At 69.5% G+C, this 96,449-nt stretch carries 92 protein-coding genes, 2 tRNA genes and 1 riboswitch (1 of these 95 cut by a window edge); of the genes, 23 read left to right on the top strand and 71 right to left on the bottom strand.

Annotation, left to right across the window (positions count from 1 at the left end; genetic code table 11):
* The first annotated feature begins 772 nt into the window (after nucleotides 1-772).
* The 3 genes from ACFVVM_RS21365 (at nucleotide 773) to ACFVVM_RS21355 (ending at nucleotide 2,157) form a co-directional block, all read left to right on the top strand.
* Nucleotides 773-1,027: a hypothetical protein gene (locus tag ACFVVM_RS21365; RefSeq protein WP_387620842.1), complete on the top strand. Its 255-nt coding sequence runs from the start codon at nucleotides 773-775 to the stop codon at nucleotides 1,025-1,027.
* Between the two features lie 84 nt (nucleotides 1,028-1,111).
* Nucleotides 1,112-1,582 carry a M23 family metallopeptidase gene (locus tag ACFVVM_RS21360; protein ID WP_387620927.1) on the top strand — a complete coding sequence of 157 codons (471 nt, stop codon included), beginning with the start codon at nucleotides 1,112-1,114 and terminating at the stop codon, nucleotides 1,580-1,582.
* Nucleotides 1,583-1,644: 62 nt separating this feature from the next.
* Nucleotides 1,645-2,157, top strand: coding sequence for a DUF1990 family protein (locus ACFVVM_RS21355; RefSeq protein WP_387620840.1), 513 nt, complete (start codon nucleotides 1,645-1,647; stop codon nucleotides 2,155-2,157).
* Between the two features lie 275 nt (nucleotides 2,158-2,432).
* Here the strand turns inward: ACFVVM_RS21355 and ACFVVM_RS21350 are convergent, their stop codons facing one another.
* From ACFVVM_RS21350 to ACFVVM_RS21275, 16 genes are all read right to left on the bottom strand, one after another.
* Nucleotides 2,433-2,801 carry a hypothetical protein gene (locus tag ACFVVM_RS21350; protein WP_387620837.1) on the bottom strand — a complete coding sequence of 123 codons (369 nt, stop codon included), beginning with the start codon at nucleotides 2,799-2,801 and terminating at the stop codon, nucleotides 2,433-2,435.
* 432 nt (nucleotides 2,802-3,233) lie between these two features.
* The gene (locus tag ACFVVM_RS21345) at nucleotides 3,234-3,530 is read right to left on the bottom strand and encodes a DUF202 domain-containing protein (protein ID WP_387620834.1); all 297 of its coding nucleotides are present in this window, start codon (nucleotides 3,528-3,530) and stop codon (nucleotides 3,234-3,236) included.
* Nucleotides 3,527-3,892 (bottom strand): YidH family protein, encoded by a 366-nt coding sequence (locus tag ACFVVM_RS21340; protein ID WP_387620832.1) that lies wholly within the window; start codon nucleotides 3,890-3,892, stop codon nucleotides 3,527-3,529. Before ACFVVM_RS21340 ends, ACFVVM_RS21345 begins: the two co-directional genes overlap by 4 nt.
* 240 nt (nucleotides 3,893-4,132) lie before the next feature.
* Entirely contained in the window at nucleotides 4,133-5,056 is a 924-nt protein-coding gene (locus ACFVVM_RS21335) for a tyrosine recombinase XerC (RefSeq protein ID WP_387620830.1), read from the bottom strand.
* A 250-nt stretch (nucleotides 5,057-5,306) separates the two neighbouring features.
* Nucleotides 5,307-6,452, bottom strand: coding sequence for a DNA-processing protein DprA (gene dprA / locus ACFVVM_RS21330; protein WP_387620925.1), 1,146 nt, complete (start codon nucleotides 6,450-6,452; stop codon nucleotides 5,307-5,309).
* A gap of 238 nt (nucleotides 6,453-6,690) precedes the next feature.
* Nucleotides 6,691-8,199 carry a YifB family Mg chelatase-like AAA ATPase gene (locus ACFVVM_RS21325; RefSeq protein ID WP_387620827.1) on the bottom strand — a complete coding sequence of 503 codons (1,509 nt, stop codon included), beginning with the start codon at nucleotides 8,197-8,199 and terminating at the stop codon, nucleotides 6,691-6,693.
* Nucleotides 8,199-8,555 (bottom strand): YraN family protein, encoded by a 357-nt coding sequence (locus ACFVVM_RS21320; RefSeq protein ID WP_387620824.1) that lies wholly within the window; start codon nucleotides 8,553-8,555, stop codon nucleotides 8,199-8,201. Before ACFVVM_RS21320 ends, ACFVVM_RS21325 begins: the two co-directional genes overlap by 1 nt.
* Before the next feature lie 90 nt (nucleotides 8,556-8,645).
* Nucleotides 8,646-8,951 (bottom strand): DUF2469 domain-containing protein, encoded by a 306-nt coding sequence (locus ACFVVM_RS21315; RefSeq protein ID WP_011210678.1) that lies wholly within the window; start codon nucleotides 8,949-8,951, stop codon nucleotides 8,646-8,648.
* 46 nt (nucleotides 8,952-8,997) lie between these two features.
* Nucleotides 8,998-9,702 carry a ribonuclease HII gene (locus ACFVVM_RS21310; protein ID WP_387620822.1) on the bottom strand — a complete coding sequence of 235 codons (705 nt, stop codon included), beginning with the start codon at nucleotides 9,700-9,702 and terminating at the stop codon, nucleotides 8,998-9,000.
* Nucleotides 9,703-9,730: 28 nt separating this feature from the next.
* On the bottom strand, nucleotides 9,731-10,495 hold the full coding sequence (gene lepB, locus ACFVVM_RS21305) for a signal peptidase I (protein WP_387620821.1): 765 nt from the start codon (nucleotides 10,493-10,495) through the stop codon (nucleotides 9,731-9,733).
* 84 nt (nucleotides 10,496-10,579) lie between these two features.
* Nucleotides 10,580-10,921: a 50S ribosomal protein L19 gene (rplS, locus tag ACFVVM_RS21300; protein WP_387620818.1), complete on the bottom strand. Its 342-nt coding sequence runs from the start codon at nucleotides 10,919-10,921 to the stop codon at nucleotides 10,580-10,582.
* Nucleotides 10,922-11,085: 164 nt separating this feature from the next.
* Entirely contained in the window at nucleotides 11,086-11,976 is an 891-nt protein-coding gene (locus ACFVVM_RS21295) for a hypothetical protein (protein ID WP_387620815.1), read from the bottom strand.
* Nucleotides 11,977-11,997: 21 nt separating this feature from the next.
* On the bottom strand, nucleotides 11,998-14,406 hold the full coding sequence (locus ACFVVM_RS21290; RefSeq protein WP_387620813.1) for a Tex family protein: 2,409 nt from the start codon (nucleotides 14,404-14,406) through the stop codon (nucleotides 11,998-12,000).
* A gap of 47 nt (nucleotides 14,407-14,453) precedes the next feature.
* Entirely contained in the window at nucleotides 14,454-15,635 is a 1,182-nt protein-coding gene (locus ACFVVM_RS21285) for an alpha/beta hydrolase family protein (RefSeq protein ID WP_387620810.1), read from the bottom strand.
* Nucleotides 15,636-15,723: 88 nt separating this feature from the next.
* Nucleotides 15,724-17,337 carry an AMP-binding protein gene (locus ACFVVM_RS21280; RefSeq protein ID WP_387620807.1) on the bottom strand — a complete coding sequence of 538 codons (1,614 nt, stop codon included), beginning with the start codon at nucleotides 17,335-17,337 and terminating at the stop codon, nucleotides 15,724-15,726.
* On the bottom strand, nucleotides 17,337-18,950 hold the full coding sequence (locus ACFVVM_RS21275) for an AMP-binding protein (RefSeq protein WP_387620804.1): 1,614 nt from the start codon (nucleotides 18,948-18,950) through the stop codon (nucleotides 17,337-17,339). The genes ACFVVM_RS21280 and ACFVVM_RS21275 overlap by 1 nt, the downstream gene beginning before the upstream one ends.
* A 95-nt stretch (nucleotides 18,951-19,045) precedes the next feature.
* Between ACFVVM_RS21275 and ACFVVM_RS21270 the strand changes: the two genes are divergently transcribed.
* Together ACFVVM_RS21270 and ACFVVM_RS21265 are read left to right on the top strand one after the other, a co-directional pair.
* Complete coding sequence (locus ACFVVM_RS21270) at nucleotides 19,046-19,894, top strand: LuxR C-terminal-related transcriptional regulator (protein ID WP_387620801.1); 849 nt, start codon at nucleotides 19,046-19,048, stop codon at nucleotides 19,892-19,894.
* Nucleotides 19,895-20,275: 381 nt separating this feature from the next.
* The gene (locus ACFVVM_RS21265) at nucleotides 20,276-20,644 is read left to right on the top strand and encodes a VOC family protein (RefSeq protein ID WP_071929283.1); all 369 of its coding nucleotides are present in this window, start codon (nucleotides 20,276-20,278) and stop codon (nucleotides 20,642-20,644) included.
* Nucleotide 20,645: 1 nt separating this feature from the next.
* Here ACFVVM_RS21265 and trmD read toward each other — a convergent pair whose 3' ends face one another.
* From trmD to ACFVVM_RS21235, 6 genes are all read right to left on the bottom strand, one after another.
* Nucleotides 20,646-21,326, bottom strand: coding sequence for a tRNA (guanosine(37)-N1)-methyltransferase TrmD (gene trmD / locus ACFVVM_RS21260; protein ID WP_387620798.1), 681 nt, complete (start codon nucleotides 21,324-21,326; stop codon nucleotides 20,646-20,648).
* Between the two features lie 3 nt (nucleotides 21,327-21,329).
* On the bottom strand, nucleotides 21,330-21,854 hold the full coding sequence (gene rimM, locus ACFVVM_RS21255; RefSeq protein WP_387620795.1) for a ribosome maturation factor RimM: 525 nt from the start codon (nucleotides 21,852-21,854) through the stop codon (nucleotides 21,330-21,332).
* Complete coding sequence (locus tag ACFVVM_RS21250) at nucleotides 21,855-22,097, bottom strand: RNA-binding protein (protein ID WP_019048210.1); 243 nt, start codon at nucleotides 22,095-22,097, stop codon at nucleotides 21,855-21,857.
* A complete protein-coding gene (rpsP, locus tag ACFVVM_RS21245) occupies nucleotides 22,097-22,534 on the bottom strand; it encodes a 30S ribosomal protein S16 (RefSeq protein ID WP_387620793.1) in 438 nt (145 codons plus the stop codon). The genes ACFVVM_RS21250 and rpsP overlap by 1 nt, the downstream gene beginning before the upstream one ends.
* Nucleotides 22,535-22,756: 222 nt before the next feature.
* The gene (locus ACFVVM_RS21240) at nucleotides 22,757-23,896 is read right to left on the bottom strand and encodes an amidohydrolase family protein (RefSeq protein WP_387620791.1); all 1,140 of its coding nucleotides are present in this window, start codon (nucleotides 23,894-23,896) and stop codon (nucleotides 22,757-22,759) included.
* A 183-nt stretch (nucleotides 23,897-24,079) separates the two neighbouring features.
* Nucleotides 24,080-24,910 carry a nuclear transport factor 2 family protein gene (locus ACFVVM_RS21235; RefSeq protein ID WP_387620788.1) on the bottom strand — a complete coding sequence of 277 codons (831 nt, stop codon included), beginning with the start codon at nucleotides 24,908-24,910 and terminating at the stop codon, nucleotides 24,080-24,082.
* A gap of 106 nt (nucleotides 24,911-25,016) precedes the next feature.
* Between ACFVVM_RS21235 and ACFVVM_RS21230 the strand changes: the two genes are divergently transcribed.
* The gene (locus tag ACFVVM_RS21230) at nucleotides 25,017-25,808 is read left to right on the top strand and encodes a 3-oxo-5-alpha-steroid 4-dehydrogenase (protein WP_387620786.1); all 792 of its coding nucleotides are present in this window, start codon (nucleotides 25,017-25,019) and stop codon (nucleotides 25,806-25,808) included.
* Nucleotides 25,809-25,852: 44 nt separating this feature from the next.
* Here ACFVVM_RS21230 and ffh read toward each other — a convergent pair whose 3' ends face one another.
* The 6 genes from ffh to ftsY form a co-directional block, all read right to left on the bottom strand.
* On the bottom strand, nucleotides 25,853-27,421 hold the full coding sequence (gene ffh / locus ACFVVM_RS21225; protein ID WP_387620784.1) for a signal recognition particle protein: 1,569 nt from the start codon (nucleotides 27,419-27,421) through the stop codon (nucleotides 25,853-25,855).
* A gap of 55 nt (nucleotides 27,422-27,476) precedes the next feature.
* A complete protein-coding gene (locus tag ACFVVM_RS21220; protein ID WP_387620781.1) occupies nucleotides 27,477-27,791 on the bottom strand; it encodes a hypothetical protein in 315 nt (104 codons plus the stop codon).
* Between the two features lie 132 nt (nucleotides 27,792-27,923).
* Nucleotides 27,924-30,371, bottom strand: a complete 2,448-nt coding sequence (locus ACFVVM_RS21215) for a [protein-PII] uridylyltransferase (RefSeq protein WP_387620778.1) — start codon at nucleotides 30,369-30,371, stop codon at nucleotides 27,924-27,926.
* A gap of 85 nt (nucleotides 30,372-30,456) precedes the next feature.
* Nucleotides 30,457-30,795 carry a P-II family nitrogen regulator gene (locus ACFVVM_RS21210; RefSeq protein ID WP_387620775.1) on the bottom strand — a complete coding sequence of 113 codons (339 nt, stop codon included), beginning with the start codon at nucleotides 30,793-30,795 and terminating at the stop codon, nucleotides 30,457-30,459.
* A gap of 4 nt (nucleotides 30,796-30,799) precedes the next feature.
* On the bottom strand, nucleotides 30,800-32,104 hold the full coding sequence (locus ACFVVM_RS21205) for an ammonium transporter (protein WP_387620922.1): 1,305 nt from the start codon (nucleotides 32,102-32,104) through the stop codon (nucleotides 30,800-30,802).
* A gap of 308 nt (nucleotides 32,105-32,412) precedes the next feature.
* A complete protein-coding gene (ftsY, locus tag ACFVVM_RS21200) occupies nucleotides 32,413-33,942 on the bottom strand; it encodes a signal recognition particle-docking protein FtsY (protein ID WP_387620773.1) in 1,530 nt (509 codons plus the stop codon).
* A 154-nt stretch (nucleotides 33,943-34,096) separates the two neighbouring features.
* On the opposite strand from ftsY, the gene ACFVVM_RS21195 reads away from it, so the two are divergent.
* Nucleotides 34,097-34,486, top strand: a complete 390-nt coding sequence (locus ACFVVM_RS21195; RefSeq protein WP_067514140.1) for a DUF2237 family protein — start codon at nucleotides 34,097-34,099, stop codon at nucleotides 34,484-34,486.
* 27 nt (nucleotides 34,487-34,513) lie between these two features.
* Here the strand turns inward: ACFVVM_RS21195 and ACFVVM_RS21190 are convergent, their stop codons facing one another.
* Nucleotides 34,514-35,278, bottom strand: a complete 765-nt coding sequence (locus tag ACFVVM_RS21190) for a TetR/AcrR family transcriptional regulator (protein ID WP_387620770.1) — start codon at nucleotides 35,276-35,278, stop codon at nucleotides 34,514-34,516.
* Nucleotides 35,279-35,397: 119 nt separating this feature from the next.
* On the opposite strand from ACFVVM_RS21190, the gene ACFVVM_RS21185 reads away from it, so the two are divergent.
* Nucleotides 35,398-36,312 carry an NmrA family NAD(P)-binding protein gene (locus ACFVVM_RS21185; protein ID WP_387620768.1) on the top strand — a complete coding sequence of 305 codons (915 nt, stop codon included), beginning with the start codon at nucleotides 35,398-35,400 and terminating at the stop codon, nucleotides 36,310-36,312.
* Nucleotides 36,313-36,321: 9 nt separating this feature from the next.
* Here the strand turns inward: ACFVVM_RS21185 and smc are convergent, their stop codons facing one another.
* From smc to ACFVVM_RS21100, 17 genes are all read right to left on the bottom strand, one after another.
* Nucleotides 36,322-39,948 (bottom strand): chromosome segregation protein SMC, encoded by a 3,627-nt coding sequence (gene smc, locus ACFVVM_RS21180; protein WP_387620766.1) that lies wholly within the window; start codon nucleotides 39,946-39,948, stop codon nucleotides 36,322-36,324.
* A 76-nt stretch (nucleotides 39,949-40,024) separates the two neighbouring features.
* Nucleotides 40,025-40,489, bottom strand: coding sequence for a DUF1707 domain-containing protein (locus ACFVVM_RS21175; RefSeq protein WP_387620763.1), 465 nt, complete (start codon nucleotides 40,487-40,489; stop codon nucleotides 40,025-40,027).
* Nucleotides 40,490-40,577: 88 nt separating this feature from the next.
* Entirely contained in the window at nucleotides 40,578-41,030 is a 453-nt protein-coding gene (locus ACFVVM_RS21170; protein ID WP_387620761.1) for a DUF350 domain-containing protein, read from the bottom strand.
* A gap of 35 nt (nucleotides 41,031-41,065) precedes the next feature.
* The gene (locus ACFVVM_RS21165) at nucleotides 41,066-42,229 is read right to left on the bottom strand and encodes a glutathionylspermidine synthase family protein (RefSeq protein WP_387620758.1); all 1,164 of its coding nucleotides are present in this window, start codon (nucleotides 42,227-42,229) and stop codon (nucleotides 41,066-41,068) included.
* A complete protein-coding gene (locus ACFVVM_RS21160) occupies nucleotides 42,229-42,945 on the bottom strand; it encodes a hypothetical protein (protein ID WP_387620756.1) in 717 nt (238 codons plus the stop codon). The genes ACFVVM_RS21165 and ACFVVM_RS21160 overlap by 1 nt, the downstream gene beginning before the upstream one ends.
* A 25-nt stretch (nucleotides 42,946-42,970) precedes the next feature.
* On the bottom strand, nucleotides 42,971-43,252 hold the full coding sequence (locus ACFVVM_RS21155; protein ID WP_387620754.1) for an acylphosphatase: 282 nt from the start codon (nucleotides 43,250-43,252) through the stop codon (nucleotides 42,971-42,973).
* Nucleotides 43,253-43,321: 69 nt separating this feature from the next.
* A complete protein-coding gene (locus ACFVVM_RS21150) occupies nucleotides 43,322-43,768 on the bottom strand; it encodes an OsmC family protein (protein WP_387620751.1) in 447 nt (148 codons plus the stop codon).
* Between the two features lie 140 nt (nucleotides 43,769-43,908).
* Entirely contained in the window at nucleotides 43,909-46,059 is a 2,151-nt protein-coding gene (locus tag ACFVVM_RS21145) for a glycogen debranching N-terminal domain-containing protein (RefSeq protein WP_387620749.1), read from the bottom strand.
* Complete coding sequence (locus tag ACFVVM_RS21140; protein ID WP_387620919.1) at nucleotides 46,056-47,225, bottom strand: glycosyltransferase family 4 protein; 1,170 nt, start codon at nucleotides 47,223-47,225, stop codon at nucleotides 46,056-46,058. The genes ACFVVM_RS21145 and ACFVVM_RS21140 overlap by 4 nt, the downstream gene beginning before the upstream one ends.
* 283 nt (nucleotides 47,226-47,508) lie before the next feature.
* The gene (locus tag ACFVVM_RS21135) at nucleotides 47,509-49,089 is read right to left on the bottom strand and encodes a PstS family phosphate ABC transporter substrate-binding protein (RefSeq protein ID WP_387620747.1); all 1,581 of its coding nucleotides are present in this window, start codon (nucleotides 49,087-49,089) and stop codon (nucleotides 47,509-47,511) included.
* Nucleotides 49,090-49,165: 76 nt separating this feature from the next.
* Entirely contained in the window at nucleotides 49,166-50,203 is a 1,038-nt protein-coding gene (locus tag ACFVVM_RS21130; RefSeq protein WP_387620744.1) for a PHP domain-containing protein, read from the bottom strand.
* A gap of 5 nt (nucleotides 50,204-50,208) precedes the next feature.
* On the bottom strand, nucleotides 50,209-50,790 hold the full coding sequence (locus ACFVVM_RS21125) for a dihydrofolate reductase family protein (protein WP_387620741.1): 582 nt from the start codon (nucleotides 50,788-50,790) through the stop codon (nucleotides 50,209-50,211).
* 22 nt (nucleotides 50,791-50,812) lie between these two features.
* Nucleotides 50,813-51,673 carry a bifunctional DNA-formamidopyrimidine glycosylase/DNA-(apurinic or apyrimidinic site) lyase gene (mutM, locus tag ACFVVM_RS21120; protein WP_387620739.1) on the bottom strand — a complete coding sequence of 287 codons (861 nt, stop codon included), beginning with the start codon at nucleotides 51,671-51,673 and terminating at the stop codon, nucleotides 50,813-50,815.
* Between the two features lie 3 nt (nucleotides 51,674-51,676).
* A complete protein-coding gene (gene rnc, locus ACFVVM_RS21115) occupies nucleotides 51,677-52,426 on the bottom strand; it encodes a ribonuclease III (protein WP_387620736.1) in 750 nt (249 codons plus the stop codon).
* Nucleotides 52,427-52,449: 23 nt separating this feature from the next.
* Nucleotides 52,450-52,632 carry a 50S ribosomal protein L32 gene (gene rpmF, locus ACFVVM_RS21110; RefSeq protein ID WP_022565580.1) on the bottom strand — a complete coding sequence of 61 codons (183 nt, stop codon included), beginning with the start codon at nucleotides 52,630-52,632 and terminating at the stop codon, nucleotides 52,450-52,452.
* Between the two features lie 2 nt (nucleotides 52,633-52,634).
* Nucleotides 52,635-53,318, bottom strand: coding sequence for a YceD family protein (locus ACFVVM_RS21105; protein ID WP_387620733.1), 684 nt, complete (start codon nucleotides 53,316-53,318; stop codon nucleotides 52,635-52,637).
* Between the two features lie 87 nt (nucleotides 53,319-53,405).
* Nucleotides 53,406-54,179, bottom strand: a complete 774-nt coding sequence (locus ACFVVM_RS21100) for a DivIVA domain-containing protein (protein ID WP_387620731.1) — start codon at nucleotides 54,177-54,179, stop codon at nucleotides 53,406-53,408.
* A 250-nt stretch (nucleotides 54,180-54,429) separates the two neighbouring features.
* Between ACFVVM_RS21100 and ACFVVM_RS21095 the strand changes: the two genes are divergently transcribed.
* Nucleotides 54,430-54,960: a GtrA family protein gene (locus ACFVVM_RS21095; protein WP_387620728.1), complete on the top strand. Its 531-nt coding sequence runs from the start codon at nucleotides 54,430-54,432 to the stop codon at nucleotides 54,958-54,960.
* Between the two features lie 6 nt (nucleotides 54,961-54,966).
* Here the strand turns inward: ACFVVM_RS21095 and coaD are convergent, their stop codons facing one another.
* Genes coaD through ACFVVM_RS21080 form a run of 3 tightly spaced genes read right to left on the bottom strand, consistent with a single transcriptional unit; the run spans nucleotide 54,967 to nucleotide 59,414 of the window.
* The gene (gene coaD, locus ACFVVM_RS21090) at nucleotides 54,967-55,452 is read right to left on the bottom strand and encodes a pantetheine-phosphate adenylyltransferase (protein WP_387620726.1); all 486 of its coding nucleotides are present in this window, start codon (nucleotides 55,450-55,452) and stop codon (nucleotides 54,967-54,969) included.
* A gap of 3 nt (nucleotides 55,453-55,455) precedes the next feature.
* Nucleotides 55,456-56,019: a 16S rRNA (guanine(966)-N(2))-methyltransferase RsmD gene (gene rsmD / locus ACFVVM_RS21085; RefSeq protein WP_387620724.1), complete on the bottom strand. Its 564-nt coding sequence runs from the start codon at nucleotides 56,017-56,019 to the stop codon at nucleotides 55,456-55,458.
* Entirely contained in the window at nucleotides 56,016-59,414 is a 3,399-nt protein-coding gene (locus ACFVVM_RS21080) for a pyruvate carboxylase (RefSeq protein WP_387620722.1), read from the bottom strand. The genes rsmD and ACFVVM_RS21080 overlap by 4 nt, the downstream gene beginning before the upstream one ends.
* A gap of 282 nt (nucleotides 59,415-59,696) precedes the next feature.
* Nucleotides 59,697-59,900: riboswitch (cobalamin riboswitch) on the top strand.
* A 139-nt stretch (nucleotides 59,901-60,039) separates the two neighbouring features.
* Here ACFVVM_RS21080 and metE point away from each other — a divergent pair.
* Both metE and ACFVVM_RS21070 read left to right on the top strand, forming a co-directional pair.
* Entirely contained in the window at nucleotides 60,040-62,304 is a 2,265-nt protein-coding gene (metE, locus tag ACFVVM_RS21075; RefSeq protein ID WP_387620719.1) for a 5-methyltetrahydropteroyltriglutamate--homocysteine S-methyltransferase, read from the top strand.
* 181 nt (nucleotides 62,305-62,485) lie between these two features.
* On the top strand, nucleotides 62,486-63,910 hold the full coding sequence (locus ACFVVM_RS21070) for a short-chain fatty acyl-CoA regulator family protein (RefSeq protein ID WP_387620717.1): 1,425 nt from the start codon (nucleotides 62,486-62,488) through the stop codon (nucleotides 63,908-63,910).
* Nucleotides 63,911-63,927: 17 nt separating this feature from the next.
* Here the strand turns inward: ACFVVM_RS21070 and recG are convergent, their stop codons facing one another.
* Both recG and ACFVVM_RS21060 read right to left on the bottom strand, forming a co-directional pair.
* Entirely contained in the window at nucleotides 63,928-66,192 is a 2,265-nt protein-coding gene (gene recG, locus ACFVVM_RS21065; protein WP_387620714.1) for an ATP-dependent DNA helicase RecG, read from the bottom strand.
* Nucleotides 66,193-66,195: 3 nt separating this feature from the next.
* Nucleotides 66,196-68,202, bottom strand: coding sequence for a DAK2 domain-containing protein (locus tag ACFVVM_RS21060; RefSeq protein WP_387620712.1), 2,007 nt, complete (start codon nucleotides 68,200-68,202; stop codon nucleotides 66,196-66,198).
* Between the two features lie 301 nt (nucleotides 68,203-68,503).
* Here ACFVVM_RS21060 and rpmB point away from each other — a divergent pair, with 301 nt between their 5' ends.
* The 3 genes from rpmB (at nucleotide 68,504) to ACFVVM_RS21045 (ending at nucleotide 70,034) form a co-directional block, all read left to right on the top strand.
* Nucleotides 68,504-68,695 carry a 50S ribosomal protein L28 gene (gene rpmB, locus ACFVVM_RS21055; protein ID WP_011210730.1) on the top strand — a complete coding sequence of 64 codons (192 nt, stop codon included), beginning with the start codon at nucleotides 68,504-68,506 and terminating at the stop codon, nucleotides 68,693-68,695.
* 79 nt (nucleotides 68,696-68,774) lie between these two features.
* Complete coding sequence (locus tag ACFVVM_RS21050; protein ID WP_387620710.1) at nucleotides 68,775-69,236, top strand: GNAT family N-acetyltransferase; 462 nt, start codon at nucleotides 68,775-68,777, stop codon at nucleotides 69,234-69,236.
* A 9-nt stretch (nucleotides 69,237-69,245) separates the two neighbouring features.
* The gene (locus ACFVVM_RS21045) at nucleotides 69,246-70,034 is read left to right on the top strand and encodes an enoyl-CoA hydratase/isomerase family protein (protein WP_387620707.1); all 789 of its coding nucleotides are present in this window, start codon (nucleotides 69,246-69,248) and stop codon (nucleotides 70,032-70,034) included.
* A gap of 133 nt (nucleotides 70,035-70,167) precedes the next feature.
* Here the strand turns inward: ACFVVM_RS21045 and ACFVVM_RS21040 are convergent, their stop codons facing one another.
* The 3 genes from ACFVVM_RS21040 to ACFVVM_RS21030 are packed head-to-tail and all read right to left on the bottom strand — an operon-like array spanning nucleotide 70,168 to nucleotide 72,147.
* On the bottom strand, nucleotides 70,168-70,419 hold the full coding sequence (locus tag ACFVVM_RS21040) for a hypothetical protein (protein WP_071931776.1): 252 nt from the start codon (nucleotides 70,417-70,419) through the stop codon (nucleotides 70,168-70,170).
* Nucleotides 70,420-70,468: 49 nt separating this feature from the next.
* On the bottom strand, nucleotides 70,469-71,152 hold the full coding sequence (locus tag ACFVVM_RS21035) for a uracil-DNA glycosylase (RefSeq protein ID WP_387620704.1): 684 nt from the start codon (nucleotides 71,150-71,152) through the stop codon (nucleotides 70,469-70,471).
* Nucleotides 71,153-71,163: 11 nt separating this feature from the next.
* On the bottom strand, nucleotides 71,164-72,147 hold the full coding sequence (locus tag ACFVVM_RS21030; protein WP_387620916.1) for a thiamine-phosphate kinase: 984 nt from the start codon (nucleotides 72,145-72,147) through the stop codon (nucleotides 71,164-71,166).
* Between the two features lie 115 nt (nucleotides 72,148-72,262).
* On the opposite strand from ACFVVM_RS21030, the gene ACFVVM_RS21025 reads away from it, so the two are divergent.
* Complete coding sequence (locus ACFVVM_RS21025) at nucleotides 72,263-72,982, top strand: DUF3515 family protein (RefSeq protein ID WP_387620702.1); 720 nt, start codon at nucleotides 72,263-72,265, stop codon at nucleotides 72,980-72,982.
* Between the two features lie 194 nt (nucleotides 72,983-73,176).
* On the opposite strand, the gene ACFVVM_RS21020 is transcribed toward ACFVVM_RS21025, so the two are convergent.
* Together ACFVVM_RS21020 and ACFVVM_RS21015 are read right to left on the bottom strand one after the other, a co-directional pair.
* Nucleotides 73,177-74,271, bottom strand: coding sequence for a D-alanine--D-alanine ligase family protein (locus ACFVVM_RS21020; protein WP_387620699.1), 1,095 nt, complete (start codon nucleotides 74,269-74,271; stop codon nucleotides 73,177-73,179).
* Between the two features lie 44 nt (nucleotides 74,272-74,315).
* Complete coding sequence (locus ACFVVM_RS21015; protein ID WP_387620696.1) at nucleotides 74,316-75,311, bottom strand: NAD(P)H-dependent glycerol-3-phosphate dehydrogenase; 996 nt, start codon at nucleotides 75,309-75,311, stop codon at nucleotides 74,316-74,318.
* Between the two features lie 31 nt (nucleotides 75,312-75,342).
* Between ACFVVM_RS21015 and cofC the strand changes: the two genes are divergently transcribed.
* The 3 genes from cofC to ACFVVM_RS21000 all read left to right on the top strand — a co-directional run bounded on the left by cofC (nucleotide 75,343) and on the right by ACFVVM_RS21000 (nucleotide 79,202).
* Complete coding sequence (gene cofC, locus ACFVVM_RS21010) at nucleotides 75,343-76,023, top strand: 2-phospho-L-lactate guanylyltransferase (protein ID WP_387620693.1); 681 nt, start codon at nucleotides 75,343-75,345, stop codon at nucleotides 76,021-76,023.
* A gap of 72 nt (nucleotides 76,024-76,095) precedes the next feature.
* Nucleotides 76,096-78,261: an RNA degradosome polyphosphate kinase gene (locus ACFVVM_RS21005; RefSeq protein ID WP_387620690.1), complete on the top strand. Its 2,166-nt coding sequence runs from the start codon at nucleotides 76,096-76,098 to the stop codon at nucleotides 78,259-78,261.
* Nucleotides 78,258-79,202 (top strand): NUDIX domain-containing protein, encoded by a 945-nt coding sequence (locus ACFVVM_RS21000; protein ID WP_387620687.1) that lies wholly within the window; start codon nucleotides 78,258-78,260, stop codon nucleotides 79,200-79,202. The genes ACFVVM_RS21005 and ACFVVM_RS21000 overlap by 4 nt, the downstream gene beginning before the upstream one ends.
* A gap of 121 nt (nucleotides 79,203-79,323) precedes the next feature.
* Here the strand turns inward: ACFVVM_RS21000 and ACFVVM_RS20995 are convergent, their stop codons facing one another.
* The 3 genes from ACFVVM_RS20995 to leuC all read right to left on the bottom strand — a co-directional run bounded on the left by ACFVVM_RS20995 (nucleotide 79,324) and on the right by leuC (nucleotide 82,212).
* Nucleotides 79,324-79,986, bottom strand: coding sequence for an HU family DNA-binding protein (locus ACFVVM_RS20995; RefSeq protein WP_302869721.1), 663 nt, complete (start codon nucleotides 79,984-79,986; stop codon nucleotides 79,324-79,326).
* A 157-nt stretch (nucleotides 79,987-80,143) separates the two neighbouring features.
* The gene (gene leuD / locus ACFVVM_RS20990; RefSeq protein ID WP_387620683.1) at nucleotides 80,144-80,752 is read right to left on the bottom strand and encodes a 3-isopropylmalate dehydratase small subunit; all 609 of its coding nucleotides are present in this window, start codon (nucleotides 80,750-80,752) and stop codon (nucleotides 80,144-80,146) included.
* A 35-nt stretch (nucleotides 80,753-80,787) separates the two neighbouring features.
* Nucleotides 80,788-82,212 (bottom strand): 3-isopropylmalate dehydratase large subunit, encoded by a 1,425-nt coding sequence (leuC, locus tag ACFVVM_RS20985; RefSeq protein ID WP_387620681.1) that lies wholly within the window; start codon nucleotides 82,210-82,212, stop codon nucleotides 80,788-80,790.
* A 63-nt stretch (nucleotides 82,213-82,275) separates the two neighbouring features.
* On the opposite strand from leuC, the gene ACFVVM_RS20980 reads away from it, so the two are divergent.
* Nucleotides 82,276-82,977: an IclR family transcriptional regulator gene (locus ACFVVM_RS20980; RefSeq protein ID WP_387620678.1), complete on the top strand. Its 702-nt coding sequence runs from the start codon at nucleotides 82,276-82,278 to the stop codon at nucleotides 82,975-82,977.
* A gap of 45 nt (nucleotides 82,978-83,022) precedes the next feature.
* Here the strand turns inward: ACFVVM_RS20980 and ACFVVM_RS20975 are convergent.
* From ACFVVM_RS20975 to ACFVVM_RS20960, 4 genes are all read right to left on the bottom strand, one after another.
* Nucleotides 83,023-83,095, bottom strand: a tRNA-Glu gene (locus tag ACFVVM_RS20975).
* A gap of 29 nt (nucleotides 83,096-83,124) precedes the next feature.
* Nucleotides 83,125-83,196 (bottom strand) — tRNA-Gln (locus ACFVVM_RS20970).
* 191 nt (nucleotides 83,197-83,387) lie between these two features.
* A complete protein-coding gene (gltX, locus tag ACFVVM_RS20965; RefSeq protein ID WP_387620676.1) occupies nucleotides 83,388-84,863 on the bottom strand; it encodes a glutamate--tRNA ligase in 1,476 nt (491 codons plus the stop codon).
* A gap of 19 nt (nucleotides 84,864-84,882) precedes the next feature.
* Nucleotides 84,883-85,656 (bottom strand): fumarylacetoacetate hydrolase family protein, encoded by a 774-nt coding sequence (locus ACFVVM_RS20960; RefSeq protein ID WP_387620673.1) that lies wholly within the window; start codon nucleotides 85,654-85,656, stop codon nucleotides 84,883-84,885.
* 294 nt (nucleotides 85,657-85,950) lie between these two features.
* Here ACFVVM_RS20960 and ACFVVM_RS20955 point away from each other — a divergent pair, with 294 nt between their 5' ends.
* Nucleotides 85,951-87,144, top strand: coding sequence for an MFS transporter (locus ACFVVM_RS20955; protein ID WP_387620670.1), 1,194 nt, complete (start codon nucleotides 85,951-85,953; stop codon nucleotides 87,142-87,144).
* Between the two features lie 108 nt (nucleotides 87,145-87,252).
* Here the strand turns inward: ACFVVM_RS20955 and ACFVVM_RS20950 are convergent, their stop codons facing one another.
* Both ACFVVM_RS20950 and serA read right to left on the bottom strand, forming a co-directional pair.
* Nucleotides 87,253-88,260 (bottom strand): 3-isopropylmalate dehydrogenase, encoded by a 1,008-nt coding sequence (locus tag ACFVVM_RS20950; protein WP_387620667.1) that lies wholly within the window; start codon nucleotides 88,258-88,260, stop codon nucleotides 87,253-87,255.
* A 127-nt stretch (nucleotides 88,261-88,387) separates the two neighbouring features.
* The gene (gene serA, locus ACFVVM_RS20945; RefSeq protein ID WP_387620665.1) at nucleotides 88,388-89,986 is read right to left on the bottom strand and encodes a phosphoglycerate dehydrogenase; all 1,599 of its coding nucleotides are present in this window, start codon (nucleotides 89,984-89,986) and stop codon (nucleotides 88,388-88,390) included.
* 133 nt (nucleotides 89,987-90,119) lie between these two features.
* On the opposite strand from serA, the gene ACFVVM_RS20940 reads away from it, so the two are divergent.
* Entirely contained in the window at nucleotides 90,120-90,929 is an 810-nt protein-coding gene (locus tag ACFVVM_RS20940) for a DNA polymerase beta superfamily protein (protein WP_387620663.1), read from the top strand.
* Nucleotides 90,930-91,004: 75 nt separating this feature from the next.
* On the opposite strand, the gene ACFVVM_RS20935 is transcribed toward ACFVVM_RS20940, so the two are convergent.
* Both ACFVVM_RS20935 and ACFVVM_RS20930 read right to left on the bottom strand, forming a co-directional pair.
* Nucleotides 91,005-91,208, bottom strand: coding sequence for a cold-shock protein (locus ACFVVM_RS20935; RefSeq protein ID WP_019048280.1), 204 nt, complete (start codon nucleotides 91,206-91,208; stop codon nucleotides 91,005-91,007).
* 302 nt (nucleotides 91,209-91,510) lie between these two features.
* A complete protein-coding gene (locus ACFVVM_RS20930) occupies nucleotides 91,511-91,714 on the bottom strand; it encodes a cold-shock protein (RefSeq protein WP_387620660.1) in 204 nt (67 codons plus the stop codon).
* Nucleotides 91,715-91,842: 128 nt separating this feature from the next.
* On the opposite strand from ACFVVM_RS20930, the gene ACFVVM_RS20925 reads away from it, so the two are divergent.
* On the top strand, nucleotides 91,843-93,138 hold the full coding sequence (locus ACFVVM_RS20925) for a hypothetical protein (protein WP_387620657.1): 1,296 nt from the start codon (nucleotides 91,843-91,845) through the stop codon (nucleotides 93,136-93,138).
* A gap of 44 nt (nucleotides 93,139-93,182) precedes the next feature.
* Nucleotides 93,183-93,821 (top strand): hypothetical protein, encoded by a 639-nt coding sequence (locus ACFVVM_RS20920; RefSeq protein WP_387620654.1) that lies wholly within the window; start codon nucleotides 93,183-93,185, stop codon nucleotides 93,819-93,821.
* 10 nt (nucleotides 93,822-93,831) lie between these two features.
* Here the strand turns inward: ACFVVM_RS20920 and ACFVVM_RS20915 are convergent, their stop codons facing one another.
* The 4 genes in view from ACFVVM_RS20915 to ACFVVM_RS20900 are tightly spaced (at most 11 nt apart) and all read right to left on the bottom strand, a layout consistent with a single transcriptional unit that may run on beyond the window.
* A complete protein-coding gene (locus ACFVVM_RS20915) occupies nucleotides 93,832-94,416 on the bottom strand; it encodes a TetR/AcrR family transcriptional regulator (RefSeq protein ID WP_387620651.1) in 585 nt (194 codons plus the stop codon).
* Nucleotides 94,417-94,427: 11 nt separating this feature from the next.
* The gene (locus ACFVVM_RS20910; RefSeq protein WP_387620648.1) at nucleotides 94,428-94,844 is read right to left on the bottom strand and encodes a carboxymuconolactone decarboxylase family protein; all 417 of its coding nucleotides are present in this window, start codon (nucleotides 94,842-94,844) and stop codon (nucleotides 94,428-94,430) included.
* Nucleotides 94,841-95,728: an NAD(P)-dependent oxidoreductase gene (locus ACFVVM_RS20905; RefSeq protein WP_387620645.1), complete on the bottom strand. Its 888-nt coding sequence runs from the start codon at nucleotides 95,726-95,728 to the stop codon at nucleotides 94,841-94,843. The genes ACFVVM_RS20910 and ACFVVM_RS20905 overlap by 4 nt, the downstream gene beginning before the upstream one ends.
* Nucleotides 95,725-96,449, bottom strand: the 3' portion of a protein-coding gene (locus tag ACFVVM_RS20900; RefSeq protein WP_387620643.1) for an SDR family oxidoreductase. It continues 25 nt past the right edge of the window; only the last 725 of its 750 coding nucleotides appear in the window; its start codon lies beyond the right edge, outside the window; it ends in the stop codon at nucleotides 95,725-95,727. The genes ACFVVM_RS20905 and ACFVVM_RS20900 overlap by 4 nt, the downstream gene beginning before the upstream one ends.

Below are 96,449 nucleotides of genomic sequence, written 5' to 3'. Positions count from 1 at the left end.
CGCGCCGCTGTCGAGCAGCTGCTTCATGGTTACGACAGGCATAGCTACCGTAGCTCTCTTTCGTTGCCGGTTGTCGCGGTCGATCGGCGATCGACTGCCCTGGCGCCACCGAAACCGCCGGACCCAGGTCTGCGAGACCGGGACCAGCCGACGATTCCACTGTTCATCCGTTGAAGAACTCGCGCGGACATGCCCTCACGGACTGCCTGCGTTGCGAGCGGCGACCGGATGGACGAGCAAAGGTGGCGCGCGAAGTCGGTCCGTGCCGTGCACAACTGCTGCTGAGCACAAACCGCTCGATCAGTCTACGCGGACCTGCGCCACGCCCGAAATCACCCCCTGGCAGGGGCCGCCCACGACGGTGGTGAAGCGCGCGATATCCACATGCGGCGAAGTTGTCCACATTCGTGGTTCGGCGGCCCCGAGCGCGGTTCTCGCCGCCCAGAGTGGGGTCATGAACATGTTGACACGGGTCATCACCTCCCTTTCCGGGCTGCTCTGCGCGGTCGGCCTCGCGGCTGCGCCTGCGGTGGCCCAGCCTCCTGATTCACCCTCTGTCACGCCGGTGTGCGCCGGGGATGATCGGGTTCCGGGCACGCTGCCGATCGACCGAGCACCCGCGCACTCAGCCCGGTGCGCGCCTGCCGCACCTCAGCCTCGGCGCGCCTGCGGCGATGTCACCAGCGGGCTCGGCCCCGCACAGGCACCGAGTCCGCCCTTGCCGAATCGGCCGCCCGATCACACCCACGCCGCGCCTCCCGATCCGGCGCTCGTGCCCACACCGATCCCGGTGCGGATCACCGTGCACGATCTCGCCACCGCGCCCGATGCGCCACGGGGAGTGGCCGTCGAGCGAGTGGTGACACGGTCCGAGGTCGAGATCATCATCCGAGCGGGGGCGACGAGGGCGAGGCCCGTGACGGCGGGAGCCGGGAGCGGGTCGACGGAGCTTTCCGATGTCCTGCGGGAGGTGCTGCAGGACCTGACCGCCGCCCAGCGCGTGCCTGCTCCGCGGCCGCTGCGCTGAGCCGGTCCAGCGATGCGCGCGGAGGTGGTTCGTGGGCGGGCGGTGTGCTGTCGAAGTCTGGCCGGGATCGGGCTGGTGGTCGCGATGCTGTGCGGTGCGGCGCCGGTCGATGCGGCCGAACCGGGAGAGTTCGGTTGGCCGTTGCGACCGCGGCCGACGGTGGAGCGCCGGTTCGACAAGCCGGAACACGACTGGTTGCCGGGGCATCGTGGGGTCGATCTGGCGGGCAGCGTCGGACAGGTCGTGTTGGCGGCGGGCGAGGGCATCGTGGTGTTCGCGGGCGTGGTGGCGGACAAACCGGTGGTCTCGATCGACCATCCCGGCGGTTTGCGCACGACCTACGAGCCGGTGCAAGCGGAAGTCACCGTGGGGAGCCGGGTGAGCAGAGGTACACCGATCGGCACCCTGGCGGCCGGGCACGAGGGGTGCCCGGCGGCCGCCTGCCTGCACTGGGGTGCCCGGCGCGAGTCGAGCGCGCACAGCAGGCGCGAGTACGTCGATCCGCTCGGCCTGCTCCATCACGTCCCGATCCGGCTGAAGCCGCTGGAACGGTGATGTGATGAACCACTCCGGTGATCCAGCGGCGGTGCCGACCAACGCGGGACGACAATCGAGGCGTGCCAGAGCAATCAGCGCCGTTCACCTACCCCGATGTGGGTGCCACCCGCACGACCATGCCCGCCGGGTACCACCGGTTCCGGCATCGCCGCCGGATCGGCCACGGCCGCGACCTGTTCGACCGCGCCGCCACGCACATCCTCGACTTCGGCATGCAGAAGGGTGTCGGCATCTTCGGTCGCGCCGACACCGAAACCGCCGAGCCCAGCACAGAACTCACAGTCCGGCTCGGCCTCGGCCCACTCGCCATCACCGCCCCCTGCCGAGTGGTCTACGTCCTCACCGAACCCCACCGTCGCGGCTTCGCCTACGGCACGCTGCCCGGCCACCCCGAGATCGGCGAAGAACTGTTCGCCGTCGAATACGACCCCACCGACGATGCGGTCTACGGCCTCGTCACCGCCTTCTCCCGCCCCGGCACCTGGTACGTCCGTCTGGGCGGCCCCGTGGTCCGAATGATCCAGCGCTGGTTCGCGATCCGCTACTTGCGCACCCTACCAACCAAGCCCTGACGTTCGCCGACACCCTGCGCTCATCGAAAAGTTCCGGCAGGCCACACCCCTGTCGCCTCTCGAGGCACCCGAGCCGGTCTGCAGGTTCAGCTCGGTGGGTGCCGCACCGGATCCCCCGCACGCGCCCCAGGCATACTGCGGCTGGCGCTCGTCCGCAACAACCCGGAGGTTCGCTCGGAGCTCGCCTTCGCATCGTCGCAGCCGTTGCGGCGGCGCTCGCGTCGATTTCCAGCACTGCGCGATGGCCGATGTCGAGCGTGCCGGCTGCCGACAGATCAGAGCAGCGCGGTCAGCGCGTCAACTTCCGACTCGAGTTGATCGCGACGGTCCGCTGCGCCGAGCCGGTCGTATTCCGCTGCGGCGGTGCGCCTTTCCTCGATCTCGCGGCGCACTATCTGCTCGATCTCGGTTTCACTGAGGTCGCGTCGAGGGGCTTCGGCGGCACCGAGGCCGATTGCGCTGTCTTCCAGCGCACCAGCTTTCACGTCACCGGTGTCGATGGCCTCGGCGTTGTCGATGGCGCTCAGGGCCGATCGCAGTGCCGAGACCGCGCCGCGGTCACGCGCTTTCATCGCGGGCTTCAGGGCGGCACGCAAGCGTTCGCGCAGCGGCGTCCCGAGCTGGTCCGATGTTCCGGTGGTCATGGTCGGCGAGCCTAACCACAGGCCAGCGCAGCGTCGAGCATATTTCCACCGCTCAGCGGCGTACCGCCTCCGACCGACGGAGACCATACAGCTGCCGCTGCGGTCCCGGCGACGTCTGCGGTCGGGCTGCAGCGGTCCGGCGGCAGCTACATAGTCGTGGCTGCGGCTGTGGTCCCGATGGCAGCTACGACTACCGCTACGGTCCCGGCTGCGACTGCGACTGCAGCCGCGGTTCTGGCGGCAGCTGCGGCTTCGGCCGGGTTCCGGCGGCAGCTACCGGCCGCGCGGTTCCAGTTCCGGCCACAGCTGCGGCTTGGGCTTGCGGCTCCGGCTACAGCTTCCGGTTCCGTTCCGGCCACGGCCACGGCAGCTATGGCCGTGCTGGCCACCGGCAGTTTCGCCTACGACACCGGTTCGCCGGATAACGGTCGTCTATCCGTCGAGTAGCACGCTGCCGAGGGCGATGAGGGCGACCAGCGTGATGGCGACGGCGGTGGTAGCTACCGGGCGGTGGGCGGGCGGCATTCGACCGTGGTCGAGGGCGCGGCCGCGGGTCCAGCCGAGCCAGGTCAGCAGCAGGGAAGCGGCCGCCGCGGCGAGTGGGAGGACGACGGTCGATCCGTGTGTTGTGGCGTCGTGGACGAAGAGCATGGTGCAGGCGGCTGCGCCGAGGGCGGTGCGCCGCCACGCCAGGGCGGTCCGTTCCATGGCCAGGGTCGGTGCGGTCATGACAGCAATACCGCCACGCAGGCGAGGACGGCGACCAGCGCGACGCCGGCCGACAGCACCGGCACCAGAATCGTGCCCGGTAGCGTGCCCCCAGTCCGCATCACGATGTTCACCCGCCGCCAGTGTCGATAGGCGCCGAGCGCGACGGTCAACGACATGACCAGGCAGCTCCCGGCGATGACACCGGCGAAACCGGCCAGGCGCAACGGCTGCACCAGCGTATGAACGGCGACACCACCGGCGAGCAGACCCAGCGCGGTCCGGATCCACGCCAGGAAGGTTCGCTCGTTGGCAAGGGTGAACCGATAATCGACGTCCCCTTCCCCGTCCTCGGACTCGGCCCCGACCTCGGGCAATGTCATCGCCACCACCTCCGAGCCCCATCTTGCCGTGTACCGGGGTAGGCAGACGCCAGGCAGGCCACTGCACGCGCCCCGGCGAGTCAGAATCTCCCGACCGCTACCGAGCGATGCCGTCCCACGACCGGCCTCCACCTGAGTCGCCGACGGCCTGGCAGCCCCGGATGGCTCTGGTGTACCCGGAGAGGACGGGGGGCTCAGCAGGCAGCTGTCATGCGAGTTCGGTGGAAGGGGCATCGGGGTCTAGGCGCGGGGGTGGGCTTGGTCGTGGACGCGTTTGAGGCGTTCCACGGAGACGTGAGTGTAGAGCTGGGTGGTCGCCATGCTGGCGTGGCCGAGGAGTTCTTGGACCACGCGGAGGTCGGCGCCGCCTTCGAGGAGGTGGGTGGCCGCGGTGTGGCGTAGTCCGTGTGGGCCCATGTCGGGGGCGCCGGGGATCGCGGACACCACCTCGTGGACGACGGTGCGGGCCTGGCGCTGGTCGAGGCGGCGGCCGCGGAGCCCGAGCAGCAGGGCACGCCCGGAGTGATCGACGGCCAGGGCGGGGCGTCCGGCGCGGAGCCAGGCGTCCAATGCGGTGTCGGCGGGGCCGCCGAACGGCACCGAGCGTTCCTTGTTCCCCTTGCCGAGCACCCGCACGAGCTTGCGCTCCCGATCGATGTCATCGATGTCGAGACCGCACAGCTCGCTGACCCGGATCCCGGTGGCGTAGAGCAACTCGACGATCAGCCGGTCGCGCAGCGCCATCGGATCCTGCTGGGCCGCACCGGATTCCGCCGCGTCCATGGCCTGCTCGGCCTGTCCACGGGCGAGGACCTGCGGCAGCGTTCGGTGTGCCTTCGGCGCCTGCAGCCGCAGTCCGGGGTCGATCTCGAGGCGCCCGGTCTCGGTGAGCCACGCGGTGAACGTCCGTGCGGCAGAAGCACGCCGGGACAACGTGGTCCGCGCGGCGCCTGCCGCCGCCAACTCCGCGAGCCACGCCCGCAACAACGGCAGATCCAGCTCCCGTACGGCCGAGTCCGGCGAGCGCGCGTACAGATGCTCGAGCAGCGACCGCACGTCCCCCAGATACGCCCGCACCGTGTGCGCCGACCGATTCCGCCCCAACCGCAGGTGCCGCCCGAACTCGGTGAGCAACGCGGTCAGATCCTCGGGCAACACATCCATCCCCCCACCGTCACCCCTGTCCCCCACCCGCGCAACCCACCACGCCGACCACACTCCCCGCCGACAGCCACCACACCTCTGGCGAACCGACCGCTCCGACAGTCGGACGCCACCCAGCGGCACCGGGTTCCCTCCAGCACGGCCCCTCGCCCACCAGCAACACGAATGACGGACCGGCTCTATGTGGTCGCCTTCCACCGGTTCGCCCCAGCAACCCGCACCCGCCCAGGCCGACCATCGCGCGGAGCCCTCATCCGGAGCGGCGGCCTCGGGTGCGGAACCAGCCGTCGGAGTCGCAGCCGACCAGTTCGGCGAGCTCGAGGGCGGGGAGCACCGCGCGAACCGTGGCGAGGTCGAGGCCGGATTGTTGGGCCAGCTCACGGGGAAGACGGGAGCCGATGGCGGGAAGGGCCGCGTACACCTCGGCCTCGGCGCCGCGGAGGTGGGCGGCGGGGTCGGTATCCGCGGACTCCGCGACAGGGAGGCGGAGTGGGCCCGCCTCGTCGATGACGTCCTCGGCCCGGGTCACCAGATGGGCTTCCCCCTCCCTGATCATGCGGTGGCAACCCGCCGACGAGGCCGATCCGACCGGTCCCGGCACCGCCATCGCGGGTCTGCCCAGTCGGCGTGCCCATTTCACCGTATTGCGCGCGCCGCTGCGCATCCCCGCCTCGACAACGAGCACGCCGTCGCCCAAGGTGGCGATCAACCGGTTGCGGGCGAGGAACCGGTGCTTCTGCGCGGTGGTTCCCGGTGGGTATTCGCTCACCACCAGACCGGTATCGGCGATGGCGGTGAGCAGGCGGTCGTGTTGGGCCGGATAGGGACGGTCGACCCCACAGGCGAGTACGGCAACGGTCGAGCCACCCACGGCCAGCGCGGCCCGGTGGGCGGCCGCGTCGATGCCGAATGCGGCGCCGGACACGATCGTCCAGCCGCGGCCGGCCAGATCGCAGGCGATCTCACTGGCCACCTGGACGCCGTATCCACTGCTACAGCGCGAACCGACCACGGCAACAGCACGTTCGGATGCCGTCTGTAGCGCGAGGGGGCCGCGCGCCCACAGCACGAGCGGAACCGCGGCGTCACGGTCGCGGTCGGTGTCGAGCTGGTCGAGGCCGAGCATCCGCCACCCCGGCCATTCGTCGTCATCCGGGGTGATGACCCGACCGCCCAGCCGAGCCATCGTCTCCAGATCCTGAGCCGCCGAGTCGATCTCACGGCGGGCCGCCGTCGGGCCACGCAAAGCCTCCGGCAATTCGTGCTCCCGCACCGCGCGCGCCGCCTCACACACCCCGACCGAGGCGATCAACGCCGACAACGGAGCACACGGGCCCTGCACCACCCGCGACAGATACACCCACGCGAGCCGCCGCTCGTCGGCCTCCGCATCCAGATCCACCACATCACCCCGGGTCGCAGGCACCACGCTCACCGCTCCCCCTGCCACTTCTCGGCGCACAGCAGTTCCACGCCATCGACGCGCCACTCGCGACGGATGACCGATGTACGCTCCGCTCCCACCGCCACACACCCGACACCGCCAAGGACCCATGCCGTCCTGGCTCCGCCCGCAACCCGCGCAGACCAGCGCGACCCGACGACGCCGACCGGCCGAACAGCACGCACACGACTCACTGCGCACCCCGCTGACGGAAGTTCAACGCCGACAACACGTCCTGCACCGACGGCAGCTCCCCACCGCGCAGATCACAGACCGTCCACGCCACGCGGATGGCCCGATCGGCGCCGCGGGCCGACATGCGGCCCAGCCGCAGCGCCGTCTCGATCGGCGCGATCGACTCCCTGGGCAGCCGGAATCGCTGTCGGAGAATATGTCCCGGCACCTCGGCATTGGTCGTCCAGCCGTCTTCGCGCCACCGCTCGACGGCCGTCGCTCTGGCCTCGGCGACCCGCGCCGCCACGGTGGCGCTGGTCTCGACCTGCTCGTCGCCGAAGGTCGCGCCCGCCTGACCGTGCATCTGGACCCAGATGTCGATGCGGTCGAGCAGCGGGCCGGACAGTTTGCCCAGGTAACGGCGGCGAGCCAGCGGCGCGCAGATGCAGTCGACATCACGGGCCGGGGCACAGGGGCAGGGATTGGCCGCCAGAACCAACTGGAATCGCGCCGGATACCGGGCGACACCGTCCCGCCGGGCGATCCGCACCTCCCCCTCTTCGAGCGGAGTACGCAGTGCCTCCAGTACTTTCGTGCCGATCTCGGCACATTCGTCGAGGAACAGGACTCCACGATGTGCCCGGCTCACCGCACCCGGGCGGGCCATGCCCGAACCGCCGCCGATCATGGCGGTCACCGAGGTCGAATGGTGCGGGGCGACAAAGGGAGCCAGCGTCATCAGCGGCTGCTCCGCCGACAGCGAACCCGCCATGGAGTGGATCGCGGTCACCTCCAGCGACTCGTTCTCCGACAAGGGCGGCAACAAGCCTGGAAGTCGTTGCGCCAGCATCGTTTTACCGATTCCTGGCGGACCCGTCAGCAACAGATGATGACCGCCCGCCGCAGCCACCTCCAGTGCCCAGCGCGCCTCGTCCTGACCGACCACGTCACTGAGATCACCGCACGGAGCCTGCACACCCGCGACCACACCGTCGGGTTCCAGCAGCGAACCCTCACCTCGCAACCAGGAGACCACCGCGCGCAGACTCGTCGCCCCCAGCACGTCGATCCCCTCGACCAGTCCCGCTTCGGCCACCGCCTCGGCGGGAACGACGACGGTGGGCAATCCCGCGTTGCGAGCCGCGATCACCGCGGGCAGGACACCGCGCACCCGCCGCACCCGCCCGTCGAGGGCCAGTTCCCCCAGCAGCACCGTCTTGACCAGCCGCTCACCCGGCACCGCGCCGGAGGCGTCGAGCACCGAAACCGCCAGTGCGAGATCGTAAACGGAGCCGATCTTCGGCAGGGTGGCCGGCGAAAGAGCCAGAATCACCCGCCCGTCCGGCCATTTCTCCCCCGTATTCGCCACCGCGGAGCGCACCCGGTTCCGCGACTCCTGCAGCGCCGTGTCCGGCAGGCCGACGAGATTCACCGATGGCAACCCCTGGCCGATATCGGCCTCGATCTCCACCAGTTGCCCGTCGACCCCGGTCACCGCCACCGACAAGGCTCGTCCGAGCGCCATCAGAACGCCGCGGTCAGATGGTTGATGACCGGCCGGTACCCGCGCGCGACCAGCACCGACACCACGTCGAACCGGATCCGCCGCCACGGCCCTTCCTGTTCGGCCAGCCACAGCAGCGCCAGCCGCCGGATCCGCTGCTGCTTGCTGAAGGTCACCGATTCGGCCGGAGTACCGAACCCCAGCCCCGACCGCGTCTTCACCTCGACGAACGCCGTGATGGACGGATCCTGGACGATCAGATCCAGCTCCCCGTACCGGCACCGCCAATTGCGAGCGACGATCTCCATCCCGGTCTCACGCAGATACTGCGCCGCCAGTTTCTCCCCGTATGCGCCGAGCGCCTGTTTGTCAGCCACGCCCCGAAGCATGCGGTCGGCCGCCGACGGACCCGTTCACGCGACCTGGGCGAACAACAAACCTGTGGACAACCGCCGACCTGTGGACAACTACTCAGGCAAACGCAGGTCCGGCTTCTCCAGCTCCTCGATGTTCACGTCCTTGAACGTGATCACCCGGACGTGCTTGACGAAGCGCGCGGGCCGGTACATGTCCCACACCCAGGCATCGCTCATCCGCACTTCGAAGTACACCTCGCCGTCGGCGTTCTGGGGCCGCAGTTCGACGGAATTGGCCAGGTAGAAGCGGCGCTCGGTCTCCACCACGTACGAGAACTGGCCGACGATGTCCTTGTACTCGCGGTACAGCGACAGCTCCATCTCGGTTTCGTACTTCTCGAGGTCCTCAGCACTCATCGGGTGGGACGTCCTCCTGCTAGCAGCGCCGCGTTCATTGATCACATCATCGCGCATGCGCCGGGCGGGTAGCCACTCGGCTACCGCCCGGCACCTCGAGCTCGCGCACATTGCGCCAGGATCGGCGGTGTTCGGTACTGGGTCCGAGCTGCCGCAGCGCGGCGGTGTGCTCGGGCGTGTTGTAGCCCTTGTGCGCGGCGAAACCGTAGCCGGGCAACTGCCCGTCGAGCTCGACCATCATCCGGTCCCTGGTCACCTTGGCCAGGATGCTCGCCGCAGCGATACAGGCCGCGGTACCGTCGCCGCCGATCACCGGCAGCGACGGCGCGGGCAGACCGGGAACCTTGAATCCGTCGGTCAGGACGTAGCCGGGAGTGGCGCCGAGGCCGACGACGGCCCGGCGCATGCCCTCGATATTGGCGACGTGGATGCCGATCGAGTCGATCTCCCAGGCCGGGATCACGACCACACTCCAGGCCAGCGCCAAGCGCTGGATCACCGGGAACAGCTCCTCACGGGCCGCCTCGGTGAGTTTCTTGGAGTCGTCGAGCCCGGACAGCTTGTCGTAGGCCTTGGGCGCCAGCAGGCACGCGGCGACCACCAGCGGCCCCGCGCACGGCCCGCGCCCGGCCTCGTCCACGCCGGCCACCGGGCCGAGCCCCCCGCGGATGAGCGCCGCCTCCAGCGTGCGCAGTCCGCCCGCCCGGCGCATCACCACGCGCGGCGGCCAGCTGGTCCGATCCTGCCCCACAGTTCGATTGTCCCCGTGTCTCGTCGCGTCAGTTCTCCTGGGCGTTCTGCGTGCGCACCGGGCCGATCCGGCTCGGCGGCCAGATCTTGAACACGGTCTTGCCGCGCACGTTGTCCTGCGGGACAGTGCCCTGCAGTTCGTCGCTGACATGGGCGCGTGAATCCGCCGACTCGTTGCGGTTGTCGCCCATCACCCACAGATTGCCCTCGGGAACCTTGACCGGGCCGAACACCCGTCCGGCGGGGTACACCGCGTTGGGACGGTCGGTGTACCAGGGGTAATCCTTCTTGATGTAGGGCTCGTCGAGCGGCTTGCCGTCGACCATCACCCGGCCCTGCGGATCGCAGCACTGCACGGTCTGTCCGCCGACCGCGATGACGCGCTTGACCAGATCGTTCTCGTCGGGCGGCACCAGCCCGAAGTAGGACAGGAAGTTCTGCACGCCGCGGATGACGGTGTTGTCGGAGCGCACCGACTTGTAGTGCCCGTTCCACGACGGCGGCCCGACGAAGACCACCACCTCACCGGCACCGGGATCCGAGCCGTAGTAGCTGATCTTCTGTACGTAGATGCGATCGCCGATCTGCAACGTGTCCTCCATCGACTGCGAGGGGATCACGTAGGGCCGCCCGACAAAAGTGACCATGAGCGCGGCGATCACGGCCGCGATCACGATCAGTATCGGCAGTTCCTGCCAGAAGGGGCGTTGTTTCTTCGCGCCGCGCTTTTTCCCGCGCCGCCCACTGTCGTCACCCGAACCGGATACCGACCCCGAACCACTGTCGTCTGCCACGCCGAACAGAGTAGCCCGGCGCCCCGACGGGAGTCGGGTGCCGGGCTACCTGAAAATTCTTTGCCGCGAACGGCTACCGCGAGATCAGCGCTTTTCCTTGATCTTGGCGGCCTTGCCACGCAGGTCGCGCAGGTAGTACAGCTTGGCGCGACGCACGTCACCGCGGGTCACGACATCGATGTGGTCGATGTTGGGGCTGTGCACGGGGAAGGTGCGCTCGACACCGACGCCGAAGGACACCTTGCGGACCGTGAAGGTCTCGCCGATGCCGCCACCGTGACGCCGGATGACGACGCCCTTGAAGACCTGGACGCGCTCCTTCGAGCCTTCGATGACCTTCACGTGCACGTTCAGGGTGTCGCCCGGACGGAAGTCGGGGACATCGCTACGCAGCGACTTCTCGTCGACGAAATCAAGGGTGTTCATTTTCCACCTTTTCGGATTCTTTGCGCGAACAGAGGAACCTGGCGGCACTGACGCGCTCGACCGGTTCATGCTCAGAACAGGAGTGCTCTCGGACATGACTCGGCCGAGGCAACCGGTTCATTGTGCCAGACCGGCGAGCCACGACTGAAATCGGGCGGTCCCGGTCACTCGTCGGCGGCGTGCTCCCCCGCCGTCTCGGTGCGGCGGCGCGGCAGCAGATGCGGGTGTGGCGGCGGCGCGGACGGTGCCGCGACGACGGTGCGCCGCAGCTCGGCCTCGGCGGCACTGCGCGCGTGTTCGATGTCGGGGGTGCCCGCGATCAGGTCCTGGATGAAGATCTTCGCGCGGATGACCGGGCGCCGATACCGTCGTTCCCTGGCGATGGCCCTGCTCATCGTCTTGGGCCGGTTGCCGTAGCGCCAGCGGGCCCACGGCGCGCCCGGCCTGCTCAGCCGGACCGCGCCGATCAGCAGCAGCGGTGCGAAGAACATGCCGAACAGCCCGGTCCAGATCTTGCCCTTGGCGATCACCACGGCGGCCAGCAGCAGGTTGAGGACCAGGGAGATGGCGAAGCCGACGCGCACGCCGATCCCCCTGGACTGCCGGAAACTGTCGTAGTCGAGAAAGGTCGCCGGTTGCACGCCCAACAGCAGCAGACCGGTCACCGCGACCGCGACGAAGACCGCGTCCACCGAGGTGCGGCCCTGCTCTTCCCAGTAGACGTCACGCAGATAGAAGATCAGGGCGAACTCGTCGAGGACCAGCGCGGCGCCGATCCCGAAGAGCGTGGCGAGCACGCTCGAGGTGACCTGGGTGGAGTCCTCGGCGGTGGCGATCAGGCCGATGCCGGTGAGCAGCACGGTGATCACGCCGAACACCATGTGGTGGATGTGGGTGTCGCCCGCCTTCAGATTGCCCGGCCACCACTTCACCTGGGCCCGGATCAGCCGCACGCTGATCCGGATCACCACGAAGCCGAGGATGAACCCCAGCAGGAAGCAGAGCAGGGGCAGGCGGCCGTGCGCGATCACATCGTCTTCGAGCCACCGTCGCATGCCGCCCGCCCTGTCCTCGAGTTACTGGCCGAACCCCGCCCGGCGCAGCGCGTCGGCCATCGATCCGGTCGGCGCCGCCGCGGGCTTGCGCTGGTTGCCGCCACGCCCTTGCGCCTGGCCGCGACCCTGGGCCTGGCCACGCTGAGCCTGCCCACGGTCACCGCCCGGCGGACGGCCCTGGCCGCGCGGTGCGCCGCCATTCCGATTGTCCCCCTGCGCGGGCTTGCCCGGCTCGTCATCGAGACGAAGAGTCAGGCCGATGCGCTGGCGGGCGACGTCGACCTCCAAGACCTTCACCTTCACCACGTCGCCGGACTTGACGACCTCGCGCGGGTCCTTGACGAAGGAGTGCGACAGCGCCGAGACGTGTACGAGCCCGTCCTGATGCACGCCCACGTCGACGAAGGCTCCGAAGGCCGCGACATTGGTGACCACGCCCTCGAGCACCATGCCGGGTTTCAGGTCGGCAACCTTCTCGATGCCCGCGGCGAACTCGGCGGTCTTGAATTCCGGGCGCGGATCGCGGCCCGGCTTCTCCAGTTCGGCGATGATGTCGCTGACGGTGGGCACACCGAACTTCTCGTCGGTGAAGTCGGCGGGCTTCAGCGCGCGCAGGGTGCCGGTGTTGCCGATGATCTCGGCGATCGGCCGGCCGGTGGTCTCGAGGATGCGCCGCACCACCGGGTAGGCCTCGGGGTGCACGGCCGAGGTGTCGAGCGGGTCGGCACCGCCACGGATGCGCAGGAAGCCCGCGCACTGTTCGAAGGCCTTCGGACCGAGCCGCGGCACCTCGAGCAGGGCGGTGCGGCTGCCGAAGGGGCCGTTCTGATCACGATGGGCCACAATGCTTTCCGCGACCGAGCCGGACACGCCCGAGACGCGCGCGAGCAGCGGCACCGAGGCGGTGTTCACATCGACGCCGACCGCGTTCACCGCGTCCTCGACGACCGCGCCCAGCGAGCGGGCCAGCAGCGTCTCGGAGATGTCGTGCTGGTACTGGCCGACGCCGATCGACTTGGGATCGATCTTGACCAGTTCGGCGAGCGGGTCCTGCAGACGCCGGGCGATCGAGACCGCGCCGCGCAGTGAGACGTCCATGTCGGGCAGTTCGGCCGAGGCGTACGCCGAGGCGGAGTACACCGACGCGCCCGCCTCCGAGACCACGATCTTGGTCGGCTTGTTCTCGGGGATGCGCGAGATGAGTTCGGTGGCAAGGGCATCGGTCTCGCGCGAGGCGGTGCCGTTGCCGATGGCGATGAGCTCCACGCCGAACCGGGCCACCAGCGCGGCCAGCACCGCGAGGGACTTCTCGGTCTGGTTCTGCGGCTTGTGCGGGTAGATGACCTCGGTGGCCACGGCCTTGCCGGTGGCGTCGACCACCGCGACCTTCACGCCGGTGCGGTAGCCGGGGTCCAGGCCCATGGTGGTGCGGGTGCCCGCGGGGGCGGCCAGCAGCAGATCGCGCAGGTTGGCGGCGAACACGTCGACCGCGTCCTTCTCGGCGGCCTGGCGCAACCGCATCCTGGTGTCGATGCCGAGGCTGACCTGCAGTTTGGTGCGCCAGGCCCAGCGCACGGTGTCGAGCAACCAGGAATCGGCGGGGCGGCCCTGCTCGGCGATGCCGAAGGCCACGGCGATGCGGCCCTCGTAGATCGTGCGCTCGCCGGGAGCCGGTTCCTCGGTGTCGGGCTCGAGGTGCAGGGAGAGCACCTCTTCCTTCTCCCCCCGCAGCAGCGCCAGGATCCGGTGCGAGGGCAGTTTGTGGAACGGCTCGCTGAATTCGAAGTAGTCGGCGAACTTGGCGCCCGCCTCCTCCTTGCCCGCGCGCACGGTCGAGATGACCTGACCACGGTTCCACATCAGTTCGCGCAGTTCACCGACCAGATCGGCGTCCTCGGCGAAGCGTTCGACGAGGATCGCGCGGGCGCCGTCGAGCTGTTCGGCGTCGTATCCGGCGGGGTCGGTGTTCGGGTCGCCGATCAGCGCGTCGGCGACCGGCTCGTGCCCGGCCTCCCGCGCGATCTGGGCCTTGGTGCGGCGCTTGGGCTTGTACGGCAGGTAGATGTCTTCGAGGCGGGCCTTGGTCTCGGCGAGCATCAGCTGGGAGTGCAGGGCGGGGTCGAGTTTGCCCTGACCGCGGATGGATTCGATGATCGCGCCGCGTCGTTCGTCGAGCTCGCGCAGATAGCCGAGCCGTTCGTCGAGCTGGCGCAGTTGGGCATCGTCGAGGCCCTCGGTGACCTCCTTGCGGTAGCGCGCGATGAACGGGACCGTCGAACCGCCGTCGAGCAGTTCGACGGCGGCGCGGACCTGGGTCTCGCGCACCCCCAGTTCGTCGGCGATCCGCCTGCCTACGCTGGCGAGGGTGGTCGTGCTGTCGGTCGGAGTGCCGTTCGACGTCGAACGGGCGGTCTCGGGCGCTGTCGTCACGTCCGCAGAGACTACAGCTCCCCGCCGACACCCGGCTGATACCCAGGTCAGCGGATCGTCGCGAGTTCGGGTTCGGTCACCGGCCGGTCCAGCGCGGTGCCGGCGTGCCCGCGCAGGAACTTGTCGAACAGGGCGGCGACGTAGGTGCGCACCAGCGTCGCCATCCGGTCGGGATCGATGGCGCCCACGTAGGTCGAGGCCAGTGGCCGGGCGACGGCGGGAATCAGCGCGGGCAGGTCGGTGAAGTCGTAGTGCGCCGAATCCGCGATGGCCAGATGACGTTTCCAGCCGGTGGCCCGCTGCCAGAACGCGTCCAAGGACGGGTTGGCGTCACCGACCTGTTCGATCTGCGCGCTCGTCAACACCAGGGTAGGCCGGTCGACGCCCTCGGTCACCACGCGGCCGAACGCCTCGTCCACGCCGAGCTGTCCGTCCAGATCGACCGCGGCATCGATGCGGCGATCGAGACGCATGGACTCGACAGCGGTGTAGCCGCCGGAGGAGTGGCCGACGGCGCCGACCTTGTCGAGATCGAGTACCCGGCCGAGATCGGCGGGCAGCGGGTCCTGTTCGGCATCGGGGTTCGTCCCGGCGGCCAACCCGGTGAGGGAGTCGAGGACGAAACCGATGTCGAGCAGGCGCGTCGCGATGTACTTCTCCCGGATGGCGGGATCGAAACCGTTCGGCGCCACGGCCGGTCGCACGATCCGGCCGCCGGGGAACTCGACGGCCGGACCGGCTTCGTAGGTGTGATCGACGGTGACCACCACATAGCCACGCGAGGCCAGGTCCTCGGCGAGTCCGGTACCGAGGAGGCGCGACACCCCCGCACCCGGGGTGTACAGCACAACCGGGTAGGTGGTCCCGGTCCGCGCGGGCGCGTCGCGGTGGGAATGGGTCAGCACCCCGGGCAGATCGATGCCGAGCGAGCGCTCCAGCCCGGGAACCAGTTCGGTCGAGATGTAGTGGGCGCGCGGATACCGGTCCACCTCGGTCGCCGGATAGAACACCGAGACCATCAGTTCCCTGCTCGCACCTGGCTGGAACGGGTCCGGCCTGCCCGTGTCGACCAGGTGCAGCGTCGTCGTACCGACCGGCAGCGGGCCGCTCGGTGCGGACAGCACCGTGTGCCCGACCGGAGCCGCGGTGGCCGCTCCCCCGCTCACCGCCACCAGCGCGCAGACCGAGGCCAGTACCACAGAAATCCGACGAAACACCGTCTCCCCCATCACGATCCGCCACCGAGCACGGAGTACTCGGCTGTCGCGAACAGGCTAGCAAGGGTCGGCCGTCACGAATCGGGTTGTGTGGGCCCGGTCAGCCGAGGATGTCCCGGGCCAGTTCGCGCATCTCGGCCTTGCGGACCTTGCCGGTGACCGTCATCGGGAACTCCTCGACCACGTGGACGTAGCGCGGGATCTTGTAGTGGGCGAGGCGGTCGGTACAGAACGCGCGGATCGCGGCGGCGTCGAGCGGGGCCGCGCCCTCGCGCAGGCGCAACCAGACCATGAGTTCCTCGCCGTATTTCTCGTCAGGGACGCCGATGACCTGGGCGTCGATGACATCGGGGTGGGTGTAGAGGAATTCCTCGATCTCGCGGGGGTAGATGTTCTCGCCGCCGCGGATGACCATGTCCTTGATCCGGCCGGTGACCGAGAGATAGCCGTCGGCGTCCATCACGCCGATGTCGCCGGTGTGCATCCAGCGGGCGGCGTCGATCGCCTCGGCGGTCTTGTCGGGCTGTTCCCAGTAGCCGAGCATCACCGAGTAGCCGCGGGTGCACAGCTCGCCCGGTTCGCCGCGGGGCAGGGTGCGGCCGGTGGCCGGGTCGACGACCTTCACCTCGAGATGCGGGCCCACCCGGCCGACGGTGGCGGTGCGGCGGACGATGCTGTCGTCGCGGCGGGTCTGGGTCGACACCGGCGCGGTCTCGGTCATGCCGTAGCAGATGGAGACCTCGGTCATGCCCATCCGGTCGATCACCCGTTTCATCACCTCGACCGGGCACGGCGAACCCGCCATGATCCCGGTGCGCAGGGTCGACAGGTCCGGTGTGGCGCCGTTGTCGAGTTCGGCCAGCATGGCGATGAACATCGTCGGCACACCGTAGAGCGAGGTGCAGCGTTCCGCGGCGACGGCGGCCAGGGTCGCGGCCGGATCGAACGACGGCGCCGGGATCACCGCCGTCGCACCGTGCGAGGTGACCGCGAGATTGCCCATGACCATGCCGAAGCAGTGGTAGTACGGCACCGGGATGCAGACCCGGTCGGCCTCGGTGTAGCCGCACAGTTCGCCGACGAAGAACCCGTTGTTGAGGATGTTGTGGTGGCTCAGCGTCGCGCCCTTGGGGAAACCCGTTGTTCCCGAGGTGTATTGGATGTTGATCGGGTCGTCGGCTGAGAGTGTGGCGGCGATCGCGGCCAGCCGGTCGATGTCAGGCGCGGCCTCGGCGACCTCGTGCCACGGCGCCGTGCCCAGGATCAGCACCTGTTCGAGCGCCGGGCAGTTCGGCCGGACCTGCTCGATCATCGACACGTAGTCGGAGGTCTTGAACTCCGGCGCGGCGACGAGCATCCGCACACCGGCCTGGCCGAGGACGAATTCGAGTTCGCTCGTGCGGTACGCGGGATTGATGTTGACCAGAATCGCGCCGATCTTCGCCGTGGCGTACTGCACGAGGAACCATTCCGCGCAGTTGGGCGCCCAGATGCCGACCCGATCGCCGGGCGCGATGCCCAGCGCGGTCAGGCCCGTCGCGACGGCGTCGACGGCGACGCCGAGCTCGCGATAGGTCCAGCGCCGCCCGCTCGGGCGGTCCACGAGCGCGTCCCGCTCGGGGTGGGCCGCGATGGTGCGGTCGAGATTCGCGCCGATGGTGTCGCCGAGCAGCGGGACATCGGCCAGGCCACAGGAGTAGCTGAGTTCGGTCATCACCGGTTCTCCTTGCCGCGCAGCAGGAATCGCTGCACCTTGCCGCTGGGTGTCTTGGGCAGGCTCGCCACGAAGTGCACCGTGCGCGGGTAGGCGTGCGCGGCGAACTTGTCCTTGACCAGCTGTTGCAGCTCCGCCGCCAGTTCCGCACCGCCGACGACGCCATCGCGCGGAACCACGAACGCTTCGAGCACCTCCCCGCGCAGCTCGTCGGGCATGCCGACGACGGCGGCCTCGGCGACCTGCTCGTGCAGGACCAGCACGCTCTCGACCTCGAACGGGCCGATCCGATAGCCCGCCATGATGATCACGTCGTCGTCGCGGGAGCTGAACCGGAACAGCCCGTCCGCGTCGCGGGACCCGACGTCGCCGGTGAGGTACCAGCGGCCGTCGGCGGTGAACCGGCTCGCGGTGCGCTCCGCGTCGTCGAGGTAGCCGAGGAACCACAGCAGCGGGCTGTGCCGGGTGTCGATGGCGACGCGGCCGATCTCGCCGGGCGCGGCCTCGGTGTCGGCGTCCTCGGCCAGCACCGCGCAGGCCCAGCCGGGCAGCTGGCGGCCCATCGACCCGAGCGGGGCGTCGACATCGAGGGCCGGGTGCCACGCGTGGCAGATGACCATGCCGTGTTCGGTCTGGCCGTAGTGGTCGCGCACCGGCACCCCGAGCGTCTCGCGCGACCAGGCGACGACGTCGGGGGTCAGCGGCTCCCCCGCCGAGGAGGCCCGGCGCAGCGCGATCCCGTCGGGCACCGGACCGCTGTCGGCGCGCAGCGCCCGGTAGACGGTCGGCGCGGCGGCGAAGTTGCTGACCCCGAAGCGCCGCAACACCTCCCAGGTGAGCGACACGGAGAACCCCGCGTGCAGCAGCAGGCTGCGCACACCGGTGGCCAGCGGCGCCAGGATCGCGTAGTAGAGGCCGTAGGCCCAGCCGGGGTCGGCGGCGTTCCAATAGACGTCGTCGGGGCGCACGTCCAGCGCGAACTCCTGGTAGGCGTGGAACGAGGCCAGCGCGCGCACCGGGATCGGCACGCCCTTGGGGGTGCCGGTGGTGCCACTGGTGAACAGCTGGACCAGCAGGCCGTCACCGCCGACCGCGACCGCCGCCGCGCGCGGGTCGTCGGGCTCGTGCGCGGCGAGCAGATCGGCGAAACGCAACGCGCCGGGGACCGCGCCCGCGCCCGCGACGATCGTCGTGCCCGCGACGGCGCCGAGCTTCGGTGCCTGGTCGGCATCGGCGACGACGACCTTCGCGCGACTGGCGGTGAGCCGGAACTCGATCGCGGGCGCGGCGAACGCGGTGAACAGCGGCACATGCACGGCGCCACGGCGCCAGATGCCGAGCAGCGCCACCACCAGATCGGCGGACTTCGCCATCAACGTCGCCACCCGGTCGCCGGGCTCGACCCCCAGTTCGGCCAGGGCGGCGGCGAAGCGGGCCGAGCGCTCCCGCAGCTCGCCGTAGGTCAGATCGTGCGCGCCCAGATCGGACTCGACCACCGTGAACGCGATCCGCTCGGCCGGATGCCGATCACAGAGCAGATCGGCGGCGCAGGCCTCGGGTCCGTCGTAGTGGTCGAGCAGGTCGCGCACCCGCACGTCCAGGTCGGTACTCATCGCAGCTTCTCCTCAACACCCGGCTCGGTCCGCCGGGTCTGCCCTAGAATGTGGTACAGCTCACCTCCGCCACTACCCCCGAAAAGGGGTGCTCGATGACCTCCCTGCTGCGCCCGCGCGACGGCGATGCCTTGCGCGCCGAGATCCGCTGGGTGGCGCGCCGGGCGAGCGTGCCCGTGGTGTTCGGCGGGTCCGTGGTCGACGACGACACCCTGCTGCTCACCGAATTCGTCGGCACCCTGACCAACGGGCTGCGCGGACTGTCGGTCCTGCGCACCTCCGGTCTGGGCGGCCAGGCGATGGAGTACGGCAGGCCCACGTCGGTGGCCGACTACCAGGGCGCCTCGACCATCACCCACCACTACGACGCGCAGGTCGTCGGCGAGGGACTGCGTTCGGTGATCGCCGTGCCGGTCGTGGTCGCAGACCAGCCGCGCGCCGTCCTCTACGCGGCGACCAGGGGCGTCGGCCCGCTCGGTGACCGCACCGCCGAGGTGGTCTTGCAGGCCAGTCGGCGCCTGGCCGCCGAGATCGCGGTCCGCGACGAGGTGGACCGGCGGATCAGGCTGCTCGAACTCGCGACGCCGACCTCGGCCACCACCCCCGCGGTAGCCGAGGAACTGCGCGAGATCCACGCCGAACTACGTGCCATGGCAACCGCGACCGGTGACCGCGGGCTGCGCGATCGCCTGTCCGGCGTCTGCGACCGGCTGACCGGTGTGCTGTCGGGCGAGCCCGGTGGCGATGCGCCGCGGTTGTCGCGGCGCGAGCTCGATGTGCTCGCCCAGATCGCGCTCGGGTGTACGAATCAGGAAGCGGCGCTGCGACTCTCGCTGGGCGCGGAGACGGTGAAGAGCTATCTGCGGCAGGCGATGACCAAGCTCGACGCCAGCACGCGCCATGAAGCGGTGGTGCTGGCGCGGCGGCACGGCTTGCTGCCCTGAACCCCTTGGCGCTCCGGTCATTCCCTGCCAACGGAAATGTGCGATACATCACTGCACCGGATGATCGCGGCACCGGCTCCGACACCACTGATCGGCCGCACACGCGGGAACGGACACGCCGATCCGAGCATCGGCATTCGCCGCTGGCACGACCCGGGCGGATCGAATTGCCCTGGGGCGCACGGCCTGTACTGGGAACATCGGCGCACAGCCCGCGTCGGGCCGCCGCTTCGGGCACGGCCACCGCCGCGTCGAACCGTTCCGGACGGAATCAGAATCCCTCACAATGGACGATCACACAACGAACGACCCCATTGAATACCCAAATGTCTTTAGGGCAAAACAATCTCGGCCCCCGTTCGGACCGGTACCGTCGATCCGATGACGGAGCCTTTTCAGTTGGCAGGCCTTTCGCTGGACTGTGACGACCCCGAGTCCCTCGCCCGCTTCTACCTCGGCCTGCTCGGCGGGCGGGTGCTGTGGAACGACGCGCACAGCGTCGGGATCCGCATCCCGTCGGGACTGACGGTCGCGGCGCAGCGGGTCGAGGACTACTACCCGCCGCAGTGGCCGGGCACCGCCGCGGTCCACCTGGACCTGGCCGCCGATGCCGATCTGGATCTGTGCGAACAGCACGCCCTGGCGATCGGCGCGAAACCCGCACCGGTGCAACCGGATCCGCGCTGGCGAGTACTGCTCGATCCGGCCGGGCACCCGTTCTGCATCACCACCAGGGTGACGCCGCTCTGAACTACTCCGGCAGCAGATCGGGCCTGCGCGCGCGGGTCCGTTCCAGGGACTGCTCGTGGCGCCAGGCGGCCACCTTGGCGTGGTCACCGGAGAGCAGGATCGGCGGCACGTCCAGGCCGCGCCAGGACACCGGGCGGGTATAGCTGGGACCTTCCAGCAGGCCGTCGGAGAACGAATCCTCCTGATGTGACTGCTGATTGCCGAGCACGCCGGGAATGAGGCGCACCACGGCCTCGGTCATCACCAGGACCGCGGCCTCGCCGCCGATGAGGACGTAGTCGCCGATGCTCACCTCTTCGACGCGGACCCGGCGGGCGGCGTCGTCGAACACCCGCTGGTCGATGCCCTCGTAGCGACCGCAGGCGAAGACGAGGTGTTTCTCGGTGGCCCAGCGCTGTGCGGTGGCCTGGGTGAACGGCACGCCCGCGGGCGTGGGGACGACGAGCAGGGCGTCGTCGGGGCACACCTCGTCGAGGGCGTCGCCCCAGATGGTGGGTTTCATGACCATGCCGGGACCGCCACCGTAGGGCGAGTCGTCGACCGACTTGTGCACGTCATGGGTCCAGTGCCGCAGATCGTGGACGCCGATCGAGATCAGGCCCTTGTCGACGGCCTTGCCGAGCAGCGCGGTGCGCAGCGGCTCCAGGTACTCCGGGAAGATCGTGACGACATCGAGTTGCACGAATTACTCCGGATCGAGCAGGCCCTCGGGCGGGGTGATGACCACCAGTCCATCGGCCAGCGACACGGTCGGCACGATGGCGGTGACGAAGGGAACGAGAATCTCACGGCCGTCGTCGGCGGCGCGCACCGACAGCAGTTCGCCCGCAGCCGAGTGCAGCACCTCGGTGACCTCGCCGACGAGGGTGCCGTCGGCGAGCTCGACGCGCAGGCCCTCGAGCTCGTGGTCGTAGAAGGCGTCGTCGTCCTCGGACGGCGGCAGTGACGCGCTGTCGACGACGAACAGCAGGCCGCGCAGGGCATCGGCGGCGGTCCGGTCGTCGACACCGTCGACGAACACCAGAAGCCGGCCCGAGTGCTCTCGGGCCGACTTCACGGTGTAGTCACGGGTCGAGGCCGACTTCGGCATCCGACCGTGCAGGGTGACACCGGGGGCGAACCGGAGTTCCGGTTCGTCGGTGCGCACCTCGACGACGAGTTCGCCGCGCACGCCGTGCGACTTGGCGACTCGACCTACGACGAGTTCCATCTAGGCGTCGGTGTCGACCACGTCGACCCGGATGCCCCGGCCGCCGATACCGGCGACGAGGGTGCGCAGCGCGGTCGCGGTACGACCACCGCGCCCGATCACCTTGCCCAGGTCTTCAGGATGGACGTGCACCTCGACCGTGCGTCCGCGGCGGCCGGTGATCAGCTCGACGCGGACGTCATCGGGGTTGGCGACGATGCCGCGAACGAGGTGTTCGACGGCATCGGCAACAACGGCGGTCATTACTCGGCAGCCTCGGTGGCGGGCGCCTCGGCGGCGGCCTCGTCCTTCTTGGCGGCCTTCTTCTTCGGGGTGACGGCCTCGGCAACGGGCTCGTTGTCGGCGGCGGCCAGCGCGGCGTTGAACAGGTCCAGCTTGGAGGTCTTCGGCGCCTTGACCTTCAGGGTGCCCTCGGTGCCCGGCAGGCCCTTGAACTTCTGCCAGTCGCCGGTGATCTCCAGCAGACGCTGCACCGACTCGGTCGGCTGCGCGCCGACGGACAGCCAGTACGCGACGCGATCGGCATCGATCTCGATCAGCGAAGGCTCTTCCTTCGGGTGGTACTTGCCGATGGCCTCGATGGCCCGGCCGTCACGACGGGTGCGGGCGTCGGCGACAACCACGCGGTACTGCGGGTTGCGGATCTTGCCCAGGCGGGTGAGCTTGATGCGAACAGCCATGCTGATCTGCCTCTTTCGATAGTTGGTCACCACGCGATTCAGCAACCCGCACGGTCTGCGAGCCCGGTTTCGCGCATGAAGTGTGTGACCGCCGCGCGGCACGTGACCGGAGACGGGCTGACACTGTCCAGGAAGGACGGTTGACCATTGTGCCAGACAGGTCCGCCACGCCTGAAATCGCCTCCGCGCTACCTCACCGCAACCGCGCGGGGACGACCGGTGTCAGCGGTGGCCGGTAACCGGGTCGGCTGCCTTGACCACGGCGCCGCGCAGGACGACCCATTGCGGGTCCGTGAGGGATTGCGGGTCGGACCTGGGGTCGTGGGCGTAGACGACGAAGTCGGCGGGGGCGCCTTCGGTGATGGAATCGCGGCCGAGCCAGGTGCGGGCGTTCCAGGAGGCGGCGCCGAGGGCGGCGTGGGGGGTGAGGCCCGCGCCGGTGAGGGCGGTGATCTCGTCGGCGATGCGGCCGTGGCGGATGGAACCGCCTGCGTCGGTGCCCGCGTAGATGGGGACGCCCGCTTCGTTGGCCTTGCCGACGGTGTCGCGGACGCGGTGGTGCAGGTCGCGCATGTGGGCGGCGTAGACGGGGAACTTGGTGGCGCTGTCGGCGATGCCGGGGAAGGTGTCGATGTTGATCAGGGTGGGGACGAGGGCGGTGCCGTTGGCCGCCATCAGGGCGATGGTGTCGTCGGTGAGGCCGGTGCCGTGTTCGAGGCAGTCGATGCCTGCGTTGATCAGGCCGGGCAGGGCGTCCTCGCCGAAGACGTGGGCGGTGACGCGGGCGCCGTTGGCGTGGGCGGCATCGATGGCCTGTTTCAGGATGTCGTCGCTCCACAGCGGGCGCAGGTCGCCGACGGAGCGGTCGATCCAGTCGCCGACGATCTTGACCCAGCCGTCGCCGAAGCGGGCCTGTTCGGCGACGATCTCGGGCAGGTCGCGTTCGTCGTCGAGTTCGATGCCGAGTTCGCGGATGTAGCGCTTGGGGCGGGCGATGTGGCGGCCCGCGCGGATGATGCGCGGGAGATCGGCGCGCTCGTCGATGAAGCGGGTGTCGATGGGCGAGCCCGCGTCGCGCAGCAGCAGTGCGCCCGCGTCGCGTTCGGTCTCGGCCTGCTCGATCGCACCCTCGCGGGTCTCGTCGCCACCGCCGTAGTGGATGCCGACGTGGCAGTGGGCGTCGACCAGGCCGGGCACGATCCACCCGGTGCGGCACAGGGTTTCGGCCCCGGCCACCGGCTCGAAGGTGACGACACCGTCGACGACCCAGAGATCGCGCTCCTGGTCGCCGGGCAGAACCACACCACGCAGATGCACACGAACCTCCAGACGTCGGCCTCGCCCGAACCTACCGCCCACCATCTGGGCACGCACCTGTTCCGATCCCTACTGGGGAGTCGGTCGTGGACCGCGCGCCGCGACCAGGTCACCGTGCGACGGCCCGCCCCCTCGCGACGGCCGTGGCCGAGCGTGAGGACCACCCAGCTCACCCGCGCTGGTGTCGTCGCACTCTCGGAACGACGGTGGCGGCGTGATCTGCGGTGCTCAGAGGGTGTCGTCAGTGCCGGAAGGCGCAGCGTCGAGGAAGACGGTGACGCGGGTGATGTGTGGACCCTTCGCGGCGAACTCGACGAACGCGACGCCACGGGAGGCCCCGATCCGCACACTCGCGCTGACCGTGCGACCGGCGGCGATCAGCTTGTCCCACTCCATGTTCCGGGCACGATCGACGAACTCGGCCACGGAGACCGGCGCTCCGGCGGACAGTTCCACCATCGCGTCACCCGCGAGCAGCGCCTGCACCCCGCTCACATCACCCGCGGCGGCCGCGGAGAAGAACCGGCCGGCCACCCGCTTGCCACCCTTGCCCACGCCACGCAGCGCCCGCATCATCCCCATCGCGCCGCCCAGGCCCAGCTCGCCGATCAGCTGCGGCCCCAGCTTCGTCCCCGCGAGCACACCGGACGGCCCCACCCGCAGCAGCTGGACGATCATCGCCGCCAGTTCCCAGTGGGCGGCGAGCCGGGCGATCCGCCAGCCGTCGGCGGTGTCGATCAGGTCGTAGCGCAGATGCATCGGCACCGTCACGGTGGCGCCGGTCGACATCGTGATCGCGATGCGCAGGTCACGCACCACCGAGTGACCCCCGACCAGATCGCGGGCGACATCGAAGGCGATGTCGTTCGGGCCGATGAAGACGTTGTAGAAACGCCCGATCGCGTCGGTGCCGATGTGCACGCGCGAGCCGTAGGGGTCGTGGACCGCCGCGTTCTCGGTGAACAGGCCGACCCAGGCGGTCTTGTCGTGCGCTGCCACCGCGCGCGGCGAGGCGTACACGGCCGCCAACAGGTCTCGGGCGGTCTGGTCCAACGGCATCTACGTCCTCCATAGTCGTGTGCTCCCCGCGCGATCCATGATAGAACGTGTTCTAGTTTTGGCGCTGGCGATTACGATCCCTCGCCCTGTTCGACGGAGAATCTCCATGGATTGGTACACCGGGAACACCGCCTACGACACCGTGCTCACGATCGCCTTCGCCTTCGCCGCGTTCGTGATCATCGGCGGGCTGTTCGCGCAGAGCCCCTACGGCCGCTTCACCACGACCGCGGTCGGCTTCAATCTCAATCCGAAGCTGGGCTGGTGGCTGATGGAATTGCCCGCCACCGTGGTGTTCGCGGTGTTCTTCTTCACCGGCCCCGACCGCTTCGAGCCGGTACCGCTGATCCTGGCGGCGATCTGGCTGCTGCACTACGGCAACCGCGGCTGGTTCTTCCCGCTCTCCATCCGGCAGGTGCCGGGCAAGAAGAGCAGCTTCAACATCTCGGTGGTCGCGGCGGGCGTGTTCGTGACCGCGCTGCACGGCTACCTCAACGGCGCGTTCTTCAGCCACGACTACAAGAACCAGTACACCACCGCCTGGCTCACCGACCCGCGCTTCCTGATCGGCCTGGTCGTGTACCTGAGCGGCTTCGCGCTCCTGGTGCGCTCGGAGGCGATCGTGCGCAACCTGCGCGACAAGAACAACCCCGGCGCCGCCGAGTACCGCGTCCCCCACGGCGGCGGCTTCCGCTACGTCAGCAGCCCGGCCTACCTCGGCGAACTGATCGCCTGGGCCGGCTTCGCGCTGCTCACCTGGTCGCTGGCCGGTGTCGCGATCTTCCTGATCACCGCGGGCAACCTGATCCCCCGCGCCTTCGCCACCCACCGCTGGTACAAGGAGAAGTTCGCCGACTACCCGACGAACCGCAAAGCCCTGATCCCCGGCGTGATCTGAGACGCGTCGGCCGGTGCCCGCCGCGCGGACACCGGCCGATACGCCTAGTTCTTGGGGAACTTGAGCTGCGACAGATCGATCCCGTCGAGCCCGGGCGGGAGCTGATCGAGCCCGGGCGGCATGTTCGACAGGTCCATCCCGGCAGGCAGCCCCGGCATTCCCGCGGGCATCCCGGGGAACCCGCCGCGCACCTTCGGCGGCGTGGGCCCGCGGCCACCCTTCTTGCCCTTCTTGCCCTTCTTGTTGTTGCCGCGCCGCGAGGACGACCCCGGCAGCCCCATCTGCCGTCCCATCTGCGCCATCATCTTCTTGGCGTCGAAGAACCGGTCGACGAGCTGGTTGACCTCCGAGACCTGCACGCCGGAACCGTTGGCGATGCGCAGGCGGCGGGAGGCGTTGATGATCTTGGGGTTGTCGCGCTCGGCGGGGGTCATGCCGCGGATGATGGCCTGCACCCGGTCGAGCTGCTTGTCGTCGACCGCGGCCAGCGCGTCCTTCATCTGCCCGGCGCCGGGCAGCATGCCGAGCAGGTTGCCGATCGGGCCCATCTTGCGGATGGCCAGCATCTGGTCGAGGAAGTCCTCGAGGGTGAGCTCGCCGCTGCCGATCTTGCGGGCGGTCTCCTCGGCCTGCTGGGCGTCGTAGACCTGTTCGGCCTGCTCGATGAGGGTGAGCACGTCGCCCATGCCGAGGATGCGCGAGGCCATCCGGTCGGGATGGAAGACGTCGAAGTCCTCGAGCTTCTCGCCGGTGGAGGCGAACATGATCGGCGAGCCGGTGACGTTGCGCACCGACAGCGCGGCACCACCGCGGGCGTCACCGTCGAGCTTGGTGAGCACGACACCGGTGAAGCCGACGCCGTCGCGGAACGCCTCCGCGGTGCTGACGGCGTCCTGGCCGATCATCGCGTCGAGGACGAACAGCGTCTCGTCGGGCTGCACGGCGTCACGGATGCCCGCGGCCTGGCGCATGAGTTCGGCGTCGATGCCGAGGCGGCCCGCGGTGTCGACGATGACCACGTCGTACTGCTTGGCCTTGGCCTCTTCGATACCGGCCGAGGCCACCGCGACCGGATCGGCCGCGGTGATGCCGAGCGGATTCTCGCCGCCGCCGACGGAGGTGCCGGGATGCGGGGCGAACACGGGCACGCCCGCGCGCTCACCGACGACCTGCAGCTGGGTGACGGCGCCGGGACGCTGGAGGTCACAGGCGACGAGCAGCGGCTGATGCCCCTGGTCGCGCAGCCATTTGGCCAGCTTGCCCGCGAGGGTGGTCTTACCCGCGCCCTGCAGACCGGCCAGCATGATGACCGTCGGCGGGTTCTTGGCGAGGTTGAGCCTGCGGGTCTCCCCGCCGAGGATCGCGACGAGTTCCTCGTTGACGATCTTGACGACCTGCTGCGCCGGATTCAGCGCCGCGGAGACCTCGGCCCCCTTGGCACGCTCCTTGACGTTGGCGATGAAGCCGCGCACCACCGGCAGCGCGACGTCGGCTTCGAGGAGAGCGAGGCGGATCTCGCGCGCGGTGGCGTCGATGTCGGCCGGTGACAGACGCCCCTTACCGCGCAGATCCTGCAGGGCACCGGTAAGCCGGTCGGACAGGGATTCGAACACCGATCGCGCTCCTGATCTGAAAGGGACGTCTATTGCCCTCCCAGGGTAATGGGTGTTATTCCCGGTGGCGCACGTGCGGGGGCGCGGGGCGCCGCAACTCGTGATTCTCGATGTCGACCAGGTACACCGCTTCGCGGCCGGTGAGGCCGAGTTCACGCGAGAGCGCCTCGATGCGCGCCCAGTCGGCATCGGCCCCGTCGCCGTCGCGCGCGGTGGTCGAGGCGATGGTCATCGCGGCCAATGCCTGGGCACCACTGAGGGTGCGTCCCGGCAGCCACGAAACCACCCACAGGTCACCACCGACGCAGCGCGCGATGTGCGCGGTCGCGTCGCTGGTCATCATCGATGCGGAAACGACTTCGATAGCCACGGATCTGCTCCCCTCGTACGAGTGACAGCCAGACCCCAGGAATGCTATAGGTCACAACGCGACTGATCGGGCACGTGGAGCCATTGCGGGCAACCTGATAGCAATCGGTGAGTAAACCGTGTCCTTGCCGATTCAGTCGGCGTCGCCGGATTCGCCCGGCGGCGGTGCGGGCGCGGGCTTGGGAACCAGGTCCAGGACGGCCTTTTCGATGCGATCGCGCAGCGGCGCGCTGTCGGCCTCGCCCAGATCGAGGCAGAAGGCGTCCACCACCGACGAACCCATCGTGACCACCTTGGCCCAGCGCACATTCGCCTCGGCCGCGGCGAAGGCGCCTGCCAGCCTGCTCAGCAAACCGACCCGGTCCTCGGCGCGCAGCTCCAGGATCACCTGTCCCGGTGTGCTGGTCGGTGACCAGATCAACCGCGGCTGGGCTCGCGCGTACTGACCTGGTCCGGCGCCGAGGGCCTCGGCCTCGCGTTTGGCCAGCACCTCGGGCAGATTCAGCGCACCGGTGGTGGCGCGGATCAGTTCCTGGCGCAGCAGACCCGCGTCGGGCGGATCGCCGAACTTCGGGGCGACGACGAAGGAGTTGATCGCCGAACCGCCCGCCTCGCCCAGCGATGCCGAGAGCACCCGCAGCGAGTGCAGCGCGAGGACACCGGCCGCGTCGGAGAGCAGGCCGGGCTCGTCGGGGGCGATCACGGTGACCACGTAGGTGTGCTTGCCGTCGCCGGGCGCGAGGGTGACGTGCACACCGCCCGCGCGCGCCTTCTCCAGCAGATCCGGGTCGATCGGTTCCGGTTGCGGCAGTGGCTCACCCGCCATCACCAGCTTGCAGCGGCGGACCAGTTCCCCGATCAGCGAGGCCTTCCAGTCGCCCCAGACGCCGGGTCCGGTGGCCAGCGAATCGGCCTCGGCGAGCGCGTGCAGCAGTTCGAGCAGCCCGACGTCACCGTCGAGCGCCTCGACGACGCGACGCACGGTCGCCGGGTCGTCGAGATCGCGGCGGGTCGCGGTGTCGGGCAGCAGCAGGTGGTGGCGCACGATCGCGCTGAGTGTGCGCACGTCCGAGGGCCACAGGCCGAGCCTGCGCCCGATGTGGGTGGCCAGTTCCGCGCCGACGATGCTGTGATCGCCCGCGCGGCCCTTGCCGATGTCGTGCAGCAGCGCGCCGAGCGCGAGCAGGTCCGGCCGGGCCACTCTGGTGCTGAAGGCACCGGCGTAGGCGACGGCCTCCATCAGGTGCCGGTCGACGGTCCAGGTGTGCACGGCATCGCGCGGCGGCAGGTCGCGCACCGCGCCCCATTCGGGAAAGAGCCTGCCCCACAGCCCGGTCCGGTCGAGCGCCTCGACCGCGTCGATGCTGCCCCGGCCTGCGCCGAGCAGCACCAGCAGGTCGTTGAGCGCGTCCTTGGGCCAGGGCTCGCGCAGTTCGGGCGCGTCTTCGGAGAGGCGGTTGAGCGTGGTCGCCGACATCGGCAGCCCGGTCTGCGCCGAGGCGGCCGCCACCCGCAGGATCAGGCCGGGATCACGCTGTGGCCGGGCGTCTCTGGCCAGCACCACCTCGCCGGAGTGCTCGACCACCCCCTCGTCGAGTGGTCGCCGCACCGGCATCCGGCGCAGGCGGGCCAGGCCGCGGCGCGGCAGCGCGTTGGCCGCGGTGCGCAGGCCGACCTCGGTGGAGTAGCTCACCGTGCGCGCCGAATCACTCAGGGTGCGTGCCAGATCGAACCGGTCGCCGATGCGCAGCGCGGCGCCGATCTCGTCGGCGTCCTGGGCGCGCAGCTGGTCGCGGGCCCGGCCTGCCACCCGGTGCAGTTCGGTGCGCACATCGAGGAGTCTGCGGTGGGCCTGGCGCAGGCCGCCGCCGGGCACCTCGGGGCCGAGGCCGGGCATGGCGTCGGTCAGTTGGGCCACGGCGAGCGCGTCGAGCAGCTGGATGTCGCGCAGGCCGCCGCGACCGTTCTTCAGGTCGGGCTCGGCGCGATGGGCGATCTGTCCGCTGCGCTGCCAGCGCGCGGTGGCCTGGGCGATGAGATCGTCGAAACGCGAACGGATTCCGCTGCGCCATTCCCGGCGGACACCACCGATGAGCAGATTGCTGAGATCCTCGTCGCCGACGATGTGGCGCGCCTCGAGCATGCCGAGCGCGGCGATCATGTCGTCGGAGGCCACCCGCAGCGCCTGCGGGACCGTGCGCACGCTGTGGTCGAGTTTGATGTGGGCGTCCCACAGGGGATACCAGAGCTGGTCGGCGACCTCGGAGACCACCGCGGGGTCGACGTCGTCGTGCAGCAGGACCAGGTCGAGATCGGAGTAGGGAAGCATCTCGCGGCGGCCGAGGCCACCGACCGCCACGACCGCGAGGCCGCTGTCGGGGGTGATGCCGAGTTCGTTGCCCTTGCTGGTGAGCCAGAGTTCGAACAGATCGACCAGCGCCGAGCGCAGCGATTCCGGATCGAGGCGCGGATTGCGGGTGCCGGCTCCGGCGAGCAACTGCTGCCTGGCCTTGACCAGATCGGCCGCCCCGTTGTTCTGAATACCGCCGTTCTGTTGTGCCACAGCCACACCGCCATTCATGCTGGCGGCCCCGCCCCGACCGGTTGTACCGGTGGGAGCGAGGCCGCCGCTCGATTTCTACACCGCCGGAAGCTCCGGCGCCGAATTACAGTGCGTCGGTACCGCGTTCGCCGGTACGGACCCGGATGATGGTGTCGACCGGGCTCACCCAGACCTTGCCGTCACCGATCTTGCCGGTGCGCGAGGCCTCGACGATCACCTCGACGACCTTCTCGACCGACGCGTCGTCCACGACGACCTCGACGCGGACCTTGGGGACGAAGTCCACCGAGTACTCCGCACCGCGGTAGACCTCGGTGTGGCCCTTCTGTCGACCGTAGCCCTGGACCTCGCTGACGGTCATGCCGAGCACGCCCGCCTGCTCGAGTCCCGTCTTGACGTCCTCCAGCGTGAACGGTTTGACGATAGCGGTAATGAGTTTCATTACGTCATGCCTCCTTGACGGCAGTCCGTGCCGTGCCACCCACAGCAGCAAAATCGTATGCCGTCTCGGCATGTTCGGACTCGTCCATGCCCGTGGCTTCTTCCTCCGGGGTGGCACGAAGACCGATAGTGGCCTTGATGGCCAGCGCGATGACCGCGGCGATGACCAGCGAGTACGCCAACACCGCGACGGCACCGACGATCTGGCGCCACAGCACGTCGAAGCCGCCACCGTAGAACAGGCCGTTCGCGGCGGTGGGCGCATCGGCGGTACCGACCAGGCCGATCAGCACGGTACCGATGACACCACCGACGAGGTGGATGCCGACGACGTCGAGCGAATCGTCGTAGCCGAACTTGAACTTCAGGCCGACCGCGAGGGCACAGGCCGCACCGGCGACCGCGCCGATGAACAGCGCGCCGAGCACGTTCACCGAGGCACAGGCCGGGGTGATCGCGACCAGACCGGCCACGATGCCCGAGGCCGCGCCCAGCGAGGTGGGCCTGCCGTCACGGAACTTCTCGACCAGCAGCCAGGCCAGCAGGGCGGCCGCGGTGGCCACGATGGTGGTGACGAAGGTCGCGGCGGCGACGCCGTCGGCAGCGCCGGCCGAACCGGCGTTGAATCCGAACCATCCGAACCACAGCAGGCCGGCACCCAGCATGACGAACGGAAGGTTGTGCGGACGGAACGGCGTCTTCGGCCAGCCCTTGCGCTTGCCGAGAACCAGCGCCAGCGCCAGCGCGGCGGCACCGGAGTTGATGTGGACCGCGGTACCACCGGCGAAGTCGATCGCGCCGATCTTCTCACCGATCCAGCCACCGCCCCAGACCCAGTGCGCGACCGGGAAGTAGACGACCGTCGCCCAGATACCGGCGAAGACCAGCCAGGCGCTGAACTTCATCCGGTCGGCGACCGCACCCGAGATGAGGGCAACGGTGATGATCGCGAACATCGCCTGGAAACCGACGAAGACCAGCGTCGGGATCGTGCCGGTCAACGGCACGCCGACGGAGTCCTCACCGAAACCGGTGAACAGCGTACGCAGACCGAAGAATTCGGTCGGGTCGCCGATCAGGCTCGCCTTGTCGGTGCCGAAGGCGATCGAGTAGCCGTAGAGCACCCACAGCACACCGATCAGGCCCATGGCGCTGATGCTCATCATGATCATGTTCAGAACGTTCTTGCTACGGACCATGCCGCCGTAGAAGAACGCGAGTCCTGGAGTCATCAACAGCACGAGAGCCGCGCTGGTCAAGATCCAGGCCGTGTCACCTGTGTCGGGCACGCCGATCTCGGCGCCCGCCAGGAGTACGGGATTCACCACCTTTAGTCCTCCTCATCTCGGGCCCCGCCGAGTACGACGAAGGCCTGCCAAGAAGGGTCCTCATTGGGTGTTTCATCCGTTGAGCTGTGGTGTTTCACCTGCGTGAACGGATAGCGCGGTTGTGTTGCATCCACGTTTCGTCCCGCTCTACGCGACTCGACGGCTCACCGTGAGGTTAGTCCGGGTGTGCGGTTCGCCACGTGTTCGCGCGGGCGTTTCGCGGTGGATATTTCGGCTGGACACCACGATGCCCGCCCGGTCGCTGGAACCGGACGGGCATCGGGAAGTACTTAGGACGTGCCGCCGAGCAGCGCGTCGACGAAGGCGCCCGGCTCGAAGGGCGCCAGGTCGTCGGCGCCCTCGCCGAGACCGACGAGTTTCACCGGGACGCCGAGCTCGTGCTGGACCTGGAACACGATGCCGCCCTTGGCGGTGCCGTCCAGCTTGGTGAGTACGACGCCGGTGATGTCGACCACATCGGCGAACACCCGCGCCTGCATCAAGCCGTTCTGGCCGACCGTCGAGTCGAGCACGAGCAGGACCTCGTCGACCTCGGCCTTCTTCTCCACCACGCGCTTGACCTTGCCCAGCTCGTCCATCAGGCCGGTCTTGGTGTGCAGGCGGCCCGCGGTGTCGATGAGGACCGCGTCGACGCCGCGGTCGATGCCCGCGGTGACCGCGTCGAAGGCGACGGCGGCCGGGTCGGCGGCCTCCTTGCCGCGGACGGTGTCGGCGCCGACGCGTTCGCCCCAGGTCTGCAGCTGGTCGGCGGCGGCGGCGCGGAAGGTGTCGGCGGCTCCGAGCAGCACCCGGCGCCCGTCGGCGACCAGGACGCGGGCCAGCTTGCCGGTGGTGGTGGTCTTGCCGGTGCCGTTGACGCCGACGACCAGCAGGATCGCCGGATGGTCGCCGTGCGGCAGCGCGTGGATGGACCGGTCGAGTTCGGGTCGCAGTGCCTCGATCAGCACGTCACGCAGAACGGCACGGGCCTGTTCGGGCGTGCGGACGCTGCGCGAGGCCATCTCCTCGCGCAGGCGCTCGACGATCGCCGCGGTGCTCGCGGTGCCGATGTCGGCCAGGACCAGGGTGTCCTCGATCTCCTCCCAGGAGTCCTCGTCGAGGTCGCCGCCGCCGAGCAGGCCGAGCAGGCTCTTGCCGACCGCGTTCTGCGAGCGGGCCAGGCGGCCGCGCAGGCGGACCAGGCGGCCGGTGGTGGGGTCGATCTCCTCGATCGCGGCGGCGACGGGGTCGACCTCGGCCGGAGCGGGCTCGGCGGGCGCCGGGGGCGCGGTCTCGACCGGCTGTTCCGGGGCGATGGTCGTGTCGAGCTCGGTCGGTGCGGTCTCGGGCGCGGTGGTGTCAGCGGGCGCGGTGTCGGCCGGAGCTGTGTCAGCGGGTGCGGTGGGCGCGGTGTCAGTGGTCGGCTCGGCGGGGGCGACCGAGGTGTCCAGCGCGGAGGCGTCGTCCGGGACCACCACGGTCTCGGCGGTGACATCGGCTTCGGGCAGCGGCACATCGGTGATGCTGCGACGCGGCGCGTCCCTCGGAACGGCGGCATCGTCGCCGACATGCGGCTGACCTTCGACATCGGTGCGCTCGGGCACCGGCTCGGGACGTGGGAGCGTCGGCGCCGATCCGCCCTGACTGAAGCTGAAACCCCCCGCCGCGGTGTAGCCACCGGACCGATCCGTCAACTCCTTGTCGGGCTCGGGCGGTGCCAGGGAGATCTGGCGACGCTTGTACAGGACGAAACCCGCGACGAGCGCCACCAGCAGCACGGCGGCGATCGCGGCGATCAGGATCCACGCTTGCGAACTCACCCGGCCGAGTCTATTCGGGCAGCTGGTCGCGGCTCGTCGGCGGCGTCGGCGCGGCGGGTCGACGGCGGTTTCGGCGTCCGCTGCCGCGCCGGGGAAACACTACAGATTCGTTGTCCTGCGGAACTTCTGGCGCTCTCCCCATAGGATCGGCGACGTGACCGATCGAAACGTGCTTGGGGGGCCGCTGGAAGAGTGCGGCACCGATCCTCTCACGGGCTTCTACCGGGACGGCTGCTGCAGCACCGGTCCGGAGGATCTCGGCAGCCACACCGTGTGCACCGTCGTGACGGCGGAATTCTTGGAGCATCAGGCCTCCATCGGCAACGATTTGAGCACGCCGCGCCCGGAGAACAACTTCCCCGGCCTGCAGCCGGGCGACCGTTGGTGCGTGGTAGCCGTGCGATGGCTGCACGCGCACGAGGACGGTGTCGCCGCACCCGTTGTGCTGGCCGCCACCCATGAGAACGCCCTGGAAGTGATCTCGATGGAAATCCTGCGCAAATACGCCGTCGACGTCCCCGACGACGTCAGCGACCTCTTGTAGCCGGGTGCGCGGCCTGCCCGGGGCTCGTCAGGGGGTGACGCTCGGGGTGTGGCGGCGACGGTGGGCTTTCTGGCGGCACGCCGGGGAGCAGTAGCGTGCGGGACGGCCGGTGCCGGAACGGGCGACGGGCGTTCCGCAGACCGGGCAGGGTGCCGGTGTTTCGTCACTTCGGACCGTTTCGTTACGGGCAGTTCGAGCGGGTTCCGTTACGGCCGATGGCGTGGCCCTGAGCGCCTCGATGATCAACGCGGCGGCCGGGGCGAGGGTGTCGCTGCCCGCTCGATGTCGTTGGATCGCAACACATCCGGTGAAGATGTCGAGGACGTCGGTCACGGTCACGTCGGCGCGGACCGCGCCCTGACGCTGGGCGGCGACCAGGAGCGCGCCCAGCGCCCGATGGAAGCGACCGCCCGCCTCGCGCAGCAGGGCACGCGGCCAGCCGTCATCGGATTGCACCAGGTCGCACAGGTCGCGGTTGGCCGGTGTCGACAGCACGACGTGGGTGCACACCGCGAAGAACGCGGCGCCGGGGTCGGGCGCGGCGAGCTGCTCGGTGGTCAGGACGGCCAGCCGGTCCACCCGCTGCTGCATCACCGCTTCCAGCAGATCGGTTTTCGTCGGAAAGTGCCGGTGGACGGTGCCCGCGCCGACCCCGGCCCGGCGGGCCACCTCCGCCAGCGAGACCGCCGCGCCCCGCTCCCCCAGCGCGCGCTGGGCGGCGGCGAGCACGAGGGCGCGATTGCGCCGGGCGTCCGCCCGGGTCGCCGGACCCGCCGTGTCCTCGACCGTCATTTCGTTACGCCTTCCGCCGTTCGACCTGGTCTACCGGGTCAGCCCGCCCGTACTGTCCGAAATACGGGTCGACCGACCCGATTGTAGGAACTTTCGACGACGAACGGAAACCCTCCGACATGAGCTCCGAACTCCCCGTCCTGGTCACCGGCGCGACCGGTCAGCAAGGTGGTGCGACGGTCCGCAGGCTGCTGGCCGACGGCGTCCCGGTCCGCGCGCTGGTTCGCGACCGCGACACCGCCGCCGCGCGCGCCCTGGCCGAGGCAGGCGCCGAGCTGGCACTCGGCTCCTTCGACGACGCCGATTCCCTGCGCGCGGCTGCCACCGGCACCAGGGCCGTATTCCTCGTTCCCGTAGCGGCTTACACCGCAGGCGGCTGGGACGTCTCCGACGAGGCGCGCCACGGCATCGCGGTGGTCGACGCGGCGGTGGCCGCCGGCGTCGAGCAGATCGTGTTCACCGGTGTCGCCTCGGCGGGCGATCCGGATTCCTGGGGCATGCAGGGCAAAGTGCGGATCGAACAGGCCGTCGCCGCCTCCGGCCTGCGCTACACGCTGTTGCGGCCGGTCCGCTTCATGGAGAACTACCTGCTGCAGGGCAGCCCGGTCGACGGTGTGCGACCGCCCGGCGTGCACTACCACCTGTTCCCCGCCGACCGGCCGCTGCAGATGATCGCCCTCGACGACATCGCCGCCTTCGCCGCCCTGGCCTTCGCCGACCCCGACGGCTGGCACGGTCGCGCGATCGAACTGGCGGGCGAGGCGATCACGCCGGTCGACGCCGCCGCGGTGATCAGCGAGGCCACCGGCCGAGCTGTCCACTACCGGGAGGCCACCGAAGCCGAGGCCGATGCGATCGGCCCGCAGCTCGGCTCTGTCTGGCGACTGGCCCGGCAGAGCGGCGGCGGCTGGCACGCCGATGTCGATGCCCTGCGCACGCTGTATCCGCCGCTGACCAGCCTGCGTGACTGGCTGGATCGCGGCGGTGCCGAGCGGATCGTCGAGCGCATCGACGCCTCGGTGCCCGCGCGCTGAGCCCGGCGATCAGGCGGGCGCGCCCACCGGGTCGGTGTCGGCGACCTCGGCCCGGTTCAGCCGCTGCGAGATCACCTGGGTGATGCCGTCGCCGCGCATGCTCACGCCGTAGAGGGCGTCGGCGATCTCCATGGTGGGCTTCTGGTGGGTGATCACGATCAGCTGGCTCTTCTCGCGCAGCTGCTCGAACAGGCCGATGAGGCGGCGCAGGTTGGTGTCGTCCAGGGCCGCTTCCACCTCGTCCATCACGTAGAACGGGGACGGCCGGGCCCGGAAGATGGCGACCAGCAGGGCGACGGCGGTGAGTGATTTCTCACCGCCGGACAGCAGCGACAGGCGCTTGACCTTCTTGCCCGGTGGGCGGGCCTCGACCTCGATGCCGGTGGTGAGCATGTCGGAGGGGTCGGTGAGCACCAGCCTGCCCTCGCCGCCGGGGAACAGTTTCGCGAAGACGCCGACGAATTCGCGTTCCACGTCGGCGTAGGCCTCGGTGAACACCTGCAGGATGCGGGCATCGACCTCGGCGACCACGTCCAGGAGGTCCTTGCGGGCGTTCTTGACGTCCTCGAGCTGGGTGGCCAGGAAGTTGTAGCGTTCCTCGAGCGCGGCGAACTCTTCCAGCGCAAGGGGATTCACCTTGCCGAGCGTGGTGAGGTCCTTCTCGGCGCGCTTGGCGCGGCGCTCCTGGGAGGCGCGGTCGTAGGGCATCGGCTGAGGTGCGCTGACCTGCTCACCGCGCTCCTTGGCGTCCTCGTATTCCTGCAGCTCCAGCGCCGAGGGCGGCAGCGGTACGTCGGGCCCGTACTCGGCGACGAGATCGGCCAGCGCGATGCCGAACTGTTCGGAGATGGTGGCCTCGAGCTGTTCGATGCGCAGTGCCGCTTGGGCTTTGGCGACCTCGTCGCGGTGCACGGCGTCGGTGAGCTGGGCGAGCTGGGTGTTCAGCGCTCGCGAGCGTTCCTTCACCTGCTCCAGGGACGCGGCGCATTCCCCACGGCGCCGGACCAATTCATCACGCCGCGCGGCGGCCGAGGCGACGACCTGTTCGAGTTCGTGCGCGATCTTCGCGCCCGATTCGGCGACCGCGGCGGCCACGGCGGCCGCCTGGCGACGCGCGGCCTGCGCCCGCTCGGCCCGTGCCCTGGCCTCGCGCTCGGCGCGGGCGGCCCGGCGCAGCGAATCCGCCTTGCCCCGTACCGATTCCGCGCGTTCCTCGGCGGTGCGCACGGCCAGGCGGGCCTCGACCTCCATGGTGCGGGCCTCGGCGAGCGCGGCGGCGGCTTCTTCGCGGGCACGGGCGGCGGTCTCGGTGCCCGCGGCGCTGTCGCTGTCGTCGCCGCCGTCGTGTTCGATCTCGGCGTGGCGCAGCCGGTCCTCGAGCTCGGCGAGCGAGGCGAGGGACTTCTCCCGCGCGGCTTCGGCGTCGGCGCGCTGGGTGGCGAGGCGCTCGCCCTCGGTCTGGGCGGAGCGGGCGCTCTGGCCGACGCGGGCGAGCCGGTCGTAGATGGCCAGCAGGGCTTGATCGGATTCGTGCAGGGCCAGCAGCGCGTGGTCGGCGGCGTCCTTGCGGTCGGTCTGCTCGGCCAGCGCACCGGCCAGCGCCGCTTCCAGCTCCTCGGCCCTGCGCTGCGCGGCCGCCAATTCGGCGGTGGCCGTGTCGATCTCGGCCTGTACCTCGAGCTGGCTCGGCATCCGCTCCGAGCCGCCGATCACCCAGCCCGAGCCCGCCAGGTCGCCGTCGCGGGTGACGACGCGCAGGTGCGGACGTGCCACGACGAGTTCGGTGGCGGTCGCCAGATCGTCGACGACGACCACGCCCGCGGTGAGCGCGGCCAGCGCCGGGCGCACCCGCTCGGCACCGTCGAGCACCTCGGCCAGCCAGCGCGCACCGGCGGGCAGTGCATCGCGCTCGGCGGTGACCACGCCATCGGTCGCGAAGACGAACGCCACCCGGCCACCGTCGCCGGAACGCAGTTCGCGCACGGCCGCGTCGGCGACGGTCGCGGTGTCGGCGGTGACGGCGTCGGCGAGCGGGCCGAGCAGCGCGGCGACGGCGGCTTCGAAACCGGCCTGCACCCGCAGCTCACCGGAGAGCCGTCCGCCCAGGCCGCTCACTCCGTGTTCGAGCAGCCAGGCCGCGCCGTCCTTGCGGGCCAGGTTCATCCCGAGCGCTTCGATCCGCGCGCCGAGCCGGGCGACCAGCTTGCTCGCCTCCCGGTCCTGCTCCCGCAGTTCGCGCACCCGCTCATCGGCCAGTTCCAGGGCGGCGACAGCGTGTTCGTGCTGGGCGTCGAGGCCCTTCTCCCCCGCGTCGAGGTCGCCGAGTTCGTCCTGGACGGCGTCGTATTCGACCTGCGCAGTCTCACCGCGATGGCGGGCGTCGGCGATGGCGACCGAGAGCCGGGCGATCTCGGCGTCCACCGACTGCGCTCGGGTGCGCAGGGTGTCGACCTGACCCGAGAGCCTGGCCAGGCCCTCGCGGCGGTCGGCGATGGCGCGGACGGCGGCCAGATGCGCCTGTTCGGCGGCCTTGGCGGCGTGCTCGCGGTCGGCGAGTGCCTCCCTGGCGGCGTCGAGGGTCTCCGCGGCCATCTCGACCGCGTAGCGCAGCTCGGCCTCCTCGGCCTCGATGCGGTCGGCCTCGGCCTCGAGCTGTTCGGGGTCGCGGCCGGTGCCGACGGGCGCCTCGGTGTGCAGGTGCCTGGCCCGGTCACCGGCGATGCGGATGGTGGCGTTGACCCGCTCGGCCAGCGCCGAGAGCTGGAACCAGGTCTGCGCGGCCGCCTCGGCACTCGGGCTCAGCCGGGAGAGCTGGAACTCCTGCTGGGCGAGCGCGGCATTGGCGGCATCGAGTTCGGACTGCACGGTGATCTGCTGCTCGCGGGCGTAGGCCTCCTTGCTGAGCTGGGATTCCAGCTCACCGCGGCGGGTGACCAGGTCGTCGGCGGCCAGCCGCAGTCGCGCGTCGCGCAGGTCGGCCTGCACGGTCTGCGCGCGCCGGGCCACCTCGGCCTGGCGGCCGAGCGGCTTGAGCTGGCGACGCAGTTCGGTGGTGAGGTCGGTGAGCCGGGCGAGGTTGGCCTGCATCGCGTCGAGCTTGCGGACGGCCTTCTCCTTGCGCCTGCGGTGCTTGAGCACACCCGCGGCCTCCTCGACGAACGCGCGCCGGTCCTCCGGGCGCGATTCCAGGATCGCCGAGAGCTGGCCCTGCCCCACGATGACGTGCATCTCGCGGCCGATACCGGAGTCCGAGAGCAGTTCCTGCACGTCCATCAGCCGGCAGCTGTTGCCGTTGATCTCGTACTCACCCGCGCCGTCACGGAACATTCGCCGGGTGATCGACACCTCGGCGTAGTCGATCGGCAGCGCGCCGTCGGAATTGTCGATGGTCAGCGTCACCTCGGCGCGCCCGAGCGGGGCCCGGCCGGTGGTCCCGGCGAAGATGACGTCCTGCATCTTGCCGCCCCGCAACGCCTTGGCACCCTGCTCGCCCATCACCCAGGTGAGCGCGTCGACGACATTGGATTTCCCCGACCCGTTCGGGCCGACGACGCAGGTGATACCCGGTTCGAAGCGCAGCGTCGTCGCGGACGCGAAGGACTTGAAACCCTTCAACGTCAAGCTCTTCAAATGCAAGAGGAGCGACCTTTCTGCGCGCGCGAGCAACCATGCTAACGCGGCGCACCGTCAGGTCGGCGGTCGACGCCCGGGGTCAGTGCGGGTTGGTGTGCTTGGAGATCTGCTTCAGGTGCGCGGAGGTCCCCGGCTGCGCCTCCCAGCCGGTGATCACCCGGAACAGCAGGACCGCACCCCACGGACCGATCACCCACATCGGCCAGAAGTAGGTGAGCTCGCCCGCGGTGAGCGAGACCAGACCCCAGATGACCAGCACGATCACGCTGACTCCGGCCCAGCTACCCGCCTCGATGCGCTGCCAGACCGGGATGCGCGGCGCGGCCTTGCGCTCCACCGCCGCCGCGGTCTGCTGCTTGCTCAGTTCGGGCAGATCGGACAGGACCACGTCGAGCTGGTCGCGCGTGGTGGTCGCGTAGACCTGGGCGACCCGCTGGTCGTACTCGGCCAGGTCGAGTCTGCCGTCGGCCAGGTGCGTGCCCAGCTGGGCGACGATCGCGTTGCGTTCGGCGTCGGACGCGCGCGTGCCGGGGGTGATGTCCATGCCGACGTCCTCTCGGTGACCGTCCACGGTGGAGGTGCTGGTTTCCAGCGTCCACCCTCCACTGTGCAATGTCAACCCTGGTGGACGGTCACAGAATGGCGAAGGCCACCACGAGACCGAGCGCGAAGTGCGCCGCCGCGACGACGAGCACCTCGGGGGTGTAGGTCTCAGCGTGCAGGGTGCGGCCGATATCGATGCCGGTGACCTTCTCGAGCACCCGCACCGAGACCACCTGCGCCACGATGCCGACCAGGCCGAAGATGACCGCGGCCAGCAGCCCCTCGATCAGCCGACCCGAGCCACCGGTGGCCAGCACCGCGAACACGACGATGAAGGCCATGCTGACCATGCCCGCCGCCGAGACGATCAGGGCGTTGGGCTTGCCGGAGACCACCAGGTCGCGCAGCTTGCCCGGCGTGGTCAGGTCGATGGCGAAGAAGCCGATCAGCATCAGGGCGAGGCCGATCAGGCAGTACAGGATGATGGCGCCGACGCCTTCACCGAGCGCACTCCAATAACCCGATTCCAGGGCGAGGGTCATCGTGGTCCTTTCGAACAAATGTGTGTGAGGTCAGGTCAGTCGAGGATGCGATGCGGCACGAACGCGGCGCCGTCATCGGTGATCAGGCCCGCGGTCTCCCGGATGCCCAGGCCCGCCGCGGTGTCGCCGACGACCCACGCGCCGAGCACCGGGCGCATGCCGTCGAATTCGGGGAGCGGGTCGAGCAATTGGTAGACGAAACCCTCGGCGCCGTACACGCCGCCGGTGGCGGTCTCCATGCCGGGACCGACGATGGTCATGTTGGCGCCTTCGCGGCCGAGCTTGGGTTTGCGGATGTACTCGGTGAGCTCGTGCGGGTCGTCGAGGTAGGCGGGCAGCAGGTTCGGATGGCCGGGATACATCTCCCACAGCACGGCCAGCAGCGCCTTGTTGCTCAGCAGCGTGGTCCACAGCGGTTCGACCCACGCGGTGGCGGGCAGGCTGGCCACGACGCGCTTGCCGAAATCGTCGTCGAGGATCCACTCCCACGGGTACAGCTTGAAGATCGCCTCGATCGGCGCCTCGGCCAGATCCACGAACCGGTCGAGCTCGATGTCGAAACCGACCTCCTCGATCGGCAGCGCGACGGTGTCGAAGCCCGCCTCGGCCGCGGTCTCCTGCATGTAGGCGGTGGTCACGTTGTCCTCGCCGGTGGCATCGGCACCCGACCAGGTGAAGTGCAGTTCGCTGCCCGGCAGCACGCCGTGCAGTTCGCCCCAGCGTTCCACCAGCTTCTCGTGCAGCGAATTCCATTGGTCGCCACCGGGATACACCTGCTGCAGCCAGTGCCACTGGATGATCCCGGCCTCGAGCAGCGAGGTGGGGGTGTCGGCGTTGTACTCGAGCAGCTTGGCCGGACGGCGCGCGTCGTAGCGCAGATCGAAGCGGCCGTACACGTAAGGGTCACTGCGCCGCCAGGATTCGGCGATCGGGCCCCAACTCCATTCCGGCAGACCGAAATCGGCGTAGCGCTCGGTGAGCACCACGTGTTCGGCCGCTTTCAGGCACATCGACTGCAGCAGTTCGACATCGGCTTCCAGCGCGAGGATCTCGTCCATCGAGAACTCGTAGTGCACCGATTCGTCCCAGTACGGCCGCGGCTGACCGCTGGCATCGCGACCGGGGATGCCGTAGACCAGCCCCTGACTCTCGATGATCTGCTGCCACCCCGGACGCGGGGTGCTCACCACCCGTCGCACTAGGACCCGCTCCCACCGGTCGACTTGCTGCCCAGCCCACCACGTTGCACGGTGGTGCCGCTCTTGGTCTTGATCTCGGCGTTGCGTGGCTTGACCGAGGTACCGCCCGAGGGCGGCTGTCCGATGGTGGAGTTGCCGCCGTAGTGGTACCGGTACTGCGGCCAGCCCAGGATCAGCAGACTGCCGACACCGCCACCACCGCCGTCGCTGCGGAAGTTGGACTTGCCCTCGCCGCAGTTCTCGTCCGGAACGACGACTTCCTGCCCGTTCTGGTCGATCTGCACGCAGGAGGCGGTGACCTGTTCGGGGGCCGCGACCGCCCGGTACGCCAGGTAACCGCCGCCGACCAGCGCGGCGACACCGACGATGGCGACACCGCCCATCATCACGCGTTTGCGGCTGCGCCGCTTGGCCTCCTCGGCCGCGAGCGCCGCGCGATGGGCCAGCTCGGCATCCCGGCGGGCCTTGTCCCTGGCGCGGGCCTCGGCGACGGTCGGCGGGCGCGGCTGGGTGACGCCGGGTTCCTGCCGGTCCATCCGGCCCTGGCGTTGTTGCTGCTCGCCGCCGGGAAACGGTGGCGGAGCCGGTGGTTGTTCGGGACGAGGCGGCCAGCCCGGACCGGGATCCGGCGCCTTCCACAGCGGCGATCCGTCGCCGCCGTTCGGGGGTGGCCCCTGCTCCGGCTGATCGGGCGGACCGGGGTTCTGTGTGTTCACCGCTGCCTGACCCCCGAAGTCACCACTACCGCTCCTCGAATCCCGTCATATCGCCCCGCGCCGACTCCCAGCTTTCCACAACAAGATCGACCCGGCCGGGAGCATCGCCCGACCGTAACAGTTCCAGCAGCTTCTCTTCCACCGTTCGCGGGCCTTCGGCGACCACGTGCACGCGCCCGTCGGCGTGGTTGCGGGCGAAGCCGACCAGGCCGAGTTCCAGTGCGCGCGAACGGGTCCACCAGCGAAAGCCGACGCCCTGCACATAACCGTGCACCCAGGCGCTGAGCCGAACCGGTTCGGTACTCATGCAGTGTCCAATCTGCATGAGCGGGGCCCTGCGTGGTTACGCTCCGCTGCCGCCTCCGGGCCTGCCCGCTCATGCGTCGATGTCGAAGCTCAACGTCACCTTGGTGCCCGCCTTCAACGTGCGGCCCACGGTGCACACCTTGTCGACGGCCCGTTCCACGGTGACCAGTAGTCGCTCGCGTGCGGCCTCGTCGAGTTCGGACAGATCCAGTTCGACGACCTCGTCGAGTTGGGGGTACACCTCGTTCTCGCGGTCGGCGTCGCCGGAGACCCGGATGGTGGCGTCGAAGTCGTCGCCGAGGCGGCGCGAGAGCGGCAGGTCCGAGCTGAGGCCGGTGCAGGCGGCCAGCGCGATCTTGAGCAGCTCACCGGGGGTGAACGCGCCCTCGACACCCTGCGAGGCGATCAGCACCTCGGCGCCGCGCGAACTGCGTCCGGTGTAGGCCCTGGTTCCGGTGCGCTCGACCCACAGTTCGGTCGGGGCGGTGGTCACGGGTGCACTCTGCTGCTCAGCCATGGGTCAGATCCTGCCATTCTCGTCGGAGACAACGCACGCCTGGCAACGTCGGCGCCGGTGACGGCATTCCGGCCGGGTGATCGGGCCCACCCGTGAACGGGGCCGGAGCACTGAGCTCCGGCCCCGTTCGCGGGCGTGTACTACTCGGCGCGTTCCTCGTCGGTGAGCAGTGCCCAGCCCTCGGGCAGGCCGGTCACGGTGACCGCCGACCCGCAGACCTCGATGTCGACCGTGGCCTCGCCCAGCCGGAACTCCGACATCCGCACGCAGCCCCACGCGGCGGGCACCTGGGGCCGCAGCGTCAGGGTCCGGTCGGGGACGTCGGGGTCGAGCCCGAGGAACGAGCGGACCAGCAGCAGCGGTGCGGCGCTCGCCCACGCCTGCGGTGAGCAGGAGGTGGGATAGGGCACCGGCGCGGCGAAGCGGGCACGCGGGAAGCCGCAGAACAGCTCGGGCAGCCGACCGTCGAACGCGGCCGCGGCGTCGAGCAGGCCGGCCGAGAGCTTGGTCGCCAGTTCGACCGCGCCCGGCACGTGCTGGTACCGCATCAGCCCGGCGACCGCGATCGCCGTGTCGTGCGGCCAGATCGACCCGCAGTGATAGCTCATCGGGTTGTAGGCGCCCATGTTCGAGGCCAGCGTGCGCAACCCGAAGCCGGAGTCCATCTCCGACTTCGCCAGATTCTGGATCAGGATCTCGGCGTGCTCGTCGGTGGCGATGCCCGACCACAGACAGTGCGCGGCATTGCTGGTGAGCGCGTCGATCTGGCGCTTGTTGCCGTCGAGGGCGACGGCGTACCAGCCGTAGTGCGGTAGCCAGAACTGCTCCGCGAACTTGGTACGCAATTCGGCAGCCCGCTCGCGCATGCGGGTGGCCAGCGCCGGGTCGTCGAACGCGTCGGCCAGTTCGGCGCGGGCGCGGTAGGCCGCGTACACGTACCCCTGCACCTCGCACAGCGCGACCGGCGCCTGCGCGATATGGCCCGCGGCGTCGTTGATCCCGTCGAAGCTGTCCTTCCAGCCCTGATTGATCAGGCCACGGTCGGTGGCGCGGACGTACTCGACGAAGCCGTCGTCGTCGCGGTCGCCGAAGTCGGTGATCCAGCCGATCGCGGCGTCGGCCGCGGGCAGCAGGGTGGCGATCGAGGCGGGTTCGGCGCCCCAGCGCAGACATTCGGCGAGCAGCATCACGAACAGCGGGGTCGCGTCGACGGTGCCGTAGTAGATCTGACCGCCGAGCACCTGCCCGACCGAGGGACCACGCCGCATCTCGTGCATGATCCGGCCCGGCTCCTCCTCCACCAGCGGATCGACCGTCTGGCCCTGCAATTCGGCGAGCTGTTGCAGCGTGCCGAGCGCCAGATCGGTTTCCAGCGGCAGCGACATCCATGCCGTCAGCAGGGAGTCGCGGCCGAACAGCGTCATGAACCAGGGGGCGCCCGCCGCGACGAAGGGCCTGCCGGTGCCCGAGTCGGTGTGGATCTGCAGGGCGCCAAGATCGCTTTCGCTGCGGCGCAGGATCCGGTTGAGCAGGCCGGAATCGGCGGTGATGTCGGTGGCGGTGGCCCGCCACGCCTGGATCTTGCGCACCGGCTCGCTGGCCCGGTACCGCTCACCGACGGTGCCCTGCACCTGGGGACGTTGTGCGGCGCCCGCCGGTTGCGCGCTGATCTCGGTCTGCCAGCGCCCGCCCGCGGGGACGACGACCCGCCAGATCATGGTGCCGGGCAGCACCATCGGCTCGACGGTCGAGGTGAGGGCGAGCCCGCGCGAGAGGTCGGCGCGGTCGTGCAGCAGCAGTTCGCCGTCGGCGGTCGTCATCTCCGCCCTGCGCCCGCCCATCCGGCCTTCCTTGACCGAGAACAGGTCGACGAAATCGGCGTCGACGTGCAGTTCGAGCACGACCGCCGTCGCCTCGCGGCTCATGTTCTCCAGGGTGATCACCTCGTGCATGCCCTCGGCGACGAGCCGATCACGCACGACGAGCAGGGTGCTGTCGGCCCGGCCCTGCTGCGGCGGCCTGCGCAGCACGAACCGCGCGGCGAAGGCCTCCGGGCTCAGCACCGACAAGCCTTCGGGCCGTTTGCCGTCGATCATCAGTTCCCAGCGCGAGATCACCCTGGCGTCGCGGAAGAACAGGCCCTGCGGCTTGCCCGGCTCGATGTCGCCGAGCCGGTCCGACAGGCAGAAGGTGCCGCCTTCGACGAGGGTGACGTTGCCCCCGTTGCCGCCGAGCCCCGCGGGTTCCCCCGCGTTGAGCGGGCTCGGCGACGACGTACTGTCCAGGCTCATGCGCGCCCGCTGATCGCCGCCCCGACCGGCATGGGCAGCCGGTAGGCGGTGTCGTAGCCGATCGTGGTGCGCGCCAGCAGTTGCCGGTACACCTGCTCGTAGCCGCGGCCGAGAACCTCGGCGCCGAAGTTCGCGGTGACGTGCGCCCGGCAGGCGGCCGGGTCGAACGTGGCGACTTCGGCGATGGCGGCGGGCAATTCGGCCGGGTCGTCACAGATCCGCCCGGTCACCCCGTCGACCAGTACCTCGCTCACCGCACCGCCGCGCAGGGCGACGACCGGCGTGCCACAGACCATCGCTTCGATCATGACCATGCCGAACGGCTCCTCCCAGCGAATGGGGAACAGCAGACACCGCGCTCCGGAGAGCAGTTTACGCTTGGCGGTCGCGTCGGCGAGGCCGAACACGTGATCATCGGGGGTCAGCCGCGGTCGCACGTGCTCCTCGAAATACGCCTTCTCCGGCGGCTCGCTGCACTTGCCCGCCAGGATCAGCGGGATGCCCGCCGCGTGCGCGGCGTCGAGGGCCAGATGCGGGCCCTTGTCCATGCTGAACCGGCCGAGGAACAGTGCGTAGTCCTGCTTCTCGGTCTCGAACGGCCACTGATCGGGCCGCAGGGCGTTGTGCACGCGACCGGCCCACGGCAGGTCGGGCGCGAGCGCGCGCTGCCGGTCACTGATCGCGACGAGCGAGCATTCCTCGCCCAGTTCCTTGTAGTAGCGGTAGCAGTCGTCCTGCACCGGCCCGTGCACCGTGACCACCGTCGGCAGCCCGAGATTGGCGTACGCGGGCGCGTTGAGCGGACCGGCGAAGGTGTGATCGTGGACCAGATCGATGCCTTCGGTGTCGGCCAGCCGCTCGATCGCGCGGCGCACCCGCAGCGCGTGCACGATCTCGGGGAACGGATCACCGAGCCGCTCGGGCTGGATCCGGTCCCACAGCGGGACGAAGTTCGCCTTGGTTCCCGGTTCGCCCGCACCGAACAGGGTGACGTGATGGCCGCGCTCACACAGTGAATCGACCAGATCGGCGACTACGGCCTCCACGCCGCCGTACGCCTTGGGGGGTACATCGAAATACGGTGGAACCACCATCGCGATCCGCAGTGGGCCACCGTTGTGCTCGATCGAATAGAGATCGGACGTCGAGAACCCGGTCGGCGACATTGCCGACATGTCTGCACTCATGACCTTCCTTCCAGGGACACAACCTCGCAACACTTGCGCGAACAAGAGATGGCCGCCTCGGCGGGGTGGAGACGAGAGCTTCACCGCCGTCCATGGGGCATGGTTGGCCTGGTCAAGCGGGAGCGCACCTGGCTGGGTGCCGCCTGAACAGAGGGGCCGTGATGGAACGTACCCCGCTACCGGAGAGTAAACCAGTGTGTTGCTGGGTTTTCCTTTTCGGCGATTCCGTGCCGGGACAGGAGATTCCGCCGTCAGAGCCGGTCTACGGCGTACAGAATGTCGGTTCGACCGGGTCGATACAGGGGATGTTGCCGAACTCGGCCATGGTGAGCCTGGCCTTACCCCGGGTCAGGTAGTCCAGGAACTGGGCGGCCAGCGAATCACCGGCGATCGAACCGTGGGTGTAGGCGTACTCGATGCCGATGAACGGGTAGGTGCCCGCCCGCAGGGTCTGCGGACTCGGTGCCACGCCGTCGATCGAGACGGCCGTGACGTCGGCCCCGATCGCCGAGGTCTCCAGATAGCCCACCGCCCCAGGAATTTTGGCAACGAAGGTAGCCACTTCCTCGGTCACGTCGACCTCGCACTGCGGACCACCGGCGGCCATCCCGACGCAGCTGGTGTAGCGGAACACCTTGCGGTTGTCCTCGAGCAGCCGGGCCTCGAGCGCGCGCCGGGTGCCCGAACCGGCGGTCCGATCGATCAGCACCACGGGCAGATCGGGGCCGCCGAGCTGACGCCAGTTCGTCACCGTGCCCCGGTACAGATCCCGGATCTGCTGGGTCGAGAGGTCTTTCAGGCCCACCGCGGGGTGCACGATCATCGAGAACGAGGCCAGCGCCAGCGGATGCTCGGTCAGCGCCGCGAAGGAATCGCCCTTGTCACCGTCGCCGATGGCGAGCATGTCCGGCGTCGGCCCGGCCAGGGTGATCGCGCGCAGCCCCGGTTCGGTCCCGGCGAAGTCGAACTGGAAGCGTGCCTCGGTGCAGGTCGCCGCGTAGTTCTCGGCGGCCGTACGGATCATCGGCGCCATGGCCGAGGACCCGACCAGCGTGAGTTCACCGGCGGCACAGTCGCGCGGGGGCGGATCGGCGCGCACCACGGCGAGGACGAGCTGCACGACAACGAGCGTGAGCAGGAACAGACTGAGTGCCACCAGGATCCAGGGCGGGCGCGAATTGCTGCGCGTGGTGACCACCCGGCCGCCCTTGATGCCGCCCGCGAGTTCGGGTTCCGGCGTCGGATCACCGTCGTTGGGCCGGTTGAGCACGGCCAGGATCTTGTAGTGGTCGCCGCGTTCGAGCGGCACCTTGGGCAGGTCGACGACCCCGACCAGATTCGAGGTGCCGCCCGGCTCGTGTGCCGGGCTCCCTTCGACGCGGCGGGCGATGCCGGAGCCGTCGCCGAGATTGTCGCGCGGCACCCCCTGGAGTTCGGTGACGGCCACGCCGATCACCTCGCGGCCCGGAAAGCTCAGGTGCAGACCGACGGTCGGCTGCCCGTCGCTGCGCATCGTGTAGTCGGCGGCGTCGATCCCGAGCGAGCCGCTGTTCTCGATCCGCACCAGCACCAGCGACAGCTTCTTGAGCTGCCAGTCCTGCCCGCCGGCCACCGTGGTGCGCAGATTGCGCAGTGCGCCGGTGACATCCGGGTCGGTGGGCGTGTTCGGCGCGGAGAACTCGATCTCACCGGTGACCGGCGTGTCCATCTGCACCCGGTAGCCGAGCCGTCGACGTCCGACGAGAACGAACTCGCGCAGGAACGCGGCCACGGCCACCACGATGCCGATGATCGACAACACGACCTCGAACGGAAACTCGCCCACCAGCTCCCCCGCTGTCACCCACACGCCTGTAATCGCATATGTACCAGGTGGATCCGGCCACGGCACCCGGTGCGGTCAGGTGTTGGGCAACTCTTCACCCACCGGATTCCCGGCACCAGGCCAGCAGCTGATCCAGCGGCCAGGTGTCGATCACCCGCTCGGCCGAAACACCGTGCGCCAGTGCCCGTTCGCAGCCGTAACCCTGCCAGTCCAGCTGGCCGGGCGCGTGCGCGTCGGTGTCGATGCTGAAGTGGCAGTCCAGCTCCACGGCCAGCTCGATCAGCCGGCCCGGCGGGTCACGGCGTTCGGGTCGGCTGTTGATCTCGACGGCGGTGCCGTAGCGGCGGCAGGCCTCGAAGACGAGTTCGGCATCGAAGCTGGATTCGGGTCTGGTGCCGCGACCGCCCTCGACGAGGCGGCCGGTGCAGTGGCCCAGGATGTCGACGTGCGGGTTGGCGACCGCGTAGACCATCCGCTTGGTCATCGTGTCGCTGTCGTCACGCAGACGCGAATGCACGCTGGCGACAACGACATCGAGGCGTTCGAGCAGGTCGGCGCGCTGATCGAGGGTGCCGTCGTCGAGGATGTCGACCTCGATGCCGGTGAGGATCCGGAACGGCGCCAGCTGCTCGTTGAGTTCGGCGATCACGTCGAGCTGGCGCAGCAGCCGCTCGGCGGACAGGCCGTTGGCGACCTTCAGGCGCGGGGAGTGATCGGTGAGCGCGCAGTATTCGTGGCCGAGCGCGGCGGCGACGCCCATCATCTCGGCGATCGGGCTGCCGCCATCGGACCAGTCCGAATGGGTGTGCAGATCGCCGCGCAGCGCGGCGCGCAATGCGTCACCGGCGGGCGCGATCGGTTCGGCCGCGGCACGCAGTTCCACCAGGTAGCCGGGAGTTTCACCGGCACTCGCCTGTTCGATCACCGCGGCGGTCTTGGGCCCGATCCCGGGCAGTTCACGCCAGCTGTGCGCGCGGGCGCGCTCGGCCCGTTCGGTCTCGCTCAGCCCGGCGACGACGTCGGCGGCGCGTCGGTACGCCTTGACCCGGTGGGTCTCGGCCCGCGAGCGCTCGAGCCAGAACCCGATCTCACGCAGGGCCGCCACCGGACCGGGACTCGCCGCCGTCGCCACGGGCGCTACCTGATCCGGCCGTACTTCACGAACGCCACCCCGTCGGTGTAGACCCGGCTGGTGATCACCCGGAACCGTTCCGGTGCGGGCAGTTTCACGCCGGGCCCGAACAGCGGGCGGCCGGTGCCGAGCAGCACCGGGTGCAGTTTGAGGAACACCTGGTCGATCTCGGGCAGCAGCGTCTGCGCCAGTTCGCCGCCGCCGCACAGCCAGATGCCCAGTCCCGGCTCGCGTTTGAGCGCGCGCACCGCCGTCACCGGGTCGGCGCTGATCAGCTCGACCCCCGGTGCGGGCGGTTCGGGCAGCGTCGTGGACACCACGAACTGGCGCAGATGCTCGTACGGGCTGGCGGTGCCGGTGCGCACCCCGAAGTCGTGGGTCTTGCGGCCCATGATCACGGTGTCGAAGTAGCTGTTGCCCGCCGCGATGCCGCGTGCCTCACGCACCTTGGTCGGCAGGGTTTCGGGATACTGCGAGATGATCGCGGGACCGTGATCGCCGCCGACCGGGAAGAAGTCCAGCGTCCCGTCCTCGGCGGCGATGAAGCCGTCGATCGTCGATGCCACGAAATAGGTCAGCTTGCGCATAAGAAACGGTAGCGCGCCCCGATCAGCGACGGCGAGGCTTCGGCTGACACTTCGGACAGGAAAACGACGACCGATTCATGAACTGTTCCCGGATCACCGGGGCACCGCAGCGCCCACACGGCTCGTCCTCGCGCCCGTACACGGCCAGTGACCGGGAGAAATAGCCCGATTCGCCGTTGACGTTCACATACAGCGCGTCGAAGGAGGTGCCGCCGACCGCCAGCGCGGCACTCATCACCGCGTGCACCTCGGCGAGCAGGGTCCGCAGCACCGGGCGGCTCAGGCCCGACGCGGTCCGGGCGCCGTGCAGACCGGCCCGCCACAGCGCCTCGTCGGCGTAGATGTTGCCGATGCCCGAGATCACCGTCTGATCGAGCAGTACTCGCTTGATCTCGGTGTTCTTGGCGCGGATCGCGGCGACGGTGGCTTCGGTGTCGAAGCGCGGATCCAGCGGATCGCGGGCGATGTGGGCGACCGAATCGGGGACGACGGTGCCGTCGACCTCGACGAGTCCGCCCAGCGCCCAGCCGCCGAAGGTGCGCTGATCGACGAAGCGCAGTTCGGTGCCGCCGTCGAGGGCGGCGCGGATGTGGGCGTGCTTCTCGACCGGGGCGTCGGCGGGCTGCACCAGCATCTGCCCGCTCATACCCAGGTGCACGACCAGGGCGGTGTCGGGCTCGTCGAAGGTGAGCCAGAGATATTTACCGCGGCGCTGTGCCGCGTCGATGCGCAATCCGGCGAGACGACCGGCCAGATCGGCACCACCCGCGACGTGTCTGCGCACGGCGCGGGGATGGGTGACGGTGACCGTCTCGATGGACCGGCCGACCGCGTGCTCGGCCAGACCGCGCCGGACCACCTCGACCTCGGGCAGTTCGGGCACGGTTCAGGCTTCGGGAGCGTCGGTGGGCTCGGCCGCGGATTCGGCGGTGAGGGCCTGGTAGGCCGTCCCGGCCGCCTTCTGCTCGGCTTCCTTCTTCGAGCGACCGACACCCGAACCGTAGGGCCGACCGGCGATCACCGTGGTGGCGGTGAACTCCTTGTTGTGGTCGGGACCGGTCGAGGTGATCTCGTAAGAGGGCACGCCGAGACCGCGTTCGGCGGTGAGCTCCTGCAGGCTGGTCTTCCAGTCGAGACCGGCGCCCATCCGGGGGCCGCGCTCGAGCAGATCGGCGAACAGGCGCAGGACCACGCCGCGCGCCACCTCGATGCCGTGCTCGAGGTGCACGGCGCCCAGCAGCGATTCCATGCCGTCGGCGAGGATGCTCGGCTTGTCCCGGCCACCGGTGAGCTCTTCGCCCTTGCCGAGCAGCAGGTACTGGCCGAGGCCGCCGTCGCCGAGACCACGTGCCACCTCGGCGAGCGCGTGCATGTTCACCACGCTGGCGCGCAGTTTGGCGAGCTCGCCCTCGGACTTCTCGGGGTGCTCGGTGTAGAGCCGTTCGGTGATGCTCAGGCCGAGTACCGAGTCGCCGAGGAACTCGAGGCGCTCGTTGGTCGGCAGGCCCCCGTTCTCGTACGCGTAGGACCGGTGCGTCAGCGCGAGGCGCAGAAGCTCCGGTCCTACGTCGACACCGAGGGCGGTGAGCAGGCTGGCGTGGTCGGCCGCGCCCGCACTGTCTTTGCTTGCTGTCACGTGGCTACTGATGATCGAGACGATCAGACGGCAGCGGTGACCTGGCGGCCCTTGTAGGTGCCGCAGGACGGGCACGCGATGTGCGGGAGGGTCTTCTCACCGCAGGCACGGTTCGGGCAGGTGACCAGGGTCGGCGCGACGGCCTTCCACTGGCTGCGCCGCGACCGGGTGTTGGAACGGGACATCCGGCGCTTGGGAACAGCCACGGCTACTTCTCCTCTTGGTTTTCGCTGACCACGGCAGCAGAATCTGCCGCGGATGCGGGTTGGTCTGGGTGGGTGGAACCCTCAGCGGGGTCGCCGGTACCGGGCGCGTCGACGGCGAAATTCGCCAACTTCGCCCAGCGAGGGTCCAGTATCTCATGCCCGTGATCGGGACCCGCAATCGCCATCCGCACACCGCACTCGGGGCACAGGCCCGCGCAGTCCGGTGCACAGAGCGGCTGCAGCGGAAGCTCCAGCCCGATGGCGTCGAGGATCACCGGCTCGAGATCGATGAGGTCGTCTTCCATGCGGTAGACCTCGCCGTCCTCGGTCGTCTGCTCGGTGGTGCTGTCCGGATACGCGAACAGCTCCGTCAGACGAATCCCCACCTGGTCGTCGAACGATTCGAGGCAGCGCGAGCACTCCCCGACCGTCGGCCCGGACACCGTGCCGGTGACCAGCACACCCTCCGAGACGGCCTGCAGCTGCAGGTCGAGTTCCACCGCGGCGTCGGCCGGGATGGCGATCAGGTCGAGACCCAGCCGCCCGTGGTCGGTGGCCGTGCGCCGCACATCCCGCATCGTGCCCGGCCGACGGCCGAGACTGCGGACATCCAGCACAAAACCCGCCTCCGACACAGGACCGTTGGTCTTGTGCGGACGCGCGGACGAACCGGAACGGGCGGACATCACTGACTCACTGACTTCTGGGGGGATCGTGGGCAACCACTCAACAGTACGGCAGGACCCCGCCGGAACTCAAAACGCGCCCTCGGCTCAGCGGCGGTGCTCGGCAGCGTATTCGGGGTACTCGGGCGAGGGCCCGCCGCGCATCTGCTGGCGGCCGCGGGTGATGGTGCGCCGGGTGGTGTTGAGCGTCTCCTCGAGCGCGGCGAGCTTGCCGCCGAAGTCGGCCATCCGCTCGTCGACGTAGTCGTCGCATTCGGCGCGCACCCGGTCGGATTCGGCCTGCGCCTCGTCGATCAGCCGGGCCGATTCGGCGTGCGCGGCCCGCACGACCTCGGTCTGGGCGACCAGGCGGGCCTGTTCGGCCTTGCCGTCGGCGACCGAGCGCTCGTAGGAGGCCTTGCCCGCCTCGATGGACCGGTCGGCGTCGATCTGGGCGCGACCGGTGAGCTCGTCGTATTCGGCGTTGCCGTCGGCGATCACCTGGTCGGCCTCGGCCTGGGCGGCGGTGACGAGGCGGTCGGCGTGCGCGGTGGCCTCGGCGACCATCCGGTCGGCGTGTGCCTTGGCGTCGGCCAGGATGCGGTCGGCCTCGGTGCGGGCGTTCTCGACGGTGCTGCGGGCCTGCTCGTTGGCCGTGGTGACCGTGGTCTCGGCGCCGGTGCGGGCGTCGCCGACGATCTTGTCCCGGTGGTCGAGCACGTCCTGGGCGTCGTCGAGTTCGCCGGGCAGGGCGTCGCGGACGTCGTCGAGGAGTTCGAGGACATCGCCGCGTGGCACGATGCAGCTGCGGGTCGGCGGGATGCCGCGCGCCTCTTCGACGATGGCGACCAGTTCGTCGAGTGCTTCGAATACGCGATACATGCTCACTACCCTCCTGCTCAATCCCGGCGAAACGACTACCGCCGACGCCCAGTGTGCCCGTCGACGGCGCGTGTGCCGAATGTCGGCGCGGTGTGTCGCGACAGTGTCCTAGATCGCATCGCAATCAAGTGGAGTGCGGCCCTCCACTTCCGCTACCATCGGTAGGCACGACAATGCCGTCCGCCGGGAAGCACCGCACGACTTTCGCTGTTGTTCTCCCCGAGACCTTTCATGGGAATCGGAGCCGACCATGACCGTTCTGGAAACACCGAGAACCTCGGTGTCGCATGTCGCGGGCATGCTCACTCCGTGGACGGGTCCGTACCCGGTGCCCGCGCCGCGCGTTGTCGTTCCCGCGGTGCGTCCCCGGCTCGACGGCTCCATGGCCTATCTGCGCGGCGACCGCGCGCTCCCCCAGCTCATCCGGTTCGCGCTGGTCGGCGGGTCCAGCAATGTCGCCTATGTGCTGCTGTTCTTCGCCATGTACGGCGTCGGCCCGCTGATCGCCAATGTCGTCGGCTCGATCGTGAGCACGATCATCGCCAACGAACTGCACCGTCAGCTCACCTTCCACGCGACCGACCGGGTCAGCTGGTTCACCGCGCAGTGGGAGGGCGGCGGGCTGGCCCTGCTCGGCCTCGGTGTCACCACGGCGGGCCTGGCCGCGCTCGATGTCTGGGCGCCGACCCTGGGCGGTACCGCCCAGGCGATCGCCGTGCTCGCCATCACCGCCGCCGTCGGCGGGATGCGCTTCCTGGCCCTGCGCGGCTGGGTGTTCTGAGAACGATCAGGCGCGGCGTTCGGCGATCCGCTCGAGCAGCCGCTTGTGCACGGCCTCGGGGAGCATGTCGCTGATGTCGCCGCCGTAGGTGGCCACTTCCTTGACCAGCGAGCTGGACAGGAAGCTCAGGCCGGGGTTGGTGGCGATGAAGAAGGTGTCGACGCCGGCGAGCTTGTGGTTCATCTGGGCCATCTGCAGCTCGTAGCCGAAGTCACCGGCGTCGCGCAGGCCCTTGACGATCGCGCTGACGCCCTCCTGCCTGGCGAAGTCGACCAGCAGTCCCTGCCAGGACGCGACGCGCACGTTCGGCAGGTGCGCGACCGATTCGCGCAGCAGTTCCATCCGTTCCTCGACGGAGAACGTGCCCTGTTTCTTGGGATTGACCATCACCGTGATGATCACCTCGTCGAACTGCGCGGCCGCGCGGGTGAAGACATCGACGTGACCGTTGGTGACCGGGTCGAAGGAGCCGGGACACAGTGCTGCAGCCATGGTTCAGACGCTAGCACCGAACTCGGCGAGCTCCACTCTGGTCTCCCCGTACTTGCGCGGCTTCAGCGGCGCATAGCCTGCGGGCCAGGTGATCTCGGGTGAGCGGCTGGATCGTTCCACCACCACGAGCGCATCGGGCGCCAGCCAGCCGTTGGCGGCCAGCGCGGTGAGGTCGGCGATCACGTCATCGGTGCTCACGTCGTAGGGCGGATCGGAGAACACCACGTCGTAGGCCGCGGACGCCGCGTGCGCGAGGACGGTGCCGACGCTGCCGACCCGCAGTTCGGCGCCGGGCAGACCGAGTTCGGCGATATTGGACCGCACCACGGCGGCGGCCTTGCGGTCGGATTCGATCAGCAGGGCGTGCGCGGCGCCGCGCGAGAGGGCTTCCAGGCCGAGGGCGCCCGAGCCCGCGTACAGGTCGAGGACCCGGGCGCCGTCGAGGTCGAGGCGGGCGTCGATGGCGCTGAAGAGCGCTTCGCGTACCCGGTCGGAGGTGGGTCGGGTGCCCGCGGGCGGCACCCTGAGGCGCCGCCCGCCGGCTGTTCCCGCGACGATGCGTGTCATTCCGACTCGCGCACAGCCAGTTCCACCAGCAGGTCGCCGCCTTCGACCTGGGCCACCTTGGCGGTGGCGATGCGGGCGACGATGCCGCTGCGCGGTGCGGTGATCGCGGCTTCCATCTTCATGGCCTCGATGGTGCCGACGGTGTCACCCGCGTGGATCTCCTCGCCTTCCGAGACGGCGACGGTGACGACGCCGGCGAAGGGTGCGGCGATATGACCCGGATTGTTCTTGTCGGCCTTCTCCGCGACCGGAACCTCCGAAGCGATCGACCGATCACGCACCGCGATCGGCCGCAACTGACCGTTCATGATGCACATGACCGTGCGCATACCCTTCTCATCCGGCTCGGAAATCGCTTCCAAACCGATGAGCAGGGTGACACCCTTCTCCAACTGAACGCGGTGTTCTTCACCACGACGCAGACCGTAGAAGAACTGATTCTCCGACAGACCGGTCGTGTCGCCGTACTTCTCCCGATGAGTACGGAACTCCGCGGTCGGGCCGGGGAACAGCAGACGATTCAACGTGTCGCGACGCTCTTCTGAGGATCCGTCCAGACCGGCCTGGTCCGCCGGGGACAGCGGTGTCTCGGGCTTGGGCTCGTTCCGCCCGGCCAGTGCCTTGCTACGGAACGGTTCCGGCCAACCACCGGCCGGAGTCCCGAGTTCGCCACGCAGGAAACCGATGACGGAATCGGGAATGTCGTAGCGGCCGGGGTCGGCGGCGAAGTCCTCGATGTCGACACCGGACCCGACCAGCGCGAGCGCGAGATCGCCGACGACCTTCGACGACGGCGTCACCTTGATCAGACGACCCAGAAGCCGATCAGCAGCAGCGTATTTCGCTTCGACTTCCTCGAACCGGTCACCGAGACCGAGCGCAATCGCCTGCTGCCGCAGGTTCGACAACTGGCCACCCGGAATCTCGTGGGTGTACACGCGACCGGTCGGCGCGGGCAGACCGGACTCGAAGGGGGCGTAGACCTTTCGCAGCGCCTCCCAGTAGGGCTCGAGGTCGCACACGTTCTGCAGGTTCAGCCCCGTGTCGTGCTCGGTGTGCGCGGCCGCGGCCACGATCGCCGACAGCGCGGGCTGGGAGGTGGTCCCCGCCATGGCCGCCGATGCGCCATCGACCGCGTCCGCACCGGCCTGCCACGCGGCCAGATACGTCGCCAGCTGTCCACCGGGAGTGTCATGGGTGTGCACGTGAACCGGCAGGTCGAAGTTACTCCGCAGCGCGGTAACCAGTTTCGCCGCGGCAGGGGCACGCAGCAGACCCGCCATGTCCTTGATCGCGAGCACATGCGCGCCCGCGTCGACGATCTGCTCGGCCAGCTTCAGGTAGTAGTCGAGGGTGTAGAGCGACTCGTCCGGGTTCAACAGGTCGCCGGTGTAGCTGAGCGCGACTTCCGCTACGGCGGTGCCGGTTTCCCGGACCGCTTCGATCGCGGGCCGCATCTGGTCGACATTGTTGAGCGCGTCGAAGATCCGGAAGATATCGATACCGGTCGCGGTGGCCTCGGAAACGAAAGCCCGCGTGACCTGTTCGGGGTACGGGGTGTAACCCACGGTGTTGCGTCCACGCAGCAGCATCTGCAAGCAGATGTTCGGCACGGCTTCACGCAGTGCGGCGAGCCGCTCCCACGGGTCCTCGTGCAGGAACCGCAGTGCCACATCGTAAGTCGCGCCACCCCATGCCTCGATCGAGAGCAGTTCGGGTGTCAGGCGGGCCACGTGTCCGGCCACGCCGAGCAGGCCGTTGGTCCGCACGCGGGTCGCCAGCAGCGACTGGTGCGCGTCACGGAAGGTGGTGTCGGTGACTCCGAGCGCCTTCTGCTCCCGCAGCGAGCGCGCGAAGCCCTCCGGCCCCAGCTCGAGCAGCCGCTGCCGCGACCCGGCGGGCGGCGGCACCGTCAGGTCGAGCGCGGGCAGCTTGTCGTAGGGGTACACCGTCGTCGGCCGGTCGCCATGCGGCTTGTTGACGGTGACATCGGCCAGGTAGCTCAGGATCTTGGTGCCGCGGTCGGCCGAGCCACGCGAGGTGAGCAGCTGCGGGCGCTCGTCGATGAACGACGTCGTCACCCGGCCCGCCTGGAAGTCGGGATCGTCGAGCACCGACAGCAGGAACGGGATGTTGGTCGTGACGCCACGGATCCGGAACTCCGCCAGCGCCCGGCGGGCACGGGCGGCGGCCGCGGGCAGGTCACGACCGCGGCAGGTGAGCTTCACCAGCATCGAGTCGAAGTAGGCGCCGATCTCCGCGCCCAGGTTCGCGCCACCGTCGAGGCGGATGCCCGCGCCACCGGGGGTGCGGTAGGCGGTGATGCGGCCGGTGTCGGGGCGGAAGCCGTTGGCGGGGTCCTCGGTGGTGATGCGGCACTGCAGCGCCGCGCCCCGGATGGCGACCGTGTCCTGGCTCAGGCCCAGGTCGGCCAGGGTCTCCCCGGCGGCGATGCGCAGCTGCGACTGCACCAGGTCGACGTCGGTGATCTCCTCGGTGACCGTGTGCTCGACCTGGATGCGCGGGTTCATCTCGATGAAGACGTGATTGCCGCGCTCGTCGAGCAGGAACTCCACCGTGCCCGCGTTGATGTAGCCGATCTGGCGGGCGAAGGCCACCGCATCGGCGCAGATCCGTTCCCGCAGTGCGGGATCCAGATTCGGCGCGGGCGCGAGCTCGATCACCTTCTGGTGGCGGCGCTGCAGCGAACAGTCCCGCTCGAACAGATGCATGACATTGCCGTGCTGATCGGCCAGGATCTGCACCTCGATGTGGCGCGGGTTCACCACGGCCTGCTCGAGGAAGACCGTGGGATCACCGAAGGCCGACTCGGCTTCGCGCGAGGCCGCCTCGATCGACTCCCGCAGCTGCTCGGGTGCGGCGACGCGGCGCATACCGCGCCCACCGCCACCGGCGACGGCCTTGACGAAGATCGGGTACTCGAGTTCGGCGGAGGCGGTGAGCAGTTCCTCGATGTCGGCCGAGGGTTCACTGGACTTCAACACCGGCAGCCCGGCAGCGCGCGCCGCCTCGATGGCCGTGGCCTTGTTGCCCGCCATCTCGAGCACCTCGGCGGTGGGCCCGATGAAGGTGATGCCCTCGCGCGCGCAGGCCGCGGCCAGGTCGGGGTTCTCGGAGAGGAAGCCGTAGCCGGGGTAGATCGCGTCGGCGCCCGCGCTCTTGGCCGCGTCGATGATCGCCTCGATCGAGAGATAGGCCCGGACCGGATGGCCCTGCTCCCCGATCTGATAGGACTCGGCCGCCTTCAGCCGATGCACCGAATTGCGGTCTTCGTACGGGAACACCGCGACGGTTCCGATGCCTAGTTCGTAGGCCGCTCGGAAGGCGCGGATGGCGATCTCGCCGCGATTGGCGACCAAGACTTTCGAGAACATTGGCCTACGGTACCCGGACCCGAACCACCGGTTCACCGGCAAGGTGGCTTCGTCGCATTCTTCACAGCGCACACCCGCCCACCTGCGAAGTTGCGTTCATCGGACCGTCACATCTCACCGTTTCGGACCGTCGCCGGTGCGGACTCGCGAGACCGGGTAATCCGCAGGTCACGGCACTGTTGGGGATGGTCCGGTCATCTCCGGCCCGGCGAGGCCCTATGCTGGTGGGTGCAGCTGGTTCGCCTGCGCGGTGGAAGAGTCGGAGCCCCGACCTCCCGCGCCGGTGTCGAAGCCCGCACCGGATCCTCCGGTGCCGGGTGAGAGGGAACCCGGTGAGAATCCGGGACTGTCCCGCAGCGGTATGCAGGAACGACCGCCGTCATCAAGCACTGAGCCCCGAGCTCGGGAAGCGACGGCCAGTAGGTCGGTCGATCACACGACCGGTGCCCGCGAGTCCGAAGACCTGCCGACTGTGCCGGATACGCCGTATCCGGCGGCCACCGCCTCGTGGATCGGGCGCGCGGACCACCAACAGACCTACCGCACGTGTGTCGTAGTGGACGGTCCGGCGGTTGGCGTCTGCCCGCATGGTGAGGGCCGTCCGTACCGCACTGGAGAAACTTCCGTGACTGTTTCGCACACTCCTTTCACCGCAACGGTTCTCGGTCTGCCCCGGGTGGGCCCGAACCGGGAGCTCAAGCGCGCCACCGAGGCCTACTGGGCCGGTCGCGCCGACGCCGGTCACCTGCACACCGTCGGCCGTGAACTGCGGCGCGCCCAGCTGCTCGAGCTGCAGGCCGCCGGCCTGGACTCGGTGCCGGTCGGCACCTTCTCCTACTACGACCAGGTGCTCGACACCGCCGTGCTGCTCGGCGCGCTGCCGCCGCGGGTCGCCGGGATCGCCGATCCGCTGGACCGCTACTTCGCGGCCGCGCGCGGCACCGACACCGTCGCCCCGCTCGAGATGACCAAGTGGTTCGACACCAACTACCACTACCTGGTGCCCGAGATCGGCGCCGAGACGGTCTTCTCGCTGAACCCCGAGAAGCTGCTGGCCGAACTGGCCGAGGCGATCGAACTCGGGGTCGCGGCCCGCCCGGTGGTGGTCGGCCCGATCACCTTCCTGAAGCTGGCCAAGGCCGCCGACGGCGCGGCACTGGACCGCCTGCCCGAGCTGGTCGCCCTCTACCGCGACCTGCTCACCCAGCTCGCCGACGCGGGCGCGCAGTGGGTCCAGATCGACGAGCCTGCGCTGGTCACCGACCTCACCGAGGCCGAGATCGCGCTGGTCCGCGAGACCTACACCGAGCTGTCGAGCGGCGAGCGGCGACCGGCGATCCTGGTCGCCACCTACTTCGGCCACCCCGACGGCGCACTGGCCGCCCTGGCCGACACCGCCATCGAGGGTGTCGCGGTCGACTTCACCGCGGGCACCCAGGTCGGTGACCTCGCGGTGCTGCCCGCGCTGGCGAACAAGCTGGTCGTGGCGGGCGTCGTCGACGGCCGCAACATCTGGCGCACCGATCTCGACGCCGCGCTGAGCACGCTGGGCACCCTGCTCGGCAGCGCCGGTTCGGTGGCCGTGTCCAGCTCGTCCTCGCTGCTGCACGTGCCGTACTCGCTGACCCCCGAGACCGGGCTCGACGAGCGGCTGCGCTCGTGGCTGGCCTTCGGCGCCGAGAAGGTCGCCGAGGTGCGCGTGCTCGCCACCGCCCTCACCACGGGCACCGATGCCGTCGCCGCCGAACTGGCCGCCGCGCGTGATGCCGCCGAATCGCGGCGCACCGATCCCCGCCTGCACGTCGAGCAGGTCCGTACCCGGCTGGCCGCCCTCGACGAGAGCGACCTGAACCGCCTGCCCGCCGACGAGCGGCGCGCCCTGCAGCGCGACCACCTCGACCTGCCGGTGCTCCCGACCACCACCATCGGCTCCTACCCGCAGACCTCGACCATCCGCCTGGCGCGCGCCGCCCTGCGCAAGGGCGAGATCGACCAGGCCGAGTACGTGCGCCGGATGCAGGCCGAGATCGCCGACGTGATCACCCTGCAGGAGAAGCTGGGCCTGGACGTGCTGGTGCACGGCGAGCCCGAGCGCAACGACATGGTGCAGTACTTCGCCGAGCTGCTCGACGGCTTCGCCGCCACCGACAACGGCTGGGTGCAGTCCTACGGCACCCGCTGCGTGCGCCCGCCGATCCTGTTCGGTGACGTCTCGCGGCCCGAGCCGATGACGCTGTCGTGGATCGGCTACGCCCAGTCGCTGACCACCAAGCCGGTCAAGGGCATGCTCACCGGCCCGGTGACCATCCTGGCCTGGTCGTTCGTGCGCGACGACCAGCCGCTGGGCGACTCGGCCCGCCAGGTGGCGCTGGCCATCCGCGACGAGACGGTGGACCTGGAAGCCCAGGGCACCAGGGTGATCCAGGTCGACGAGCCCGCCCTGCGCGAGCTGCTGCCGCTGCGCGCGGCCGACCAGCCCGCCTACCTGCAGTGGTCGGTGGACTCGTTCCGCCTGGCCACCGCCGGTGTCGCCGACACCACCCAGGTGCACACCCATCTGTGCTACTCGGAGTTCGGCGAGGTCATCTCGGCCATCGCGGGTCTGGACGCCGATGTCACCTCGATCGAGGCGGCGCGTTCGCACATGGAGGTCCTCGACGACCTGAACGCGGCGGGCTTCGCGCTCGGCGTCGGTCCGGGCGTCTACGACATCCACTCCCCGCGCGTGCCCTCGGTGGAGGAGATCACCACCTCGCTGTCGGCGGCGCTGAAAGCGGTTCCGGCCGAGCGTCTCTGGGTGAACCCGGACTGCGGTCTGAAGACCCGTGGCCCGGTCGAGGTCGAGGCCTCGCTGCGTAATCTGGTGACCGCCGCGACCGCGCTGCGCTGATCATCGCCGTGACTGCCCCGGACGGATTCGCTCCGTCCGGGGCAGTCGCGTTTCGGCACCCGGCTCTTCGCACGTTACGCACCAGTAGTTACAGATAGAATCCCTTGCAGGACTGGGGTTCTCCACAGACAATCGTGACTTTCAGCGAATATTGCGAACCAGCCGCGTTAGGATCTGCCACGTGCGAAAGATGTACGCGGGGGCCAGGCTGCGACGGCTGCGCGAAGAACGACGAATGACCCAAGCCGCGCTCGCCAAATCGCTGGATCTCTCGCCGAGCTATCTCAACCAGCTCGAGCGCGATCAGCGCCCGCTCACCATTCCCGTGCTGCTGAAACTCAATTCGACCTTCGACCTCGACGTCCAGTTCTTCGCCGCCGACTCCGACGCCCGCCTGGTCTCGGACCTGCACGAGGTGCTCGTGGAAGCCGCGGGCGGCGGTGACACCGCCCCGATCACCGAGGTCGAGGAGCTGGCGACCCGGCTGCCGGAGGTGGCGCGGATCGTGATCGCCATGCACCGGCGCCTGCGCGCGGCCACCGATCAGCTCGATCTGCTGTCCTCGCGGGTCGATACGCCCACGGGCGCACCGGGCACCCCCATGCCGTACGAGGACGTGCGCGACTTCTTCTACGACCACCGCAATCACATCGCCACCCTCGATCACGCCGCCGAGCAGCTGTTCGAGGAGTCCGGGCTCAGTATCGGTTCGCTGGATCGGCAACTCGCCCGGGTCGCCGAGGAACGCGCGGGCGTGACCGTGCTCGTGCGCGGCGACGGTGCCGACCCCACCATCCCGAAACGCCACTACGATCCCGACACCCGCACCCTGACGCTGGCCCGGCGGCTGCGTCCCGGCCAGCGCGCCTTCCAGATCGCCTCCACCCTCGGCCTGCTGCTCTACGGCCGCGAGATCGACAACGTGCTCGCCGAATCCCGCGCGCTCACCGGCGAATCCCGCACGCTGGCCCGGGTGGGACTGGCCAACTACTTCGCGGGCGCGCTGATCCTGCCCTACGGACGGTTCCTGCGATCGGCCGAGGAACTGCGCTACGACGTCGACCTGCTGGCCTTGCGGTTCGAGGTCGGTTTCGAGACGGTCTGCCATCGGCTCAGCACGCTGCAGCGCCAGGGCCAGCGCGGGGTGCCGTTCTTCCTCGTGCGCACCGATCGGGCGGGCAACATCTCGAAACGCCAGTCCGCCACCGCGTTCCACTTCTCCCGGGTCGGCGGCAGCTGCCCGCTGTGGGTCACCCACGAGGCCTTCGCCCATCCCGGCCGCATCCTCACCCAGATCTCGGAGATGCCCGACGGTCGCCGCTATCTGTGGATCGCGCGCACCACCCCGAACGGGCCGCAGGGCTACAGCGCCGCGTCGAAGAACTTCGTCATCGGGCTCGGCTGCGATATCGAGTACGCCGACCGGCTGGTGTACTCCCAGGGCATCCAGCTCGACGACCCACAGGTCGCGGTGCCGATCGGCGCGGGCTGCAAGGTCTGCGAGCGGGCGGCCTGCCCCCAGCGCGCCTTCCCCCAGATCGGCCGCCCCCTCGCCGTCGCCGAACACACCAGCACCGACCTCCCCTACCCGCGCCTGCCGCGCTAGAACCTGGACGGGTGGGGTCAGGACTTGGCGAGGTATTCGATGCGTTCGCCGTCGACGGCGGCGTGCATCATGCCTGCCAGGCCGGGATGTTTCACCAAGCCGGGGTCCTCGGCGACGACCTGTCTGGCCAGTTCCTGTGCCGCGGTGATCACTTCGAGGTCGTCGAGCAGTGAGAGCAGGCGCAGCGAGCGGGCCGTGCCGGACTGGGCGGAGCCGAGGACATCGCCCTCGCGGCGCTGACGCAGGTCGAGCACCGACAGTTCGAAGCCGTCGGTGGTCGCGGCCACCGCTTCCAGGCGGGCCATCGCGGTGCCGCCGGGCGCGGCGTCGGTGACCAGCAGGCACAGGCCGGGGTGCTTGCCGCGTCCGATGCGGCCGCGCAGCTGGTGCAGCTGGCTCACGCCGAACCGGTCGGCGTCCACGATCACCATCACCGTCGCGTTGGGCACGTCCACGCCGACCTCGACGACGGTGGTGCAGACCAGCACGTCGATGGCACCGTCGTTGAACTGGCGCATCACGTGGTCCTTCTCGTCGGCGGGCAACCGACCGTGCAGCAGACCCACCCGCACCCCGGCGAGCGGACCGGCGCCGAGCGTCTCGTACATGTCGACGGCCGCCTGCGTGGTCGGGCCCTCCTTCTCCTGTGCCGACTTCTTGCCCTTGGCCGGGGGCGCGTCGGGGTCCTCGCCGATGCGCGAGCACACCACATAGGCCTGTCGGCCCGCGCCGACCTCCTCGACGATGCGTTCCCAGGCGCGGTCCACCCAGCCCGGATGCAGTTTGCGTGGCACGACTTTCGACACGATCGGCGAGCGGCCCTTGGGCAGCTGGGTGAGCGTGGAGGTCTCCAGATCGCCGAGGGTGGTCATCGCGATGGTGCGCGGGATGGGGGTGGCGGTCATCACCAGCAGATGCGGGCTGATGCCGTCTTTCGCCTTGGCGCGCAAGGCATCTCGCTGTTCGACGCCGAAGCGGTGCTGTTCGTCGACGACGACGAGGCCGAGGTCGAAGAACTCCACCGCGTCCTGGATCAGGGCATGGGTACCGATGACGAGTCCGGCCTCGCCGGTCATCGCGTCCAGCAGCGCCGCCTTCTTCGCCGCCACCGACATCGAGCCGGTCAGCAGGACCACCTTCGTCGAGTGCTCCGCGGCGCCGAGTTCGCCCGCGGTACCCAGGTCGCCGAGCATCGCCCGCAGCGACCGATAGTGCTGGGCGGCAAGGACTTCGGTCGGCGCGAGCAGAGCACACTGACGGCCGGCGTCGACCGCCTGGAGCATCGCGTGCAGGGCGACGATCGTCTTGCCCGAACCCACCTCGCCCTGCAGCAGGCGATGCATCGGGCGGGTGCGTGACAGGTCGGCGGAGATCTCGTCGATCACCTGCCGCTGGCCCTCGGTGAGTTCGAACGGCAGCCGCTCGTCGAAGTCGGCGGCGATGCCGTCGGTGCGCGGCGGGCAGGCCGGGGCGGTGCGGCCCTCGACCTCGTGGCGGCGTTCGGCGAGTACTAGTTGCAGGGCCAGTGCCTCGTCGAAACGCAGCCGGTCCCTGGCCTTCTCGATGTCGAGTTTGTGTTCGGGCAGGTGGATCAGGCGCAGTGCCTCGGAGACGTCGAGCAGGTTGCGTTCGGTGCGCAGGTCGGCGGGCAGCGGGTCCTCGATCGGGTCGAGCTGGTCGAGCACCTGGCGGATGCAGGCCAGCAGGTCCCAGCTCTGCACCTTCGCCGTCGCCGGGTACACCGGGACGAACTCGCGTTCGAAGAACGAGGCGTCCACTCCCCCGGCGCCTTTCGCGCTCTGCGCCAGGCCGCGCAGCGCACCGCTGCCACGCACCGAGGTGAGGTCCTCGACACCGGCTTCCGCCTTGTCGGGCAGGATCAGGTAGTCCGGGTGCGAGAGGTTCCAGCGGTCGGGGCGCCACCAGTGCACGGTGCCCGACATCATCGCCCGCACACCCTCTTTCACCAGGTAGCGCACCTTGTCGCCGTTGAAGAAGGTGGCCTCGATCGGGCGCGCGGCGCCGGTGTCGAGCTGCACCTTCAGCAGTGAGCCGCGGCGGTTCTTCATCGGGCGCAGTTCGGTTTTGGTGATCCGGCCGATCACGGTGATGTGCGCGCTCTCCTCGGGCTCCTCCTCGGTGAGTGGCTGGCCCTGGGTGGCGTAGCGCACCGGGTAGTGGCGCAGCAGGTCCTCGACGGTGGTCATGTCGAAGGCCTCGGCCAGCCGGTCGGCCGCCTTCACGCCGAGCACGTGGTCGAGCCGGTCGCTCACTGTCGTCATCGTCTACTCGACCCCAATCTGCACCAGATCCGCTTGCTGCCCACCGGAATACACCACCACCTCGACACCGGGGAAACCGGCCGTCACGTGCTCGCCGAGCACCCGCGCCAGTTCCGGCCCCGCGTCCGCGCCCATCAGCAGCGTCACCAGTTCGCCGCCGAGCCCGAGCATCCGGTCGAGCAGGATGCGGCCCGCGCCGACCACGTCCGGGTCGATCACCACCACATCGTGCCCGACCAGTCCCAAACCGTCACCGGGCGAACAGGTTCCGACCATCGTCAGCGCGCGCACACTCGCCGCCCGCAACGCGCCCCACCGTGTGGTCGCGGCCGCCTCCGACATCGCGAACGCGTCGTCGACCGCGATCCGTCCCCGATCGTGCACCGCCAGCGCGGCCAGCCCCTGCACCACCGACGAACTCGGCAGCAACAGCACATCGCGCGACCCGTCACGCGCCGCGACACCGACCGCGACGAGTTCCTGCGCGGGCAGGGCGCCGTTGGGCAGCACCAGCACTTCCCGATGCGGCATGGCCCGAATCGCCGCGAGCAACGCACCGGTATCGAGTTGCCGATCACCGCGCAGCACCACCGCGCCCGCGTCCTCGAAAAGGCGCGCGGCATCGGCCCCCGCGACCACGGCGAGGATGCCGCGGTCGGCGGGTCCGTACCCGGGTGCCGGGTCATCGGCGGACACCGTGGCGGCGGGGTGTCCGGCCGGCGGGGCCGACTCGGCATGGTGCTCGTGGCTGCCGCCGTGCGGCGCGGTCACCGCGAAGCTCTCCACCCGGATCCGGGTCAGATGCCCGACCCCGATCCCCGCCTCGATCGCCGCCCCCGCGTCACGACAGTGCACATGCGCCGACCACGTACTGTCCCCGTCCCCCACCACGACCACCGAGTCGCCGAGCACCGCGAGCCGATCACGCAGCGCGTCCGCACCCTCCTCATCAGTGCCCGAAATCACATACATGACCTCGAAGTGTGGCTCGGACACCTGGTCCGCCGACTCGAACCAACCCTCGGCTCGATCCCCAAGATCTCGCTGCTTATCGTCGAGTGCGGATTCCGGACCGACCGGCTCGCTCGAACCACCAGCGTCCTCGCTGTCACCGGCGCGCCGGTCAACACCACCGCCGCTGCGCTCATCGCCAGAGCCGTCGGCGGGGTGTCCCGCACCGCGGATTCCGCCCCGGGCAGGGCCGGATCCGGCTTCGTCGTCACCAGATCGACTCAGCGCGGCTCGGGGTTCCTTGTCATCGGTCGCGCCGTCCGGGTCACCTGCTCCCCGGGTTCGGTCGCGCGCGGTGGTGCGCCCGCTCGACACCGGATCGTCCCGGTCCGCGCGGTCGCGGGCATACACACCGCGGTGCGGTGCCTCACCGCTGATCTGGCTGACGAGGCAGTCCAGCAGAACCAGCAGCCCGCGGGCACCGGCGTCGACCACGCCCGCCGCACGCAGGACACCCAGCTGGGCGGGGGTTTCGTTCAGGGCGCGGGCGGCGCCCTCGGCGGCGGCGCGCGCGACGGTGACCAGCACGGTGTCGGCGGACGCGGCGGCGGCCACCGCGGCGCGATCGAGCACGGTCAGGATCGTGCCCTCGACCGGTGCGCTGAGCCCGGTGCGCACCAGCACGGCGGCCCGTCGCAGTGCCACACGCAGGCGATCACCGGTCAGCGGGCCGCTCCGCACGGCCTCGGCGATCCCGCGCAGTACCTGCGACAGGATGATGCCCGAGTTCCCCCGCGCGCCGAGGGTGGCGCCCCGCGCCAGCGCCTGCGCCACGACGTGGGTGGCATTGGACGCGTCGGCCACGACGACGTCCTCGGCCGCGGCCACCGCCGCCCGCATGGTGGCGAGCAGATTCGTGCCGGTGTCGGCGTCGGCGATGGGGAACACATTGAGGGCGTCGATCTCGGCGCGGCGGCGGTCCAGGTCGGTGCGGCAATCGCGAGCCCAGGCCAGCAGCGCTGCCCCGTCGAGCGCCTCACGCACCTGCGACACCGTCACCTCGCTCCCCAGTCGTCGGCGCCCGCGCGCCGAGCATCGCACGCCAGGTTAGCGCCAGCGACCGACAGCGGTATGCTGACCTCGGACGGGCCCGGCATCCGGGCTGCACCCGGCGTGTCGACCGGGACACCCGGTTTGGAAGTTCACGGCCCGGCCAGCTACCCTTGCAGGGTTGCTTTGCGCGGCCCCACTGGGTCTGCGCTGGCCGACGCGAGTCGGCAAGGCATTTGACGACATCAGTTTCCGGTTCAGCGGGCATACGTGCGCCGCTGTCCGCTTATGACATGAAGGAGCTCGCGACATGGCTGCCGTTTGCGACGTCTGCGCCAAGGGCCCCGGTTTCGGGAAGTCGGTCTCGCACTCGCACCGGCGCACCAACCGTCGCTGGAACCCGAACATCCAGACCGTGCGTGCGCAGGTTGCCCCCGGCAACACTCGCCGGATGAACGTGTGCACCTCCTGCCTGAAGGCGGGCAAGGTCGTGCGCGGCTGATTCTCAGCCCGTACATTCTGCCGATCACGCCCCGGCACCCCTCGTGGGTGATCCGGGGCGTTGTCGTCGGTACGGTCCGGTGACGACCTGGCGGATCGTCCCGCTGACCGCCTGCCGGGTCGCCGAGCTGGCGGCCTGTCACATCGCGAGCTGGCGCGAGGCCTACGGCACGCTGGTTCCCGAGCACGTGCTCGCCGGTTTCGATCTCGATCGCTCCGCGATCACCTGGGAGCGCCGCCGCGTCGACGGCGAGCACCGGATATCCGTCGCCGTGGCCGAGGACCAGCTGATCGGTTTCGCCGCCGCCACCGACACCGAACTGGCGGCGCTCTACGTCCGCACCGCCTGGCACGGCACCGGTGTCGCCGACGCCCTGATCGCGGACGCGGCCCCCGGATCGCCGTGCACGCTGTGGGTCTTCGGCGACTATCCGCGCGCGCACGCCTTCTACCGCAGGCACGGCTTCGCCGATACCGGCGAGCGCAGGGTCGACCCGTTCACCGTCCTGCCCGAGCAATTCTGGCGGCGTGACCCTCGCTAGGGTGACGCCATGAGTACCACCGAACCGGTCGCCGCCGTCGAACTCCTCGACGGCGTGCTGCAGCTGACCATCGCCACCGCCGCCGCGGGCACCTCGATGGATTTCACCCTGATCAACGCGGGCACCGAGGCCCTGCGCTCGCTCGATACCGAGGTCGGCGCCATCCTGCTCGTCGGCGCTGGCGCCAACTTCTGCGCGGGCGGCAATGTCCGTGACTTCGCCAGTGCCGAAGACCGCGGCGCTCGTCTCCACGAGCTGGCTTCCCAGCTGCACGAATTCGTGCGCGCCCTGGCCGCCGCCCCGGTGCCCGTCGTCGCCGCGGTGCACGGCTGGGCGGCGGGTGCGGGCATGAGCCTGGTGTGCGCGGCCGACATCGCGATCGGCGGCCCGTCGACCAAGCTGCGCCCCGCCTACCCCGGCATCGGCCTGAGCCCCGACGGCGGCATGTCCTGGACGCTGCCGCGCATCGTCGGCGCGAGCCGCGCGGCCGAGATCCTGCTCACCGACGCCGTCCTCGACGCCGAGGAAGCCGTCCGCCTCGGCGTGCTCAGCCGCACCGTCGCCGACGAGGACGTCCGCGCCGAGGCCCTGCGCGTGGCCACCGGCTTCGTCACCGGCCCCCGCCCCACCTACGCGGCCATGAAAAAGCTGCTGGCCCAATCGCCCACGGCGACCCTGGACCAGCAGCTCGACGCCGAACGCGACAGCATCTCCGCCGCCGCGAGCAGCAACACCGGCCGCGAAGGAGTCGACGCCTTCGTGGCCAAGAGAAAGCCGGACTACCGCGGACTCAGCTGAGGCTGACCCCACCACCACGGTTTTCGGCCGCCTCGCACCCGAAGGGCGAGACGTAACGCCGCAGGCGAAGTATCGCCCTTCGGGTGTGAGGCCTCCAGGGCCGAAAACCCCGCGGCGCCAGCCGCCAATCAACTCAGCAGTTGGCGCCCAGAGCGCTGAAGGTGTTCTGCAGGATGCAGGTCACCTTCGCGTTCACGCCCGAGGAGATGGTGGAGGTGCCGGTGGAGGTCCATTCCTCACCGATCTGGCTGGTCTTCACCGGCGCGGCCTGCTCGTTGTAGGGCTCGAGCTGCAGGCCGGCCGCGGCGGCCGAGCCCGCGCCCGCGGTGAGGGCCGCGGCGACGGCGGCGGTCGCGAGGGCGGCGCGAACGGTCGTGGTGTGCATGAAATTGTGCTCCTTCATCATTTTCCTCTGGTGCGGACGGCGCCCCGGGTCAGGGCAGCCGCCAATCGACGGGCTCGGCACCGAGCTCGTCGAGCAGTTCGTTGACCCGGGAGAAGGGCCGCGAACCGAAGAAACCGCGCGAGGCGGACAGCGGGGAGGGATGCGCCGATTCGATGTAGGGCACCTCGGCGGCGGTCAGGGTGGGCTTGAGTGAACCGGCGTCGCGTCCCCACAGCACCGCGACCAACGGCTCGTCGCGCTCGACCAGTGCCGCGATGGCCTGTTCGGTCACCGCTTCCCAGCCCTTGCCACGATGCGAGGCCGGGGTTCCCGGGGTGACGGTGAGGACGCGGTTGAGCAGCAGCACACCCTGATCCGACCACGGGCTCAGGTCACCGCAGCCGGGCGTATCGAAGCCCAGGTCCTTGGTGTACTCGGCGAAGATATTGGACAGACTGCGCGGCACCGGCGAAACATCCGGCGCGACAGAGAAACTCAGGCCCATCGCGTGGCCAGGGGTCGGGTAGGGATCCTGGCCGACGATCAGCACCCGCACCGCGTCGAACGGACGGGTGAACGCGCGCAGCACGTTCTCCCCCGCGGGCAGATAGCCGCGGCCCGCCGCGTTCTCCGCGCGCAGGAATTCGCCCATTTCGCTGATGCGGTCGGTGACCGGCTCCAGTGCCCGGGCCCAGCCCGGATCGATGATCTCCGACAGTGGTTTGGCACCCATGACCGCACAACCTATCGTCTGTCGCCGGTGGATGTGGCGTCCGCCCCATGGAACGATTCCCAGCCGGTGCCACCGGTCGGCGCCGCGCCGTCGACGGTGACGCCGCTGCCTGCGCGGACGACCCCGATCGGCCGCCAGCCCGGCGGCAGGCCGGTGCCCGCGGGCCAGGTCCCGGCGAAGGCGTGATCCTCGCCCCCGGACAGAATCCATTGCCCCGCATCGGCATCGAGAATCCGCGCGAGCGCGGCCAGTTCCGGGTCGGCCAGTGCGGCGCTGTGCACGTCGATCGCGACGCCGGAAGCGGTGGCCAGGTGGCCGAGGTCGGCGAGCAGTCCGTCGGAGACATCGGTGAGTGCCGACGGCCCCTCGGCGCCGAACACATCGAGCACGGCCGAATAGGGCGGTTGCGGAACGCGGTGTGCCGCAAGGGCATGGGCGAAGGCCGGAGCGGAAGTATCGGCGCTGCCGGAGAATACGGCCAGCCCGGCGCCGGACCAGCCGAGTTCGCCTGCCACCGCGACGATGTCACCGACGGTGGCGCCCGAGCGGGTGATCGCCGCCTGGCCGCCGAGGTCGCCGAACGCGGTCACCGAGATCACCAGCTGTGCGCTGTGAACCAGGTCGCCGCCCGCGATGGAACCACCCGCGCGGCCCGCCTCGGCCCACATCCCGTCGGCGATGCCCTCGATCACCGACACCTCGGTCTCGCCCGGACAGCCCAGCGCCACGACGAAGGCGGTGGGCCGCGCGCCCATCGCCACGATGTCGGCGGCGTTCTGAGCGATCGCCTTGCGGCCGATGTCGACGGGCGATGACCAGTCGCGCCGGAAGTGCCTGCCCTCGACGAGCATGTCGGTGCTCACCACGAACCGGCCGTCGGGCGCGGCCACGAGCGCGGCGTCGTCGCCGGGGCCGAGCAGCACGTGGGCGGACTGCTCCCGGCCCGCGTTGATCCGATCGATCAAGGCGAACTCGCCCAGCTCACGCACCGTCAGCGGACGGCTGTCCTCGCTGATGACCGACCCCTTCCCGCTGTGCTGCCGACCGACGAAATCGCCCCGACGGTACCCTTTCGGAGGCGATCGGACACAACGGAAGGACCACACGGCTATGGCGGCGGATTCGTCGGACCCGACAGCGGACGACCGCGAGGAGCAGTCCCGGAGCGGGGACACCCCCGAACCCGGTCGCCCCCCGACCGACCAACCGAGTACCGACCAGCCGAGTCCCGACCAGCCGAGTACCGACACGGACGCCGACACCGATGCTGAGCCGGACACCGACGCGGAGCCGGACGCTTCGACGCCCTACTCCCCCGCACTCATCGCCACGGCGGTGGCGCTACCCGTCGTGCTCATCGTCGCCGTCCTGGTAGCCGCCTTCATCGCCCTGCGCGCCCCCGTCGAACGCGAACCCCTCGCCCTCGGCCCGGTCCCCGCACCGGCCGCCGACGGCCCCGCCTGCCAGGCCCTGCTGCCCGCCCTGCCCGCCGACCTCGGCGACTACACCAAGTCCACCCTCCACGAGCCCGCCCCACCGGCCACCCGCGCGTGGCAACTGCCCGACGGCGGCGACCCGATCGTGCTGCGCTGCGGCCTCGACCGCCCCCTCGAATTCAACCGCGCCTCCCCGCTGCAGGTGATCGACGACGTGCAGTGGTTCCAGGTCCGCGACGAGGTCGCCCAGACCGGCACCTGGTTCGCCGTCGACCGCGAGACCTACATCGCCCTGACCGTCCCGGACGGTTCCGGCACCGGCCCGGTCCAGATCGTCTCCGACACCATCAAGGAGACCCTGCCCTTCCAGGAACCCCAGCCTGGCGAGCTGTAATTTTGGCGGCTGGCGCCGCGGGGTTTTCGGCCCTGGAGGCCTCACACCCGAAGGGCGATACTCCGCCTGCGGCGTTACGTCTCGCCCTTCGGGTGCGAGGCGGCCGAAAACCCGTGGTGGTTGGGTTGGTGGGGTGGCGTTGGTTGCCTCGGGTGCGAAAGCTCAGTCGCTACGCGTGGTGCGTGTCGCGGCGGTCAGCGCAGGCCGGTGCCTCGGGCGACGGCCGTTTCGATCAGTGTGGAGACCAGCGTCGGGTAGTCGACGCCGGTTGCCTCCCACATTCGCGGGTACTGCGAGATGGGGGTGAAGCCGGGCATGGTGTTGATCTCGTTGATCACCGGGCCGTCGGCGGTGATGAAGAAGTCGACGCGGGCCAGGCCCTGGCAGTCGAGCGCGTGGAACGCGCGGACCGAGAGCTCGCGGATCTCGTCGGCGACGGCGTCGTCGAGCTTGGCGGGGACGTCGAATTCGCACACGTCGTCGAGGTATTTGGTGGCGAAGTCGTAGAACTCGGGGGCGGCCGCGTCGGCGTCGGGCATGCGGATCTCGGAGACCACGCTGCCGCGCACCTGACCGTCGGCGAATTCCAGGACGCCGCACTCGACTTCGCGGCCGACGATGCCGGCTTCGACGATCACCTTCGGGTCGTGCTCGCGGGCGGCGGCGATGGCGGCGGGCAGCGCGGCCCAGTCGGTGATCTTGGTGATGCCGATCGAGGAACCGCCCCGCGCGGGCTTCACGAACGCGGGCAACCCGATCCGCGCCCGGTCGGCCTCGGCCAGGGTGTCGGTGCCGGGCCGCAGGACCACCTGCAGACCCACCGGTAACCCTTCGGCCGCCAGCAACTTCTTGGTGAACTCCTTGTCCATCCCCGCGGCACTGGCCAGCACGCCCGCGCCGACGTAGGGCACACCGGCCAATTCGAGCATCCCCTGCAGCGTGCCGTCCTCACCGAAGGGACCGTGCAGGATCGGGAAGACCACGTCGACGCTGCCGAGCGCGGCGGTCGGATCGTCGAGCGCGACGAGCGCACCGGCCCGGCCCGGGTCCGCTGCCAGGGTCAACGCGGTACCCGACGCGTCGACGGCGGGCAGCGCGTCATGGCTCAGCGCGAGCTCGCCGATGCCATCGGCCAGCACCCAGCTGCCGGTGGTGGTGATGCCGATCGGCACCACCTCATAGCGTTCGGGATCGAGGTTGCGCAGCACGCTGCCGGCCGACACACACGACACGGCGTGCTCGCTACTGCGCCCGCCGAACACCACGGCAACCCTGATCCGGTTCGTCATGCACGCCAACCTAGTAGGTTCGCGGCCGTCCGGTGGTATCGGCCTTACTCGGGTTTGATCCGGCGGCCCAGCAGACTGCCGACCGCCTCGTTCACCGAAAGCCCCTCGTGACACACCCGGTGCACCGCGTCGGTGAGCGGCATCTCCACCTGATGTGCCGCCGCCAGCGCCCGTACCGATGTGCACGACTTCACACCCTCGGCCACCTGGCCATTGGTCGCCTCCTGCGCGACCTGCATCGACCCGCCCGCCCCGAGCACATGGCCGAAGGACCGATTGCGCGACAGCGGCGAGGTGCAGGTGGCCACCAGATCGCCGACCCCGGCCAGCCCGGCCAGCGTCACCGGCTGGGCACCGAGCGCGACACCGAGCCGCATGATCTCGGCGAGTCCGCGGGTGATCAGGCTGGCCACCGAGTTGTCGCCGAGGCCCATGCCCGAGGCGATCCCGCAGGCGATGGCGATGACGTTCTTGCACGCCCCGCCGATCTCGGCGCCGATCACATCGGAATTGGTGTAGGGCCGGAAGTATCCGGTGGCGATGGCCCGCTGCGCCGCGCCCGCGCGCTCGGCATCCGAGCAGGCGATCACCGTCGCCGCGGGCTGACGCTCGACGATCTCGTGCGCCAGATTCGGCCCCGACAGCACCGCGATGCGTCCCGGCTCGGCACCGGTGACCTCGGCGATCACCTGACTCATCCGCAGCAGCGTGCCGGTCTCGATGCCCTTGCAGAGACTGAGCAGCGTGGCGTCGGCGCCGATATCGCCTTTCCACTGATCCAGATTCGCGCGCAACGACTGCGACGGAACCGCCAGCACCACCAGGTCGGCACCGTCGAGCGCGGCCCGGTGATCGTGGGTCGCGCGCACCGGCGGCAGCTGCACGCCGGGTAGATAGAAGGGGTTCTGATGGTCGGTGTCGAGCGCCAGCGCGACGTCGGGCCGCCTGGCCCAGATGGTCGTCTCGGTCCCCGCTTCCGCCAACACCTTCGCGAACGCGGTGCCCCACGACCCCGCTCCCATTACCGCCGCCCTCGTCATCAGCCCAATATGCCATGCAAGGATTGACAGCATGCGTCCGCACACCGTGCACGCCGTGATGGCGGTCAAGCACATCGACCGGGCCAAGAGCAGGCTGGCCGAGATGCTCACGCCGCAGCAGCGCGGCCGGCTGGTGCTGGCCATGTTCGCCGATACGGTCGTGGCCGCGACCGCCGTGCCCGCGGTGCGGTCGCTGACGGTGGTCACCCCCGATCCGCTCGTCGCCGCGCGCGCCCGCGAGCTCGGCGCGCACGTGCTCGACGAACCGGCGACCGACCACGATCCGCTCAACACCGCGCTCGCCGCGGGCGCGGCCGACGTCCGCGACCGGCACGGGCCGGGTCATCTGCTCGCCCTGCAGGCCGACCTGCCCGCCCTGCGCACCGCGGAACTGAGCGATCTGCTCACCGTCGCCCCCGACGGCGCGCGCTCGGTGGTGATCGATCACACCGGCACCGGCACCGCGGCCCTGCTGGTCCGCGACAACACCGCCCCGCTGTCCCCGCGCTTCGGCACCGATTCCGCGCGGGCGCATCGCGACGGCGGCGCGCGGGCACTGGCCGGGCACTGGCCGGGGTTGCGCTGCGACGTCGACACCCCCGCCGATCTCGACACCGTGCGCGCGCTCGGCGTCGGCGCGTTCACCGCGCGGACCCTGCGCGCCTTCGGAATGTCACCGCACTGTGGGGATCCGGTTCACACCGTGTGCTAGCCGATCGCCGCGATGGTCACGGATCGGACGAACCGGTCGGTGTCATGCTGCGGGCACTCCCGTCCTCGAGGGATGATTGAACTCGTGAGCGATACGGAAACCATCAAGCAGCCCCCGATTTCCCCGCCACCTGCGGCCGCCACAGCCACGGGCGGTGACGCGACCACCCAACGGTTGCCCCGAGATCGCTACCTCAACCGCGAACTGAGCTGGCTCGACTTCAACGCCCGCGTCCTCGCCCTGGCCGAGGACGCGTCGCTGCCGTTGCTGGAACGGGCCAAGTTCCTGGCGATCTTCGCCTCGAATCTGGACGAGTTCTACATGGTCCGGGTCGCCGGGCTCAAGCGCCGCGCCGAGACCGGGCTCTCGGTGCGCTCGGCCGACGGCCGCTCCCCGTCCGAGCAGCTGGAGATGATCACCACCCGCGCCCAGGAACTCGCGGTGCGCCACGCCAACGTCTTCATCGACGCGGTGAACCCGGCGCTGGCCGGCGAGGGCATCGACATCATCGGCTGGGCCGACCTCGACGACGAGGAGCGCCAACGCCTTTCGGGCCACTTCACCGACCAGGTGTTCCCGGTGCTCACGCCACTGGCCGTCGACCCGGCGCACCCCTTCCCCTACATCTCCGGCCTGAGTCTCAACCTCGCCGTGACGGTGAAGGACGCGGGCACCGGCGGCGAGCACTTCGCCAGGGTCAAGGTGCCCGACAATGTCGACCGCTTCGTCCGCGTCCGGCGCACCGCGGCGCCCTCGGCGATCGCGGCGTTCCTGCCCATGGAAGACCTCATCGCCGCGCACCTGGATCTGCTGTTCCCGGGTCTGACCGTGGTGGAGACCCATTCGTTCCGGATCACCCGCAACGCCGACTTCGAGGTCGACGAGGACCGCGACGAAGACCTGCTGCAGGCGATGGAGCGCGAACTCGCCCGCCGCCGCTTCGGCAAGCCGGTGCGGCTCGAGGTCTCCGACGACATGACCGAACACATGCTGGAGTTGCTACTACGTGAGCTCGAGGTCGACCCGGCCGACGTGATCCAGGTGCCCGGGCTGCTCGACCTGTCCTGCCTGTGGCAGGTCTACGGCGTCGACCGGCCCGAACTCAAGGACGCGCCGTATGTTCCGGCCACCCCGGCGGCCTTCGGCGAGCGCGAGACCCCGCGCAATGTGTTCGCCGCGCTGCGCGAGGGCGACGTCCTGGTGCACCACCCCTACGACTCGTTCTCCACCAGCGTGCAGCGCTTCATCGAACAGGCCGCGGCCGACCCGCAGGTGCTGGCGATCAAGCAGACCCTGTATCGCACCTCCGGCGACTCCCCGATCATCAACGCGCTCATCGAGGCCGCCGAGGCGGGCAAGCAGGTCGTCGCGCTGGTCGAGATCAAGGCCCGCTTCGACGAGCAGGCCAACATCAAGTGGGCCCGCGCGCTGGAACAGGCGGGCGTGCACGTGGTCTACGGCCTGATCGGCCTGAAGACCCACTGCAAGACCTGCCTGGTGGTGCGCCGCGAGGGCTCGACGATCCGGCGCTACTGCCACATCGGCACCGGCAACTACAACCCCAAGACCGCGCGCCTGTACGAGGACGTCGGGTTGTTCACCGCGGCACCGGAGATCGGCGCCGATCTGACCGACCTGTTCAATTCGCTGACCGGTTACTCCCGCAAGGAGGACTACCGCAATCTGATGGTCGCCCCGCTCGGGGTACGGGCCGGGATCATCGAACGGATCGACCGGGAGATCGAACTGGCCCGCGCGGGCGAGGACGCACGGATCCGGCTCAAGGCCAACGCGATCGTCGACGAGCAGATCATCGACGCGCTCTACCGCGCCTCCCAGGCCGGAGTGCCCGTGCAGATCGTGGTGCGCGGCATCTGCGGTCTGCGCCCCGGCGTGCCGGGCCTGAGCGAGAACATCGAGGTGCGTTCGATCCTGGGCCGCTTCCTCGAACACTCGCGGGTGATCTCGTTCCGAGCCCAGGACCAGACCTGGATCGGCAGCGCCGACATGATGCACCGCAATCTGGACCGGCGCGTCGAGGTGATGGTGCAGGTCAAGGATCCCCGGCTCACCGAACAGCTCGCCACCGTGTTCGATTCCGCGCTCGACCCGATGACGCGCTGCTGGGTCCTGCTACCGGACGGCACCTGGCAGGCGAGTCCGACCGACGCCGATGCCAGCCAGGTGCGCGACCACCAGGCGTTCCTCATGCGGCTGCGTCGACCCGATCAGCCGTGAGCCCGCAGCAGGGCGGGTCGATCCGGGATCCGCGGGTGCGCCCGAACATCCATGCCGCCGGTGCGGTCCTGTGGCGCGAGAGCGCGGCGGGACCGGAGATCGCCGTCATCCACCGGCCGAAATACGGTGACTGGTCGCTGCCCAAGGGCAAACTCGACCCCGGCGAGACCCCGGTGGTGGCGGCGGTGCGCGAGGTGGCCGAGGAGACCGGCCTTCCGTGCACGCTGGGCCGCTATCTTGGCCACGTCACCTATCCGATCCCGGGGCACCGCCAGCTCAAGCGGGTCGACTACTGGGCCGCCCAGGCCGCGCCCGGTGAGTTCACCGTCAACGCCGAAGTCGACCAGCTGCGCTGGTTCCCGCTCGATCAGGTGATGGACCAGCTGTCGTATCCGATGGACCGCCAGGTCGTTCGGATGTTCGCCCGGCTGCCCGCCCAGACGAGCACGGTGCTGCTCGTGCGCCACGCCAAGGCGGGCAAGCGCGATCAGTTCGACGGCCCCGACCTCGCGCGCCCGCTCGAGGCCGCCGGTCAACAGCAGGCGAAGGCGCTGACGCCGAATCTGCTGGCGTTCGGCGCATCCGAGATCCATTCGGCCGATCCACTGCGCTGTATCCAAACCGTTACCCCGTTGGCGGAACAGCTCAACGTCGAAATCAATTGCGAGCCAATGTTTTCCGAGCAAGGTTACGATTCAGCGAAAGGCTCGGCGCGGCAACGATTTCTGTCGTTGGTAACGGATCGGGGTGTGCCGGTGGTGTGCAGTCAGGGCGGAGTGATTCCGGATCTGACGCAGTGGCTGGCCGAGCGCGGCGGGCTCACCCTGCCGCCGGCGCGCAATCGCAAGGGCAGCGTCTGGGCATTGTCGTTCACCGCAGACCGATTGGTCGCGGCGCACCATATGGATCGTTCGCTCTCGACGGGAATCGTCACCGCCTGAGTCGCGCGAACACCCCCGAAACAGCCGAAACGGCCCCGCTTTCGACGGGGCCGTTCTCGGTCCAGTGGTGGGTGATGCGGCTTACGTGCACATTCCCCGACCCGATCCCGCTGCGGCGGGATCAACGAGCACGACGGGCGGCTGTCTTCTTCGCTGCAGTCTTCTTTGCGGGAGCCTTCTTCGCTGTGGTCTTGGCGGCCGTGGTCTTCTTGGCCGCCGTCACCTTCTTCGCGGCGGTGACCTTCTTGGCCGGAGCCTTCTTCGCCGCGGTCACTTTCTTTGCCGCCGTGGTCTTCTTGGCGGCGGTCTTCTTGGCTGCCGTGGTCTTCTTGGCGGCGGGAGCCTTCGTCGCGGCCTTGCGCGCGGTGGTCTTGGCCGGACCCTTCGACGGCGTGGCCTTCTTGGCTGCCGTCTTCTTGGCCGCGGTCTTCTTGGCCGCCGCCTTCTTCGCCGCCACCGGCGCGTTCACGCCACGCTTGACGGCGGGGCCGGACGAGGCCAGCTTCTGCTTACCCGCGATGACCGCCTTGAACTGAGCGCCCGGCCGGAAGGCGGGCACCGAAGTCGCCTTCACCTTCACGGTTTCTCCGGTACGCGGGTTACGGGCAACCCTGGGGGCACGCTTGCGCTGTTCGAACACACCGAATCCGGTGATGGTGACGCTTTGACCTTTGTGCACGGCACGGACGATGGTGTCGACCACGTTCTCGACAGCCGCGGTAGCCGTACGCCTGTCCGTACCCAACTTTTCGGTCAGAACGTCGATCAGTTCCGCCTTGTTCATTGAATCCTCCGCAGACTAATGGCCCGTCGTCGGACCGACTAGGTACCACGGTAAACCCAGTTTGAGCAAGAGTCTATGTGCCACGCCAAAATTCATGTGGTTTAGCACACGTCCAGCTACCGCCCCCAGGGGATGCGCCGCCAATCGCCCCCGGTGATTACGCCTGCGAAATAGGCTCCGGCAGCGTCACGGGTTTCCATGACGGCCTTCCCTTTTCGAACTCGCCGATGACGTCGGCTTGCCGCAGGGTCAGCCCGATGTCGTCCAAACCCTCCAGCAGACGCCACCGCGTGTAGTCGTCAATATCGAACGGCAACACGACGGTTCCCGCTGTCACGGTGCGTGCGGTCAGGTCGACAACCAATTCGAGGCCGGGCTGTTCCTCGATGAGCTTCCACAGCATTTCGACATCGTTCTGTGACATCTGCGCGGCGACCACACCGCCCTTACCCGCATTCCCGCGGAAGATGTCGGCGAAACGCGACGAGATGACCACCCGAAAGCCGTAGTCCGACAGTGCCCACACGGCGTGCTCTCGCGAGGACCCGGTACCGAAATCCGGACCGGCCACCAGCACGCTGCCGTGCCGGTAGGGCTCGGTGTTCAGAATGAAGTCCGGGTCGGCGCGCCAGCCCGCGAACAGGCCGTCCTCGAAACCCGTGCGGGTCACGCGCTTCAGGTAAACGGCGGGGATGATCTGATCGGTGTCGACATTGGACCGGCGCAGCGGCACCCCGATGCCTTTGTGAACAGTGAAGGCTTCCATAACGATTCTCCTTCGATCGTGGCGATCTTCGGCGCTCAGGCCAGATCAGCGGGCGAGGACAGGGTGCCGCGCACCGCCGTGGCGGCGGCGACCAGCGGCGAGACCAGGTGGGTGCGACCGCCCTTGCCCTGCCTGCCTTCGAAATTGCGGTTGGAGGTGGAGGCGCAGCGCTGCCCCGGCTCGAGCTGGTCGGGATTCATGCCGAGGCACATCGAGCAGCCCGCCTGCCGCCATTCCGCGCCCGCCGCGGTGAAAATCTCACCGAGTCCTTCTTTTTCCGCCTGTGCGCGTACTCGCATAGAGCCAGGTACCACCAGCATTCGCACTCCGTCGGCGACGTGGCGTCCCTTCAAAACATCGGCGACCGCGCGCAAATCCTCGATACGGCCGTTGGTGCAGGAACCGACGAATACGGTGTCGACACTCACCTCGCGCAACGGCTGACCCGGGATCAGGTCCATGTACCGCAGGGCCTTCTCGGCGGATTCACGCTCGTTCTCGTCGGCGATCTGGGTGGGGTCGGGCACATTGGCGCCCAACGGCAGACCCTGGCCCGGGTTGGTGCCCCAGGTGACGAACGGGGTCAGCGCGCTCGCGTCGATGTGCACCTCGGCGTCGAATTCGGCGCCCTCGTCGGTCCGCAGCGCGTCCCAGGCGGCCACCGCGGCGTCCCAGTCGGCACCCTGCGGCGCGTGCGGGCGGCCCTTCAGGAATTCGTAGGTCACCTCGTCGGGGGCGATCATGCCCGCGCGGGCGCCCGCCTCGATGGACATGTTGCAGATCGTCATCCGCGCTTCCATCGACAGCGTGCGGATCGCCTCGCCGCGGTACTCCAGCACATAGCCCTGGCCGCCGCCGGTGCCGATCTCGGCGATCACGGCCAGGATCAGGTCCTTGCTCGTGACGCCGGGCGCCAATTCGCCGTCGACGGTGATGGCCATCGTCTTGAACGGGCGCAGCGACAGCGTCTGGGTGGCCAGCACGTGCTCGACCTCGCTGGTGCCGATGCCCATGGCCAGCGCGCCGAACGCGCCGTGGGTGGAGGTGTGGCTGTCGCCGCACACCACGGTCATGCCGGGCTGGGTCAGGCCCAGCTGCGGGCCGACGACGTGCACGATGCCCTGCTCGCGATCGCCCATCGGGTGCAGGCGCACGCCGAACTCGGCGCAGTTGCGCCGCAGCGTTTCCACCTGGGTGCGCGAGACCGGGTCCGCGATCGGCTTGTCGATGTCGGCGGTGGGGACGTTGTGGTCCTCGGTGGCGATGGTGAGATCGGGGCGGCGCACCGGCCTGCCCGCGGCCCGTAGCCCGTCGAAGGCCTGCGGGCTGGTCACCTCGTGGACGAGGTGCAGATCGATGTAGATCAGGTCGGGTTCGCGAGAGGAACCTTCGCCGTCACCGCGGGCGACGACGTGCTGTTCCCACACCTTCTCGGCCAGTGTGCGGGCGCGCTCGGCCATTGCTTGATCACCTTTCGACGGGCATGGTTGGAATCTCAAGATATGAGACGTTAGTATCGTTCTATGAGACAGCATAGCGGTATCGGTGTCCTCGACAAAGCCGTGGCGGTGCTCTACGCCGTCGCGGACGAGCCATGCGGTCTCAACGACCTGTGCACCCGCACCGGCCTGCCCCGCGCCACGGCGCATCGACTGGCGGTCGGGCTGGAGACGCATCGGCTGTTGGCTCGTGACGGCAACGGGCTGTGGCGTCCCGGCCCCGCGCTGACCGAACTGTCGGCGGGGGTCGCCGATCCTCTGGTGGAGGCGGCAGGGGCCATTCTGCCCCGTCTGCGGGAGATCACCGGCGAGAGTGTCCAGTTGTACTGCCGCGACGGCAACGCGCGGGTCTGTGTGGCCGCGCTGGAACCGCCGGTCGGCCTGCGCGACACGGTCCCGGTCGGCTCCCGCCTGCCGCTCACCGCGGGGTCGGCGGCCAAGGTGCTGCTGGCCTGGTCGGATCCGGAGCTGCAGCGCACCGTCCTGGCCGACGCTGTGTTCGGCGAACGGGCGCTGGCGGAGGTCCGCAAGCGGGGCTGGGCGCAGAGCGCCGCCGAGCGCGCCCAGGGCGTGGCGAGTGTGTCCGCGCCGGTGCGCGATGCCGGCGGCCTGCTGGTCGCCGCGGTGTCGGTCTCGGGCCCGATCGACCGGATGGGTCGCAGGCCCGGCGCGCGCTGGGCCGCCGATCTGGTCGCCGCGGCGGAGGCATTGCACAAGCGGTTGTGAACGAGAAAGACCCCCGGTTGTATTCGACCGGGGGTCTTTCTGTTGTAGCCCCGACGGGATTCGAACCCGCGCTACCGCCTTGAGAGGGCGGCGTCCTAGGCCGCTAGACGACGGGGCCAGGACTGATCTCACCGAGATGAAACCTTGCTGGGGTACCAGGACTCGAACCTAGAATGGCTGAACCAGAATCAGCTGTGTTGCCAATTACACCATACCCCAAGGATGGAAACGTCCGACCTTGCATTCCACCGGCTGGTTGTCGGTGTTGCGAGGCCGTGTTCCGCGGCGAGAAGAAGATTACCCCAACCCATGGGGTGAACTACAAATCGGCTGGTCAGAGGCTACTTTTTGGCCACTTTCGGCGCCTGGCGGGAGCGGGTGCGACCGGTGGCGCACCCGCTCCCGATGGCCTACTCCGCGGCCGGTGCCCACCCGCGGGCCGCGCGCAGCCGCTCGAGCGAGGCCGCACGGCCGAGCAGTTCCATCGACTCGTAGAGCGGCGGGCTGATGTGCGAGCCGGTGACCGCCACCCGCACCGGCGCGAACGCCTTGCGCGGCTTGAGCCCGAGATCGTCGATCAGCGCCGTCTTGAGCGCCTCTTCCAGCGCCGGGGTGGTCCATTCGGTCAGCGGCTCCACCGCGGCGATCGCGGCGTCGAGCACCTGGTCGGCCTCGGCGCCGAGATTCTTCGTCCCCGCCGCCGGATCGATCGCGAACTCCGCGGGCGCCACGAACAGGAACTTCAGCAGGCCCCACGCGTCACCGAGCACCACGATGCGGGTCTGCACCAGTTCGGCGGCGGCCAGGAAGGTCTTCTCGTCGACATCGGCGCCGATGTGCCCGTGCGCGGTGAGGTACTCGCGCAAACGGTGGCCGAAATCACCCGGCTCGAGCAAACGAATCTGCTCGGCATTGATGGCGTCGGCCTTCTTCTGATCGAATCGCGCCGGATTCGAATTCACCGTCGAAATATCGAATGCCGCCACCATCTCCGCCATGGAGAACACATCGCGATCCTCGGCGATACTCCAGCCGAGCAGGGCGAGGTAATTCAGCAAACCCTCGGGAACGAATCCGCGATCGCGATGCAGGAACAGATTGGATTCCGGATCGCGCTTGGACAGCTTCTTGTTGCCCTGGCCCATCACGAACGGCAGATGGCCGAACTCGGGCGTGAACTCGGCGACCCCGATACGCTGCAGCGCGGCGTACAACGCGAGCTGCCGGGGGGTCGAGGAGAGCAGGTCCTCGCCGCGCAACACATGGGTGATCCGCATCAACGCGTCGTCCACCGGATTCACCAGTGTGTAGAGCGGGTCGCCATTTCCGCGGGTGAGCGCGAAATCGGGGACGGTTCCCGCCTTGAAGGTGGTTTCCCCGCGGACGAGATCATTCCAGCTGAGATCTTCGGCGGGCATCCGCAGGCGCACCACCGCCGGGCGTCCCTCGGCTTTGTACGCCGCGATCTGCTCGGCACTCAGGTCACGATCGAAATTGTCGTAGCCGAGTTTCGGATCGCGCCCGGCGGCCTTGTGGCGAGCCTCGACTTCCTCCGGTGTGGAGAATGCCTCGTAGGCCTCACCGGCCGCGAGCAACTTCGCCACCACGTCGAGATGCTGGTCGCGGCGCAGCGACTGCCGGTAGGGCTCGTAGGGGCCGCCGACCTCGGGGCCCTCGTCCCAGGTGAGGCCGAGCCAGCGCAGCGCGTCCAGCAGCGCGCGGTAGGAATCCTCGGAATCGCGTGCGGCGTCGGTGTCCTCGATGCGGAACACGAAACTGCCGCCGTGGTGGCGCGCGTAGGCCCAGTTGAACAGCGCCGTGCGGATCAGGCCGACGTGCGGCGTGCCGGTCGGCGACGGGCAGAAACGGACCCGTACTTCAGTCATGACTCTCTTCTCCGCGGTATCAGCGCTTGGTGGCAACAGGATTGGTGAGGGTGCCGATGCCCTCGACGGTGACCGACACGTTCTGCCCGGCCGCCAGCGGACCGACGCCTTCCGGTGTGCCGGTGAGGATCACGTCACCGGGCAGCAGCGTCATCACCGCGCTGATCCACTCGATGATCTTCGGGATGTCGTGCAGGAACAGCGAGGTGCGGCTGCGCTGGCGGACCTCGCCGTCGACCTCGGTGACGATCGCCAGATCGGCTGGGTCGATGGCGGTTTCGATCCACGGACCGAGCGGGCAGAACGTGTCGTAGCCCTTGCCCCTGGTCCACTGCCCGTCGTGGCGCTGCTGGTCACGGGCGGTGACGTCGTTGGCGACGGTGTAGCCCAGGATCACCTCGGCGGCCTTGGCGGCGGGCACGTCCTTGCACGGACGGCCGATCACCACGGCCAGTTCGCCCTCGTAATCGACCTGAGAAGAGCTGGGCGGCAGGATGATCGGGGCGTTCGGGCCGACGATCGAGGTGTTGGGCTTGAGGAAGATCACCGGGTCGACCGGCGCCTCGCCACCCATCTCGGCCGCGTGGGCGGCGTAGTTCTTGCCGATGCAGATCACCTTGCTCGCCAGGATCGGCGCCAGCAGGCGGACATCGGCCAGCGGCCAGCTCCGTCCGGTGAACGTGGGCGAGCCGAACGGGTGTTCGGCGATCTCCTTGGCGGTGGCGTCGCCGCCGTCACCCTCGATGCTGACGAACGCGACTCCATCGGGACTGGCAACTCGACCTAAGCGCATTCCCGGAGTCTATCGAGGCGTTTCCACCTGCCCGAACGCACCCGGGACACGTCAGGGATCCGCCGCCGGGCCGGCCGGGGCGCCGTGGCCGAACTCACACCGATGTGATTCGAAGACGCTGCCCGCCTGCGGTATTCGCCGCTCCCACCGCCCACCCGGGATGTGACCTGTCAGACACCGATACCCGAGGGCACATTCGGCGGTCACGGGTGTAGCGTGATCTTCGATGTTCATCTGATGAGACCTCGATCTCAAATATTGAGATACGAGCGGGCAATCGACGGGGTGTGAATCATGACAGAGGTGCGGCCGACGGCCGAGGTGACCCGAATCGGTGACGGCAGACGCTGGCTGATGCTCGCCCTCGGCGTGTTCGCCCAGACCTCGAGCTCGATCTTCATCCACGGCACCCCGTTCCTGTTGCCCGCGCTCACCGCCCGCGGCGATTCGCTGGTCGCCGCGGGCGCGCTGGTCGCGCTGCCGACCATCGGCCTGGTGTGCACGCTGATCGCGTGGGGCTATGTCGTCGACCGGATCGGGGAACGGGTCGTGCTGGTCGCGGGCACGGCGCTGATGTTCGTGGCGGGGGTGGCCGCCGCGCTGGTCGACGATCCGATCGCCTTCGGTGTCCTGCTGTTCCTCGGTGGCGTCGGCGCGGCCAGCTCCAACGGAGCCAGCGGCCGGGTGATCGTCGGCTGGTTCCCGCCGGACCGGCGCGGCCTGGCCATGGGCATCCGCCAGACCGCGCAGCCCCTCGGCGTCGGCATCGGCGCGCTGACCATCCCCTGGGTGGCCGCGCACCACGGCATCGCCGCCGCGCTGCTGGTCCCCGCGCTGCTGGCCGGTGCCGCCGCGATCGGCTGCCTGGTCGGCATCGTCGACCCGCCGCGCCCGCCCACCAAGGCCGCCGATCGCGCCAATCCCTACCGCGGCGACTCCACCCTGTGGCGCATCCACGCCGTGTCGATCCTGCTGGTCTTCCCCCAGGCCACCCTGTGGACCTTCGCCCTGCTGTGGTTGCACGTCGACCTGGGCTGGTCGCTGGCCGCGGCCGGCCTGCTGATGACCGTCACCCAATTCCTCGGCGCCGCCGGGCGAATCGGCGCGGGCGCCTGGTCCGACCGGGTCGGCAGCCGCCTTGGTCCGCTGCGCCAGGTCGCCATCGCCGCCGTCGTCGCGATGGCCGCCCTGTCGATCACGGCGTGGACCGAATGGTGGTGGCTGGCAGTCCCGCTGATGATCGCGGCCTCGGTGATCTCGGTCTCCGACAACGGCCTCGCCTTCACCGCCGTCGCCGAGAAGGCCGGCCCCTTCTGGAGCGGCCGCGGCCTCGGCATCCAGAACACCGGCCAGAATCTCGCGATCGCCGCCGTCCCACCGGTTTTCGGCGCCGTCATCACCGTCACCGGCTTCCCGGTCGTCTACGCCATCGCCGCGGTCGCCGCGGCGGCCGCGATCCCCCTGGTCCCCCACGCCAAGGGAAAATAGCCGCCCCGCACAGGTTTTCGCCGCTCGAACGAAACCCGGTGCGGCACTACCGAACAGCAGAAGGCCCGCACCGCCGTGGACGGTGCGGGCCTTCTCGCGTGCGCTTGCTCAGACGATGGCGGCGATGCGGTCGCCGACCTCGACGGTGGAGGCGGTACCGGTGCGCGAGGCCAGGTCCTTGGCGACGGCGGACTCGATGCGGGCCGCGCCCTCGGTGTTGCCGAGGTGGGTGAGCAGCAGCGAGAGCGAGAGGATGGCGGCGGTGGGGTCGGCCTTGGACTGGCCCGCGATGTCGGGGGCGCTGCCGTGGACCGGCTCGAACATCGACGGGTTGGTGCCGGAGGCGTCGATGTTGCCGGAGGCGGCCAGGCCGATGCCACCGCTGACGGCGGCGGCCAGGTCGGTGATGATGTCGCCGAAGAGGTTGTCGGTGACGATCACGTCGAAGCGGCCCGGATCGTTGACCATGTGGATGGTGGCGGCGTCGATGTGCTGGTAGGCGGTCTGCACCTCGGGGAACTCGGTGGCGACCTCGTCGACGGTGCGCTGCCACAGCGACCCGGCGAAGGTGAGCACGTTGTTCTTGTGCACCAGGGTCAGGTGCTTGCGGCGGGCCTGCGCGGCGGCGAAGGCGTAGCGCACCACACGCTCGATGCCGAAGCGGGTGTTGTTGGAGACCTCGGTGGCCACCTCGTGCGGGGTCCCGACGCGGATCGCGCCGCCGGTGCCGGTGTAGGGCCCCTCGGTGCCCTCACGCACGACCACGAAGTCGATGTCCGGGTTGCCGCTGAGCGGGCTGGTGACGCCGGGGAACAGCTTCGACGGCCGCAGGTTCACGTGATGATCCAGCGCGAACCGGGTCTTCAGCAGCAGCCCGCGCTCGAGCACACCGCTGGGCACCGACGGATCGCCGATCGCGCCGAGCAGGATGGCGTCGTGCTGCTTGAGCTCGGGCAGCACCGACTCCGGCAGGATCTCCCCGGTCCGGTGGTAGCGCGCCGCACCCAGGTCGTACTCGGTCTTCTCGACACCGGGCGAGACCACGTCCAGCACCTTGAGCGCCTCGGCGATGACCTCGGGACCGATGCCGTCACCGGCGATAACTGCGAGTTTCATGAACTGCTCCGTTCGATGTGATGCGCTGCCCGGTCACGGCCCGCGCCGCCGGGGATACGGCTGCGCGCCGCCACCGTGGGGTGACGGCGCGCAGCTGCCGATGTCCCGGAGACCGGGACGATACAACTCAGGCCAGGTCGACCAGGACGACCTTCGACGCGCCGACGGCCTCGGCGATCGAGGCCTGCACCTCGGCCGGAACCTCGGCGTTGACGCGCAGCACCACGGTGGCGCCCTCGGCGTCGACGTCCTGGCTCAGCTGCGCGGCCAGGATGTCGATCTCGGCCTCGCCCAGCTTGGTGCCGATCTTGCCCAGCGCACCCGGCTTGTCGCTGTAGTTCAGCACGGCCAGGTTCAGGCCCTCGGCGCGCATGTCGTAGTTGCGGCCGTTGATGTTGACGATCTTCTCGACCTGCTGCGGCTCGGTCAGCGTGCCCGCCACGTTCAGGGTCGAACCGTCGCCGAACACGGCGCGCAGGTCGACGAGGCTGCGGTGGGTCGGGCTCTCGGTGGCGGTGGTGACCGAGGCGGTGATGCCACGCTCCTTGGCCAGCGAGGGCGCGTTGACGAAGGTGACCTGGTCCTCGACCAGCGCCGAGAACACCCCGCGCAGCGCGGACAGCTCCAGCACGGCCACGTCCTGGGCGGCCAGCTCGCCGCGCACCTGCACCTCGATGCTGACCGGCAGCTCGTTGGCGATGGCACCCAGCAGCGCGCCCTGCTTGCGCACGACGTCCAGCCACGGGGCGACCTCGTCGTTCACGGCACCACCGGTGACGTTCACGGCACCCGGCACGAACTCACCGGCCAGCGCCAGCAGCACCGACTTGGCGACATCGGTGCCCGCGCGGTCCTGCGCCTCCGAGGTGGAGGCACCCAGGTGCGGGGTCACGACGACCTGCGGCAGGTCGAACAGCGGCGAGTCGGTGCACGGCTCGGTCTCGAACACGTCGAGGCCCGCGGCCCGCACGTGGCCGGAGTTGATCGAGTCGGCCAGCGCCTGCTCGTCGATCAGGCCACCGCGCGCGGCGTTGACGATGACGACGCCCGGCTTGGTCAGCGCGAGACGCTCGGCGTTGAGCAGGCCCTTGGTCTCGGGGGTCTTGGGCAGGTGCACCGAGATGAAGTCGGCGCGCTGCAGCACCTCGTCCAGCGTCAGCAGCTCGATGCCGAGCTGGGCGGCCTTGGCCGGCGACACGTAGGGGTCGTAGGCGACGATCTTGGTCTCGAACGCGGCAAGGCGCGCGGCGAAGAGCTGGCCGATGCGGCCGAGGCCGATCACGCCGACGGTCTTGCCGAAGATCTCGACACCGTTGAACTTGCTGCGCTGCCAGGTCTTCTCGCGCAGCGTCGCGTCGGCGGCGGGGATCTGGCGGGCGGCCGAGAGCAACAGCGTGACGGCGTGCTCGGCGGCGGTGTGGATGTTGGAGGTCGGCGCGTTGACGACCATCACGCCACGCTCGGTGGCGGCGGGCACGTCGACATTGTCGAGGCCGACACCGGCACGGGCGACGATCTGCAGCTTCTTGCCCGCGTCGAGCACCTCGGCGTCGACGGTGGTGGCGGAACGCACGAGCAGCGCGTCGGCCTCGGGGACCGCGGCGAGCAGGGCCGGGCGGTCGGGGCCATCGACCCAGCGAACCTCGACACCGTCACCGAGCGCGTCGACGGTCGACTGGGCGAGCTTGTCGGCGATCAGAACAACAGGACGGCCTGCTTGGCTCACTGTGGGGTACTCCTGGGGAAGAAAGGGGGTCGGCAGTTACCGCCGACCAGAATAGTCGCCGGGGTTCGGGTGCCCTTACCCCCCTGCCGAAAACCGGGTGAACCCCGGGCACCGCGGCCTCTACCATCACGCCATGTCCTTGCGTACCGTCCCCGACTCGATGGATCCGGCCGTCGTGGCCGCCGTCGACGCCGAGCTCGACCGGGTGGCGGCCGAGCACGGCGTGACCATCCGCCTCGCCATCGAAAGTGGCAGCCGTGCTTGGGGTTTCCCCTCGCCGGACTCCGATTACGACTGCCGCTTCGTCTATGTGGCGGGGCTGCAGACCTACCTGTCACCGTGGCGTACCCGCGATGTGATCGAGACCCCACTGGTCGGCCTGCTCGATGTGAACGGGTGGGATCTGGCCAAGGCGCTGCGCCTGCTGGTGCAGGGCAACGCGGTGCTCATAGAGTGGCTGATGTCACCCATCGTCTATCGCGGCGACGAGGCCTTTCGCACCCGTTTGCGCGAGGTGGCGGCCGAGGTTGCCGATCGGGACCGGGTCGCCCGGCACTACCTGCACCTGGGCGCGCGCCAGTGGGCGCTGGCCGAACGCACCGGCGGCTTGAAGAAGGTGTTCTATTCGCTGCGCCCGGCGATGGCGCTGCGCTGGTTGCGGGAGCACCCGGGCGTTGCGGTGGCGCCGATGCACCTGCCCACCCTGCTGGCCGACTGCGAGCTGCCCGCCGATTTCGTCGCCGCGGTCACCGAGCTCACCGCGTTGAAGTCGCGGACACGGGAGATGGGCAACGGCGCGGCGCCGACGGCCATCGCCGACTTCATCACCGGCGAGTTCCGAACGGCGACAGAGACTTTCGCCGCGCGCGAGCCACGCGACCTGACGACGGCACGGGCGGTCACCGACGAGTTCTTCCGCACCGAGGCGCTGGCCGCGGGCTGAACGGTCCCCGGAAACGCAGAAACTCCGCACCGGTCCGGTGCGGAGCTTCAACTCATACGCTGGTCGACGCGGGAACTAGATGACGCGAACGTCCTGTGCCTGCGGGCCCTTCTGGCCCTGACCGATCTCGAACTCCACACGCTGTCCCTCGTCGAGGGAGCGGAAGCCCGAGCCGCTGACAGCCGAGTAGTGCACGAAGACGTCGGGTCCGCCGCCGTCCTGTGCGATGAAGCCGAAGCCCTTCTCGCTGTTGAACCACTTCACAATGCCCTGAGCCATTTCCAAAACCTTCTTGTAGACGAGCCAGGGTCCTAATAGTCCGGACCCGGTCTCGCATTCCACAATGCCATGATCCGACGAATTCCTCCACACTCGATGTCGTCGACTGTGAGGAACCCAACGTCCACCACTTCCCGGCTGGTGCAGTCACCCAGGCGGCACAGCTCGCGGCCGAACCGAGGCGGCCGACCAGGCACTTTTCGATAACTCTGGTGCGGCAAATTTCCTACCAGCCAATTCGCCGATGGAACCTGTTCTTGTCATACTTTCCGACCGGTACATTCACGGTCTGGGCCTTCTGATCACACGACCCGTACGTGTTGCGCTTCGGGACCACGCCGGGTCTCCCTGATACCGAATTCGACCCGCTGCCCGTCGTGCAGGGTGCGGAATCCCTCGCCCACGACTTCGGTGTACTCGACGAACACCTCGGGGCCGCCGGAGTCGGGGGTGATGAACCCGAATCCCTTGCCGCTGTCGAACCAGCTCACCACGCCGCCGGTCATCCACCGACCTTCCTGATCATCTGTCTGACATGCTGATTCGTCCATCGTCGCATGCCGATGGCCGCGACACGAAAGGCGCGCGTTCACGCCGTGCCGTTCGGCGGCTCACCCGCTGGCTACGCTGAGCCATGACCCGAGCGATGTCCGCGCGCCGCGCCGCCGAAGCACTCACGGTCCTCGTCGCGACCTCGGTCGCGGTACTCGCGGTCATGCTGCCGATCAGCTTCGCTTCGCTCACCGCCTCCGTGCATGTCGATCTGCTGGTGTTCAACATTCCGCGCGCGATGACGGGTGCGGCGTTCGTCGCGGTGATCACCGCCGCGGTCACCATGGCCGTGGGCAGTATCCGGACGGCCCGCTGGACCGCGCTGCTCGCCCTCGCCGGCATCCTGATCAACCATCTCGCCCTGATCCCCGACAGCAGCGACGGACAACTCGACAATCTCTCGCTGCCGACCCTGAATTTCATCGATGCCCTGCTCGCCGGCATCGCCTTCGGCGCCATCGCGGTCGCGGCCTGGAACGATCGCCTGCTGCGCACCGTCTATCTGTTCGCGGCGGTCGGCGCGACCATCATCGGCGATCTCACCCAGTCCCCCACCGATGCGCGCGCGGACGGTTTCGACCGGGTTCTCGGCGGCGCGCTGCCGCTGTGGTTCGTCGCGGCCAGCGTCCTCGCGCTCGGCTATCTCGCCGTCACCGACCCGCCGTCCCCGCGGGCGAGCATCGACACCGCGATCCCGCTCGCCCCCGTCTTCGCCGCCGTGGTCGCCTTCTCGGCCATCATCATCACCTCGCAGACGCTGGCGTCGCACAAGACCAGCACGCCGCATCTGATCATCGGCGCGATGGTGGTGGTCGCGGCCGCGACGGCGGCCGCGGCGATCCTGCCCGGCCGCGACGGGATCCTGGTGTTGTCGCTGACCGGGTTCGCCGTCGCGGGCAGTCTGGTCATCACGCTGCCGCGGCCGGGCTGGGTCGATCTCGTCACGCTCGCCGCCGTCGCGGTCGGTCTGCTGGCCGGGCTGCGCGCGCCGCGCCCGCTGCTCGCGGCGGCGAGCGTGGTCGTGCTGGCCGGGCTCACGCTCGCCGCCGATCTGTTCGATCCGCCGACGGCCGTGGCCGTCACCGTCGGCTGCCTCGCGCTGGGCCTGGTCAGTGGCTATTGCGTCGGCACGTCGGTCCCGGTGAGTCCCGCGTCGGCGACCGTCGGCCTGGCTGTTCTGTTCGTGCCGTCGATCGGTGTGGCGCTGAGCGACAGCGAGTTCGGCCACCTCGCCTATTCCTCGTCCTGGTATCGCACCGTCGACGTGGATCGCGGACCGGTCCCCGCGACGGTCGCCGTCGGCATGGCCCTCGGTTGCGCGATCGCGATCGCGGCCCTGCTGCGGTACCGTTCCGCTCCCGAGAACGCATCGGAGTAGCCGGATACCTCCTGCCGCAGCCGTTTTCGGGGTATACCGAGAGCATGAGTTTCCCGGTGACCTTCGGGCTCGCCCAAGTAGGCCTTCTCGCGCTGATCGCGCTGGCGCTCGCCCTGATCGGCTGGGCGGCGCTGGCGACCACCCGCCGTCGCGGCCCGAAAGCGGTACTGGGGCGCGGTGTTCCCGGCCTCGCCCTGCTGCTGGTCGCCGTCCTGCTGCTCTGGATCGCGACCCTGCTCCAGACCTATCTCGGCCTCACCGGCGAGATCAAAGCCGCGCACGTGATAGCGAAACCCGTTGCCGGACAGCAACATCAACTCGATCTCGAACTCACCCTCTACGACGAGGGCACCGAACACCGCTCCACCCATCGCGTCGAGGGTGACCTGTGGGCACTGCAGGCCAACATCGTCGAACTGCACCCCTGGGTCAACGCGCTGGGCTTCCACTCCGGCTACAAGATCACCCGCCTGTTCGGCCAGCGCATCGACGGCAAGGCCACCTCCCAGGACCACGTCATGCTCAACGGCGGCGACCGTGACTTCTTCGAGGACATGAACGACGGCGCCTGGTTCACCTCACCGTTCGTCAAGTCCGCCTACGGCAATGCCGTCATCGCCACCCCCGGTGAATACGACGTCTACATCTCCCACGACGCCATCAAGGTCAGGCAGACGGACTGACGCGCGCCCCTCAGGCCGGTCGCAGGATCCGCAGTGCGGCCCGCTCGATCCGATCCGCGATCTCGGAGTACGACTCGTAGCCCATGCCCGCCCGCACCAGCGCACCGGCGTAGATCATCTCGAGCCATTCGATGACCTCGGTATCGGCGTCCGGGCCCAGTGCCTTCGCGATCCGGCCGCGGATCTCCATCCCGATGCGGGTGCGCAGATGCTCGACATCGGGGTCAGGGCCGAGCAGCGCACCGGTGACCGCGCCGGACAGCGCCTGTTCGTCGGCCACCAGCAGCGCGATGTTGCGCAGCTCGGCCAGTACCCGCACGGTCGGGTCGGGATCCTCGCTGGCCGGCGAGGGCGAGGCCAGCAGGCGGCGCCAGAAGATCTCGGCGACGAGGTGTTCCTTGGAGGAGAAGTAGGTGTAGGCGGTCGCGGTGGCCACGCCCGCCTCCGCGGCGACCAGCCGGATCGTCATGCCGGAAAAGCCGTCTCGGGCCAGCACGAGCAGCGCGGCCCTGGTCAACCGGTCGACCGTGTCGGCCTGTTTGCCGGTCAATCGACGCCGGGTCGCTTCGAGACTGATGGACTCGCTTTCAGACATGCGTCCGAATGTTACTCGGCAGTCCCGCGCTGCCCGTCGTCCGCACGCCGCGCGGCTTTGCGCTCCTGCGCGATCACCTTGCCGACGGTGCCGTCGAGCTTGGTCCCCGCGGGCCAGCCGACGTAGTGGCACAGGAACAGCGCGATCTCGCGCAGCTGTTCCTCGGACAGCTCGCCGTTGCGCAACGCGGCGCCGACCTGGATCTCGGCGATGTCGAGATGGCCCTGCGCGGTGAGGGCGCCCAGCAGCAGCAACCGCCGTTCGCGCACGGTCAGCGCGGGCCGCGACCAGATGTCGGCGAACAGGTGGTCGGCGGTGACGGCGAAGTGCGCGCCGGGGCCGTCGGCGAAGTCCCAGCCGTAGACCTCGCCCATCTTGGCCAGGCCACGCAGGCGAGTATCGGACGGCGTGTCTCCGTTGGTGGTCATGATGTCTCCTTGTCGAGCGCGGGTTCGGCGACGCCGAGCCCGTCGGCCAGTCGGGCGAGGGCGAGCTGGGCCAGTGGCAGCTCGACCCCGAGCCGGTCACCGAGTTCGAGCGCGAGCGCGAGGTCCTTCTCGCCGAGATCGCGGACGTGACCGAGGATGGGGAACCAGAAATCGTCCGGGTCGATCGGCGCGGTGGTCTCGCGCAGCATGATCGCGCCCGGTCCGCCGGTCACCGCGTCGGAGTGCCGGACCACCTTGCCGAGGTCGGCGAGCCCGATCCCGGCGGCCTCGGCGAGGCGTTGCGCCTCGGCGGCCGCGGTGAAGGAGATGAAGTGGAGCAGGTTGCGCGCCAGCTTCATTCGCGTGCCCGCCCCGACCGGACCGGCGTGCACGATGAGATCGGCGAAGCAGCCGAAGGGGCCGCTGAGCTGATCGACCGCGGCGGCGCTCCCGCCGATCATCACGGCCAGGCTGCCGCGCATGGCGCCGGGCGCGCCGCCGCTGACGGGCGCGTCGACGAACTCGACCTCGTGCTCGGCGCACCGGGTCGCCAGCTCCCGTGCCGTCCGGTCGCTGATGGTGGAGTGCACGGCCACCACGGTGCCCGGCGCGGCGGTGCGCAGGATGCCGGCCGGGCCGGTGAGGACCTCGCGCACCTGCGCGTCGTCGACGACGGTCACGCAGATGATCCGCGCGTGGGTCGCGACCTGTGCCGGATCGAGGACCGAGCGCGCACCCGCCGCGACGAACGGTTCGGTGACCTCGGCCCTGACATCGCAGACCGTGAGCCCGCCCGGCCAGTCGAGCAGCCGGCGGGCGATCGGCTCGCCCATCTTGCCCAGGCCGATGAATCCGACCGGGGCGCTGGTGGATTCGGTCGTCATCGGATGATCTGCCCGCCGTCGACGTTGAGGATCTGGCCGGTGACCCAGCTCGCCTCGTCGGAGAGCAGGTACAGGCAGGCGCCGACCAGGTCCTGCGGGGTGCCCATCCGCTTGATCGGGATGCGGGACACCATGTCCTTCACCAGGTTTCCCGGTGTCACGGTCTGGGTGGCCTCGGTGTCGATCGGGCCGGGCGCGATGGCGTTCACCCTGATCCGGGAACCGCCCAGTTCGGTGGCGAGTTGCTGGGTGAGGCCGTTGATGCCGACCTTGGCCAGCCCGTAGAAGCCCGAATACAGCCAGGCGGCCGTCGAGGACTGGTTGACGATCGAGCCGCCGCCCGCCGCGATCATCGGTTTCCACACCGCGCGTGTCACATTGAGCGCGCCGTCGAAGTTCACGCCCATGAACTTCTTGTAGTAGTCCCACGGCACGGTGAGCAGCAGGTCGAGCTTCATCTCGCCGTAGATGGCCGCGTTGTTGACCAGGTGGTTGATGGCGCCGAACTCGGCGACGGTGAATTCCGCGAGTGCGGCGGCGGATTCGGGATCGGCGACATCGACGCGCCGGAAGGCCGCCACCCCGCCGTCGGCGACGATCTGCTTGGCCACCTCCTCGCCGCGCTCGACATTGAGGTCGGCGACAACGACTTTGGCGCCCTCGGCGGCCAGCGCAGCGGCATAGACCGCGCCGATGCCCTGTGCGGCGCCGGTGACGATCG

It is taken from the genome of Nocardia sp. NPDC058176 (genome assembly GCF_042883805.1).
In the GTDB taxonomy this organism is placed as follows: domain Bacteria; phylum Actinomycetota; class Actinomycetes; order Mycobacteriales; family Mycobacteriaceae; genus Nocardia.
The sequence above is the reverse complement of the archived record's forward strand: the minus strand, read 5'-3'. Positions and strand labels throughout refer to the sequence as shown.

What these genes read in the sequence shown, in the direction of transcription:
- ACFVVM_RS21360 (WP_387620927.1), top strand. Translation starts at nt 1,112, where the DNA reads ATGCTGTGCGGTGCGGCGCCGGTCGATGCGGCCGAACCGGGAGAGTTC.
- ACFVVM_RS21350 (WP_387620837.1), bottom strand. Translation starts at nt 2,801, where the DNA reads ATGACCACCGGAACATCGGACCAGCTCGGGACGCCGCTGCGCGAACGC.
- ACFVVM_RS21345 (WP_387620834.1), bottom strand. Translation starts at nt 3,530, where the DNA reads ATGACCGCACCGACCCTGGCCATGGAACGGACCGCCCTGGCGTGGCGG.
- ACFVVM_RS21340 (WP_387620832.1), bottom strand. Translation starts at nt 3,892, where the DNA reads ATGACATTGCCCGAGGTCGGGGCCGAGTCCGAGGACGGGGAAGGGGAC.
- ACFVVM_RS21335 (WP_387620830.1), bottom strand. Translation starts at nt 5,056, where the DNA reads ATGGATGTGTTGCCCGAGGATCTGACCGCGTTGCTCACCGAGTTCGGG.
- ACFVVM_RS21325 (WP_387620827.1), bottom strand. Translation starts at nt 8,199, where the DNA reads ATGGCGCTCGGACGAGCCTTGTCGGTGGCGGTGACCGGGGTCGACGGG.
- ACFVVM_RS21315 (WP_011210678.1), bottom strand. Translation starts at nt 8,951, where the DNA reads ATGAGTGCTGAGGACCTCGAGAAGTACGAAACCGAGATGGAGCTGTCG.
- rplS (WP_387620818.1), bottom strand. Translation starts at nt 10,921, where the DNA reads ATGAACACCCTTGATTTCGTCGACGAGAAGTCGCTGCGTAGCGATGTC.
- ACFVVM_RS21295 (WP_387620815.1), bottom strand. Translation starts at nt 11,976, where the DNA reads ATGCGACGGTGGCTCGAAGACGATGTGATCGCGCACGGCCGCCTGCCC.
- ACFVVM_RS21285 (WP_387620810.1), bottom strand. Translation starts at nt 15,635, where the DNA reads ATGGGGGAGACGGTGTTTCGTCGGATTTCTGTGGTACTGGCCTCGGTC.
- ACFVVM_RS21280 (WP_387620807.1), bottom strand. Translation starts at nt 17,337, where the DNA reads ATGACCGAACTCAGCTACTCCTGTGGCCTGGCCGATGTCCCGCTGCTC.
- ACFVVM_RS21275 (WP_387620804.1), bottom strand. Translation starts at nt 18,950, where the DNA reads ATGAGTACCGACCTGGACGTGCGGGTGCGCGACCTGCTCGACCACTAC.
- ACFVVM_RS21270 (WP_387620801.1), top strand. Translation starts at nt 19,046, where the DNA reads ATGACCTCCCTGCTGCGCCCGCGCGACGGCGATGCCTTGCGCGCCGAG.
- ACFVVM_RS21265 (WP_071929283.1), top strand. Translation starts at nt 20,276, where the DNA reads ATGACGGAGCCTTTTCAGTTGGCAGGCCTTTCGCTGGACTGTGACGAC.
- rimM (WP_387620795.1), bottom strand. Translation starts at nt 21,854, where the DNA reads ATGGAACTCGTCGTAGGTCGAGTCGCCAAGTCGCACGGCGTGCGCGGC.
- ACFVVM_RS21250 (WP_019048210.1), bottom strand. Translation starts at nt 22,097, where the DNA reads ATGACCGCCGTTGTTGCCGATGCCGTCGAACACCTCGTTCGCGGCATC.
- rpsP (WP_387620793.1), bottom strand. Translation starts at nt 22,534, where the DNA reads ATGGCTGTTCGCATCAAGCTCACCCGCCTGGGCAAGATCCGCAACCCG.
- ACFVVM_RS21240 (WP_387620791.1), bottom strand. Translation starts at nt 23,896, where the DNA reads ATGGTGGGCGGTAGGTTCGGGCGAGGCCGACGTCTGGAGGTTCGTGTG.
- ACFVVM_RS21235 (WP_387620788.1), bottom strand. Translation starts at nt 24,910, where the DNA reads ATGCCGTTGGACCAGACCGCCCGAGACCTGTTGGCGGCCGTGTACGCC.
- ACFVVM_RS21230 (WP_387620786.1), top strand. Translation starts at nt 25,017, where the DNA reads ATGGATTGGTACACCGGGAACACCGCCTACGACACCGTGCTCACGATC.
- ACFVVM_RS21215 (WP_387620778.1), bottom strand. Translation starts at nt 30,371, where the DNA reads ATGAATGGCGGTGTGGCTGTGGCACAACAGAACGGCGGTATTCAGAAC.
- ACFVVM_RS21210 (WP_387620775.1), bottom strand. Translation starts at nt 30,795, where the DNA reads ATGAAACTCATTACCGCTATCGTCAAACCGTTCACGCTGGAGGACGTC.
- ACFVVM_RS21190 (WP_387620770.1), bottom strand. Translation starts at nt 35,278, where the DNA reads ATGACGGTCGAGGACACGGCGGGTCCGGCGACCCGGGCGGACGCCCGG.
- ACFVVM_RS21185 (WP_387620768.1), top strand. Translation starts at nt 35,398, where the DNA reads ATGAGCTCCGAACTCCCCGTCCTGGTCACCGGCGCGACCGGTCAGCAA.
- ACFVVM_RS21175 (WP_387620763.1), bottom strand. Translation starts at nt 40,489, where the DNA reads ATGGACATCACCCCCGGCACGCGCGCGTCCGACGCCGAACGCAACGCG.
- ACFVVM_RS21170 (WP_387620761.1), bottom strand. Translation starts at nt 41,030, where the DNA reads ATGACCCTCGCCCTGGAATCGGGTTATTGGAGTGCGCTCGGTGAAGGC.
- ACFVVM_RS21155 (WP_387620754.1), bottom strand. Translation starts at nt 43,252, where the DNA reads ATGAGTACCGAACCGGTTCGGCTCAGCGCCTGGGTGCACGGTTATGTG.
- ACFVVM_RS21150 (WP_387620751.1), bottom strand. Translation starts at nt 43,768, where the DNA reads ATGGCTGAGCAGCAGAGTGCACCCGTGACCACCGCCCCGACCGAACTG.
- ACFVVM_RS21145 (WP_387620749.1), bottom strand. Translation starts at nt 46,059, where the DNA reads ATGAGCCTGGACAGTACGTCGTCGCCGAGCCCGCTCAACGCGGGGGAA.
- ACFVVM_RS21140 (WP_387620919.1), bottom strand. Translation starts at nt 47,225, where the DNA reads ATGTCGCCGACCGGGTTCTCGACGTCCGATCTCTATTCGATCGAGCAC.
- ACFVVM_RS21125 (WP_387620741.1), bottom strand. Translation starts at nt 50,790, where the DNA reads ATGCGCAAGCTGACCTATTTCGTGGCATCGACGATCGACGGCTTCATC.
- ACFVVM_RS21105 (WP_387620733.1), bottom strand. Translation starts at nt 53,318, where the DNA reads ATGTCCGCCCGTTCCGGTTCGTCCGCGCGTCCGCACAAGACCAACGGT.
- ACFVVM_RS21100 (WP_387620731.1), bottom strand. Translation starts at nt 54,179, where the DNA reads ATGTATCGCGTATTCGAAGCACTCGACGAACTGGTCGCCATCGTCGAA.
- ACFVVM_RS21095 (WP_387620728.1), top strand. Translation starts at nt 54,430, where the DNA reads ATGACCGTTCTGGAAACACCGAGAACCTCGGTGTCGCATGTCGCGGGC.
- coaD (WP_387620726.1), bottom strand. Translation starts at nt 55,452, where the DNA reads ATGGCTGCAGCACTGTGTCCCGGCTCCTTCGACCCGGTCACCAACGGT.
- rsmD (WP_387620724.1), bottom strand. Translation starts at nt 56,019, where the DNA reads ATGACACGCATCGTCGCGGGAACAGCCGGCGGGCGGCGCCTCAGGGTG.
- ACFVVM_RS21080 (WP_387620722.1), bottom strand. Translation starts at nt 59,414, where the DNA reads ATGTTCTCGAAAGTCTTGGTCGCCAATCGCGGCGAGATCGCCATCCGC.
- recG (WP_387620714.1), bottom strand. Translation starts at nt 66,192, where the DNA reads ATGACGACAGTGAGCGACCGGCTCGACCACGTGCTCGGCGTGAAGGCG.
- rpmB (WP_011210730.1), top strand. Translation starts at nt 68,504, where the DNA reads ATGGCTGCCGTTTGCGACGTCTGCGCCAAGGGCCCCGGTTTCGGGAAG.
- ACFVVM_RS21045 (WP_387620707.1), top strand. Translation starts at nt 69,246, where the DNA reads ATGAGTACCACCGAACCGGTCGCCGCCGTCGAACTCCTCGACGGCGTG.
- ACFVVM_RS21040 (WP_071931776.1), bottom strand. Translation starts at nt 70,419, where the DNA reads ATGCACACCACGACCGTTCGCGCCGCCCTCGCGACCGCCGCCGTCGCC.
- ACFVVM_RS21035 (WP_387620704.1), bottom strand. Translation starts at nt 71,152, where the DNA reads ATGGGTGCCAAACCACTGTCGGAGATCATCGATCCGGGCTGGGCCCGG.
- ACFVVM_RS21025 (WP_387620702.1), top strand. Translation starts at nt 72,263, where the DNA reads ATGGCGGCGGATTCGTCGGACCCGACAGCGGACGACCGCGAGGAGCAG.
- ACFVVM_RS21020 (WP_387620699.1), bottom strand. Translation starts at nt 74,271, where the DNA reads ATGACGAACCGGATCAGGGTTGCCGTGGTGTTCGGCGGGCGCAGTAGC.
- ACFVVM_RS21015 (WP_387620696.1), bottom strand. Translation starts at nt 75,311, where the DNA reads ATGACGAGGGCGGCGGTAATGGGAGCGGGGTCGTGGGGCACCGCGTTC.
- cofC (WP_387620693.1), top strand. Translation starts at nt 75,343, where the DNA reads ATGCGTCCGCACACCGTGCACGCCGTGATGGCGGTCAAGCACATCGAC.
- ACFVVM_RS21005 (WP_387620690.1), top strand. Translation starts at nt 76,096, where the DNA reads ATGATTGAACTCGTGAGCGATACGGAAACCATCAAGCAGCCCCCGATT.
- ACFVVM_RS20995 (WP_302869721.1), bottom strand. Translation starts at nt 79,986, where the DNA reads ATGAACAAGGCGGAACTGATCGACGTTCTGACCGAAAAGTTGGGTACG.
- leuD (WP_387620683.1), bottom strand. Translation starts at nt 80,752, where the DNA reads ATGGAAGCCTTCACTGTTCACAAAGGCATCGGGGTGCCGCTGCGCCGG.
- leuC (WP_387620681.1), bottom strand. Translation starts at nt 82,212, where the DNA reads ATGGCCGAGCGCGCCCGCACACTGGCCGAGAAGGTGTGGGAACAGCAC.
- ACFVVM_RS20980 (WP_387620678.1), top strand. Translation starts at nt 82,276, where the DNA reads ATGAGACAGCATAGCGGTATCGGTGTCCTCGACAAAGCCGTGGCGGTG.
- gltX (WP_387620676.1), bottom strand. Translation starts at nt 84,863, where the DNA reads ATGACTGAAGTACGGGTCCGTTTCTGCCCGTCGCCGACCGGCACGCCG.
- ACFVVM_RS20960 (WP_387620673.1), bottom strand. Translation starts at nt 85,656, where the DNA reads ATGCGCTTAGGTCGAGTTGCCAGTCCCGATGGAGTCGCGTTCGTCAGC.
- ACFVVM_RS20955 (WP_387620670.1), top strand. Translation starts at nt 85,951, where the DNA reads ATGACAGAGGTGCGGCCGACGGCCGAGGTGACCCGAATCGGTGACGGC.
- ACFVVM_RS20950 (WP_387620667.1), bottom strand. Translation starts at nt 88,260, where the DNA reads ATGAAACTCGCAGTTATCGCCGGTGACGGCATCGGTCCCGAGGTCATC.
- ACFVVM_RS20940 (WP_387620663.1), top strand. Translation starts at nt 90,120, where the DNA reads ATGTCCTTGCGTACCGTCCCCGACTCGATGGATCCGGCCGTCGTGGCC.
- ACFVVM_RS20935 (WP_019048280.1), bottom strand. Translation starts at nt 91,208, where the DNA reads ATGGCTCAGGGCATTGTGAAGTGGTTCAACAGCGAGAAGGGCTTCGGC.
- ACFVVM_RS20930 (WP_387620660.1), bottom strand. Translation starts at nt 91,714, where the DNA reads ATGACCGGCGGCGTGGTGAGCTGGTTCGACAGCGGCAAGGGATTCGGG.
- ACFVVM_RS20925 (WP_387620657.1), top strand. Translation starts at nt 91,843, where the DNA reads ATGACCCGAGCGATGTCCGCGCGCCGCGCCGCCGAAGCACTCACGGTC.
- ACFVVM_RS20920 (WP_387620654.1), top strand. Translation starts at nt 93,183, where the DNA reads ATGAGTTTCCCGGTGACCTTCGGGCTCGCCCAAGTAGGCCTTCTCGCG.
- ACFVVM_RS20915 (WP_387620651.1), bottom strand. Translation starts at nt 94,416, where the DNA reads ATGTCTGAAAGCGAGTCCATCAGTCTCGAAGCGACCCGGCGTCGATTG.
- ACFVVM_RS20910 (WP_387620648.1), bottom strand. Translation starts at nt 94,844, where the DNA reads ATGACCACCAACGGAGACACGCCGTCCGATACTCGCCTGCGTGGCCTG.
- ACFVVM_RS20905 (WP_387620645.1), bottom strand. Translation starts at nt 95,728, where the DNA reads ATGACGACCGAATCCACCAGCGCCCCGGTCGGATTCATCGGCCTGGGC.